At 57.1% G+C, this 115,343-nt stretch carries 107 protein-coding genes and 3 tRNA genes (2 of these 110 cut by a window edge); 65 read left to right on the top strand and 45 right to left on the bottom strand.

Going from position 1 to position 115,343, the window contains the following annotated elements; translation table 11 throughout:
* The 3 genes in view from IFT84_RS00805 to lptF are tightly spaced (each overlapping or abutting the next) and all read right to left on the bottom strand, a layout consistent with a single transcriptional unit that may run on beyond the window.
* Nucleotides 1-658, bottom strand: the start of a protein-coding gene (locus IFT84_RS00805; protein WP_342212817.1) for an LPS-assembly protein LptD. It extends 1,679 nt beyond the left edge of the window; 658 of the gene's 2,337 nt are visible here — the first part of the coding sequence; the start codon lies at nt 656-658; the stop codon falls past the left edge of the window.
* Nucleotides 658-1,743: an LPS export ABC transporter permease LptG gene (gene lptG, locus IFT84_RS00800; RefSeq protein WP_192117541.1), complete on the bottom strand. Its 1,086-nt coding sequence runs from the start codon at nt 1,741-1,743 to the stop codon at nt 658-660. Before lptG ends, IFT84_RS00805 begins: the two co-directional genes overlap by 1 nt.
* Entirely contained in the window at nt 1,743-2,912 is a 1,170-nt protein-coding gene (gene lptF / locus IFT84_RS00795) for an LPS export ABC transporter permease LptF (protein ID WP_192116747.1), read from the bottom strand. Before lptF ends, lptG begins: the two co-directional genes overlap by 1 nt.
* 261 nt (nt 2,913-3,173) lie before the next feature.
* Here lptF and IFT84_RS00790 point away from each other — a divergent pair, with 261 nt between their 5' ends.
* Complete coding sequence (locus IFT84_RS00790; RefSeq protein WP_192116746.1) at nt 3,174-4,658, top strand: leucyl aminopeptidase; 1,485 nt, start codon at nt 3,174-3,176, stop codon at nt 4,656-4,658.
* 6 nt (nt 4,659-4,664) lie between these two features.
* A complete protein-coding gene (locus IFT84_RS00785; protein WP_192116745.1) occupies nt 4,665-5,114 on the top strand; it encodes a DNA polymerase III subunit chi in 450 nt (149 codons plus the stop codon).
* Nucleotides 5,115-5,143: 29 nt separating this feature from the next.
* On the opposite strand, the gene IFT84_RS00780 is transcribed toward IFT84_RS00785, so the two are convergent.
* Together IFT84_RS00780 and IFT84_RS00775 are read right to left on the bottom strand one after the other, a co-directional pair.
* Complete coding sequence (locus tag IFT84_RS00780) at nt 5,144-5,584, bottom strand: DUF4174 domain-containing protein (RefSeq protein WP_192116744.1); 441 nt, start codon at nt 5,582-5,584, stop codon at nt 5,144-5,146.
* A 61-nt stretch (nt 5,585-5,645) separates the two neighbouring features.
* Nucleotides 5,646-6,494, bottom strand: a complete 849-nt coding sequence (locus tag IFT84_RS00775) for a polysaccharide deacetylase family protein (RefSeq protein ID WP_192116743.1) — start codon at nt 6,492-6,494, stop codon at nt 5,646-5,648.
* A gap of 224 nt (nt 6,495-6,718) precedes the next feature.
* Between IFT84_RS00775 and IFT84_RS00770 the strand changes: the two genes are divergently transcribed.
* Nucleotides 6,719-7,180 (top strand): hypothetical protein, encoded by a 462-nt coding sequence (locus IFT84_RS00770; protein WP_192116742.1) that lies wholly within the window; start codon nt 6,719-6,721, stop codon nt 7,178-7,180.
* A gap of 44 nt (nt 7,181-7,224) precedes the next feature.
* Here IFT84_RS00770 and IFT84_RS00765 read toward each other — a convergent pair whose 3' ends face one another.
* Nucleotides 7,225-9,117 carry an ABC-F family ATP-binding cassette domain-containing protein gene (locus IFT84_RS00765; protein ID WP_192116741.1) on the bottom strand — a complete coding sequence of 631 codons (1,893 nt, stop codon included), beginning with the start codon at nt 9,115-9,117 and terminating at the stop codon, nt 7,225-7,227.
* A 39-nt stretch (nt 9,118-9,156) separates the two neighbouring features.
* The gene (locus tag IFT84_RS00760) at nt 9,157-9,681 is read right to left on the bottom strand and encodes a DinB family protein (RefSeq protein ID WP_192116740.1); all 525 of its coding nucleotides are present in this window, start codon (nt 9,679-9,681) and stop codon (nt 9,157-9,159) included.
* A gap of 132 nt (nt 9,682-9,813) precedes the next feature.
* Between IFT84_RS00760 and ndk the strand changes: the two genes are divergently transcribed.
* Entirely contained in the window at nt 9,814-10,236 is a 423-nt protein-coding gene (ndk, locus tag IFT84_RS00755) for a nucleoside-diphosphate kinase (protein WP_192116739.1), read from the top strand.
* A 47-nt stretch (nt 10,237-10,283) separates the two neighbouring features.
* Here ndk and IFT84_RS00750 read toward each other — a convergent pair whose 3' ends face one another.
* Complete coding sequence (locus IFT84_RS00750; protein ID WP_192116738.1) at nt 10,284-11,921, bottom strand: ABC1 kinase family protein; 1,638 nt, start codon at nt 11,919-11,921, stop codon at nt 10,284-10,286.
* A 115-nt stretch (nt 11,922-12,036) separates the two neighbouring features.
* Between IFT84_RS00750 and IFT84_RS00745 the strand changes: the two genes are divergently transcribed.
* Nucleotides 12,037-12,429 carry a YkvA family protein gene (locus tag IFT84_RS00745; RefSeq protein ID WP_192116737.1) on the top strand — a complete coding sequence of 131 codons (393 nt, stop codon included), beginning with the start codon at nt 12,037-12,039 and terminating at the stop codon, nt 12,427-12,429.
* On the opposite strand, the gene IFT84_RS00740 is transcribed toward IFT84_RS00745, so the two are convergent.
* From IFT84_RS00740 to IFT84_RS00720, 5 genes are all read right to left on the bottom strand, one after another.
* On the bottom strand, nt 12,430-12,900 hold the full coding sequence (locus IFT84_RS00740) for a molybdenum cofactor biosynthesis protein MoaE (RefSeq protein WP_192116736.1): 471 nt from the start codon (nt 12,898-12,900) through the stop codon (nt 12,430-12,432).
* Nucleotide 12,901: 1 nt separating this feature from the next.
* Entirely contained in the window at nt 12,902-13,162 is a 261-nt protein-coding gene (moaD, locus tag IFT84_RS00735) for a molybdopterin converting factor subunit 1 (RefSeq protein WP_192116735.1), read from the bottom strand.
* Nucleotides 13,159-13,755: a CDP-diacylglycerol--glycerol-3-phosphate 3-phosphatidyltransferase gene (gene pgsA, locus IFT84_RS00730; protein ID WP_192116734.1), complete on the bottom strand. Its 597-nt coding sequence runs from the start codon at nt 13,753-13,755 to the stop codon at nt 13,159-13,161. The genes moaD and pgsA overlap by 4 nt, the downstream gene beginning before the upstream one ends.
* 80 nt (nt 13,756-13,835) lie before the next feature.
* Entirely contained in the window at nt 13,836-15,860 is a 2,025-nt protein-coding gene (gene uvrC / locus IFT84_RS00725) for an excinuclease ABC subunit UvrC (protein WP_192116733.1), read from the bottom strand.
* Complete coding sequence (locus IFT84_RS00720; RefSeq protein ID WP_446737554.1) at nt 15,857-16,621, bottom strand: SDR family oxidoreductase; 765 nt, start codon at nt 16,619-16,621, stop codon at nt 15,857-15,859. Before IFT84_RS00720 ends, uvrC begins: the two co-directional genes overlap by 4 nt.
* A gap of 363 nt (nt 16,622-16,984) precedes the next feature.
* On the opposite strand from IFT84_RS00720, the gene IFT84_RS00715 reads away from it, so the two are divergent.
* Nucleotides 16,985-17,617: an outer membrane protein gene (locus IFT84_RS00715; RefSeq protein WP_192116732.1), complete on the top strand. Its 633-nt coding sequence runs from the start codon at nt 16,985-16,987 to the stop codon at nt 17,615-17,617.
* A gap of 167 nt (nt 17,618-17,784) precedes the next feature.
* Here IFT84_RS00715 and IFT84_RS00710 read toward each other — a convergent pair whose 3' ends face one another.
* The 4 genes from IFT84_RS00710 to IFT84_RS00695 all read right to left on the bottom strand — a co-directional run bounded on the left by IFT84_RS00710 (nt 17,785) and on the right by IFT84_RS00695 (nt 20,502).
* Complete coding sequence (locus IFT84_RS00710) at nt 17,785-18,375, bottom strand: glutathione S-transferase (protein ID WP_192116731.1); 591 nt, start codon at nt 18,373-18,375, stop codon at nt 17,785-17,787.
* 10 nt (nt 18,376-18,385) lie between these two features.
* A complete protein-coding gene (locus IFT84_RS00705) occupies nt 18,386-19,039 on the bottom strand; it encodes a ribonuclease T2 family protein (RefSeq protein WP_342212816.1) in 654 nt (217 codons plus the stop codon).
* Nucleotides 19,040-19,056: 17 nt separating this feature from the next.
* Nucleotides 19,057-19,494 carry a hypothetical protein gene (locus IFT84_RS00700; RefSeq protein ID WP_192116729.1) on the bottom strand — a complete coding sequence of 146 codons (438 nt, stop codon included), beginning with the start codon at nt 19,492-19,494 and terminating at the stop codon, nt 19,057-19,059.
* A 147-nt stretch (nt 19,495-19,641) separates the two neighbouring features.
* Nucleotides 19,642-20,502 (bottom strand): 23S rRNA (adenine(2030)-N(6))-methyltransferase RlmJ, encoded by an 861-nt coding sequence (locus tag IFT84_RS00695; protein ID WP_192116728.1) that lies wholly within the window; start codon nt 20,500-20,502, stop codon nt 19,642-19,644.
* A gap of 67 nt (nt 20,503-20,569) precedes the next feature.
* On the opposite strand from IFT84_RS00695, the gene IFT84_RS00690 reads away from it, so the two are divergent.
* Both IFT84_RS00690 and IFT84_RS00685 read left to right on the top strand, forming a co-directional pair.
* Entirely contained in the window at nt 20,570-22,720 is a 2,151-nt protein-coding gene (locus IFT84_RS00690) for a molybdopterin-containing oxidoreductase family protein (protein ID WP_446737568.1), read from the top strand.
* Nucleotides 22,717-23,310, top strand: coding sequence for an NUDIX domain-containing protein (locus IFT84_RS00685; protein ID WP_192116726.1), 594 nt, complete (start codon nt 22,717-22,719; stop codon nt 23,308-23,310). Before IFT84_RS00690 ends, IFT84_RS00685 begins: the two co-directional genes overlap by 4 nt.
* Here IFT84_RS00685 and IFT84_RS00680 read toward each other — a convergent pair.
* From IFT84_RS00680 to purM, 3 genes are all read right to left on the bottom strand, one after another.
* Nucleotides 23,307-24,242 (bottom strand): omptin family outer membrane protease, encoded by a 936-nt coding sequence (locus IFT84_RS00680; protein WP_192116725.1) that lies wholly within the window; start codon nt 24,240-24,242, stop codon nt 23,307-23,309. The two genes, IFT84_RS00685 and IFT84_RS00680, sit on opposite strands and share 4 nt — an antisense overlap.
* A gap of 80 nt (nt 24,243-24,322) precedes the next feature.
* The gene (purN, locus tag IFT84_RS00675; protein ID WP_192117539.1) at nt 24,323-24,937 is read right to left on the bottom strand and encodes a phosphoribosylglycinamide formyltransferase; all 615 of its coding nucleotides are present in this window, start codon (nt 24,935-24,937) and stop codon (nt 24,323-24,325) included.
* Nucleotides 24,938-24,945: 8 nt separating this feature from the next.
* Nucleotides 24,946-26,019, bottom strand: a complete 1,074-nt coding sequence (gene purM / locus IFT84_RS00670) for a phosphoribosylformylglycinamidine cyclo-ligase (protein ID WP_192117538.1) — start codon at nt 26,017-26,019, stop codon at nt 24,946-24,948.
* Nucleotides 26,020-26,328: 309 nt separating this feature from the next.
* On the opposite strand from purM, the gene IFT84_RS00665 reads away from it, so the two are divergent.
* The 6 genes from IFT84_RS00665 to IFT84_RS00640 all read left to right on the top strand — a co-directional run bounded on the left by IFT84_RS00665 (nt 26,329) and on the right by IFT84_RS00640 (nt 33,585).
* Nucleotides 26,329-27,486: an AI-2E family transporter gene (locus IFT84_RS00665; RefSeq protein WP_244651042.1), complete on the top strand. Its 1,158-nt coding sequence runs from the start codon at nt 26,329-26,331 to the stop codon at nt 27,484-27,486.
* Between the two features lie 6 nt (nt 27,487-27,492).
* Complete coding sequence (gene hdaA / locus IFT84_RS00660; RefSeq protein ID WP_192116723.1) at nt 27,493-28,176, top strand: DnaA regulatory inactivator HdaA; 684 nt, start codon at nt 27,493-27,495, stop codon at nt 28,174-28,176.
* A 62-nt stretch (nt 28,177-28,238) separates the two neighbouring features.
* On the top strand, nt 28,239-30,419 hold the full coding sequence (locus IFT84_RS00655; RefSeq protein WP_192116722.1) for an RNA degradosome polyphosphate kinase: 2,181 nt from the start codon (nt 28,239-28,241) through the stop codon (nt 30,417-30,419).
* Nucleotides 30,420-30,429: 10 nt separating this feature from the next.
* Nucleotides 30,430-31,947 carry an exopolyphosphatase gene (gene ppx / locus IFT84_RS00650; RefSeq protein ID WP_192116721.1) on the top strand — a complete coding sequence of 506 codons (1,518 nt, stop codon included), beginning with the start codon at nt 30,430-30,432 and terminating at the stop codon, nt 31,945-31,947.
* A 221-nt stretch (nt 31,948-32,168) separates the two neighbouring features.
* Nucleotides 32,169-32,462 carry a hypothetical protein gene (locus IFT84_RS00645; RefSeq protein WP_192116720.1) on the top strand — a complete coding sequence of 98 codons (294 nt, stop codon included), beginning with the start codon at nt 32,169-32,171 and terminating at the stop codon, nt 32,460-32,462.
* A gap of 64 nt (nt 32,463-32,526) precedes the next feature.
* Nucleotides 32,527-33,585 carry an NAD(P)-dependent alcohol dehydrogenase gene (locus IFT84_RS00640; RefSeq protein WP_192116719.1) on the top strand — a complete coding sequence of 353 codons (1,059 nt, stop codon included), beginning with the start codon at nt 32,527-32,529 and terminating at the stop codon, nt 33,583-33,585.
* Nucleotides 33,586-33,632: 47 nt separating this feature from the next.
* Here the strand turns inward: IFT84_RS00640 and IFT84_RS00635 are convergent, their stop codons facing one another.
* The 4 genes from IFT84_RS00635 to IFT84_RS00620 all read right to left on the bottom strand — a co-directional run bounded on the left by IFT84_RS00635 (nt 33,633) and on the right by IFT84_RS00620 (nt 38,223).
* A complete protein-coding gene (locus IFT84_RS00635; protein WP_192116718.1) occupies nt 33,633-35,000 on the bottom strand; it encodes an esterase-like activity of phytase family protein in 1,368 nt (455 codons plus the stop codon).
* A gap of 96 nt (nt 35,001-35,096) precedes the next feature.
* Entirely contained in the window at nt 35,097-35,591 is a 495-nt protein-coding gene (locus IFT84_RS00630; RefSeq protein WP_192116717.1) for a GAF domain-containing protein, read from the bottom strand.
* Between the two features lie 10 nt (nt 35,592-35,601).
* Entirely contained in the window at nt 35,602-36,762 is a 1,161-nt protein-coding gene (gene rnd, locus IFT84_RS00625; protein WP_192116716.1) for a ribonuclease D, read from the bottom strand.
* A gap of 78 nt (nt 36,763-36,840) precedes the next feature.
* Entirely contained in the window at nt 36,841-38,223 is a 1,383-nt protein-coding gene (locus IFT84_RS00620; RefSeq protein ID WP_192116715.1) for a multicopper oxidase family protein, read from the bottom strand.
* 218 nt (nt 38,224-38,441) lie between these two features.
* On the opposite strand from IFT84_RS00620, the gene aspS reads away from it, so the two are divergent.
* Complete coding sequence (gene aspS / locus IFT84_RS00615; RefSeq protein WP_192116714.1) at nt 38,442-40,229, top strand: aspartate--tRNA ligase; 1,788 nt, start codon at nt 38,442-38,444, stop codon at nt 40,227-40,229.
* Between the two features lie 47 nt (nt 40,230-40,276).
* Here the strand turns inward: aspS and IFT84_RS00610 are convergent, their stop codons facing one another.
* The gene (locus IFT84_RS00610; protein WP_192116713.1) at nt 40,277-41,488 is read right to left on the bottom strand and encodes a hypothetical protein; all 1,212 of its coding nucleotides are present in this window, start codon (nt 41,486-41,488) and stop codon (nt 40,277-40,279) included.
* A 179-nt stretch (nt 41,489-41,667) separates the two neighbouring features.
* On the opposite strand from IFT84_RS00610, the gene parC reads away from it, so the two are divergent.
* Entirely contained in the window at nt 41,668-43,920 is a 2,253-nt protein-coding gene (gene parC, locus IFT84_RS00605) for a DNA topoisomerase IV subunit A (protein WP_192116712.1), read from the top strand.
* Between the two features lie 36 nt (nt 43,921-43,956).
* On the opposite strand, the gene IFT84_RS00600 is transcribed toward parC, so the two are convergent.
* The 3 genes from IFT84_RS00600 to hemB form a co-directional block, all read right to left on the bottom strand.
* A complete protein-coding gene (locus tag IFT84_RS00600) occupies nt 43,957-44,730 on the bottom strand; it encodes an arginyltransferase (RefSeq protein ID WP_192116711.1) in 774 nt (257 codons plus the stop codon).
* 138 nt (nt 44,731-44,868) lie between these two features.
* Nucleotides 44,869-45,324, bottom strand: a complete 456-nt coding sequence (locus IFT84_RS00595) for an RDD family protein (RefSeq protein WP_192116710.1) — start codon at nt 45,322-45,324, stop codon at nt 44,869-44,871.
* A gap of 61 nt (nt 45,325-45,385) precedes the next feature.
* The gene (gene hemB, locus IFT84_RS00590) at nt 45,386-46,402 is read right to left on the bottom strand and encodes a porphobilinogen synthase (protein WP_192116709.1); all 1,017 of its coding nucleotides are present in this window, start codon (nt 46,400-46,402) and stop codon (nt 45,386-45,388) included.
* Nucleotides 46,403-46,657: 255 nt separating this feature from the next.
* On the opposite strand from hemB, the gene IFT84_RS00585 reads away from it, so the two are divergent.
* The 11 genes from IFT84_RS00585 (at nt 46,658) to IFT84_RS00535 (ending at nt 57,602) form a co-directional block, all read left to right on the top strand.
* Nucleotides 46,658-47,104 (top strand): DUF6163 family protein, encoded by a 447-nt coding sequence (locus IFT84_RS00585; protein ID WP_192116708.1) that lies wholly within the window; start codon nt 46,658-46,660, stop codon nt 47,102-47,104.
* Between the two features lie 148 nt (nt 47,105-47,252).
* A complete protein-coding gene (gene ldtR / locus IFT84_RS00580) occupies nt 47,253-47,762 on the top strand; it encodes a transcriptional regulator LdtR (RefSeq protein ID WP_192117537.1) in 510 nt (169 codons plus the stop codon).
* 198 nt (nt 47,763-47,960) lie between these two features.
* Nucleotides 47,961-49,262: a L,D-transpeptidase family protein gene (locus tag IFT84_RS00575; RefSeq protein WP_192116707.1), complete on the top strand. Its 1,302-nt coding sequence runs from the start codon at nt 47,961-47,963 to the stop codon at nt 49,260-49,262.
* Nucleotides 49,263-49,424: 162 nt separating this feature from the next.
* Entirely contained in the window at nt 49,425-50,726 is a 1,302-nt protein-coding gene (glyA, locus tag IFT84_RS00570) for a serine hydroxymethyltransferase (RefSeq protein WP_192116706.1), read from the top strand.
* Between the two features lie 6 nt (nt 50,727-50,732).
* Nucleotides 50,733-51,233, top strand: a complete 501-nt coding sequence (nrdR, locus tag IFT84_RS00565; RefSeq protein ID WP_192116705.1) for a transcriptional regulator NrdR — start codon at nt 50,733-50,735, stop codon at nt 51,231-51,233.
* Between the two features lie 4 nt (nt 51,234-51,237).
* Entirely contained in the window at nt 51,238-52,350 is a 1,113-nt protein-coding gene (gene ribD / locus IFT84_RS00560) for a bifunctional diaminohydroxyphosphoribosylaminopyrimidine deaminase/5-amino-6-(5-phosphoribosylamino)uracil reductase RibD (RefSeq protein WP_192116704.1), read from the top strand.
* On the top strand, nt 52,351-52,977 hold the full coding sequence (locus tag IFT84_RS00555; protein WP_192116703.1) for a riboflavin synthase: 627 nt from the start codon (nt 52,351-52,353) through the stop codon (nt 52,975-52,977).
* Nucleotides 52,978-53,170: 193 nt separating this feature from the next.
* A complete protein-coding gene (gene ribH, locus IFT84_RS00550) occupies nt 53,171-53,632 on the top strand; it encodes a 6,7-dimethyl-8-ribityllumazine synthase (protein WP_192116702.1) in 462 nt (153 codons plus the stop codon).
* Nucleotides 53,629-54,111 carry a transcription antitermination factor NusB gene (nusB, locus tag IFT84_RS00545; protein WP_192116701.1) on the top strand — a complete coding sequence of 161 codons (483 nt, stop codon included), beginning with the start codon at nt 53,629-53,631 and terminating at the stop codon, nt 54,109-54,111. Before ribH ends, nusB begins: the two co-directional genes overlap by 4 nt.
* A 7-nt stretch (nt 54,112-54,118) precedes the next feature.
* Nucleotides 54,119-55,357, top strand: a complete 1,239-nt coding sequence (locus tag IFT84_RS00540; RefSeq protein ID WP_192116700.1) for an MFS transporter — start codon at nt 54,119-54,121, stop codon at nt 55,355-55,357.
* Between the two features lie 106 nt (nt 55,358-55,463).
* Nucleotides 55,464-57,602: a sodium-translocating pyrophosphatase gene (locus tag IFT84_RS00535; RefSeq protein ID WP_192116699.1), complete on the top strand. Its 2,139-nt coding sequence runs from the start codon at nt 55,464-55,466 to the stop codon at nt 57,600-57,602.
* 167 nt (nt 57,603-57,769) lie between these two features.
* Here the strand turns inward: IFT84_RS00535 and IFT84_RS00530 are convergent, their stop codons facing one another.
* Complete coding sequence (locus IFT84_RS00530; protein WP_192117536.1) at nt 57,770-58,267, bottom strand: outer membrane protein assembly factor BamE; 498 nt, start codon at nt 58,265-58,267, stop codon at nt 57,770-57,772.
* Nucleotides 58,268-58,398: 131 nt separating this feature from the next.
* Between IFT84_RS00530 and IFT84_RS00525 the strand changes: the two genes are divergently transcribed.
* The 6 genes from IFT84_RS00525 (at nt 58,399) to IFT84_RS00500 (ending at nt 62,739) form a co-directional block, all read left to right on the top strand.
* A complete protein-coding gene (locus tag IFT84_RS00525; RefSeq protein WP_192116698.1) occupies nt 58,399-58,935 on the top strand; it encodes a ubiquinol-cytochrome C chaperone family protein in 537 nt (178 codons plus the stop codon).
* A 33-nt stretch (nt 58,936-58,968) separates the two neighbouring features.
* Complete coding sequence (locus IFT84_RS00520; RefSeq protein WP_192116697.1) at nt 58,969-59,523, top strand: YceD family protein; 555 nt, start codon at nt 58,969-58,971, stop codon at nt 59,521-59,523.
* A gap of 146 nt (nt 59,524-59,669) precedes the next feature.
* Nucleotides 59,670-60,731, top strand: coding sequence for a phosphate acyltransferase PlsX (gene plsX / locus IFT84_RS00515; RefSeq protein WP_192116696.1), 1,062 nt, complete (start codon nt 59,670-59,672; stop codon nt 60,729-60,731).
* The gene (locus tag IFT84_RS00510; protein ID WP_192116695.1) at nt 60,728-61,699 is read left to right on the top strand and encodes a beta-ketoacyl-ACP synthase III; all 972 of its coding nucleotides are present in this window, start codon (nt 60,728-60,730) and stop codon (nt 61,697-61,699) included. Before plsX ends, IFT84_RS00510 begins: the two co-directional genes overlap by 4 nt.
* 91 nt (nt 61,700-61,790) lie before the next feature.
* Nucleotides 61,791-62,129 (top strand): integration host factor subunit alpha, encoded by a 339-nt coding sequence (locus IFT84_RS00505; protein WP_192116694.1) that lies wholly within the window; start codon nt 61,791-61,793, stop codon nt 62,127-62,129.
* Nucleotides 62,130-62,205: 76 nt separating this feature from the next.
* Complete coding sequence (locus IFT84_RS00500; RefSeq protein WP_192116693.1) at nt 62,206-62,739, top strand: MerR family transcriptional regulator; 534 nt, start codon at nt 62,206-62,208, stop codon at nt 62,737-62,739.
* A 68-nt stretch (nt 62,740-62,807) separates the two neighbouring features.
* Here IFT84_RS00500 and IFT84_RS00495 read toward each other — a convergent pair.
* From IFT84_RS00495 to IFT84_RS00475, 5 genes are all read right to left on the bottom strand, one after another.
* Nucleotides 62,808-62,884 (bottom strand) — tRNA-Pro (locus tag IFT84_RS00495).
* Between the two features lie 65 nt (nt 62,885-62,949).
* Nucleotides 62,950-64,182, bottom strand: coding sequence for an O-antigen ligase family protein (locus tag IFT84_RS00490; protein ID WP_192116692.1), 1,233 nt, complete (start codon nt 64,180-64,182; stop codon nt 62,950-62,952).
* Entirely contained in the window at nt 64,179-65,729 is a 1,551-nt protein-coding gene (locus IFT84_RS00485; protein WP_244651041.1) for an undecaprenyl-phosphate glucose phosphotransferase, read from the bottom strand. The genes IFT84_RS00490 and IFT84_RS00485 overlap by 4 nt, the downstream gene beginning before the upstream one ends.
* Nucleotides 65,730-65,819: 90 nt before the next feature.
* Nucleotides 65,820-66,956 (bottom strand): glycosyltransferase family 4 protein, encoded by a 1,137-nt coding sequence (locus IFT84_RS00480; protein WP_192116690.1) that lies wholly within the window; start codon nt 66,954-66,956, stop codon nt 65,820-65,822.
* 5 nt (nt 66,957-66,961) lie between these two features.
* Nucleotides 66,962-67,570 (bottom strand): polysaccharide biosynthesis/export family protein, encoded by a 609-nt coding sequence (locus IFT84_RS00475; protein ID WP_192116689.1) that lies wholly within the window; start codon nt 67,568-67,570, stop codon nt 66,962-66,964.
* Nucleotides 67,571-67,793: 223 nt separating this feature from the next.
* On the opposite strand from IFT84_RS00475, the gene IFT84_RS00470 reads away from it, so the two are divergent.
* Nucleotides 67,794-69,890 carry a GumC family protein gene (locus IFT84_RS00470; protein WP_192117535.1) on the top strand — a complete coding sequence of 699 codons (2,097 nt, stop codon included), beginning with the start codon at nt 67,794-67,796 and terminating at the stop codon, nt 69,888-69,890.
* Between the two features lie 42 nt (nt 69,891-69,932).
* Here IFT84_RS00470 and IFT84_RS00465 read toward each other — a convergent pair whose 3' ends face one another.
* Nucleotides 69,933-71,081 (bottom strand): GNAT family N-acetyltransferase, encoded by a 1,149-nt coding sequence (locus tag IFT84_RS00465; RefSeq protein ID WP_192116688.1) that lies wholly within the window; start codon nt 71,079-71,081, stop codon nt 69,933-69,935.
* Nucleotides 71,021-71,233 carry a DUF2842 domain-containing protein gene (locus IFT84_RS00460; protein WP_192116687.1) on the bottom strand — a complete coding sequence of 71 codons (213 nt, stop codon included), beginning with the start codon at nt 71,231-71,233 and terminating at the stop codon, nt 71,021-71,023. The genes IFT84_RS00465 and IFT84_RS00460 overlap by 61 nt, the downstream gene beginning before the upstream one ends.
* A 195-nt stretch (nt 71,234-71,428) precedes the next feature.
* Here IFT84_RS00460 and IFT84_RS00455 point away from each other — a divergent pair, with 195 nt between their 5' ends.
* On the top strand, nt 71,429-72,535 hold the full coding sequence (locus tag IFT84_RS00455) for a COX15/CtaA family protein (RefSeq protein WP_342212828.1): 1,107 nt from the start codon (nt 71,429-71,431) through the stop codon (nt 72,533-72,535).
* On the opposite strand, the gene argC is transcribed toward IFT84_RS00455, so the two are convergent.
* The 3 genes from argC to rplM all read right to left on the bottom strand — a co-directional run bounded on the left by argC (nt 72,524) and on the right by rplM (nt 74,598).
* Nucleotides 72,524-73,459, bottom strand: a complete 936-nt coding sequence (argC, locus tag IFT84_RS00450) for an N-acetyl-gamma-glutamyl-phosphate reductase (RefSeq protein WP_192116686.1) — start codon at nt 73,457-73,459, stop codon at nt 72,524-72,526. The two genes, IFT84_RS00455 and argC, sit on opposite strands and share 12 nt — an antisense overlap.
* 198 nt (nt 73,460-73,657) lie before the next feature.
* The gene (gene rpsI, locus IFT84_RS00445) at nt 73,658-74,131 is read right to left on the bottom strand and encodes a 30S ribosomal protein S9 (protein ID WP_192116685.1); all 474 of its coding nucleotides are present in this window, start codon (nt 74,129-74,131) and stop codon (nt 73,658-73,660) included.
* 2 nt (nt 74,132-74,133) lie between these two features.
* Nucleotides 74,134-74,598: a 50S ribosomal protein L13 gene (rplM, locus tag IFT84_RS00440; RefSeq protein WP_192116684.1), complete on the bottom strand. Its 465-nt coding sequence runs from the start codon at nt 74,596-74,598 to the stop codon at nt 74,134-74,136.
* 290 nt (nt 74,599-74,888) lie between these two features.
* Here rplM and IFT84_RS00435 point away from each other — a divergent pair, with 290 nt between their 5' ends.
* Nucleotides 74,889-75,701: an enoyl-CoA hydratase-related protein gene (locus IFT84_RS00435; protein ID WP_192116683.1), complete on the top strand. Its 813-nt coding sequence runs from the start codon at nt 74,889-74,891 to the stop codon at nt 75,699-75,701.
* Nucleotides 75,702-75,711: 10 nt separating this feature from the next.
* On the opposite strand, the gene IFT84_RS00430 is transcribed toward IFT84_RS00435, so the two are convergent.
* On the bottom strand, nt 75,712-76,548 hold the full coding sequence (locus tag IFT84_RS00430; RefSeq protein WP_192116682.1) for an EamA family transporter: 837 nt from the start codon (nt 76,546-76,548) through the stop codon (nt 75,712-75,714).
* Between the two features lie 89 nt (nt 76,549-76,637).
* Here IFT84_RS00430 and IFT84_RS00425 point away from each other — a divergent pair, with 89 nt between their 5' ends.
* The 10 genes from IFT84_RS00425 (at nt 76,638) to hupB (ending at nt 87,400) form a co-directional block, all read left to right on the top strand.
* Nucleotides 76,638-77,069: a VOC family protein gene (locus IFT84_RS00425; protein WP_192116681.1), complete on the top strand. Its 432-nt coding sequence runs from the start codon at nt 76,638-76,640 to the stop codon at nt 77,067-77,069.
* A gap of 30 nt (nt 77,070-77,099) precedes the next feature.
* The gene (locus IFT84_RS00420) at nt 77,100-77,528 is read left to right on the top strand and encodes a CoA-binding protein (RefSeq protein WP_192116680.1); all 429 of its coding nucleotides are present in this window, start codon (nt 77,100-77,102) and stop codon (nt 77,526-77,528) included.
* 12 nt (nt 77,529-77,540) lie between these two features.
* A complete protein-coding gene (locus tag IFT84_RS00415) occupies nt 77,541-78,821 on the top strand; it encodes an O-acetylhomoserine aminocarboxypropyltransferase (protein WP_192116679.1) in 1,281 nt (426 codons plus the stop codon).
* A 7-nt stretch (nt 78,822-78,828) separates the two neighbouring features.
* Nucleotides 78,829-79,173 carry a cupin domain-containing protein gene (locus IFT84_RS00410; RefSeq protein ID WP_192116678.1) on the top strand — a complete coding sequence of 115 codons (345 nt, stop codon included), beginning with the start codon at nt 78,829-78,831 and terminating at the stop codon, nt 79,171-79,173.
* Nucleotides 79,174-79,253: 80 nt separating this feature from the next.
* A complete protein-coding gene (locus tag IFT84_RS00405) occupies nt 79,254-80,099 on the top strand; it encodes an endonuclease/exonuclease/phosphatase family protein (protein ID WP_192116677.1) in 846 nt (281 codons plus the stop codon).
* Nucleotides 80,100-80,133: 34 nt separating this feature from the next.
* Nucleotides 80,134-81,684 carry a phospholipase D family protein gene (locus IFT84_RS00400; protein WP_192116676.1) on the top strand — a complete coding sequence of 517 codons (1,551 nt, stop codon included), beginning with the start codon at nt 80,134-80,136 and terminating at the stop codon, nt 81,682-81,684.
* 168 nt (nt 81,685-81,852) lie between these two features.
* Nucleotides 81,853-82,482, top strand: coding sequence for an ATP-dependent Clp protease proteolytic subunit (locus IFT84_RS00395; protein ID WP_192116675.1), 630 nt, complete (start codon nt 81,853-81,855; stop codon nt 82,480-82,482).
* 295 nt (nt 82,483-82,777) lie between these two features.
* On the top strand, nt 82,778-84,055 hold the full coding sequence (gene clpX, locus IFT84_RS00390; RefSeq protein WP_192116674.1) for an ATP-dependent Clp protease ATP-binding subunit ClpX: 1,278 nt from the start codon (nt 82,778-82,780) through the stop codon (nt 84,053-84,055).
* A gap of 283 nt (nt 84,056-84,338) precedes the next feature.
* Nucleotides 84,339-86,759 (top strand): endopeptidase La, encoded by a 2,421-nt coding sequence (gene lon / locus IFT84_RS00385; protein ID WP_192116673.1) that lies wholly within the window; start codon nt 84,339-84,341, stop codon nt 86,757-86,759.
* 365 nt (nt 86,760-87,124) lie between these two features.
* Nucleotides 87,125-87,400, top strand: coding sequence for a DNA-binding protein HupB (gene hupB, locus IFT84_RS00380; protein WP_192116672.1), 276 nt, complete (start codon nt 87,125-87,127; stop codon nt 87,398-87,400).
* A 62-nt stretch (nt 87,401-87,462) separates the two neighbouring features.
* Here hupB and IFT84_RS00375 read toward each other — a convergent pair whose 3' ends face one another.
* From IFT84_RS00375 to IFT84_RS00365, 3 genes are all read right to left on the bottom strand, one after another.
* A complete protein-coding gene (locus IFT84_RS00375; RefSeq protein ID WP_192116671.1) occupies nt 87,463-88,305 on the bottom strand; it encodes a fumarylacetoacetate hydrolase family protein in 843 nt (280 codons plus the stop codon).
* 27 nt (nt 88,306-88,332) lie between these two features.
* Nucleotides 88,333-89,070 (bottom strand): SDR family oxidoreductase, encoded by a 738-nt coding sequence (locus IFT84_RS00370; RefSeq protein ID WP_192116670.1) that lies wholly within the window; start codon nt 89,068-89,070, stop codon nt 88,333-88,335.
* 110 nt (nt 89,071-89,180) lie between these two features.
* Nucleotides 89,181-89,645, bottom strand: coding sequence for a MarR family winged helix-turn-helix transcriptional regulator (locus IFT84_RS00365; RefSeq protein WP_192116669.1), 465 nt, complete (start codon nt 89,643-89,645; stop codon nt 89,181-89,183).
* 94 nt (nt 89,646-89,739) lie between these two features.
* On the opposite strand from IFT84_RS00365, the gene IFT84_RS00360 reads away from it, so the two are divergent.
* The gene (locus tag IFT84_RS00360; protein WP_192116668.1) at nt 89,740-91,023 is read left to right on the top strand and encodes a metallophosphoesterase family protein; all 1,284 of its coding nucleotides are present in this window, start codon (nt 89,740-89,742) and stop codon (nt 91,021-91,023) included.
* Nucleotides 91,023-94,484: an AAA family ATPase gene (locus IFT84_RS00355; protein WP_192116667.1), complete on the top strand. Its 3,462-nt coding sequence runs from the start codon at nt 91,023-91,025 to the stop codon at nt 94,482-94,484. Before IFT84_RS00360 ends, IFT84_RS00355 begins: the two co-directional genes overlap by 1 nt.
* A 12-nt stretch (nt 94,485-94,496) precedes the next feature.
* Here the strand turns inward: IFT84_RS00355 and IFT84_RS00350 are convergent, their stop codons facing one another.
* Together IFT84_RS00350 and IFT84_RS00345 are read right to left on the bottom strand one after the other, a co-directional pair.
* On the bottom strand, nt 94,497-97,397 hold the full coding sequence (locus IFT84_RS00350) for a hybrid sensor histidine kinase/response regulator (RefSeq protein ID WP_197975401.1): 2,901 nt from the start codon (nt 97,395-97,397) through the stop codon (nt 94,497-94,499).
* A 171-nt stretch (nt 97,398-97,568) separates the two neighbouring features.
* A tRNA-Val gene (locus IFT84_RS00345) sits at nt 97,569-97,644 on the bottom strand.
* Nucleotides 97,645-98,207: 563 nt separating this feature from the next.
* On the opposite strand from IFT84_RS00345, the gene IFT84_RS00340 reads away from it, so the two are divergent.
* The 17 genes from IFT84_RS00340 to IFT84_RS00260 all read left to right on the top strand — a co-directional run.
* A tRNA-Asp gene (locus IFT84_RS00340) sits at nt 98,208-98,284 on the top strand.
* A 494-nt stretch (nt 98,285-98,778) separates the two neighbouring features.
* Nucleotides 98,779-99,144 carry an NADH-quinone oxidoreductase subunit A gene (locus IFT84_RS00335; RefSeq protein ID WP_192116666.1) on the top strand — a complete coding sequence of 122 codons (366 nt, stop codon included), beginning with the start codon at nt 98,779-98,781 and terminating at the stop codon, nt 99,142-99,144.
* The gene (locus IFT84_RS00330) at nt 99,135-99,716 is read left to right on the top strand and encodes a NuoB/complex I 20 kDa subunit family protein (RefSeq protein WP_192116665.1); all 582 of its coding nucleotides are present in this window, start codon (nt 99,135-99,137) and stop codon (nt 99,714-99,716) included. The genes IFT84_RS00335 and IFT84_RS00330 overlap by 10 nt, the downstream gene beginning before the upstream one ends.
* 14 nt (nt 99,717-99,730) lie before the next feature.
* Nucleotides 99,731-100,336 carry an NADH-quinone oxidoreductase subunit C gene (locus IFT84_RS00325; protein WP_192116664.1) on the top strand — a complete coding sequence of 202 codons (606 nt, stop codon included), beginning with the start codon at nt 99,731-99,733 and terminating at the stop codon, nt 100,334-100,336.
* 52 nt (nt 100,337-100,388) lie between these two features.
* Nucleotides 100,389-101,579, top strand: coding sequence for an NADH-quinone oxidoreductase subunit D (locus IFT84_RS00320; protein ID WP_192116663.1), 1,191 nt, complete (start codon nt 100,389-100,391; stop codon nt 101,577-101,579).
* Between the two features lie 121 nt (nt 101,580-101,700).
* Entirely contained in the window at nt 101,701-102,666 is a 966-nt protein-coding gene (gene nuoE, locus IFT84_RS00315) for an NADH-quinone oxidoreductase subunit NuoE (protein WP_192116662.1), read from the top strand.
* 10 nt (nt 102,667-102,676) lie between these two features.
* Complete coding sequence (gene nuoF, locus IFT84_RS00310; protein WP_192116661.1) at nt 102,677-103,981, top strand: NADH-quinone oxidoreductase subunit NuoF; 1,305 nt, start codon at nt 102,677-102,679, stop codon at nt 103,979-103,981.
* 90 nt (nt 103,982-104,071) lie between these two features.
* A complete protein-coding gene (nuoG, locus tag IFT84_RS00305) occupies nt 104,072-106,150 on the top strand; it encodes an NADH-quinone oxidoreductase subunit NuoG (RefSeq protein ID WP_192116660.1) in 2,079 nt (692 codons plus the stop codon).
* 19 nt (nt 106,151-106,169) lie between these two features.
* Nucleotides 106,170-107,213: an NADH-quinone oxidoreductase subunit NuoH gene (gene nuoH / locus IFT84_RS00300; RefSeq protein WP_192116659.1), complete on the top strand. Its 1,044-nt coding sequence runs from the start codon at nt 106,170-106,172 to the stop codon at nt 107,211-107,213.
* 58 nt (nt 107,214-107,271) lie between these two features.
* Nucleotides 107,272-107,763 carry an NADH-quinone oxidoreductase subunit NuoI gene (gene nuoI, locus IFT84_RS00295; protein WP_192116658.1) on the top strand — a complete coding sequence of 164 codons (492 nt, stop codon included), beginning with the start codon at nt 107,272-107,274 and terminating at the stop codon, nt 107,761-107,763.
* An 83-nt stretch (nt 107,764-107,846) separates the two neighbouring features.
* Nucleotides 107,847-108,461 carry an NADH-quinone oxidoreductase subunit J gene (locus tag IFT84_RS00290; RefSeq protein ID WP_192116657.1) on the top strand — a complete coding sequence of 205 codons (615 nt, stop codon included), beginning with the start codon at nt 107,847-107,849 and terminating at the stop codon, nt 108,459-108,461.
* Nucleotides 108,462-108,488: 27 nt separating this feature from the next.
* Nucleotides 108,489-108,797: an NADH-quinone oxidoreductase subunit NuoK gene (gene nuoK, locus IFT84_RS00285; protein WP_192116656.1), complete on the top strand. Its 309-nt coding sequence runs from the start codon at nt 108,489-108,491 to the stop codon at nt 108,795-108,797.
* 7 nt (nt 108,798-108,804) lie between these two features.
* Nucleotides 108,805-110,799, top strand: coding sequence for an NADH-quinone oxidoreductase subunit L (gene nuoL, locus IFT84_RS00280; protein WP_192116655.1), 1,995 nt, complete (start codon nt 108,805-108,807; stop codon nt 110,797-110,799).
* On the top strand, nt 110,799-112,310 hold the full coding sequence (locus IFT84_RS00275; protein WP_192116654.1) for an NADH-quinone oxidoreductase subunit M: 1,512 nt from the start codon (nt 110,799-110,801) through the stop codon (nt 112,308-112,310). The genes nuoL and IFT84_RS00275 overlap by 1 nt, the downstream gene beginning before the upstream one ends.
* A gap of 18 nt (nt 112,311-112,328) precedes the next feature.
* Entirely contained in the window at nt 112,329-113,771 is a 1,443-nt protein-coding gene (gene nuoN / locus IFT84_RS00270; RefSeq protein WP_192116653.1) for an NADH-quinone oxidoreductase subunit NuoN, read from the top strand.
* A 23-nt stretch (nt 113,772-113,794) separates the two neighbouring features.
* Nucleotides 113,795-114,532: a biotin--[acetyl-CoA-carboxylase] ligase gene (locus IFT84_RS00265; RefSeq protein ID WP_192117533.1), complete on the top strand. Its 738-nt coding sequence runs from the start codon at nt 113,795-113,797 to the stop codon at nt 114,530-114,532.
* A gap of 76 nt (nt 114,533-114,608) precedes the next feature.
* Nucleotides 114,609-115,343 carry the 5' portion of a ribonuclease J gene (locus IFT84_RS00260; protein WP_244651075.1) on the top strand. It continues 879 nt past the right edge of the window, so the window shows 735 of its 1,614 coding nt (coding positions 1-735); its start codon is at nt 114,609-114,611; its stop codon lies off the right edge, out of view.

Raw genomic sequence — 115,343 nt, 5'->3', positions numbered from 1 at the left:
TCACGGTCTGGTCGGGAACGACGATGAACGGTAGATAGGCAATCGGACGACCGAACAGCTCGAACTGTGCCTTTTCCAGACGAATCGTCTTGGTCTGGCCGTTCTGAATGATCTTCTGGGCTTTGATCTGCCAAAGCGGGGCCTTGTCTGGCCGTTCGGCGCAGGGCAGGCAGGCGGTGTAGACGCTGTTGTTCAGCACCATGCGATCGCCGGGAAGACGCTCCGCACTTTCGGCTGCAAGGCGGGTGTTGTCGGTTGTCTCGATGCGAAGCGCGTTTAGAAAGCCCTCGGCAAAGTTGTCGGTCACATCAAGATTGTCGGCATACAGGCGCGTGCCAGAAGGGTCGATCAACTCGATATCGCCCTGTGCCATCAGGCGGCCGGACTTTTGATTGTACTCAACCCGCTTGGCGACCATTTTATAGCCGCCGTAATCGATCTGCACGCCACCGCGCGCAACAACTGTTTCTGCGTCTTTGTTATAGACGAGTTCATTGGCCGCCAGAAGAAGCTTGGCGTCTTCGGGAAGACTCTGAAAATTACCGACATTCGTCTGGGCCAAGGCGCCGGACGTGGAAAAAGGCTGCGCGAACAAAGCCGAGCTTGCGAGCAAGACGGTTGTCAGCCACGTCATCCTTTTGCGGTTTGCTGCCGCCACTAGCCATCCTCCTGATGAAGCAGAATCGTCGACCCCAGCGCCATAGCTACAACAACTGGCAGCCACGCCGCAACGAATGGGGGCACGACACCACTGCTTCCAAACGCTTTTATTAGCACCGTGACGACATAAAGCACGAAGCCCGAAAGGATTCCACCCAGAATCACCGAGCGCGATTGATTGAACCGGCTAAATTTTAACGATACGCTTGCAGCGATCAAAGTCATTGCAACGAGAAGGAGAGGAAGCGACAGCAGCGAGTGGAACTGCGTCTTCAATCCATTGGTTGGAAAACCAAACGACCGTGCCACCGCTATCTTGCGCGGAAGTTCAAAAAATGGAATGGAATCAGCCTTTCCAAAGCTTTCCTGAACAAAGTCCGCCTTCAATCTGGTTGGCAGTTCCACCGTCGCCAGACGCTTCTGCAACTCGCCCGCACGGGTCTCCACAACGTTGTTAAGAAGCCAGTAACCATCTTTTAAACTCGCTGAATCTGCGTCCTGACGCAGCACGATTCCGCCCTGCCGGTCAAAGTGAATTGCGGTAACATTAAGGAGCGTCGTGCCTTCATCCTGCACGGCGCGGGCGCCAATGATGGTATCGTCGTCGCCGTTCTTCTGGCGCAGCCACGGAATGGACAGGGCGGTTGACGCGCCCTTGCCGCCATTCCATGTCGCCTGAATGGTTTCCGACTGTTTTGCACCCCAGGCGGCCAAAGGATTGATCGCCACGATTGTCAGGATGCCAAATAGAAACGCGCCGAGTGCAAACGGTTGCAGAAATTGCCATGCGGAAATGCCCGCAGCCCGTGTGACTACCAGCTCGTAACGCCGGTTCAGGGAAATCAGCGCCGCCATGGCTGAGAACAGCGCCACGAACGGCACCGTTTGTTGCAGGATCGCGGGAACCCGGAATGTCGTCAGCACAAGGCCGCCCAGAATGGTATAGCCGGGCAGGTCGGACAGGCGCGCTGACATTTCGCTGAAATCGATGATGAAGACCAGCGAGAAAATGCCCATCAGAAACCAGAATGTGGTGATGACGTAGCGCACGAAGAAGTAACGCCCCAAGGTGCTGGTGAGCATCATGCCGTGCCTCCCTGGTCTGTGCGGTTTGCCACCAATCCAAAGCGCTGCAGCAGGTGCGCAAATCGCTGGGAGAGCGCCACGGGCATCTCAAGGCTTTTATTGCCTGCCAATTGCTTGATACACAAGCCGCCAGCGGCGGCCGGTATCAGATACATCAGCGGAATGACGCGTGATGATTCCTCCGCGGTATTGCCGACATAAAAGGTCAGCCAGCGGATAAACAAGGTGATCAGCAGCGCCGAAATCATGGGATGCATACGGGCCTCCCGATGGGAGCGCGCATCACTGCTGACCACGAGCGCAATCAGCGCGAAGACCAGAGGAAACGTCCATTCTGTAAATCGCCGGTGAATTTCCGCGGAGAACGCCTGCGGATTGCGTTTATAGGCCGGATCTTCCGGGTTGGGATTGATGAGATAGGGCAGGTCGCGGTCTTTGGCGCGGATATTGGCTTCGCCATTCGACTGCGAGAACTCGGCGAGGTCGAAGGCGTAGGAATCGAATTTGATAATCGAGACGTTGCCCTGCGGCAGCTTGCGATGAACTTCTCCATCCTTCATGATCAAGGCAGAGCCCTTGTCGTCCACGGCCCCTTCACGGGCATAATAGACAAGCTCGAAGTTCGGATCGCGCGAGTCGGCCACGAATATACCGTGCAGAACGCCGCCGCTGCGCCGCGAGCCGATTTGTATAAACAGGCCGTCCTGAATCTTTCGGAACGAGTTTTCTTGAACGACCGACGACAAGAGGTCGGCGTGCGCCGTTGCAATCATCTTGCGCACCGCCATGCGGGAATAAGGCTCGGCAAAGTTATCCACCGCAAAGGATACGACAGACAAGATCGCCGCCAGAATGATGACGGGGCGAATGAGTGTGACCCGGGAACTGCCGGCCGCGTTCAGAACGGTCAGTTCGGAATCGCTGTTCATGGCGGTCAGCGTCTGGGACACGGCGATGACGAGCGCAAACGGCAAAATCAGGGGAATGATCGAGGGCAGGATCAGCGTTGCGAGTTTCAAAAACGCAAAGGTGGATTGTCCGCTATCGGTAACCAGATTGATGCTGCCGAGCGCCTGTGTTGTCCACACGATGCCCATCAACGGCAGCAGCGTTGCAAAAAACATAATGGTTGCACGCCGGAAAATATAGCGTTCGATCAGTTTCATGCGGTTTCGGTCTGCTTTCGTGGGGCGCTCTTGAAAGGCGCTTTTCGGTTTCGGGCCTATGCCTTCATGGTGGTGTGTGGATAATTTAAGGCCAACACCGATCTTACTTCCGTGTAAACATACGCGGGCATCTTGCCAAGCCCGCTAAAAGCGAGAAGGGTGGGGTACGGCGTTTTAATGAGGGCCCATGCCATTCATTCCTGCGCACTGTTTCTGTCAGGCCACATGTTTGCGCCTGCTTGACCTCTGGAGTTGTTGCCAATGCCTGTGAAATTTGAATTTGCCTTTGCGAACACTGCCACGCCTGCCGGTGGCGTCGCCGTGATCTTCAGCACCACCGGGACGGCGTTGTCCGGCCTATCATCCATTGGTGCGCAAGGCGCGGTGGCGAAAGCCGTGGATCTGTCCAAATTCAAGGGCAAAGCGCTGGCAAGCGTAGACCTGATTGCGCCGCATGATTCGCCGGCAGACCGGATACTGGTGATTGGCATTGGCGAAGCAGACAAGATCACCGCCCATGACTGGCTGAAAATCGGTGGTACTGTGGCCTCCAAGGTGAAGACGGCAGAGGCAGTCACCGTCTATCTCGATATTCCCGGCCTGACGCTGACCCCCAGACAGGTCGCGGATTTCGCGCTCGGCATGGAACTGAACGTGTATGCCTTCGACCGCTACAAGACGAAAAAATCCGATGACGACACAAAGGAAACCGACAAGGTTACGAACGTCCAGATCGTCACGGAACAATCGGTCGATGCGGCTTTTGCCGTTACCAAGGCAATTGCCGAAGGCGTTATTCTCGCGCGCAACCTCGTTAACGAGCCAGCAAATGTTCTGGGCCCGGTCGAGTTTGCGGCGCAAGCAAAGGCGCTGGAAGCGCTGGGTGTCGAGGTGGAAATCCTGACCGAAGTGGAGATGACGGAACTGGGCATGGGCGCGCTTCTGGGCGTTGCTCTGGGCTCTGAACGCCCACCACGTCTGGCTGTCATGCAGTGGAAGGGCGGCGCAGAGGGCGAAAAGCCGATTGCCTTCATCGGCAAGGGTGTCACCTTCGATACCGGTGGCATTTCCATCAAGCCCGCCGCTGGCATGGAAGACATGAAGGGTGACATGGGCGGCGCGGCAGCCGTAACCGGGTTGATGCATGTGCTGGCGTCGCGTAAGGCCAGGGCCAATGTGGTTGGCATCATCGGTCTTGTGGAAAACATGCCCGATGGCAAGGCTCAGCGCCCCGGCGATATCGTGACGTCCATGTCCGGCCAGACCATCGAAGTCATCAATACGGATGCAGAGGGCCGTCTCGTACTGTGCGACGCGCTCTGGTATTGCAATGAGCGTTTCCAGCCGCAGTTCATGGTCAATCTCGCGACACTGACCGGTGCCGTGCTGGTGGCGCTTGGCACGGCCCATGCCGGACTGTTTTCCAACGACGATGCGTTGAGCGAGAAGCTGACCGCTGCCGGTCTTGCGACACAGGAAAAACTGTGGCGTCTGCCGCTTGGCAAGGACTACGACAAGATGATCGACAGCAAGTTCGCCGATATGAAAAACACCGGCGGGCGCTATGCGGGCTCGATCACAGCGGCGCAGTTTCTGCAGCGCTATGTCAAGGACACGCCGTGGGCGCATCTCGATATTGCCGGTACGGCCATGTCATCGCCAACGGACGAAATCAATCAATCCTGGGCTTCCGGCTTTGGCGTACGCCTGTTGAATGAACTCGTCGCCAGCCACTATGAACACTAAACTGCCATGACGGAAATTCTATTCTACCACCTGACCGAATCCAAACTGCAAGACGCCTTGCCGCCGCTTCTGGACAAAAGTCTGGAGCGCGGCTGGCGGGTGGTGGTGCAGACGGCAACTGTCGAGGGGCGCGATTCCCTCGACACCCATCTCTGGACCTACCGCGACGATAGCTTTTTGCCGCATGGCACGGACGAGATGGAGTTTTCGGGCGAGCAGCCGGTTCTCTTGACGGCGACAGCCGACAACGGGAACGACGCCACGGTACGGTTCCTCGTGGATGGTGCAGAGCCACCGGATCTCGCGCCATACGAGCGGGTGGTGTTCATGTTTGACGGATACGACCAGCCGCAATTGGAGGGAGCCCGCAGCCATTGGAAACGGCTGAAGGGCGAGGGGCACACGCTGACCTATTGGCAGCAGAATGAAGACCGGCGTTGGGTCAAGAAAGCTTGATGACGCGCAGGGTCACTTGTATCTTTCGATCACTTGCGTGTTTCGTTTGAGCGCATCGGCATGGTATCGATCAGCGTAAACAGGGCGTCGGTTGCAACCGGCTTGGTATCGCGCAGTTTGATGCCGCCATCCTTGCCGATCAGCAGGACCTCGAAACTGCCATCATCGGGGCCGTTCAGCCTGGTCCGCAGAGCCGAGGCATCCAGAGACGCGCGTGCGGTCGGGAATGTCTGAACGGCATTGCCCTTGATCAGAACCAGCACCATGTCACGCTCAGTGGCACCGGGATTGACGCGTTTCAACCGCTCGACCTGCTCATTCGCCATCGCGCCTGTCCGGTCGGCGAAGACGACCAGAACCCGGTTCTTCCATCGAAACTGTTCAAGGCCTGTGGTCGAAGCTCCGCTGACATCCGTGCTTGCCATCAGACACAGCGTCAGTCCGGTCATCAGGCCTGTCCATTTCAACATGATGCTTCACCTGTTTGCTCGTGCCTTCCAATATGGAGCGCCGGACCAGACAGGCAAGGATTTACGCTTTCGGCGATGACAAGGGTGTGAGGCGCGCCAGCAAGGGCGCATCCTTGGGCTTTCCGAACCGCAGGGTAACCACCCTGTAGCCATCGTGGCGCAATCGCTTCAACAACGCTGGAAGCATGGTCTCGGTGCGGGTGTGGATGTCGTGCATCAGGATAATACCCTGACCTTTGTCGCGCAGTGTTGCCATGGTGCGACCGATCACGGCATCGGGCGTCACCTTGAAATAGTCTTTCGAATCGACGTCGACATCCAGAACGATATCGCCCCGGTTCTTGAGGCCCGTCCGCAAGCGCTTTGTATCAGCCAGATAGGGGAAACGGAAAAAGTGCGCTTCTTCACCAATGGCATTTTCCACTGCGCGCTTGCCACGGTTGATTTCGGCCAGAGCTGCTTCAAAATTCAGGTTCTGGAGATTGGCATGGCGATAGGTGTGGCTGCCGATGGCATGTCCGTGCTTTTGCACCAGTTGCGCAATGTCGGGATACGTCTTTGCCATTTCACCCACCATCAGGAAGGTAGCCTTGACCCCAAACGTATCGAGCGTTGCAAGAATGCGCTCCGTCTTGCCTGGAATGGGGCCGTCATCAAACGTCAAAATCACTTCACGCGGCTGGAGTTTGACATCATCCAGCGAGGTCACGTCCAGCGTGCGGCCCGCCAGCCCGCCGGTCAGTGCCGATAGATTACCCGGACGCGCAACGATGGCTGCCACATCGGTCGTGGCGTTTTCAGGCTTTACGGCCACATAGGAGGTTTGGGCGGAGGCGGTCGGCTTGGTGGCGCAACCGGCAAGGCAAAGCAAAGCGAATGTGACAGGCAGAAGCAGGCGCGGATGCGGCATGAAGGCGACTCAAATCAGGAGTGATGTTGAGCGCACCTTTCTGCCCGTATGGTTAACAGGCGGTTTACAATATTCGTGTTTTCTTAAGGATGGAGGCGGTATTTCATAGAGACGCGCGGCGCGCGGGCATAATAATAAGACAAGCCTAAATCAATTCAGGATTGTGCGCGTAAGCCTCAAACCAACTTGTGTCGTCATCCTCTACAAAACAGGAGGCAGATAGAATGCGAATTAGTCAGGAATTTTCTATCCTAAGGGGCCTAACAGTTTCCCCAAAATCTACAAAAAGCGAGGTCGATGAACTCAGATTCAAACTGGAAGTCCATCAAACAACAATGAGTGAGAAGATCACGTTAGGCATTTCGCGGCATATCAAAGCGCCGGATGACTGGGAGCCGTACAGAGTGACCCATTCTGCTGTCTTGCAACAATTTGCTCTCATTGACAAACCAATGATCGAGGCATCAATTGCAGATATGCAGAGCGTGAAAAACAATTACGCGGTTGGATTACAAAGGGTGATTGACGACTACCAAGCTATCATTGCTGCCGAACCGTCACAACAAGTGCAACTTCAACAGCGGATCGATGGACATAGGAATGATATTGCCAAATCAGATGCAAACTGGGATTTGCAGATTGCAGAGTTCAAGTCTCAGTGGTCCAGTTTGTTAGGAACGAAATAATAAAATTAGCGCCGAACAAAACCTTACTGGCACGGCGCTAATTCTCAAACCCCGCTACCCATAGCCTCTTCATACTCGCTGGACAGTTCCAGCCATTTTTCCTCAGCCTTGGCAAGCTTTGAAACCACGTCCGCCCGTTCACGCACTTTCGCAGCCGCCTTGTCCGGGAACTTGTCGTACAGGTCCTGATCTTCAAGCTCCTTGTCCAGAGCCTGAATCTGCTTGTTAAGCTTGGCGGTCAAGGCCTCCATTTCATTGATCTTTTTCTTCAATGGGGCAAAGGCGGCGCGCTTGTCGGCGTTGGCTTTGCGCTGCTCGGCCTTGCTGCGGTTGTCCTCGCCATTGCCTTTGGCTTTTCCCTTGCCTTTGGAGCCGGAGACGACAATGTTGCGGTAATCTTCAAGGTCTCCATCAAAATTTGTCACGGTGCCGTTGTTAACCAGCCACAGCCGATCGGCAGTGGCTTCGATCAAATGCCGATCATGCGAAATCAGAATGACAGCGCCGGAATACTCGTTCAGCGCCTGTATCAGCGCATTGCGGCTGTCAATGTCCAGATGGTTGGTTGGCTCATCGAGGATCAGCAGGTTGGGCGCATCGAAAGCGGCGAGACCCATCAGCAGCCGGGCTTTTTCACCACCGGAGAGGTCGCGGGCAACCGTGTCCATCTTGGCTGTTGCCAGCCCCATCTGCGCCACGCGGGCACGCACCTTGCCTTCGGTTGCGCCGGGCATGCGGCGGCGCACATGCTCCACGGCATTCTGATCGGGGATCAAATCGTCCAACTGGTGCTGCGCGAAAAAGCCGATTTTCAAGCCGGGCGCAACCTGCAGCGAGCCGCCATTGGCCGGCGCAAGCTTGCCGGAAATCAGCTTGGCGAAGGTCGATTTACCGTTGCCGTTGGAGCCCAGAAGGGCGATGCGGTCATCGGTATCGATCCGCAGGGTCAAATCCTGCAGAATATGTTTGCCCGGCGTGTAGCCAACCGCTGCCTCATCAATGGCGATGATGGGGGATGCCGCTTCTTTCTCGGGATCGGGAAATTTGAAGCTCTGAACATGATCCTCAATAACGGACGACACCGTGCCCATACGCTCCAGCGCCTTCACGCGGCTTTGTGCCTGCCGGGCTTTCGATGCCTTGGCCTTGAACCGGTCGATAAAGGCCTGCAGATGCTTGCGGGCCGCATCGTTCTTGGCTTTGGCCTTGGTTTGCAGCTCATTGGCTTCGGCGCGTTGGCGCTCGAATTGATCATAGGAGCCGCGATAGAAGGTGAGTTTCTGCTGATCGAGATGCACAATGGCGTTGACCGCCGTGTTCAACAGGTCCCGGTCATGGCTGATGATAATGACCGTGTGAGGGTAGCGGCGGATATAGTCTTCCAGCCACAGCGTGCCTTCCAGATCGAGATAGTTGGTCGGCTCATCCAAAAGCAGCAGGTCCGGCTCTGAAAACAGCACGGCGGCCAGCGCCACGCGCATGCGCCACCCGCCGGAGAAGCTGGATGCGGGACGCTGCTGGGCTGCCTGATCAAAACCGAGACCGGCCAGAATGCTGGCGGCGCGGCTTTCGGCGGAATGCGCGCCGATATCGGACAGTCGCATCTGAATGTCGGCAATGCGATTGGGGTCGGTGGCTGTTTCAGCCTCCGCCATCAAGGCCTCGCGCTCCTTGTCGGCCTTCAGCACGATGTCGATCAACGGCTCTTCGGTGCCTGGGGCTTCCTGGGCCACCTGACCGATGCGCGCATTTTTCGGAATGGAAATCGATCCCATTTCCGAGGCGTAATCGCCGGTGATGATGCGAAACAGGGTGGATTTCCCCGCGCCGTTTTTGCCCACAAGACCGGCCTTGATGCCGCTTGGAAGCGCCACGCTGGCATCGTCGATCAACAGGCGCCCTGCTATGCGGGCCGAAAGTCCGGATATCGTAATCATGTCGGCGTTTTGGCGCAGCAGAGGCCGGAACGCAAGGGGTTAAACCGAATTTGGCCGCAGCCATTCCACGCCATCGGCCCGCACGAAGCTGATGAGATCAAGCGTGATGGATGGTTTGCCAAGAGCGGTCAGGATCATATGCGCCTGACCGCGATGATGGGTCTGGTGGTTGAAGACGTGTGTCAGCCCCGGCGCCAAAGGATGGGTGACGGGGATGGGCGACGTCATGGGGGTGTAGGTGACGTCAGCGGTTAGATCGGCCATGGTCAGGTTGGCGATCCAGTCGATGATGCGTGTGTCGAGCGCGCTGCGGGCGGCCTCAAGCTCGGTCAAGGTTGGGCAGAGGATAGTATCGAGCGAAGGCGGGGCATCCCCGACACCGGTAAAGCGCTTCAACCAGATCTGATCAGCCGCGAGAATATGATTGAGCGTGCCGTGCATGGAGCCGAAAAACGCACCCTTGTCCTCGCGGTATTCCGCTTCGCTTAAATGGCGGGCAGCGGCAGTGACACGGTTGTTGGCCCAGCGATTGTAGGCGGCAAGCATATTGAACTGGTTCAGCAAGGACAGGTCCCCTTCAATGAATGGAATTTCAGGCGTCAGTCAACGCAAACTTCCATGTCACCCCTTGTTTTGCAATGCTTTGCCGTCTATTCAACGCGTCCAATCATTGCATAACCTCTTAAGGATAAACCGATGGCGATTGAACGCACATTTTCGATGATCAAGCCAGACGCAACCAAGCGCAACCTCACTGGCGCAATCACCACCATGCTGGAAGATGCGGGCCTGCGTGTCGTCGCTTCCAAGCGCGTCTGGATGAGCCAGCGCGAAGCCGAAGGCTTCTACGCCGTTCACAAAGAGCGCCCTTTCTTCGGTGAACTGGTCGAATCCATGACATCCGGCCCAACGGTCGTTCAGGTTCTGGAAGGTGAAAACGCTATTCTCAAGAACCGCGAAATCATGGGTGCAACCAACCCTGCAAACGCTGACGAAGGCACGATCCGCAAAGTGCACGCCCTGTCCATCGGCGAAAACTCGGTTCACGGTTCGGATGCACCGGAAACAGCTGCTGTTGAAATCGCTTACTGGTTTGCCGGTACAGAAATCGTCGGTTGATACCAACCTGATTGTACACAGACGCCTCGCTTTTTAGCGGGGCGTTTTTATTTGCGGATTTTCAGGCCAAGCAGCCAGGCAATGCCAGCCAGAATAACCAGGCATCCGGCCAAAGCGAAGACCGGTATACCGAAAAGTTCCGGTCCTGCATTCATCAGTCCGGGTGCCAGTCCGAGCGCAAAGGCCGCGATGACCACAGACAAGGCAAGCCGCGTGGCGGCCCGCTCGATATGCTCCCCCAGACCATCCAGCCCCGTTACAGAAATATCCGCACCAATGCGCCCTTGCCGTAAACGGTAGAGCAGCAGCCGAAACAGGGCGGGCAAATCGGATGCCACGCCATGCAGATCAAGGGCCAGACGTTGCGCCTGTTGCTGCAACGCGTCCGGGTAAAAGCGGGCTCGCATAGCGTTCTCGACCAGAGGGCGGGCACTGGCAATCACATCGAAATCCGGATCGAGCCGTTTCATGACACCATCGGCGGTGATCAGGGCCTTAAACAGGATTGCGAGGTCGGCGGGCAGAACCAGACTGTTCTCACGCGCCAGCGCCATGAAGTCGGTGATGGCTTGGCCCAGATCAAGCCGCGCATGACCATGGCGGGCAATAAACGCCTGCGACGCATCCTCCAGTTTTGAAAAATCGACATGAGTGCCCCGCGACCAGTCCAGCAGCACGGCAGTGACCTGCTCGGCATTGGCCGCGACAATGGCGGCGACGAGGGACAGCAATTGCTGACGCCGTTTGTCGGAAATGCGCCCGACCATGCCGAAGTCGATAAAACCAATCCTGTTTCCCCGCAGCGCCAAGAGATTGCCCGGATGGGGATCGCCATGGAACAACCCGTCAATCAGCGCCATTTTCAGGAAAGCGCGAGAGCCACGTTCAGCCAATACCTTGCCGTCGAGCCCCCTCGCTTCCAGACGACCATCGCGGGCGGGTGCGGTTCCATCGATGAAATCCTGCACCAGCAAACGCTCGCCTGTATAGTCCCAGTAAATTTTTGGAAAAACGATATCGGGTTGATCGGCAAAATTGCGGGCGACGTCTTCGCAATTGCGACCCTCATGGGCCAGATCAAGCTCCTGCATGATCGCTTCGCCAACGTTGCGCAAGATAGCGCGGGGCTGATACGGTTGCAGTTCGGGCCAGGTCTTTTCTGCCAGCGTTGCGGCATGGGCCAGAAGGCGCAGATCGGCATCAACAATCTGCCGCAAGCCGCTGCGCCGCACCTTTACCACAACCGCCTCGCCGGTTTTCAGCCGGGCACGGTAGACCTGTGCGATGGATGCGGAGGCGAGGGGCTCACGGTCAAACTCCGCAAATACCGTTTCCGGTGCCGCACCAAGATCGGCTTCCACCTGCGCCTCGATATCGGCCCAAGGGATTGGCGGCACTTTGGCTTGAAGTTTTTCAAGCTCTTGTGTCAGGTCGGGTGGCAGCAAATCGGCCCGCGTCGATAAAATCTGCCCAAGCTTGATGAAGGTCGGTCCCAAGGCCTCAATGGCACGGCGAAGACGCTCCGCAAACGTCAGTGATTTCACATCGTCCGGCGTGCTGATGCCGGGAAGGGCGGTAATACCAAGCCTTTCGACAATATCCGCCAGCCCGAAGCGCACCAGAATGGTTGCAATATCGGACAGGCGTTTTCTATCACGCGCGGCAATGATCAATGTTTCCAGCATGCCTTACCCCGTGCGCCGACTATACCATGGGGCTCAACTTAGGGAAGGATACGCGCCGGTCAATCTTGTTTCCTGCCGCCTCGCTTATATATGTGGATGAGTATAGGGGATTGATATGGCTTTGTTTTCGTTTCTGCGTCGCCGGTTTTTGTCATTTCGCAAACAGGCTGTGGTGCTGTGGTATGCGTTTCGGGACCCGAGAACCCCGTTTCACCTGAAAATCGCCAGCCTTGCTGTCGGCCTTTACTTGATCAGCCCCATCGATCTCATACCGTTTACGGTGCCGTTTCTGGGTGTTGTCGATGATCTGGTGATCGTGCCGCTTGGGGTAGGGCTGATTGCAAAACGATTGCCCGACGGTGTTTATTCGGATGCAGGACGCAGGGCCGATCTTTGGGTGGCGCGCTATTTCAAGCGGCCATTGCTGACGGTTGCCATCATACTGACGACCCTGTTCGTGATATGGGCGGCGGGGATCGTGCTGCTCTATCGGATTCTTTTTAGCTGATTATCGCCAGCGGTCACGGGCCGTATCGTCGGCATCGCGCGCTGCCACCCAGTTGCCTGTCTCGCCGGTTGCGCTGTGCTCTTTTTTCCAGAAGGGCGCGGAGGTCTTGAGGTAATCCATCACGAAATTTGCCCCATCAAAGGCAGCTTGGCGGTGTGATGAAGCGGCAATGACCAGCACAATCTGGCCACCGGGCGGAATTTTCCCATAGCGATGAATGGCCGTCAGTCCCAAAAGACCAAAGCGTTCCATGGCCAATTGGGAAATTCGGATCATCTCCGCCTCTGCCATGCCGGGGTAATGCTCCAGTTCCAGAGCTGATAATGCACCGCCCTCGTCACGGCAAAGGCCGGTAAAGGCAACCAGCGCTCCGATGTCGCTCCGCCCTTGGGCAAGGGCGTGGGTTTCCGCATCTGCGTTAAAGTCCTCGGCCTGCACGCGCACGGTGATGCTCCGGGGCACGAAGCTCATGTCAGCCTCCGGTCATCGGCGGGAAAATTGCGATTTCACGCACGCCTGCCAGCTCCGCGTCATGCTCGCTGTGTTCCTGATCCAGCGCAACCCGGATCATGTCCGGCTGTTGAAGTGCTTCGGCATAGCCTTCGCCAAGCGATGGGAGATAGGCCAACAGGTCATGAACCGTCGTGACATATGGCGGCAGGTCCAGAACCTCTTCACCTTTGCCAATACGCTCGCGCACCCAGGCAAAATAGATCAGGTTGGTCGAGCTCATTCATTCACCACATGTTTCAAACCGGCGCGGAAATAATCATAGCCGGTGTACATGGTGAGGATGGCAGCAACCCAGAGCAGTGTAATGCCGATTTCGGTTGTGTATGGCAGCACCTTGTCGCCCGCAGGACCAGCCAACAGGAATGCGACAGCAAACATCTGTGCCGTGGTTTTCCACTTGGCAATGCGCGTCACCGGCACGCTGACTTTAAGCGCTGCCAAATATTCGCGCAGGCCCGACACCAAAATTTCCCGACACAGAATGATAATAGCAGCCCAGAGCGACCAGCCCGCAATCGTCTGTTCCGTGTCCGCGGCCATCAGCAAAAGCGCGGTCGACACCAGCAATTTATCAGCGATGGGGTCCAGCATACGGCCAATATTGGAGGTCTGGTTCCAGATGCGGGCCAGATAGCCATCGAAAAAGTCCGTTATCGACGCTACAATAAAGATACCCAATGCTGTCCAGCGGGCAAAGTCGCTCGACTGCAGCTTGCCCTCTACAAAGAAGCACAGCACAATCAACGGCACAGCGAGAATGCGGCCATAGGTCAGCAGATTGGGGATGTTGTAGGCGACGGCAGGCTTGGACATGGACTGTTTTCTCTGTTGTTTTCCGTAAGCATGATGTCTTCCCGGTCTTCAGGTCAACACTTGTTTGCGCAGTTTGGGTCTTATTTGCGACCCTCATCGTGGAAATGGTCGTAGACCAGACGAGCCACCGCCTGCGATATACCATCGACTGCCGCCAGATCGTTGAGGCCCGCGCGAGACACCGCCTTGGCGGTGCCGAAATGGTGCAGCAAAGCGCGTTTGCGCGTCGGCCCGACACCTGCGATCTCGTCCAGCGGGTTCTTGACCATCTCCTTTTTGCGCCGCGCGCGGTGGGAGCCAATCGCAAAGCGGTGGGCCTCATCGCGCATGCGCTGAACGAAATACAGCACCGGATCACGCGGCGGCAGCGAAAAACTGTCGCGTCCGGGCGCAAAAAACCGCTCGCGGCCTGCTTCACGGTCCACGCCCTTGGCAACGCCGATGGCAACAACGCTGTCGGTGATATCCAGCTCGTTCAAAATCGCGCGCACCGCAGTCATCTGACCCTGGCCACCGTCGATAAGGATCACATCCGGCCAGCTCGGAAACGCAGCGTCTTCACCGGCGTCTACAGTGCGGTCAGGCTTACCATCCTCTTTCAACAGGCGGGAGAAGCGACGGGTCATCACTTCCTTCATCATGCCGAAGTCGTCGCCGGGGGTAATGTCCGTCGATTTGATATTGAACTTGCGGTACTGCGCCTTCACGAAGCCTTCCGGCCCTGCAACCACCATACCGCCAACGGCATTGCTGCCCATCATGTGCGAGTTGTCGTAGATCTCGATGCGGCGCGGGACACGGTCCAGCGAGAAGGTCTTGGCGAAGCCCTCCAACAGACGGCCTTGCGAGGCGGTTTCCGCCAGTTTGCGGCCATGGGCCTCGCGCGCATTGGAAACGACGTGACCGACCAGATCCTTTTTCTCGCCGCGTTGGGGCACGAGAATGGACACCCGATAGTCGGATTTTTCGCTAAGGGCTTCGGCCAGCAGCGTCTGCTCCTCGAGCGGTTCGCTCAACAGAATCTGGCGGGGGCAGGGCTTGTCGTCGTAGAATTGCGCCAGAAACGCGTTCAGCACATCCGCTGGCGACAGGGAAGGGTCGGCTTTCGGGAAATAGGCCCGGTTGCCCCAGTTCTGCCCGGTGCGGAAGAAAAACACCTGGATGCAGGAAATGCCGCCTTCGTGGTGAATGGCAAACACATCCGCCTCATCCACGCCTGCCGGGTTGATGCCCTGATGAGCCTGCACATGGCTAAGCGCTGCCAGCCGGTCGCGATAGATCGCCGCCCGTTCAAAATCCATCTCTTCCGAGGCCTCGCTCATGGCGCGGGCAATGGTCGTTTTGACGGTCTGGCTCTTGCCGGACAGAAAATCCTGCGCTTCCGTGACAAGTTCCGCATAACCTGCATCGCTGATTTCATGCGTGCAGGGGGCGGAACATCGCTTGATCTGATGCAGCAGACAGGGCCGGGTGCGTGACTCGAAAACACTGTCGGTGCAAGTGCGCAGGAGAAAAGCGCGCTGGAGCGAATTGATGGTACGGCCCACGGCACCTGCCGAGGCGAACGGCCCGAAATACGCACCCTTTCGGCTGCGTGCGCCACGATGCTTGTAAATGGCGGGGGCGCGATGATCGCCGGTGACCAGAATATACGGAAACGACTTGTCATCACGCAACAGCACGTTGAAGCGGGGGCGCAGCCGCTTGATCAAGTTGGCTTCCAGTAGCAGCGCTTCGGTTTCCGTGCGCGTCGTCACAAATTCCATATGCGCGGTTTCGCGGATCATCCGCACAATGCGGTTGGAATGCCCGCGTCCCTGCGCATAGTTGGAAACGCGTTTTTTCAGCGAGCGTGCCTTGCCCACATACAGCACATCCCCCGCCTCGTTGAACATGCGGTACACGCCGGGACTGTTGGGCAGATGTTTGACAAAGGCCTTAATGAGCTCGGCACCGCGCAGCGTGTTGTCCACCGCGCCGGTCTCGGCCCATTCGATATCCAGCGACGGACGCGCAGCCTCCCCGGCACCGACGATGGCGTCATCGTCGTCCGTGTCATTGTCATCGTAGAGAATGCCGCCATCGATTGGCGTGCGTTCACTCATTCCAAAATCTCCCTGATATCAGGCGTCTCCCAGGCAAGGTGCTGCCCTCCGTCCAGCGCAATCATTTGGCCGGTAATCGCGGGCGTGTCGAACAAAAAGCGAATGGTTCGCCCGAAATCCTCAAGTTTTGGTCCGTCTTTCAAAATCAACCCATCGATCTGCGCCAGAAAATCCTCTTGATTCTGGCGTTCATTCGGCAGCGTCGGACCCGGACCAATCGCATTGACCCGGATATCGGGGGCCAAACCCTGCGCCATCGTCTGCGTCGCCATCCACAACGCCGCCTTAGACAGCATATAAGAATAAAAACGCGGATTTGGAGCCCAGACCCGCTGATCAATGATATTCACGATCAACCCGGTGCAGCCTTGTGGCCGTTGCGCGGCAAAATCACGGGCGAGAAGGGAGGGCGCTTTGACATGGACGGCAAAGTGCTCGTCCCATGCTGCATCGTCAAAGTCGGTAATGCTGTCCTTTTTGAACACCGATGCGTTGTTGACCAGCAGTCCAATCGGGCCAATGGCGGCGTTGGCCTTGGCTATCAGGGTCTGGACTGCGACCGCATCTCTCAAATCCGCCTGGATAGCAGTGGCGGTCACGCCATCCGCCCGCAGCGTCGTCACAAGTGCCTCTGCCTGCGTGAGCGAGGTGTTGGTATGGATTGCCACAGCAAATCCTGCGGCGGCCAGATCGCGTGTGATGGCCTCGCCGATGCGCTTTGCGCCGCCGGTGATCAATGCTGTCATGAGAGGTGTTTTCACGCCGATCTGCCTGATTCTGATTCGCGTTCAAGTGTTGCGGCACTATAGCTAAAACAGCGTCATGCGAACATGCGCTCCACCAAATCCTTTCGCAAACGTTAACGTCAAGTAGAGAATTTAATTAATCTTGGGCTGAAAATGTTCATTCTTTGAATACTGTAATTTATAGTTAATAAAATGCCTGTTGCGGTGCAGCAACATCCAAATCTGGACATGCTGGTGCCATAATCAATTCACATTTCGGCTCTTGAGTTTCCGCAATTTATCGTCATTTTCACCTCAACCGGGCGGGTTAATTAGAATTCTCCGGTGTTCTAACAGAGGTCTTGAGACCAGAGCATCGGCTCGATAAGGAGATTTATAATGCGTATCATCACCACTCTTTTGGCATCTGCAGTCGCCGCTCTCTCGTTCACGGCAGCACAGGCTGCGGACGCCGTCATGGACGTTCCAGCTGCGCCAGCCGCTGACTATGCTGCACCAGCCGCAAACTGGGCCGGCGCCTATGCCGGTGCGAACCTCACCTACCAGAAGGGTGAAAACGACGTTACGGGCAACGCCAACTCCGACGGTCTCGGCGGTTCGGCGTTCGCCGGTTACAACCTGCAGAACGGCCAGCTGGTATACGGTGTTGAAGGCGACATCGGTTACTCCGGCGTTGACTCCGCTCGTGGCCGCTACACGGCTGAGCAGGGCGTAAACGGTTCGGTTCGTGGTCGCGTCGGTGTAGATCTGAATCCAGTTCTCGTCTACGGCACAGGCGGTGTGGCCATCGGCAACACCAAGGTTCTGGACCAGACATCGTCCGACAAGCAGACGGGTATTGGCTGGACAGCCGGTGCCGGTGTTGAAGGCTTCGTCACAGACCGCATCACCGCACGCGCTGAATACCGCTACACGGACTACGGTCGCGAAACCTACAACCTGGACTCGGGCAAGGTTTCGTCGGGCTATGACGATCACAGCGTTCGCGTTGGTATGGGCGTAAAGTTCTAATACAAGAGCTGTTATGACAGTTGAAAAAGCCGGGGCAAAACCCCGGCTTTTTTGTATCCGCATCGTTAGAGCATAATCCGACCGGAGCGAAGCGAGGATCGAAAAGATTATGCTTACAAATAAATGACTTAGAGCACTGATCTGATTCAATTAGATCGAATAGCGCTCTAGGAACGGAACAGCGCCACGTCGGGAAAGGCCTGGGCAAAGGTTTCGCGCCAGTCCACCAATCGCTGCCGCCCGTCCTGCCACTGGCCTTCAAAGCGTAGGTCCAGATAGCGCAAAGCCGCAGCCAGCGCGAAATGACCGGCGTGCAGATTAGGCCCCGTCTGCGGGACATGCGCTTCAAGATGATCCAGCGCGCGAACCACCTTCTGCCACTGGCGGTCCATGGCCGGTTGGTGCTGCTTGTCCTCAGGCCGCGTCCGTTTCTCATAAACAATGGCAAGAAGACTGTCGCAGATGCCATCGCAGAGCGCTTCCAGCACTTCAACATCCGTGCAGTGGCGGGCATCCTGCGGGTAGAGCGTTCCGCCGGTTTCCCGGTCGATAAAATGCATGATGGAACGGCTGTCGAAAATCGATCGGCCATCATCTGTTTCCAGCGTTGGAATTTTGCCAAGCGGATTGTTGGCGATGAGGTCTGCCGGATCTGTGGCGGTATCGCTTAGAACAGCCTCCAGCTTCAATCCGGCGAAGTGCGCAGCCATGCGGACCTTGGCAGAGTAGGGGGAGGCGGGTGAGTAGTAAAGTTTCATGTTCGCTCTTTCAGGCAGGTGGCACGGTAATGGACGAGGACTTGCAACTGCGCCGATCAACCTCCGCGCAATCACGAAACTGCAGCGTTTTTGTCAGGCAAATCCGGATTTCCTCAATCTGCCGCCTTTCGCAGGTGACGGCAATCCCGCGACCGGTCATGCCAGTATTGGTGCGAACAAACGCGTTTTCCAATGCATCGATGCTTTGCGGGGACCCATTGGCAACCATGGGCGGCAGAGTGACGCGGTCCGCAGCGGCGCGAACGGTGGCGAAATAGTCTTGCTGACTGAGCCCCGAACAGGTGCCATGCTTGCGCCACTGGTGGCCAATCAGGCCCATGGATGGGAACAAATCAAACAGCGCGGTCCCCAACTCTTCCGGTACGCGCTCGAGATCAGTGCTTTTGCAGTATTCAGGATAGCCGCGTTCGTTTTGCGGCCACAGACCGTGCAGAACGAAGCCTTTTTCCGTGCGGCATTGGCGCGAGCGTTTTGCCTGATCATTGCGCGCGCACCAGCTGGGCGACCAGGATAATGACAGCACGTAGAAATCGAACCCGGTCCCGACGGGCAGGGTCTGCCCCGTCGGTGCGGCGTTCGGCGTGTCGGTTTTCGCAGCCTGATCCGAACACCCGGCGAGGGTGAGGAAAGCAAGAACAGCCACCGAAAACCGTGTGCGGATTATTTCAGCGATGCGCAATCCGCACCGTAGACGAACCATGGATCCAGACCGCTGACGCAGAACTCCACGCTTTTGCCGACACCGGCAAAGCCCCATGGGCGTTCAATCAGATACCAGAGTGGGCGCTTCACGCCATCGGTCGTATAGACCCGTGCCTCGCAATATTCGCGCCCGACAAGCTGCATCTCGGACCGGGGAATAACCCGACCGGGGCGAACCTCACCAATCTGAGCGATGGCAATGGGCTGCTCGAGATAACGACGGGCGCGATCATCGAAGCGGCTGGTGATGGAGGCGAGGATTGAGGTGTTGGCGCAGATGCTATCAACGGGTGCCGCATACGGCCCGGAGCCGATAGGGTCTGCCGCCTGAACAGGCAGGGCCGGGATACAGGCCGCAAGCATCAGCGCGGCAGTCAAAAGTTTCTTCACGGTCATCTCCGCATGATTTGGTTACATTACAGCGCCGCGCGTCATGAAGCGCAAAGGACGCTGTAGCACTTTAAAAATCTGCATAATTTTATCCTTAAATCGATTCCGATTTCAGGAATTATGCAGTAGTCTGACCCCGGATAGAGCCGAGGGTCAAGCGGATTCCTGCTCACCCCGTAGCCAGAACGAGCGAGCGGATGCGAAGCGGTCCTGCGCCAGCCGTTCTTTCAGGAATGGCAGCAGACGTTCCAGATCCGCCTTCAGGGTAAAGGGCGGGTTCACAATAATGAGGCCGGACCCCGTCAACCCCGTGGTTTCACGGTCACTGCGCACCGACAATTCGGCACACAGCATCTTCGGAATGTCCAAAGCTTTCAGCTTCTCGTGGAAATCTGCGACTGGTGCGGCTTTTTTCAAGGGGTACCACAGGCAGAAGGTGCCGGTGGAAAATCGACGATAGCCCTGTTTCAGGCCCTCCACCAACCGGTCAAACTCACCCTCGATTTCAAAGGGTGGATCGACCAGAACCACACCGCGCTTCTCCTTCGGCGGTAGATGCCCGCCAAGCGCCAGCCATCCATCCAGCAGTGTAATGCGGCTCTGATAATCGCCATCAAACAGCATGTGCAGAGTTTCGTGGTCTGCCGGATGCAGTTCCATGGCTGACAGCCGGTCTTGCGGGCGAAACAGCATACGTGCCAGCTTGGGCGAACCGGGATACTGTGTCACGCCGCCATCCGGGTTCAGTTCGCGGACGCAGTCGAGATAGGGAGACAGAAGTTCGGCCACCTGCGACGGCATCTGTGCATCCATCAGGCGGCCAATGCCCTGCTGCCACTCGCCGGTCTTCTGCGCCTCATCGCTTGCCAGATCGTAAAGACCAATTCCGGCATGGGTATCCAGCAGGCGAAAGGCTTTGTCCTTCTGCTTCATGTAGGTCACAATACGGGCCAGCACGGCGTGTTTCAAAACATCGGCGAAATTACCGGCGTGGTAGATGTGACGATAGTTCATAACATTGCCTGATCTGTCAGATGAATTGTTGGAATGAGGCCGGATTTTACTTCTGGCCTGCATCCGGATCGAATATAGAAAACCTATGACCCTTGCGACCCCTATCGTTACGAATAATCCCGCTGCAACCCGTGTCCATCACACAGTCTGTCCGCATGACTGTCCCTCAGCCTGCGCGCTCGACATCGATATCGGAGCAGACGGGCGGATAGGACGCGTGCGTGGCAGTGCCGATAACACCTATACGGCAGGGGTTATTTGCGCGAAGGTCGCGCGCTATGCCGAGCGGCTGTATCACCCAGACCGTCTGCTGACGCCCCGCCGCCGGATTGGCCGCAAAGGCGACGGCGCTTGGCAGGAGATTGGCTGGGACGACGCGCTCGACGAAATCGCCAACGCGTTTTTAAAGGCCGAGCAGAGTTTTGGCACCGAGGCTGTCTGGCCGTATTTCTATGCGGGCACGATGGGGCAGGTGCAGCGCGATTCGATTGAGCGATTGCGCCATGCCAAGCGCTACTCCGGCTTTTTTGATTCGATCTGTACCAATCTGGCATGGACGGGATACACAATGGCGACCGGTGCCCTGCGCGGCCCCGATCCACGGGAGATAAGCCAATCAGACTGCGTGGTGATCTGGGGCACGAATGCCGTTGCAACGCAGGTCAATGTTATGACCCACGCGATCAAGGCGCGCAAAGCGCGGGGCGCGAAAATTGTCGTGATCGATATCTACGATAACGCAACGGCCAAACAGGCCGATCTGGCTCTGATCCTGAAACCCGGCACGGATGCGGCACTGGCCTGCGCTGCCATGCACATTGCATTCCGGGATGGGTACGCGGACCGTGCCTATATGGCGCGTCACGCCGACGACCCCGCCGGGCTGGAGGCGCATCTGGCAAGCCGCACGCCCGCCTGGGCGGCGGCGATAACCGGGCTTTCGGTGGACGAAATCGAAGCCTTCGCACGGTTGATCGGCACGACCAAGAAGACCTTTTTCCGCTTGGGGTATGGGTTCACCCGCCAGCGAAACGGAGCGGTAGCAATCCATGCCGCAACGTCCATTTCGACCGTGCTCGGCTCCTGGCAGTATGAGGGCGGCGGGGCGTTTCACTCCAACAGCGGTATTTTCAATCTCGACAAGCGCGCCCTGATGGGCACGGCGCTGGAAGACCCGTCCGTGCGGCTGCTGGATCAATCACAGATCGGACGCGTGCTGACCGGTGATCCTGAAGCGCTGCGCTATCGTGGGCCGGTGACGGCGATGTTGATACAAAATACCAATCCGGTGAATGTCGCGCCGGAGCAGCGGCTGGTTAAAGCCGGTTTTCTGCGCTCAGATTTATTCACCGCGGTTCACGAGCAGTTCATGACCGATACGGCCAAGCTGGCCGATATCGTTCTGCCAGCCACCATGTTCGTGGAGCATGACGATCTCTATCGGGGTGGGGGTCATCAGCATATTCTGCTTGGGCCGAAGCTGGTGGAGCCACCAACGACCGTGCGCACCAACCTGTTTGTCATCGAGGAACTGGCCAAGCGGTTGGGCGTGGCAGATCGGCCGGGCTTCGGCCTGACGGAACGCCAGCATATCGACCAGATGATGACCGGCTATCAGATCGGTTATGACGCGCTTGCCGACGAGAAGTGGCTGGATGTGCAGCCGGATTTCGAGACCGCCCATTACATTCGCGGCTTTGCCCATGCGGATGGCAAGTTCCGGTTCCGGCCCGACTGGACCGGAACGCCCGGACCCAACCGTCCGCCGGAAGCGCTGGGCCCGATGGGTCCGCACCACGCGCTGCCGGAATTCCCTGACCATGTCGACCTGATCGAAGTGGCGGATGCGGAGCATCCGTTCCGGCTCGCCACATCGCCCAGTCGCTCGTTTTTGAACTCCACCTTTGCCGAGACGCCATCGTCGGTTCGGAAGGAGGGACGTCCGGAGGTCATGATCCATCCAGACGATGCGCTGGCCTTGAATGCGCGGGATGGTGATATCTTGAGGATTGGAAACCGGCGCGGCGATCTGCGATTGCACGCCAGGATTGGCGGTGGCGCGCGCCGGGGGGTGCTGGTGGCCGAAGGGCTGTGGCCAAATGGTGCGCATCTGGATGGTGAAGGCGTCAACGTGCTGACCGGCGCGGACGCGGCTGCACCCTACGGCGGTGCCGCTTTTCACGACAACAAGGTCTGGGCCAAATTGGAAAACGCATGAGCAAATTTGTAGACACCAAAGTTGAGACGCTGCGCGAAAAGACGCTTTGGAAGGGTTGGTCACGCCTAAGAGAGGTGGTGCTTGGCTACACATCCGGGCCGGAAACCGTTGAGCTGAAGCGTGAAATCTTTGAGCGAGATGATGGCGCGACAATCCTGCTCTACAATGCGGAGCTTGGTTCCGTGGTTCTGGTTCGCCAGTTTCGCACGCCTGCTTTCGTCAACAACGAGCCCGCCTTTCTGTTGGAATGCCCGGCAGGGCTGCTGGATGGTGAAGATGCCGAGGTCGCCATCAAGCGTGAAGTGCTGGAGGAGACCGGCTACCGCGTGGGCGCGGTTGAGTTCCTGTTTCAAGCTTATCCCGATCCCGGTGCCGTTCTCGACAAGCTGTCGTTTTTTATTGGCCGCATCACCGCGTCAGATCGTGTAGAGGAAGGCGGCGGGCTGGATAGCGAGCACGAGGATATTGAAGTGGTGCAGATGCCGCTCGAGGCGGCCTATGCGCTGATCGCCAGCGGCGACATCCGGGATGCCAAGACAATCATCCTGCTGCAATGGGCTATGCTAAACAAAGATCGTATCGGGTTTTAAAACCGGGTTTTGATGCCGAGACCGATCGAGAGGGAATCGAAGCTGCCGCCTGCGGCGTCCGTTGCTGTCTCGGACAGGCCGGTCGGGGTGTGCCGCACGGTGGTATCGCCACGCTTGAATTTGGTTTTCTCGATCTTACCGGACAGATAGAGGGAGCTGCTGGCGGTCAGATCGTATCCAAGGTCCAGATTGGCCCCCAACATGGGCGATACGCCGAATGTTCTATCATAGCGCAGACTCCGCAACCAATGATCGTCTTCGTCTTTCAGCTTCACGGTTCCACCGGCCTTGAGTCCTGCCGACAGTGTCCAGTTGTCCCATTTCTGGCTACCGTTGAGTGAAGCGTAGAGGACCGGGATTTTGTGGCGATAGGTGATCCCGGCCTCACTTGGATTGAATGATCCTTGCCGGTCCCGGAACCCTTCATAGCTGTAAATATAGCTCCCTCCATAGGCTGTCCATTTCACATCCGTATATTGTGCACCAATCCCGGCACTAAGCGATGTGCCGCCGTTTTCAACCAGTTTTTTGTTCAACTCGATGGAGCCACCATAGTAGTGGTCCAGCCGTGTATCGGGATGAATCGAACGGTGGCTCCAACCGCTTTTGGATCCGTTTTGATAGAATGGCTCAACCCAATCGTAATCAACCATTTCGCCATCGCGGCTCAGGCCCTTTTTACCGGACACGGACACGGTCCAATCAGGCGCAACGTCGATGGCGAGGGTTCCTCTCAAGACCATCAGGTTCTCGGATTTCCAGTCCAGATGGCTGATTTTCCGCCCGTCCTGAAAGACCGTCCCTTTCGCTTCGATGGTCTCGATGCCAGTTTCAACCGAAACCGTTACCGGCATTGAAGACCTGAAATCTGCGGCGAGCGCCGAGCCGGATAACAGTGTGGTCCATGTCAGGACAAAAAGCCGATGGTTCATAATGCACGCCTTGGTGGGGTTCGCTCTTGAACACATTATCGGCAAGCATGGTAAAAAATGTATTACTTAAACAATAATATTTAAATCGACAGCAGCAAGTCGTCCTTGAAGGGCGCAACGGCGCCGCCGCCAGCAAACTGTTTCAAAGCCTTCCCATATAGCGCATGTTCGGCTACCAGCACGCGTGCGGCCAAGCTGTCCGCCGTATCTCCTGCAATAACAGGCACGGCTGCTTGCGCCAGTATCGGGCCTTCGTCCATACCTTCGGTAACGATATGAACGGTGCATCCTGCGACCTTCATGCCCGCATCCAATGCGCGTTGATGCGTATGCAAACCGGCAAACAACGGCAAAAGCGACGGGTGAATATTTAAAATCCGACCTTCATAGCGGCGGATAAAGGCACCGGACAGCAACCGCATATAGCCAGCCAAGCAGATGATATCGGGAGACAAGCGATAGAGCGCCGAGAGGATTGCAGCCTCATGCGCATCCTTGCTGGCATAATCACGACGGGCAAAGACTGAGGTTGCGATGCCCAAAGCCTCCGCCTTCGCCAGTCCACCGGCGTCCGGGCGGTCGGAAACGACCCCTACAACCTCAACCGGAAAATCCGGTTGCTGACTGGCCGCAATCAACGCCGCCATATTGGAGCCGCTACCGGAAATAAAGATAACGACCCGCTTGTTATCTATTCCTGCACTCATAGAGCAAGCGTACCTGAATAGATCGTACCGGGCGCGCCGTCTTCCCGCGCAACCATGCGGCCGAGCGTAAACACCGTTTCGCCTTCGTCGGTGAGCGCAGCCGCTACGCGTTCAGCGTCTTCTGCGGCAACAACGACAATCATGCCCACACCGCAATTGAATGTGCGCAGCATCTCATGGGGCTCAACGCCGCCCGTCTTCGCCAGCCACGAAAACACCTTTGGTGCCTGGATGGAGCCGAGATCGATATCAGCAGCCAGATGTTTTGGCAGCACGCGCGGAATATTTTCAGGAAACCCGCCGCCGGTGATATGCGCCAAAGCCTTGATTGCCCCGGTCTCCCGGATCACCTTCAACAGCGGCTTCACGTAGATCCGCGTGGGCGTCATCAAGGCTTCGCCCAATGTTTTGCCGTCGGCAAAGGGGGCAGGGGCGTCCCAGGAAAGGCCGGAGAGTTCAACGATCCGGCGCACCAGCGAATAGCCATTGGAGTGCACACCCGAAGATGCCAGACCCAGAATGACATCGCCTTCGCCAATATCGCCAGCGGGCAGCAATTGGCCGCGTTCGGCAGCGCCGACGGCAAAGCCTGCCAGATCGTAATCACCACCGGCATACATGCCGGGCATTTCGGCGGTTTCGCCACCAATCAGTGCGCAGCCCGCCTCCCGGCAGCCAGCGGCAATGCCGCCGACGATGGCCGCGCCTTGATCGGGGTCAAGTTTGCCGGTGGCAAAATAATCGAGAAAGAACAGCGGCTCCGCGCCCTGCACCACGAGATCGTTCACGCACATGGCAACAAGGTCTATACCGACGGTATCATTCCGGTTGGCATCGATGGCGATCTTGAGCTTGGTGCCGACGCCGTCATTGGCGGCCACCAGAACGGGATCGGTAAAGCCTGCCGCTTTCAGGTCGAACAGGCCGCCGAACCCGCCGATTTCACCATCAGCACCGGGACGGCGTGTGGAGCGGACGGCGGGCTTGATCTTTTCCACCAGCAGATTGCCAGCATCGATATCGACACCTGCATCGCTATAGGTCATTCCGTTTTTGCCCGGTTGGGTCATGTCGCCACCCCGATGGTTCACGCGTTGCATCTGTTGCGCCGCATTGACATGAAGGGGCTTGTGGCGCAAGGCTTTCACGGGTCCTGCCATGCTTTTTACACGTTTTTCATGGTAAGCTTACACATGGTAGACCTGAAACACCCACAACGTGGTTCCCATTGGGGATATCCGGTATAACCTGCTTTGTACGGCTCAGTTCCCGGTCGCAGGCCCGGTTGCAGGGTTGACCAGCCTTCAAGCGCCGTCCTATCTGCGCATCGGGCCATATACGACCGTGTAAGCCTGAATGTGACTTCGAGAATGGAAAAGATGACACAGTTAATTGCAGACCGTCGGTCCCCGATCGACCGCCAATGGCTCATTCGTCAAGCGCTGTTCTGGCTTGCCTTTCTGGTCGGTGTCATCGTGTTCTTCACCGTGTTCAGCAGCATTCTTCTGCCCTTCATCGCCGGAATGGCGCTTGCCTATTTTCTGGACCCCGTTGCCGACTGGCTGGAGCGGCGTGGACTGAACCGCCTGATGGCGACCATTGTGATCCTGGTCAGCTTCATCGTTTTGTTTGCACTGGCGCTGATGATCGTCATTCCGTTGCTCGCCCAGCAGGCTGCCGATTTTCTGGAAAAGCTGCCGACCTACATCGTCGAGTTGCAGGACCTTATCACCCGCAGCGGCCCGACCGTGCTGCCGGAATGGGTCACCAACCAGATGGCGACAATCAAGCAGAACTCGTCCCGTCTCCTGACGGAGGGCGCAGGCTTTCTTGGAACGCTTCTCGGCAAAATCTGGAATTCAGGTGTTGCACTTCTCGATATCATTTCCTTGTTCATCGTGACACCGGTCGTCGCGTTCTATCTGCTTCTGGATTGGGACCGCATGGTCGGCAAAGTGGATTCGTGGGTGCCGCGTCGTCAGGTGGACAATGTCCGACAAATTGCGCGTGAAATGGATCACGCAATCGCTGGCTTTGTGCGAGGGCAGGGCTCGCTCTGCCTTATTCTCGGCGTGTACTATGCTCTGGGCCTGTCGCTCGTCGGGCTGAATTTCGGCTTGCTGATCGGCTTGTTTGCGGGCTTCATCAGCTTCATTCCCTATATCGGTTCCACCATCGGGCTGGTGCTGGCGGTGGGCGTGGCGCTGGTTCAGTTCTGGCCGGAATACTGGTCGATTGCGCTCGTCGCCGTTGTGTTCTTTTCCGGCCAGTTTCTGGAAGGCAACGTACTGCAACCCAAGCTGGTTGGCTCCCGGGTGGGCTTACATCCGGTCTGGTTGATGTTTGCCCTGTTTGCCTTCGGCGCTCTGTTCGGTTTCATTGGCGTGCTGATTGCAGTGCCAGCGGCGGCCGCTGTTGGCGTTCTTGTCCGGTTCTTCCTGCAGCGCTATCTCGATAGTGAGTTGTATCACGGTCATGAGCCGGTAACGTTGGTGCTGACCGACACGAGTACGCCTGAACCCACAGCGAAACCATAAGCCACAATGACAGACCGCCCGACCATAGAACAATTGCCACTGGTATTTGGCCACGATCCTGCGACCGGGCGTGACGATCTTCTGGCGTCCGGTCCGCTGACGGCTGCGATTTCAATTGTCGATAGCTGGCCCAACTGGCCGTCACCGGTCGTGGTTCTGGCCGGGCCGGTCGGCTCCGGCAAGTCGCATCTGGCATCCATCTGGCGCGAACGCAGCGGTGCCGTACCCATTGTCCCGCTGGCCGGACTTGAGGCTGCGCGTCAGGCGGAGCGTGGCCCTGTCGTGTTTGAAGACGCGGACCGCGTGCGTTTTGATGATCGGGAACTGTTCCATGTCATTAATTCCGTCCGGGAAAATGGGACGGCGCTGTTGATGACATCGCGGCTCTGGCCGGTGTCGTGGCCGGTGGAACTGCCTGACCTTAGGTCACGTCTGAAAGCCGCGACAGTGGTGGAAATCGGAGAGCCGGACGACGAACTCCTGTCACAGGTCCTGGTGAAACTGTTTGCCGACCGGCAGATTGCGGTGGACGACCGGCTGGTCCAGTATATCGTCACCCGCATGGAGCGCTCTCTGGACGCTGCACAGACCATTGTCGACCGGCTGGATCGACTGGCTCTGTCGCGCGCAACCCGGATCAACCGCTCACTGGTCGCAGAGGTTTTGAGTGGGCTGAGCAATGCGGAGTGACTGTCACAAGTCTGTCGTGAAAGTGCGATAGCGACGTGATACCTGTTAATGAGGGCAAGCGAATGAATATCAATTCCGGCATCCCGGCCGAACCCGTCGATGACAGCGAAGAGCTTCTTCGCAGCCCTGATCGCTTCGTCAACCGCGAGTTCTCCTGGCTTCAGTTCAACCGCCGTGTGCTGGAAGAAACGCTCAATACCGCCCATCCGCTGCTGGAGCGTCTGCGTTTCCTGTCAATTTCTGCCACCAATCTCGACGAGTTTTTCATGGTTCGCGTCGCCGGGCTTGAGGGACAGGTGCGCCAGGGCATCGCGGTGCGCAGTCCCGATGGCAAAACGTCGGCTGAACAGCTCGAGGATATTATGAAGGAGGTCGACAATCTCCAGATGGAGCAGCAGGCGGCGCTCGCGGTTTTGCAGCAATATCTGGCGAAGGAAGACATCATCATCGTACGTCCCGCAGCGCTGGGCGCGCAGGATCGAACCTGGCTCGCCAATGAATTTGACCAGCTGATCTTCCCCGTCCTGACGCCGCTGTCCATCGACCCCGCGCACCCATTCCCGTTCATTCCCAATCTTGGGTTTTCCATCGGGTTGCAACTTGTCAGCAAGGCCGATCATACGCCGATGACGGGACTGCTGCGTTTGCCGGTGGCGCTGGACCGGTTCATTCGGCTGCCGGATGCCAACTCGGTCATTCGCTATATCACCCTGGAAGATGCGGTCAGCCTGTTCATCGACCGGCTGTTCCCGGGCTATGATGTCAAGGGTTTCGGCACGTTCCGCATTATTCGCGACAGCGATATCGAGGTGGAAGAAGAGGCGGAAGATCTGGTTCGCCTGTTTGAAACCGCCTTGAAGCGCCGTCGGCGCGGCTCGGTTATCCGCATTGAGACAGACTCCGAAATGCCGGCATCGCTGCGCCGCTTCGTGGTGGGGGAACTCAACGTATCGGAAAACCGCGTGGCCGTTCTGCCCGGATTCCTCGCCCTGAATACGGTGGCGGAAATTGCCAAGGCGCCGCGCAACGATCTGAAGTTTCCTTCCTACAATGCGCGATTTCCCGAACGCGTCCGCGAGCACGCCGGAGACTGTTTTGCAGCCATCCGGGAAAAGGACATGGTCGTCCACCACCCCTACGAGTCTTTCGATGTCGTCGTTCAGTTCCTCATTCAGGCGGCACGCGACCCGGACGTTCTTGCCATCAAGCAAACGCTCTATCGCACATCGAATGACAGCCCCATTGTCCGCGCTCTGGTCGATGCTGCGGAGGCTGGTAAATCGGTAACGGCACTGGTGGAGTTGAAAGCCCGCTTTGATGAAGAAGCCAATATCCGCTGGGCACGTTCGCTGGAACGGGCCGGTGTGCAGGTTGTGTTCGGCTTTATCGAGCTGAAAACCCATGCGAAAATGTCCATGGTGGTGCGCCGTGAGGAAGGACGGCTTCGCACCTATTGCCACCTTGGCACGGGCAATTATCATCCGGTGACGGCCAAAATTTATACCGATCTGTCTTACTTTACGTGCAGCCCCACCATTGCGCATGACATGGCCAATGTCTTCAATTTCATCACCGGCTACGGTGAGCCGGAGGCGGGCATGAAGCTTGCCGTGTCGCCTTACACGCTGCGTCCGCGTATCCTGCAGCATATCGAGGAAGAGATTGTCCACGCTACGGCGGGCCGCCCTGCCAATATCTGGATGAAGATGAACTCGCTGGTGGACCCGGAGGTCATTGACGCGCTTTACCGTGCCAGCCGCGCAGGCGTAGAGATCGATCTGGTGGTGCGCGGCATTTGCTGCCTGCGCCCGCAGGTGAAAGGATTGTCCGAACGGATACGGGTGAAATCCATCGTCGGCCGTTTCCTTGAACACTCGCGCATCTTCTGTTTTGGCAACGGGTATGGGTTGCCGTCCGAAAAGGGGCTTGTGTATATCGGCTCTGCCGATATGATGCCCCGCAATCTGGACCGGCGGGTGGAGACCATGGTGCCGTTGACGAATCCCACTGTGCATGAGCAGGTCATGTCCCAAATCATGCTTGGGAACCTGATCGACAATCAGCAAAGCTACGAGATTCTGCCGGATGGAACCTCACGGCGCATGGGAGTGGCCGAAGGCGCGGAACCATTCAACGCTCAACACTATTTTATGACGAACCCAAGTCTGTCCGGGCGTGGTGAAGCCTTGAAATCCAACATGCCGAAGATTATTGCGGGTTGGAATTCTGGAAAGAAAAAGTAATTGGATGTGAATGGTTGAGTCTGAAGCGCAGGGGCGTTTGCCCGGAATAGCCCCGGTTTCCGTTGTGGATATCGGATCCAACTCGATTCGACTGGTCATCTACGAAGGGCTCAACCGGTCTCCCGCCGTTTTCTTCAACGAAAAAGTTATGTGCGGTCTCGGCAAGGGAATTGCCATGACCGGGCGTATGGATGAGGACAGTGTGGAGCGTGCGCTGGCATCTCTTCATCGCTTCAAGGCACTTTCGGTTCAGGCGCGGGCAACGCGAACCTTTGCCCTGGCCACAGCGGCAGCGCGGGAAGCCTCGAACGGGCCGGATTTCATTCGCCGTGCCGAACAGATTCTCGGGCAAAGCGTGCGCGTGCTCACCGGTGAGGAAGAAGCGTATTTTTCCGCGCTCGGTATTGTCAGCGGCTATCACGATCCCTTGGGTGTGGTGGGCGACCTTGGCGGTGGATCGCTGGAACTGATCGACGTGGATGGCGATACGGTTGGCAAAGGCGTCACCCTTCCGCTTGGTGGAATCCGCCTGTCGGAGCAGGCTGGCAGTTCCGTGAGCAAGGCGCGGGATATCGTGCGCAAGCACATGAAGGACGCGCCGATGCTAAAGGACGGTACGGGCCGAACCTTCTACGCGGTCGGCGGCACATGGCGCGCACTCGGCAAGCTGCATATGGCCATCAACGACTACCCGCTGCATATGATGCAGGGCTACGAGGTTGATTACGACAATATCATGAAGTTCCTGGAGGAAGTCGCGTCCGGGAAGGACACGAAGAGTCCGGCTTACTCCGGTATTTCCAAGAGCCGCCGGGTGCTGTTGCCGTTTGGCGCGGTGGCCATGCAGGAAGCCGTCGATCTCATGAAACCTGACAAGGTTTCATTCTCGGCACTTGGTGTGCGCGAGGGCTATCTCTACTCGCTATTGCCGGAGAAGGATCAGGACCGCGATCCTCTCCTCAGCGCTGCCGAAGAACTGGCGATTTTGCGTGCCCGTTCGCCGGAACATGCGCGCGAACTGGCCGAGTGGACCGGAAACGCCATCGCCACTTTGGGGCTGACGGAATCGGACGAAGAGCGCCGCTATCGCCAAGCTGCCTGTTTGCTGGCTGATATCAGTTGGCGCGCGCACCCGGATTACCGCGGCTTGCAGGCACTCAACATCATCGCCCATAGTACTTTTTCCGGCATCACGCATGAGGGCAGGGCCTTCATCGCCCTTGCCAATTACTACCGGTATGAGGGGCTGGGCGACGACGGGGCGACGGCGCCGCTTGCAGCCATTACAACGCCGCCAATGCGTGAGCGTGCCAAGCTGCTCGGCGCATTGCTGCGCGTGCTCTACCTGTTTTCCGCGTCCATGCCGGGTGTCGTGCCCCGCCTCTCAATCGAAAAAGGCGCGGGCGACACCGAATTTACATTTGTTGCACCGTCCAGCTTTCATGAGTTTGCTGGTGAGCGTCTCGATGGACGTTTGCAGCAACTGGCTAAACTGACAGACAAAAAAATTGCCTTCGCTTTCCGGTAAATTACGCAGGCTCCACGCAATGCACTGTCGGCAGACTCAAAGTCACCTGAAGTGGGGGCGTTATGATCTGGAAGATTTCAAAATATTTGTTGGTGGCAGTTGTTGCAGTCATCGGGGCCACCATGGCGCTGACGGTCTATTCTTTCTACGAACGGCATCAGGCTTAAAAAAAAGGCGAGTATCCCTTTGTAGACCGGTCGTCATTCCTGCACGATGGCAGAATGATCACGTTGAAGCGCTACAGCATGCATGCGTTTTTCGCTGAATATAAACGAGTTCTCGTTGTCGATCAGCAGGATGGAGCGCAGGTGACATCGGAACTTATGAGTGACAGCGGGGGATCGTCCGATATCGAGATTTGCCGCTCGGCTGCAGGCGAATTGGTGATGCAAGACCGACTGACTGTCAACGCGCCAAAGTGCGTGGCAAAAGTGGGACGCTTTGGGCCTATAAAAGATGAGAATTATGGCTTCATCCCCGAACCTGTCACAATTGAGGGGCCATCTAAATCCTGAGGGACCCCTTTATTCCGGTGATTGCGCGCTATATAATCGCGCAACACCTTAAAGGAGCGTCCAAATGTATATGTGCACTGGCTATGCAGCGCAGGCTGCTGATCAACCGGTTTCGCCTTTCACCTTCGAGCGGCGGGACCCGACAGAAGAAGACGTGCAGATCGACATTCTCTATTGCGGCGTTTGCCACAGCGATTTGCACGTCGCGCGCAATGAGTGGCATTTCACCACCTATCCTGTTGTGCCCGGCCATGAAATTGTTGGCCGAGTGCGTAAGGTTGGCTCGTCGGTCACACGCTTCAAAGAGGGTGATCTTGTCGGCGTCGGTTGTCTGGTTGACTCCTGCCGTACCTGCTCAAGCTGTGTGGAAGGCCTTGAGCAATATTGCGAAAACGGCGCGACCCAAACCTATAACAGCCCGGACCGTCACACGGGTGGGCTGACCTATGGCGGCTATTCCGGCAGTGTTGTGGTGTATGAAGGCTTCGTTCTGAAGATTTCCGACAAGCTCGAACTGTCTGGCGTTGCACCGTTGCTGTGCGCCGGTATTACGACATGGTCGCCGCTGCGGCACTGGAATGTCGGTCCCGGCCAGAAGGTTGGTATTGTTGGGCTTGGTGGCCTCGGCCATATGGGCGTCAAGTTCGCCCGTGCGTTCGGCGCGCATGTGGTGCTGTTCACCACGTCACCATCCAAGATCGAAGACGGCCTGCGCCTCGGTGCCCATGAGGTTGTCGTTTCCAAGAATGAAGACGAGATGAAGGCCCATGCCGGTAGCCTGGATTTCATTCTGGATTGCGTTTCGGCCAAGCACGACATTGACAGCTACCTGGCATTGCTCAAGCGCGATGGTTCCATGGTGCTCGTCGGCGCGCCTGAAGAGCCAATGAGCGTGGCGTCTTTCTCGCTGATTCCGGGCCGCAAGACGCTGGCCGGTTCCATGATTGGCGGCATTGCAGAAACACAGGAAATGCTGGACTTCTGCGCCGAGCACAACATCACGTCCGATGTTGAAGTCATCAACATTCAGGACATCGAAACCGCCTACGCGCGGATGTTGAAGAGCGATGTGAAATATCGCTTCTCGATTGACATGGCGTCGCTGGAAAAAGCACCGGCCTGACATTCCGGTTGAAGTGAAAAGGGGCGCATCGTTGCGCCCCTTTTTTATTACTTCGCGTTCAGCAAATCGGCGGCTTCGAGCAGCACGAACTCGTTGTCATCGGCCTTGTCCAACGCACGACCTGCGGAATACGGCAGGTTGTTATCGTTGCCGACGATGATGTGTGTTTCATCCACGCGATCAACGTTTTCGATGGTGACGAACGGCATGTCGTAAATGCCGTCCGAACCGCCCTGGCGTTTGCGGTTATACGGGTCGGCAATCTTGAGCAGGTCGATGTAGCCGATCTTGCGCACAGCCTTGCCGACATTGGCTTCGGTCATTTCAATCTTGTAAACGCGTTTGAGCTTGGCCGGGGTTGCGAAGCAATCGGCTGCAGGCGCTTTCGGGTCTGCGCAGGCCTTGGACACAGTGCCAGCGCCATTGTCACGCTCGATCACAAGGGCCGTGGTCTCATCCAGCATGTTGAAATCGCCAATGGCCTCGCCACCGTCTGCCAGAGGGTAGAGCCAGCTTCTGCCCGTCCATGTCTTGCCAGCTACATCGAATTCGGCGATGCGCAAGCCGGTCTTGCCATCAACCTTTTCCACCGAACCGTCTTCCAGATAGAGCGGGCCTTCCAGCAGCGCGTAGAGTTTCGAGCCATCCTTTGACAGCGCCATGCCTTCGTAGCCGCCGGACCGCTTGAGGTTAAACACTGGCAACTTTAGCGTCGGGTTAGCAGGCATCACGACGGTGGGATTGTCGGGCGACAGGACAGGCTTCCCGTCAATTGTGGTCGCGAAAATGTGGGTGATACGGCCCTCAAGATCGGCCTTCATGATATAGGGGCCAAATTCCTCACCAAGCCAGAAGCCGTCGCTCACAGGCTGGATCGATTCCAGATTGAGATCGGCACCGGTCAGGTAGCGGGTGTCCGTGCCTTCCATGACGATGGGAAAGGGAATGATCTTGTTGGGGTCGGACACGAAGACGGTCTTTTTGCGGTCAACGGTGCCCTTGTCCCAGTCAATCGCAATGTTGTGCAGCATTAAATGGCTATCGGACGAGTTGGCCTTGGAGCCGAAGCCGTTATCGGACAGAGACCAGAACGATCCATCCGGCATGGTCTTGATACCGGATAAGCCCTGCACCGGCTGACCATCGAATGGCAGCGACAGGCCTGTCAGGCGAGCCCCGTCCTTGCCGGGAACGGTGCCCAGACCCTCCGCGCGGCGACGGTCCGGCGTGGTGAACTTGCCAGCGGATTTCAGATGGGCGGGCGCGTCGCCGGGGGCAGGAATAATGGTGTTGGCCGGCAGAATGGCATGCGCTTTCAAGGTCGCGGTAAATTCCTGATCATCGGCCATTGCAAATGAGGGCAAGGCAAAGAGCGCCGCGGAAGCAGCGAGATAGGCAGCAAAAATTCTGTTCATGATGTCACCCGATGGGCCTGTGGTTGAAAGTCACAAGGCCCATTAAAATGTGGGGGTGTCAGTCCGGTGACGGTTTGATGAAGCTTGAATGACGACTTACGTCTGGAACGTCGTCTTGAGGATATTCTCCAGCCAATCGGCGTCTGTCTCATCGAAAGCATTGAAGCTCACGGAATCGACATCGAAAACAGCAATGAGTTGATTGTCGGCATCAAACACAGGCACGACGATTTCGCTGTTGGAGCGGCTGTCGCAGGCGATGTGGCCGGGAAAAGCATGAACATCCGGCACGATCTGCGTTGTACGGGTCGCGGCTGCCGCACCGCAAACCCCTCGTCCGAAGGGAATGCGCAGGCAACCCAATGTGCCCTGATAGGGGCCAACCACCAGTTCATTCTGCTTGACCGGATCAACCACATAGAACCCGGCCCAGAAATACGTATCGAACCGGTCTTTCAAAAGCGCAGTGACTGTCGCCATTCGGGCGATGCGATCCGTCTCACCGTCCAGCACGGCGGCGATGGCGGACGCGATTTCGCGATAGATATCAGCCTTCGATTGATAGTCGGGGCGGGGTGAGGGCGGAAGCATGGGGTGCTCTTCAGACCGGGGCAGGGGTGAAATCAACGGCTTCGATCTTGCGATCAACAAAGCGCAGAGCGACTTCGCCGCCAATCAGTTTCAGCGCTGTTTCGCCAAACAGTTCGCGCCGCCAGCCAGATAGCGCCGCAATATCCGCACCATCGCCTTCTGTTACGATCCGCTCCAGATCTTCGGTGTTGGCGATAATCTTGGCGGCAACGCCCTGTTTTTCTGCGGTCAGCTTGAGCAGAACTTTCAGCAATTCCACCGCAGCACCCGATCCCTCCGGTGCGCTGGCCTGTCTGGGCACACGGGGCATCTCATTCCTGGGGATAGCCAGCGCGGCGTTGACGGCTTCAACGATAGCGGCACCCGATTGCGAGCGCTCCCAGCCCTTTGGAATGGTGCGCAGGCGACCGAGAGCTTCCGTGTCCTTCGGCTGCTGCTGGGCGATCTCGTAGATGGCATCGTCCTTGACGATCCGTCCGCGCGGCACATTGCGTTCGCGCGCTTCCCGCTCCCGCCACGCCGAGACGGTTTTGAGAATGGACAATTCCTGCGGTTTGCGCAGACGCATTTTCAGGCGCAGCCACGCGTCATCCGGATGGATATCGTAGGTTTCACGGGCTTCCAGAACGCTCATTTCTTCCGTCAGCCAGAGCGAGCGGCCTTCGCGTTCCAGTTCCGCTTTCAGATGCAGATAGACCTCGCGCAGATGGGTCACATCGGCCAGCGCATAATCCAGTTGCTTCTCGGAGAGGGGGCGGCGGCTCCAGTCGGTAAATCGGGAGGACTTGTCGATCTGGATGTTTTTAATGCGGCTGACCAGTTGGTCATACGAGACGCTGTCCCCAAAGCCGCAGACCATGGCGGCAACCTGAGTATCGAAAATCGGATGCGGAATGAGATTGCCGAGATGAAAGATGATCTCGATATCCTGACGGGCCGCATGAAACACCTTGGTGACGGAGGTGTTGGCCATCAGCTCAAAAAACGGTGTGAGGTCCAGCCCCTTGGCCAACGGATCAACAATGACGGCCATATCCGGCCCCGCCATCTGGATCAGACACAACTCCGGCCAGAAGGTTGTTTCCCTGAGGAATTCCGTGTCGATTGTCAGATAATCGGACTTGGCGAGTGCCAAGCAGGCAGCTTCAAGCGCGGCTGTTGTCTGTATCATGGAGCGTCAGTCACTTCCGGGTCGCAGTTTTCTGTTTCCGGTTTAGCCCGTTCATGTTCCTGCCACAATCAGAATCTCTCAAACAACGCGGACATAGGCCGTCATTCCGGTCTTCTGATGTTCGATGATATGGCAGTGCATCACCCAGTCGCCGGGGTTGTCGGCAACCAGCGCCACCTGCACCTGCTCATCGGGCAGCAGCAGCATTGTATCGGTCATGTGCGAGAGCACCGCGCGTTTGTTGGAGTTCAACACGCGAAAGCTCATGCCGTGGAGGTGAATGGGGTGCGTGTGCGGCGTGCGGTTGGACAGGTTGAAGATGTAGCTTTTGCCAAGCTTCATTTCGGCCAAAGGCGCAATGGGGTCCGGCGTATCGCCCGGCCATGGAATGCGGTTGATGGCCCAGAACGTATAGCCAATCGACCCGCAAATGCTGGGTGACGCCGTGTTTTCCGCAGTTGCGGTCAGTTCCAGTGGAATTTCCGTCGCGTTGTCAAGGTCCGCTTCCGCCACCGGGTTGGGCTCCAGTGCTTTCACATCGCGCAGATCTCGCTTCAGGGAGGGGCCGACGGAGCGCAGCGTTGCGATCACCCAAGGGTTGTTGCCGCGTGCATTGCTTAAGGTAACCGTTGCGCCCTCACCGTCCGGCATGCGCACAATCACGTCCAGCCGCTGCCCGGGTCCGAAATCGTAATGGTCAACAGCGAAGGGCGCGGGTATCGGGTTGCCGTCAATGGCGACGATGCGGGAATCGGCACCTTCCATGTTCAGCGTATAGATTCGGGTCACATCGGTTACCGCCAGCCGCAACCGAACCAGCCCCCCGGCGGGTGCATCATAACGCGGTTCGCGCTGCCAGTTGGCTGTGCGCACGGTGCCATAGGTGCCGGTGCGGGCAGCATCGCGCGGCTTGAACGGCGCGATGAACTCACCAGCCTTGCCCAGCCGCCAGTCGCGCAGATTGATCGGAATGTCGGCATCGAACACCGGATCAGCAGGATTTTCCACGATCAGCAGGCCCGTCATGCCACGGCCCATCTGCGTCAGCGTGTTGCAATGGGGATGATACCAGAATGTACCGGCGTCCGGCGGGGTAAAGGCATAATCGAAGGTATCGCCGCTATAGACATAGGGTTGTGTGAGTTCCGGCACACCATCCATGGCATTGGGCACACGAACCCCATGCCAATGCACGGTGGTTGGCTCATCCAGAGAATTCAAGAGCCGCATGGCGAAAGGCTTGCCCTTGTGCGCCCGCAAGACCGGAGGCATGCCCTCGTGGCCATAGGTCATGATTTTCTTCGTCACGCCATCGGCGGCGATGCTGGCATCGGCAAAGCGTGCCTCCAGCACATCGGGCGCTGTGGCAGCGGCGCCGATGCGGGCAGCCAGACCGCCGATCAGGCCGGAACCAGCCACAACAGCAGAGGCTTTCAACAGCGTACGACGGGAGACCGGCATTTTGTGCAACCCTCTTGCAATTCCGGCTTGTCTTAAACCTGAACGCCAATGTCATCAATGGGCTTATCATTGGCATCTTGCCGCAGGTTACGGACACGAAAACCAAGTGCCGCCTTGACAAATCACGCCTGTCATGCGCTTTTCCGCCCGATTTAGACTGTGCCTGTTGTTGGTTTTGAAAGCCTCTGCGACCGGCACCGCAGTTCCAGGATAAGACAATGCACCGTTATCGCAGCCATACATGCGCCGCTCTTCGCAAATCCGATGTCGGGTCGACCGTCCGCATTTCCGGCTGGGTCCACCGGGTCCGCGATCACGGCGGCTTGCTGTTCATCGACCTGCGCGACCATTACGGCATGACGCAGGTTGTCGCCGATCCTGATTCGCCAGCTTTCAAGATGGCTGAAACGGTTCGCGGCGAGTGGGTCATCCGGATTGATGGTCTGGTCAAGGCGCGCACGGACGACACCATCAACAAGACCATGCCAACCGGCGAAATCGAGCTGTACGCGCAGGAGATTGAAGTGCTGTCGGCAGCCAAGGAATTGCCGTTGCCGGTGTTCGGTGAGCCAGACTACCCGGAAGACGTGCGCCTGAAATACCGATTCCTCGACCTGCGCCGGGAAACGCTGCACAAAAACATCGTCAAGCGTACGCAGATCATCGCTGCCATGCGCCGCCGGATGACCGAGGCTGCATTCACCGAATATTCGACGCCGATCCTCACGGCGTCGTCGCCGGAAGGCGCGCGCGACTTTCTGGTGCCGAGCCGTATTCATGAAGGCACGTTCTACGCGCTTCCGCAGGCACCTCAGCAGTACAAGCAGTTGTTGATGGCTTCGGGCTTCGACCGCTACTTCCAGATTGCCCCGTGCTTCCGTGACGAGGACCCCCGTGCGGATCGTCTTCCCGGCGAGTTCTACCAGCTTGATGTGGAAATGAGCTTTGTGGAGCAGGAAGATATTCTGGCCACCATGGAGCCCGTTCTGCGCGGCGTGTTTGAAGAGTTTGCCGAGGGCAAGCCGGTTACGCAGACGTTCCGCCGTATTCCTTACGACACGGCGCTGCGCACCTACGGCTCGGACAAGCCGGACCTGCGCAACCCGATTGAAATGCAGGCAGTGACCGAACACTTCGCGGGCTCCGGCTTCAAAGTGTTCGCCAACATGATTGCGTCCAACCCGAAGGTCGAAGTCTGGGCGATCCCGGCCAAGACTGGCGGAAGCCGCGCCTTCTGCGACCGCATGAACAGCTGGGCGCAGTCTCAGGGCCAGCCGGGCCTTGGCTATATCTTCTGGCGCAAGGAAAACGATGTGATGGAAGGCGCTGGTCCGCTTGCCAAGAACATCGGCCCGGAACGCACCGATGCCATTCGCACCCAGTTGGGTCTGGAAGACGGCGATGCCTGCTTCTTCGTGGCGGGTGATCCTGCCAAGTTCTACAAGTTTGCTGGTGAAGCCCGCACACGCGTGGGCGAAGACCTCAATCTGGTGGACCGCGACCGGTTTGAACTGTGCTGGATCATCGACTTCCCGTTCTATGAGTGGAACGAAGATGAAAAGAAGGTCGATTTTGCCCACAACCCCTTCTCCATGCCGCAAGGCGGGCTGGAGGTGCTGGAAGGTGACGACCTGTTGTCGATCAAAGCATTCCAGTACGATATGGTCTGCAACGGCTTCGAGATTGCCTCCGGCGGTATTCGTAACCACAAGCCGGAACTGATGATCAAGGCCTTCGGCAATGTCGGGCTGGATCAGACTGTCGTGGAAGAGCGGTTCGGTGGTCTTTACCGTGCATTCCAGTACGGCGTTCCGCCCCATGGCGGCATGGCGGCGGGTGTGGACCGCGTGATCATGTTGCTGGTTGGCGCCAAGAACCTGCGGGAAATTTCGCTGTTCCCGATGAACCAGCAGGCGCAGGACCTTTTGATGGGGGCACCCGCACCGGCATCGCCATCGCAGTTGCGAGAGCTTGCGCTGCGGGTTACACCGACCAAGAAAGACTAACACTTTCCAAACAAATAAGGCCCGGATCGCTCCGGGCCTTTTCTATTTTAGTCGTTGGCGACGATCTTCAGGCCAAGCAGTTCCGGCAGCGTGCGCGGCGCGCCCATGGCGGCGCCGGCAATCATCGGGAATGGCACGGGCTTGGCTGGCGTGGCCGAAATTAACAGGCTTTTGGGGTCATCCAGATAGGTGTTGATCGCCGTTGCTGCCTGATTCTGCAGCTCGGGAATGTTGAGCTGAGCCAGCATCAACGGGGCCATTGCTTTCAAAGACTGGGTTAGCTCAGCGGCAGTTGTGCCCTGCTCGGAGGCCGCATAGTCAAGCGCGCGCTTGGTGATCGAGTCATCCTCGAAGCGGATGGAAATCGCATTCAGGCTCAACTGTTGGATCAGGCCCAGCATGCTCATGCCCAGCGCCTGCTGTGCTTCCTCCGGCTTTGCGCTGGCCTGCGCATTCTTCATGGCGTCCTGCACGGCCTTGGCAAAATCCAGCGTGTAGCCGGACATGTCGTAGGCGACAACCAGCTTGCCGACATTATCGAAATCAAAGGTCAGGTCCTGGAGGTTGACCTTGCCGGTCGCGGCTTCCCAGTTGGCATTCATATCGATCTTGCCTTCGACATTGGTCAGGCCCATCTTGGTGACCGCATCGCGGGTCTTGGGGTTGCCGACATTGGCAAGATCAAGCTTCACGTTGGAGACGGACGCCTGCGCATCAATACCTGCATTGTTCGCGCGCTTCTGCGTGGTAACCGAACTGCTCTCAGCCGAGGCAATTTCTTTGCCCGCTTCCGTCACGACCATCGCGCCGGTCGAGGCCTTTTTGTAAAACAGGAAATTGTCGAGCGTATTGCCGGTAGTGTCACCGGGAATGGTCAGTTCGCTGATTTCCACATCGCTGATTTTTAGCGTATGCTTCGGGTTGGCAAGGTTTACGTCGGGCAGCGTGACCGTATCGACCACATAGCCGCCTTTGCCATCCTCTTTTACGCCATCCATTTTCACATCGCCAATGGGCAGCGGCTGGTAAGGTGCGCTGTCCGGTGCGCCTGCTTTAACGGCGGTCACGATCTTGGCACCGGTGACGGTTACGGTATCGCCATCCACGTTGACAGCATCATATTCAACCTTTGCACCATTGCCAGCATAAGCGGCGTTCAGCTTGCCAATGACATCGGCACCGTCAAGGGCAAAAGCCGGGGCGGCCATCGAAACAAAGGCCGCACTGGCCAGCATCAGTCGAACATTGCGCGTAAACATATTGGGGTTTCCTCGTTAAAGATTCTTGAGTCGGCTTGTCAGCGACAAATCAGACAAAATTACAGTTGAACCATATCTAGGCGCTCAGGCCGAAATGGCGAGCCTCCAACATGCCCTTCTCCACAACTGGTTGGCGGGTTTTTGTTGCGGTTCGCAAAGGGGTGCGTTAGTCAGAGCGCATGGGACAAAGCCTTTTGCCGCCATCTGGCGGAGACGACCACATTTTACCCGTTGACCTCAAGGCGGCGCTGGAAGAGCGCTATCTGGCCTATGCCTTGTCGACGATCATGCACCGGGCGCTGCCGGATGTGCGCGATGGCATGAAGCCGGTTCACCGCCGCATTCTCTACGCCATGGGTCAGATGGGGCTGCGCTCCAACGGCTCATTCAAGAAGTGCGCGAAGATCGTCGGCGAAGTGATGGGTAATTTCCATCCCCACGGCGACCAGTCGATCTATGATGCGCTGGTGCGGTTGGCGCAGGATTTTGCCGTTCGCTACCCGCTGGTCAACGGTCAAGGCAACTTCGGCAATATCGACGGCGATAACGCAGCCGCCATGCGCTACACCGAATCGAAGATGACGGCGGTGGCCGAGCTTCTGATGGAAGGCATCGAAGAGGATTCGGTCGATTTCCGCGATACCTATGACGAGGAAAACAGCGAGCCGATCGTTCTGCCCGGTGCCTTTCCGAATTTGTTGGCCAACGGTTCCTCCGGCATTGCCGTGGGCATGGCCACGTCCATTCCTCCGCACAATGCGCACGAACTGTGTGATGCCGCGCTCCATCTGATCAAACATCCCGATGCGCCGGTCGAGAAGCTCATTGAATTCGTGCCCGGACCGGATTTTCCAACTGGCGGCGTGATTATCGACGGGCGCAACAGCATTATCGAGGCCTATCGCACAGGCCGGGGCGGTTTTCGTGTGCGGGCGAAGTGGCAGACGGAAGATCTCGGGCGCGGTGGCTATCAGATCGTTGTGACGGAAGTGCCGTATCAGGTGCAGAAATCGCGCATGATCGAGAAAATTGCTGAACTGCTGATGGCCCGCAAGCTGCCCTTGCTGGAAGACATCCGCGATGAGTCCGCCGAAGATGTGCGGCTGATTCTGGTGCCGAAGAGCCGCACCGTCGATCCAACCATTCTGATGGAATCCCTGTTCCGTCTGACCGAACTGGAAAGCCGCTTTCCGCTGAACATGAATGTGCTGTCCATGGGCCGCGTTCCCAAGGTCATGGGTCTTGGCGATGTGCTGCGCGAATGGCTGGAGCACCGCAGGCAAGTGCTGGAGCGCCGCTCCCGTCACCGGCTGGCGGCAATCGAGCGGCGTCTGGAAATTTTGGGCGGGTATCTGGTTGCTTATCTCAACATTGATGAGGTCATTGCGATCATCCGCGAGGAGGACGAGCCCAAGCCTGTTATGATGAAGCGTTTCGGGCTGACGGATTTGCAGACCGAATCGATCCTTAACATGCGGCTGCGGTCTCTGCGCAAGCTGGAAGAGTTTGAAATCCGCAAGGAGTTCGACGCACTTTCGGCAGAAAAAGCAGAGATAGAGACGTTGTTGGCGTCGAACGATTTGCAGTGGAAAACGGTCGCGGCGGAAATTGCCGACGTCAAAAAGAAATTTTCCAAAGCCACCGAACTCGGCAAGCGCCGCACGGAATTTGCCGATGCGCCGGTGGCTGACGTGGACGCGCTGCAACAGGCCATGATCGAGAAAGAGCCGATTACCGTTGTCATCTCACAAAAGGGATGGGTTCGGGCGCTGAAAGGCCATATCGCCGATACCGCTGCCTTGACCTTCAAGGAAGGCGATGGGCTGAAACTTGCATTCCCGGCGTCCACCACGGACAAGATCGTGATCGTCACCACGGGCGGCAAGGCCTATACGCTGGGCGGCGACAAGCTTCCGGGCGGGCGCGGGCAGGGTGAGCCGTTGCGCATCATGGTCGATATGGAAAACGATCAGGATGTCCTGACGGCTTTCGTCCACGATGCAACGCGCAAGCTCATTCTGGCATCGGCCAGCGGCAACGGGTTTGTCATCGGTGAGGCGGATATGGTCGCCAATACCCGCAAGGGCAAGCAGGTCATGAATGTGACCATGCCGGACGAGGCCAAAATGGTTGCTTTCGTGCGCGGCGACCACGTGGCGATCGTGGGTGAAAACCGCAAGCTTCTGGTCTTCCCGTTGTCGCAACTGCCGGAAATGACGCGCGGCAAGGGTGTTCGCTTGCAGCGCTACAAAGACGGCGGCGTGTCGGATATCCGCTCCTTCAACATTGCCGATGGTTTGTCGTGGGAGGATAGCGCTGGCCGAACCTTCACAAAATCGAAGGATGATCTCATAGGATGGCTGGGCGACCGGGCAGGCGTGGGTCGAGATGTGCCGAAGGGCTTTCCACGCAGTGGGAAGTTTGGGGGTTAAAGCCTGTCGCGCAGAACTGCGGTAAACAACGAGGCTCTAAGCCAGTTCGTCGTACAGGCTATCGCCTGTAAATCGTTCCCAGCCGCGGGGCATGAGATGCTCCTGCGGTAGGAACTTGACCTTGTAATCCATCTTGCGCGAGCCTTTGACCCAATAGCCGAGATAGACGTAAGGCAGCCCGCGCGCCTGAACCTTGCGCAAATGATCTAGAATCATGAACGTGCCGAGCGAGCGGTGCGCCAGATCCGGGTTGTAGAACGAATAGACCATAGAGAGCCCATCGGACATGACATCCGTGAGGGCCACGGCGATCAGCTCGCCTTTCGGGCGCTGATAGAGGCCGGACCCTTCCTCCCGTAGCCGGTATTCGATGATCTTTGTGCTGACATGCGTATCTTCCACCATCATGGCATAGTCCAGCACGGACATATCCGACATGCCGCCATTCTGATGGCGATGGTCAAGGTACTGGCGAAACAGCGAATACTGCTCACTCGATGGTTCGGCCGCATATTCCGCAGAAATCATATCGGTGTTGGCAGCCAGCACGCGGCGCATGGAGCGCGTGGGGCGAAACTCATCTGCCAGAATGCGCACCGACACGCAAGCCCGACAGTTTTCGCAGGCGGGACGATAGGCAATATTTTGTGACCGGCGAAAGCCACCCTGTGTGAGCAGATCGTTCATATCCGCCGCCCGTTCCCCCACCAGATGGGTAAAGACCTTGCGCTCCAGCTCATCGGGCAAGTAGGGACACGCCGCCGGAGCAGTCAGGTAGAATTGCGGAGATGGCTTGACTTGCGTGTTCATGGCAACTTCGCGGACTGGAGCAATACCCGTAAAAGCATGGCTTAAGTTTCGGAAAGGTCAACTCCCCAAATGGGGTGAGCAAACAAAGATGGCGCAACCGGAAGGCCGCGCCATGCTGGTTTGTCGGAGTTTCGCTTGTTAAAGGCTGTCTGTCCGCATCATCGCGGTGCCCATCAACAAATCGTGCAGCAGACGGGAACGGTCGGTAAACAGGCCAACCAGGACAATCAACGGCGTCAGGATCGCATTGCCAGCCCAGAACAAGATCAGATGAATGACCGCCGTGGCAAAGTCGATGGTCTTGCCATCGAGGCGCACCAAGCGGAGCCCCGCCATCCGCATGCCGGGGGATGCCTGCGCCGGGCCACCCATGGTGCGGCCAAAGTAGATGATCGCAACCAGCGGGTAGATGAACGCCCAAACGAAAAAGCCCAATCCAAGCGTAAAGACCGTGATGATCAGCCCGAGGATCGTCCCAATCGTTCCCACAATCAGGTAATCCACCAGAAAGCCCAGCACCCGACGGCTCAAGACACCGCGAAAGGCGCGCCAATCTTCAACGGGCAGTCGCGTTGCCGTATTGTTGCCGTCCATCGTCATCTCCTGTTTTATCATAGTCACGATGTAAGTATGGCCAACGCGGAATCAAGATGCTTCAAGATGCTCGCGCCAGCGCTTTTGCAACATCGAGGGCAAAGTAGGTCATGATGCCATCGCAACCGGCGCGCTTGAAGGCGAGAAGCGTTTCCAGTGCTACCCGTTCCTCATCAATCCAGCCCTTCGCACCAGCAGCCTTGATCATCGTGTACTCGCCGGAGACCTGATAGGCAAAAACCGGCAGGCCGAACGCTTCCTTCATGCGCCAGCAAATATCGAGATAGGGCAGGCCCGGCTTGACCATCAGCATATCCGCACCTTCCTCAACATCCAGCGCGGCATCCCGCAGCGCCTCCGTGCCATTGGCTGGATCGATGTAGTAGGCCTTCTTGTCACCTTTCAGCAGCCCACCGGTGCCGATGGCTTCGCGGTATGGACCGTAGAACGCGGAGGCAAATTTTGTAGCGTAGCTCATCAGACCGACATCCTGATGGCCGTTGGCATCCAGCGCGCGGCGGATAACGCCGATGCGACCATCCATCATATCGGAGGGCGCAATGATATCGGCACCGGCATCGGCCTGAAGAACGGCGGCGCGGGTGATTGCCTCGACGGTCTCGTCATTGACGATGATTCCGTCGCGCAGAATGCCATCATGACCGTGACTGGTGAACGGGTCCAGCGCGACGTCGGTTATCATGCCGATCTCCGGCACGGCCTTCTTGATCGCCCGCGTGGCCGCGTTGATCAGGTTGTTGGCGTCCAGCGCGTGGGAGCCGGTCTCGTCCCGCAGGCTCATATCGATGTTCGGGAATGTCGCCAGCGCTGGAATGCCGAGATCGGCCGCCTCACGGGCGGCTTCCACGGCCTTGTCAACGCTGAGGCGGAAAACGCCGGGCATGGCGTCAATCGGGTCCACGATGCCGGTGCCGGGAACGAGGAACAGTGGCCAGATCAGGTCATCGACAGTCAGCGCATTCTCGCGCACCAGACGCCGCGTCCAGTCAGCCCTGCGGTTGCGGCGCATACGGCGATGGCCGGTGACCTCATCGATCAATCTGCTGGTGTCTGACATGTCCATATTCCTGTGCATCGTTTTATTTTGAACGGCTTTTATCACGGGCGACGCGTGAAACAAACGTGCCTGCGCAGACACGAGCCTGCGTCAAATCGGCACCTTCTACAGCGCCGCGCGTCAGATATGACGCGCAAAGGACGCGGTAACGCCTAGAAGTACTGCATATTCATTAAATAGACTCCGGTTTAAGGAATTATGCAGTAGCCAAGATCAGGCTGGCGGCGGCCAACGCCTGACCGTATTGTTCGCCCCATGATCGTTGATTCTGTCCATGCGCCAAAGGCGACCGCTGTTGAACTCGCGCAAAGCGCGCTTCTGCGCTTTGTGGCCTTGGCCTGCCTTTGGTTCGGTCTGAATTACTGGGCCATGCTGGTGGGGTTTTCATCAGGCGGCGCGGGCCGTTTCGATCTTCTTCCACCGGCCTGGAAGGCAGCAGCAACCGCGTTGGCCGTGCTGTTTCCTGTAGCTGCCATTGGGCTTTGGCTTTTGGTTTCCTGGGGGCCGGTGATCTGGGTTCTGGCGGCCGCAACAGAAATTACGATGTACCAGGTATATCCCGATATTTTCGGGGCAAAACCATGGGTCGTTTTCTTCCATGCAGGGGTGGCGATCGTCTTTGTGCTGCTAAGGATCGCGCTGTTTATGGAGCGGCGCAGCCGCGCCAAAAAGCGGGGACGGGTAAGAATTGATTCACCCTGAAACGTGCTGGCGTGCCGGTAAGGTGCTGTTAAGCTTGCAATTTAAGTAGAATTTTAGAGGTCGAGCCTAAAACTCTCACATAAGGCGGACGATAAAACAAAAACCGCCAAGCAAAACAGTGAGGCACGACCCCATGAACGCAAGAACCATGAACACCAAGCTGAAGCCGCAGGCATCGACGCAAGACTTTCAGGAAGACACAATCCGCGAACTCTATATGGAATCCCTGCATCTGGTCGAGCGCTTGCACCGCCGCCTTCTGGATGTGGTGAAGGACGAATTTGACCGTTCGGGCCGAAGCGACGTCAATGCCGTTCAGGCGCTGCTGCTGTTCAACATCGGCACATCGGAATTGACGGCAGGCGAGTTGCGTTCACGCGGTTACTATCTCGGCTCCAACGTTTCCTACAATGTCAAAAAACTGGTGGACCTTGGCTTCATCAACCATCAGCGTTCGCGTGTAGACCGACGCTCCGTGCGTATCAGCCTGACCGAGCAGGGACAGGAAATCGCCGAAACCGTTGCCGGCCTGTATGAGCGTCATATCGGCTCCATCCAGAAAGTCGGCGGCATCGGAACCGACGAATTCGGTCAGATGAACAAGCTGCTCCAGCGACTGGATCGCTTCTGGAACGATAGCATCGCTTACAGACTGTAATCCGTCCGCCAGACACGAATCGGCCATATTGGTGTGACAGCGGTAAGGAGTGGGAACAAGCAGGCGTTGCAGCCATTAGAGGCTTTGAACCCAGCGCAGTCTGCGCTTTATCCAGGCAAAAGGCCGATAGCTATTGTTGAGCCGTTTGTGGTAAAGCGCCGCAACTCCGGAGCCAAGTCAAGCCTGATGGTAAAGAAAATGTCGAAGAAAACTGGAATTGATGCGCAATCGCGCCGTGCCTTCTTGCGCTCGGCGGCCACTGTGGGTGTGGCTGCCATGTTTGCCGGGAAGGCGAGTGCGCAAACGGCGATGGACGACATTATCAACGCGCCACGCCGTGGCGCCTGGGATGATCAGTTTGACGCGCAGGCGTCGCGCACGTCCAATGCGGTTGTTTCCAACAATCCCGTTTTCGGCCCCGGCACCGTCAATCACGTCCAGCAGGCGATTTTCGCCTATCAGGATATCGTCTCCAACGGCGGCTGGCCGTCGGTCAATTCGTCCGTTCGTCTGCAACTGGGCGTTTCCGACCCTTCGGTGCAGGCCTTGCGCAAGCGTCTCATCATTTCCGGTGATTTGCCGCGTTCGGCCGGTCTGTCGAACGAATTTGATTCCTACGTCGACGGTGCCGTCAAGCGCTTTCAGGCCCGCCACGGTTTGCCTGATGACGGCGTGATGGGTGAATACACCGTCAAGGCCATCAATATTCCCGCTGATATGCGGCTTGGCCAACTGCGCACCAACCTGACGCGCCTGCAGGCCATGTCAGGCGATCTCGGTCGCCGGTATGTGATGGTCAACATTCCGGCTGCCCACATCGAGGCGGTTGAAAATGGTCGTGTCGTGCTGCGCCACACGGCAATCGTGGGCAAGATCGACCGTCAGTCGCCGATTCTGAATTCCAAGATTTATGAGGTTATCCTCAACCCGTACTGGACCGCGCCGCGCTCGATCATCCAGAAGGATATCATGCCGCTGATGCGCAAAGACCCGACCTATCTGGAGCGCAACGCCATCCGCCTGATCGATGGGCAGGGCAATGAAGTCTCGCCTGAGACAATTGACTGGAACGCCGAAAAGGCACCGAACCTCATGTTCCGTCAGGACCCCGGCAAGATCAACGCCATGTCTTCGACCAAGATCAACTTCCACAATGAGCACCAGGTCTACATGCATGACACGCCCCAACAGGGCCTGTTCAACAAGCTGATCCGCTTTGACTCGTCAGGCTGTGTGCGCGTGCAGAACGTGCGTGACCTGTCCACGTGGTTGCTCAAGGAAACGCCGGGCTGGTCGCGGTCGCAGATCGAGCAGACCATCCGCACGGGCGTCAATACGCCGGTGAAGCTGGCCGAGGAAGTGCCGGTGTACTTCACCTATATCACGGCATGGTCGTCCACCGATGGAATCGTCCAGTTCCGCGATGATATCTACCAGAAGGACGGTGCTGCCGAGCTGGCGCTGCAAACCACGACGGGTATAGAGCAGCCGATCCAGTAATCCACACCTTTCTAAAGCACGTATATAGCCGTCTGTAAGCCATTACAGGCGGCTATTTCGTTTCGAAACAGCTGCGAAATGACGCAATCCGCACAGCAGATATTGCTCTGGCTGTGCGACACCGGTAAACACCGTTGCAAATGTTCCATAGGAGCTTCTGACATGACGACTTCTTCTGCAAATGATGCTTTCTTCAGCCGCTCGCTGGCTGATTCCGATCCGGCCATTTTTGGCGCTATCGAAAAGGAACTGGGTCGTCAGCGTCACGAGATCGAACTGATCGCCTCGGAAAACATTGTGTCTCGCGCCGTGCTGGAAGCCCAGGGCTCCATCATGACCAACAAATACGCCGAGGGTTATCCGGGCAAGCGCTACTATGGCGGCTGCCAGTTCGTTGATATTGCAGAAGAGCTGGCGATTGAGCGTGCCAAGGAACTGTTTGGCGTGAAGTTTGCCAACGTTCAGCCGAATTCCGGCAGCCAGATGAATCAGGCCGTTTTTTTGGCTCTGTTGCAGCCCGGCGATACCTTCATGGGTCTGGACCTGAACTCCGGCGGGCATTTGACGCACGGTTCGCCGGTTAACATGTCCGGCAAGTGGTTCAACGTCGTGTCCTACGGCGTGCGTGAAGACGACCACCGTCTGGATATGGAAGAAATCGAGCGCCGTGCCCATGAGCACAAGCCCAAGATCATCATTGCAGGCGGTACGGCCTATTCCCGCATCTGGGACTGGAAGCGTTTCCGCGAAATTGCCGATGCGGTCGGCGCGTATCTGATGGTCGACATGGCGCACATTGCCGGTCTTGTTGCCGGTGGTGTTCACCCATCGCCATTCCCGCATTGCCATGTGGCAACCACCACCACGCACAAGTCGCTTCGCGGCCCGCGCGGCGGTATGATTCTGACCAATGACGAGGATCTGGCAAAGAAGTTCAATTCTGCCGTATTCCCCGGCTTGCAGGGCGGCCCGTTAATGCATGTCATCGCTGCCAAGGCTGTGGCATTTGGCGAAGCGCTGAAGCCGGAATTCAAGGACTATGCCGCTCAGGTCGTCAAGAACGCACAGACACTGTCGAACACGCTGATTGCTGGCGGTCTCGATGTCGTCTCTGGTGGCACGGACAACCACCTGATGCTGGTAGACCTGCGCAAGAAAAATGCCACCGGCAAGCGCGCAGAAGCCGGTCTCGGGCGTGCCTATATTACCTGCAACAAGAACGGCATTCCGTTCGATCCCGAAAAGCCGTTTGTAACCTCCGGCGTCCGCCTTGGCTCGCCAGCCGGTACGACACGCGGTTTCAAGGAAGCGGAATTCACGGAAATCGGCAATCTCATCGTTGAGGTGCTGGATGGTTTGAAGGTTGCCAATTCGGACGACGGCAATGCGACTGTGGAAGCGGGTGTGCGTGAAAAGGTTGTCAAGCTGACGGACCGTTTCCCGATGTATCCGTATCTCGGATAGCATCGTATGCGTTGCCCCTATTGCGGATCGGAAGATACCCAGGTCAAGGATTCCCGCCCTGCAGAGGACGGGACATCCATTCGCCGCAGGCGCATTTGTCCTGACTGCGGAGGCCGGTTCACGACATTCGAGCGGGTGCAACTGCGCGAACTGATGATCATTAAGAAGACGGGGCGCAAGGTTCCGTTCGAGCGCGAAAAATTGCAGCGTTCGTTCGAGATTGCGCTTCGCAAACGCCCGGTGGAGCGCGACCGGATCGAGCGTGCCGTGTCCGGCATTGTCCGGCGACTGGAAAGTTCCGGTGAAACAGATATCTCGTCCGAAGAGATCGGGCTACAGGTTCTGGAGGCGCTGAAAAGCCTCGATGACGTGGCATTTGTTCGCTACGCATCTGTTTACCGCGATTTTTCGCATGCGGAAGATTTCGAGAAGGTGATCGCTGAAATCAATGCACGCATTGGGCGTGAGCCGGACGACCGGCCCGTTTCTCCCTACACGGAAAGCTGACGGCATGCGCCAGTTGGCCATTGGGAAGAGTACAGTGGATCAGCGGTTCATGGCAGCCGCGTTGCGTCTCTCCCGCTGGCACCTTGGGCAAACCGATACCAATCCGTCTGTCGGGTGCTTGATCGTGCGTGATGATGGTGATGGTCCGTATATTGTCGGGCGGGCGGTGACAGCCATCGGCGGAAGACCCCATGCGGAGACGCAGGCCCTGCTCGATGCGGGCGATCGTGCGCGAGGCGCAACAGCCTATGTCACGCTGGAACCCTGTTCCCACCACGGCAAAACGCCGCCTTGTGTTGATGCGTTGATCGCTGCCGGTATCACGCGTGTGGTTGTCAGTGCTGATGATCCCGATACGCGGGTCAGCGGGCGTGGGTTCCAGATGTTGAGAGATGCGGGAATTGATGTCGTCACGGGCGTGCTCGCGGACGAAGGCGTGCGCGCGTTGCAAGCCTATCTGACCCGCCAAACGCTGGGCCGCCCCCATGTCACTCTGAAGTTGGCGGTATCGGCGGATGGCATGATCGGGCGCAGCGATCTCATGCCCAGGCAGGGGCAGGTTGCTATCACCGGGCCGCTGGCCCGAGCCCAATCCCATGTTCTTCGGGCGGAAAGCGACTCCATTCTGATTGGGATCGGCACGGCGCTGGCCGATGATCCGGACCTGACCTGTCGTTTGCCGGGGCTGGAGAACTGTTCGCCGCTTCGTATTGTTCTGGACCGGCATTTGCGTCTGCCGCTGCACAGCCGTCTGGTGAAAAGCGCTGGCCGGGTGCCTTTGATGATTGTGACCGAACAGGCCGATCAAGATCGATGCATGGCCTATCGCGATCAGGGGGCGGAAGTTGTTGAAGCGCAGGACCTTGCGCCCTTGCTGACAGCGCTCAGTGCGCGTGGAGTATCCTCATTGATTGTCGAAGGTGGCGCAAGGATTGCGCGTGCCTTCTTGGATGCCGATCTGGTAGACCACATCATGCTGTTTATGGGGGCGGCGGCGATTGGGCCGTCCGGTCTTGTTGCGCCGATCCATTCAGGCGCAGGACAGCCGGGTTTTGCGCTGGTCCGCTCTGCTATGTTCGGACCGGACAGATGCGATGAATTTGAAAGGGTGGCTTGAATGTTTACGGGAATCATCACCGACGTGGGCCGGGTCGAAGCTGTGTCGCCACTCGATCACGGTATCAGGTTGCGCATCGCAACGGCCTATGATCCCAAGAGTATCGATATAGGCGCATCCATTGCATGTTCCGGCGTTTGCCTGACGGTGACGGCGCTGCCCGATGCCGACAGCAATGCACAATGGTTTGAGGTCGAAGCCTGGGAAGAGGCCTTGCGGCTGACGACCATTTCCACATGGGCGGAAGGAACGCCCATCAATCTGGAGCGCTCGCTCAAGATTGGTGATGAACTCGGCGGCCATCTCGTGTCCGGCCATGTCGATTCGACCGCTGAGATTGTTGCGGTCGAGCAGGAGGGTGAGGCGACACGCTTTCGCCTGCGCGCGCCAGAGCATCTGGCAAAATTCGTAGCCCCCAAGGGCTCTGTGGCGCTGGACGGGACATCGCTGACGGTCAATGCCGTGAAGGGTACAGAGTTTGATGTGCTTCTCATTCGTCATTCGCTGGAAGTGACGACCTGGGGGCAGCGCCAGCCCGGCGACCGGGTGAACTTTGAAGTGGACACCATGGCACGGTATGCAGCACGGCTGGCGGAGTTTCCGGCGGCGCAAAAAGCGGGCGCTTGAAGAGACTGCATGATTCCTTAAATCGGAATCAATTTGAGGATAAAATCATGCAGAAATTGAAAATGTTGTAGCGTCCTTTGCGCGTCATGTTTGACGCGCGGCGTTGTAACGTCAGGAAATAACTTGCCATCGGCGGCCAAGCATGGTTTGACGCCGACTTGTCGAACGCTTCGGCACTTCAAACAGGTGATCTATGGCAACTCCTCCCAATCCACATCTTCTTATTGTGGAAGCCCGCTTCTATGACGCTATGGCCGACGCGCTTCTCGATGGCGCGCGCGCAGCTCTGGATGCGGCTGGCGCAACCTATGATGTGGTAACTGTGCCCGGCGCACTCGAAATTCCAGGCACCATCGCGATGGCACTGGACGGTGCCGACAATGGTGGCGTGATCTACGATGGTTATGTGGCACTTGGCATGGTGATCCGTGGCGAGACCTATCATTTCGATATTGTCGCCAACGAATCCAGCCGCGCGATCATGGACTTGACCGTCAGTGAAAGCCTGTGCATCGGCAACGGTATTATGACTGTCGAGAACGAAGACCAAGCGTGGACGCGCGTCCGCCGCTCCGAGAAGGACAAAGGCGGTTTTGCTGCCCGCGCGGCACTGACGATGATTGCCATCAAAGCCAAACTGGGAGGCGACCTGTGACACAGCCTCCTGTCGAACGCGAAGTTAAACCAGCGAACCAGCGCGGCGCCGCGCGGCTTGCTGCCGTACAGGCGCTGTACCAGATGGATATCGGCGGCACCGGCGTGCTGGAAATCGTTACCGAATACGAGACCTTCCGTCTCGGTCAGGAAATGGATGGCCAGACGTATCTGAAGGCCGATGCTTCATGGTTCCGGTCCATTGTCGCGGGTGTGGTACGCGACCAGCGCAAGCTGGATCCGTTGATTGGAACGGCGTTGCAGGACGATTGGGCGCTGTCGCGGCTGGACAGCACGGTCCGTGCCATCATGCGCTCCGGTACATTCGAGCTGTTGGAGCGCAAGGACGTTCCGATTGCCGTGATCGTTACCGAATATGTCGAGATCGCTCAGGCTTTCTTTGATGGCGAAGAGCCGAAACTCGTCAACGCGGTTTTGGATCGTATCGCAAAACAGGTTCGCACCCCCGCTCAAAAATAGGCTACTCATGACACACGGCAGCACCAGACTGGATGAGCAACTTCCTTTGGCCCGCCGTAACGTCTATCTTTTGGCAGCAGCCCAGGCGCTTCTGGGCTCTGCTCCGCCGATTGTGTTTTCAGCCGGTGGTATTGTCGGATATTCCCTGCTCGGGCCTGACAAATCGCTGACGACCGCGCCGCTCACCGGGTTCAATATCGGCACGGCAATCGGTATCGTTGTTATCGCCATTCTGGCCCGCCTGTTCGGGCGAAAAACCAGCTTCATGATCGGCGCGCTGGTCACCGCCAGTGGCGGTGCGCTTGCGGCAATCGCACTGTTTCTCTCAAGCTTCTGGCTCTTTGCTGCCGGCCTCATGCTGGTGGGCGTGGGTGGCGGGTTTGTGCAGAAAATCCGGTTCGCAGCCGCCGATGCGTCGCCGTCCTTCTTCAAATCAAAGGCGATTTCGCTGATTCTGGCGGGCGGCGTGGTGTCGGCTGTGCTTGGGCCGCAACTGGTTATCCTTGCAAAGGATATGTTCGCACCCGTGCAGTTTGCCGGGGCCTTTATCGCGTTGATTCCGGTCAGTCTGGTTGCCCTTGCGATCTTTGCGTTTTTGCAATTGCCGGAATTGCGGCCAACGAATGTGCATGATGCCGCGCAAACACCGCGTCCCCTGAAAGACATCGTGCTCAGGCGGCGGTTTATGACCGGCATGATCTGCGGCGTTGCAAGCTATGCCATCATGACCTTTCTGATGACGGGCGCACCGGTGGCCATGGTCAATGATTGCGGCTTTTCCTCGGATCTGGCAACGCTCGGCATTCAGTGGCACGTGCTCGCTATGTTTGCGCCGAGCTTCTTTACCGGCATGCTGATTGCCCGGTTTGGTGCAGAGAAAATTGTCGCCGCCGGTCTGATTCTCCTGATGGTTTGCGCGGCTGTTGCCCATGCGGGTCTGGCGCTGTGGAACTTCTGGGGCGCTTTGATCCTGCTCGGTATTGGCTGGAATTTCGGCTTCATCGGCGCAACATCCATTGTTGCATCCAGCTATCGGCCCGCCGAGGCCGACAAGGTGCAAGGTTTCCACGATATCTTTCTGTTTGGCTTCGTGGCCCTGTCCTCCTTTGCCTCCGGCAAGGTATTGACGGCCTATGGTTGGGACGCACTCAACTTCGTTGTCTGGCCAATCACGCTCGTGTGCCTCCTGCTGGTCGTCATTGAACTTAAGAGCCAGAGGCTCAAAGCCCACATCGCTTCAGCCTAATGGACAGGCCGGAATTGTGGGCTTGACGCGGCGTGCCCTGCGCCGCACTCTCGCCGTGGCTTTAGTCCGCGAGGAGGCGGATGGCCGTTGCGGAGGGTAAAACGGAATGACCATTTTACTGGGCGTTATACTATGCGGACTGGTGTCTCTGGCCTATGCGGCATGGGCCACGCGGTCCGTATTGTCGGCAGATCAGGGCAATGCCCGGATGCAGGAAATTGCAGGATTCATTCGTGAGGGTGCACAGGCGTTTCTCGCACGTCAATACATGACTATCGCCGTCGTCGGCGTTATCGTCTTTGCCGGAACATGGGCGTTGCTGTCGGTAACGGCAGCTATCGGGTTTGCGCTTGGCGCGATTCTATCTGGCCTTGCGGGCTTTATCGGCATGCATGTGTCCGTGCGGGCCAATGTGCGCACCGCACAGGCGGCCTCCGTCAGCCTTGCATCGGGTCTGGATATCGCCTTCAAGTCGGGTGCCATTACCGGCCTGCTCGTTGCCGGTCTTGCGCTGCTGGGCGTTTCTGTTTTCTACACGGTGCTAACCGAGGGCATGGGATATGCGCCCGGTGCCCGCACGGTTATTGATGGATTGGTGGCGCTCGGCTTTGGCGCATCGCTGATTTCCATTTTTGCCCGTCTCGGTGGCGGTATTTTCACCAAAGGTGCGGATGTCGGTGGCGATCTTGTTGGCAAGGTTGAAGCGGGCATTCCGGAGGATGATCCTCGCAACCCCGCCACCATCGCCGATAATGTGGGCGATAATGTTGGCGATTGTGCAGGGATGGCAGCAGACCTGTTCGAGACGTATGCCGTTTCCATTGTCGCAACGATGGTGCTGGCCTCGATCTTTTTTGCCGGAACACCGGCACTGGCGATGGCCATGGTGTTCCCGCTCGTCATATGCGCCACCTGCATCCTGACCTCTATTGCCGGAACTTTCTTCGTCCGTTTGGGCAGCAACGGCTCCATCATGGGCGCGCTCTATAAAGGGTTGATTGTGACCGGCCTGCTCTCCATCGTCGGGTTGGCACTGGCAACCAGCCTCAGCATCGGCTGGGGCAGCATTGGCGTGGTCGAGGGGCAGGAGATTACCGGCACGCGGCTGTTTGCCTGCGGCATCGTCGGGCTGATCGTCACCGCGTTGATCGTGGTCGTGACGGAATATTATACCGGCACGAACAAGCGACCGGTCAACTCCATCGCACAGGCGTCGGTGACCGGGCACGGCACCAACGTCATTCAGGGGCTTGCGGTCTCGCTGGAATCGACCGCCTTGCCTGCCATCATCATCGTCGGCGGTATTTTGTCCACGTACCAGCTCGCCGGTCTGTTCGGCACGGGCATAGCTGTCACGGCCATGCTCGGCATTGCTGGAATGATTGTTGCTTTGGATGCCTTTGGGCCTGTTACCGATAACGCCGGTGGTATCGCCGAAATGTCGGGCTTGCCGCCGGAAGTTCGCCGCTCAACCGATGCGCTGGACGCCGTGGGCAACACCACCAAAGCGGTGACGAAAGGCTATGCCATTGGGTCGGCTGGCCTTGGCGCACTGGTTTTGTTTGCAGCCTATTCAAACGATCTCGCCTATTTCGCAGCCAATGGCGATCAGTATCCCTATTTCGCCGATGTAGGCGCAATTTCCTTCAGCCTATCAAACCCATACGTGGTGGCGGGCCTGATCTTTGGCGGTATGATTCCTTATCTGTTTGGCGGCATCGCCATGACGGCCGTCGGCCGGGCAGGGGCTGCGGTGGTGGAGGAAGTCCGTCGCCAGTTTCGCGAAAAACCCGGAATTATGGAAGGGCGGGACAGGCCGGATTACAAGCGCGCGGTGGATATGCTGACGAAAGCGGCAATTCGCGAAATGATCGTGCCTTCGTTGCTACCGGTTTTGGCTCCGCTGGTGGTGTATTTCGGTGTGCTGTTGATTTCAGGATCGAAGGCGTCCGCCTTTGCGGCTCTTGGAGCCTCGTTGCTGGGCGTTATTGTCAACGGCCTGTTCGTTGCCATTTCCATGACGTCGGGCGGGGGCGCATGGGACAATGCGAAGAAAAGCTTTGAAGACGGCTTTGTCGACAAGGATGGAACGCGCCATGTGAAGGGCTCGGAGGCGCACAAGGCATCCGTGACCGGGGACACGGTTGGTGATCCCTACAAGGACACCGCCGGGCCAGCCGTCAATCCTGCCATTAAGATCACCAATATCGTGGCGTTGCTGCTGCTGGCGGTTCTGGCAAGCTAGCTTCAGAGTCTTTCCGCCTTTCTTCGAAACGCGAAAACACTCTCCCTGTGTGTTTGACGCATTGTCCGGACGTAAAACCGCTACGCATTTTTACTGGAAATGCTTAAGGCAATAAAAAACCCGCAGTGCCGAGCGCAGTGCGGGTTTCTGATACGGATACTGGTGGGTTATTTGCCGCCCAGCGCGTTCTTAACCATGTTGGCCGGGTTGGCGCCGCCCTTCAACAACTGGCCAAGGAAGGTCAGGTCCTTGCCGCCCGTTGGTGTGGTGCGGGAAATCATATCGAACACCTTGCCATCCTGCAGCGTATAGTGCGCGCGCTGGCTGACAACGCCATCCTTGTCGAAGTAGATGGCCAGAATGGACTGTTCCACCAGCTTGGGCTTCATGAAAGCCACAGGGCGGGTACGCTTCTGGGAAATGTAGTAGAACACTTCGTTGTCGAACGTTGCCGTTGTGGACGGTGTGCCGAGCGACAGCAGAACCTGCTCGCGGCTGGAGCCCACGGGAACGAGGTCCAGCGTTTGCTGATCCACAACGTAGCCCTGATTGAGCACTTCGCCGGTGGTGCAACCCGTAAGAACGATGCCTGAGAGGCCGGCAGCGACGACAACACTTTTCAGCAATTTCATGTCTGACTTGAAATACCGTTTCTTCAACGACATCTCCCTTGAGGTGGCGGTGGCAGGTGTGCCATTGCAATTGGTGCTTGCTTGGGTAGACCAGCTTGCGCCGTCATGCAACAACACTTGGACGTTTCATCCGCATTTTGAAGCGTTAGAACCTAGGCATTATGATGATTTTTGGTCTGTTCGGCAAAAAAAATAACAACAGCGCAATTGTGAAATCGCAATACGAGCTGTTGACGAGCGCCGCGCGGCAGCCCTTCCTCTATACGGATCTCGGTGTGCCGGATACCGTCATGGGCCGGTTTGAAATGCTGTCGGCAGTCCTGATTCTGTATTTTCGCCGCACGCGCAGGGCTGAGCGCGCTGGACAGGAGATTGCGCAGGCCATTATCGACGCCTTTTTCGAGGATATCGACCACTCGATCCGGGAGCTTGGCGTTGGCGATATGAGCGTTCCTAAACGCATGAAGAAACTGGCAGGCATGTTCTACGGGCGGCTGGAAGCCTATGCCAAGGCACTGGAGCGCCGCGATGTCGATGAACTCGCGCTGGCGCTGGCGCGCAACTTCCATCCGGATGCCGAGCCTGCGCCCGATATGCTGCCGCTCGCCATCTATCTGGTAGCCTGCGAGGCTTCTCTTGAACTTGTGGATGAAGCGGATATTGAAATTGGCCAGTTGCGCTTGTCTGCTGCCGGTGTATGAACCGGACTTGACCGCTTTAAGAGGACCCCTTCGATGACTGCGAGTGACCGACCACCTTTTTCTTACCCGGTGAAAATCGCCAACCTGTCTGCCAATGCGGTGGATGTGCGTTTGGCGGCCGATGAAAGAGAATGCGCAGCGGTTGCCGCAACGTGGGATGTGCTGGCGGTCAAGGATCTTTCGGCGGAACTTCACATGGCGCGCTGGAAAAAGGATGGCGTAAAGATTCGTGGGCACGTGAAGGCGCACATCGTTCAAGCTTGCGTCGTGACACTTGAGCCGGTGGAATCCTTTATTGACGAGCCTTTGGATGTCGTTCTGGTGCCCGAAGGGTCGCGGTTGGCGCGCATTGCCGCCAATGATTCCGGCGAGATGATCCTGAGCCCGGAAGGGCCGGATCTGCCGGATACGTTCGTGGGCGACACGATTGATGTGGGCGATGTGGTGGCAGAGCATGCGGCTTTGGCCATCGATCCCTATCCGCGCAAGGAAGGTGCGGTGTTTTCCGGGCACATTGAAAGCACGCAAGCCGACGATGAAAGGCGCAACCCGTTTGCCGCGTTAAAGGCTTTGAAGAAAGACGAGTAGGCTGTATATTACAGAATATTGACAAATTGAGTTGAGGCCTCCTTAAAAAACGCTAGTTTTAACGGTCTTCCACATATACGGGGGTGTGGCCGAACGACCCCTTAAGCGCAGTCGCGCCTACGGCCAGTATAAAGGACAAAAGACGCGTGGTCAGAATTTCTCTCGATGTCATGGGTGGCGATTACGGTCCCCAGGTCGTCATTCCCGGTGCTGCAAAAGCGCTGGAGCGTCATCCCGACATTCGTTTTCTGCTCTATGGACTGGAAGCCGACTGTTTGGCGCTGCTGGACCAGTATCCTGCCCTGAAGAAAAACAGCACATTCCACGCCAGCGAGCTGGCCGTATCAATGGACGAAAAGCCGAGCCAGGCATTGCGCCGCGGGCGTGGCAAGTCGAGCATGTGGCAGTCCATCGATGCCATCAATGCGGGTGTATCGGACGTTGCCGTGTCTGCGGGCAATACGGGTGCGCTGATGGCGATGTCGATGTTCTGCCTGCGCACGATGGGCGGCATTCAGAGACCGGCAATTGCCGCCATCTGGCCGACGCTTAAGGGGGAAAGCATCGTTCTGGATGTGGGCGCTACCATTGGTGCGGACGCCCAGCAACTCGTTGATTTTGCCCTGATGGGCGGGGCGATGGCCCGGGCGCTGTTTGAAACCGATAAGCCGACCATCGGCCTGCTCAATGTTGGCGTGGAAGAGGTGAAGGGTCAGGACGATGTCAAAGAGGCAGGTCGCCTCATCCGCGAGATGAACCCGGATAATTTTGAATATTTCGGCTTTGTCGAGGGCAACGATATTGGCCGGGGGACGGTGGATGTGGTGGTGACCGAAGGGTTTTCCGGCAACATCGCCCTGAAGACCGCCGAGGGTACCGCCCGCCAGATCGCGGAATATCTGCGCGCCGCCATGTCGCGCACGCTCATGGCCAAGATCGGTTACGTGTTGGCCAAGGGCGCATTCGACCGCGTTCGGGAGAAGATGGACCCGCGCAAGGTCAATGGCGGTGTGTTTCTGGGCCTGAACGGCATTGTTATCAAAAGCCACGGCGGTACGGATGCCGAGGGCTTTGCCGCAGCGATTGATGTCGGCTACGACATGGTTCGCAACGGGCTCAAAGACAAAATCGAAAACGATCTCAAAAAATACCATGCACTGCGCTCAACTGAGGACACGACAGATGGCATGAGCGAGGTGCAGTCATGATCAGATCAGTCGTTCGCGGGTTCGGCTCCAGCCTTCCGGCCCGTGTGGTCACCAATCAGGAACTGGAAAGCATGGTCGATACCACCGATGAGTGGATCGTTCAGCGAACCGGCATTCGCCAGCGCTATCTGGCAGGCGAGGGGGAAACCACGGCATCTCTGGGGGAGGCTGCCGCGCGTGAGGCGCTGGATCGCGCCGGACTGATGATTGACGATATCGACCTCATCATCGTCGCGACCTCTACACCGGATAACACATTTCCCGCAACAGCGGTCAATATCCAGCATCGGCTGGGCATGAAGCACGGCGTGGGGTTTGATCTTCAGGCGGTCTGTTCGGGCTTCGTTTTTGCGCTTACGACTGCAGATGCTTACATTCGCACCGGTCTGGCCAAGCGCGTTCTGGTGATTGGCGCAGAGACATTTTCGCGTATTCTGGACTGGACCGACCGTACGACCTGCGTCTTGTTTGGTGATGGCGCTGGCGCGATCATTCTGGAGGCCGTTGAAGGTGAAGGCACCATTGCCGACCGTGGCGTACTGACCACCAAATTGCGCTCTGATGGCTCCAATAAAGAAAAGCTGTATGTCGATGGTGGACCGTCCACAACGGGCACTGTTGGCCAGTTGCGCATGCAGGGTCGTGAAGTGTTCAAGCATGCAGTGGGCATGATCACCGATGTGGTTGAGGCTGCGTTCGAGGCGACCGGAACCACGGCGGATGACGTCGACTGGCTGGTACCCCATCAGGCCAATATCCGCATCATCGATGGTTCGGCCAAAAAACTGGGTATTCCGCTCGAAAAGGTTGTGGTCACGGTGGATCAGCACGGCAACACGTCTGCCGCTTCTATTCCTCTGGCTCTGGCTGTCGCAGCGGGTGACGGTCGCATCAAACAAGGCGATCTTGTTCTGCTCGAGGCTATGGGTGGCGGCTTTACGTGGGGTGCTGTCCTGCTGCGTTGGTGAAAACTAACGAACGGCAAACGCTTGACCGAACTGCTTGACAGCCATAATCTTAGATATTGAAAATACGGTTTCCAAAGAAACGGCTGGGATCATGAGCGGAAAAACAGTGACACGAGCAGATCTGGCGGAATCGGTATTCCGAAAGGTCGGCCTTTCGCGCACCGAGTCGGCCGAACTGGTTGAAACCGTGATTGACGAAATTTGCAACGCCATCGTCCGGGGTGAGAGCGTAAAGCTGTCATCGTTTGCCACGTTTCAGGTGCGCGACAAGAACGAGCGTATCGGGCGGAATCCAAAGACAGGCGAGGAAGTGCCGATTTCCCCCCGTCGTGTCATGACCTTCAAGGCGTCTAACGTCCTGAAGCAGCGCGTGCTGAAATCGCACATGACACGCAAGGCCAAGCAGAAGCCACCGGCGGCTTCGTCTTAACCGGATATCGCGCCCCTTTTTCAGGGGTGGAACGAACCCTTGCCAGCATTAGACCTGGCCCTTTCAAGGGATGGATATGGAAAAAAGCCCCGACGCCTTTCGCACGATCAGTGAAGTGGCCGATGATCTCGACCTTCCACAGCACGTCCTGCGCTTTTGGGAAACGCGGTTTCCGCAGATCAAGCCCATGAAACGCGGCGGTGGCCGCCGCTATTATCGGCCCGAGGACGTGGACCTGTTGAAGGGTATCCGTCACCTCCTGTACGATCATGGCTATACGATCAAGGGCGTGCAAAAGCTGCTCAAGACCAACGGCAACAAGTTCGTGTCTGCGATTGCCAGTGGCGATATGGCGACGCTGGAAGCTATTGCGGCGGCCAATAACGACGAGCCTGCACCGCCCAAGGCAGCCAATGCCGATGAGGACCAGATTGTCGGCCGTGCCAAAGCGCCGGCCAGCCGTCGCTTTTTCAGCTTTTCTGGCGGCAATGACGATATGCCGGAGATATCGCTGGGAAAAACCTCCGTCAGCAAGGAAGACCGAGCCTTGTTGCAGGAGGCACTGTACGATCTGCTGGAATGCAAGCGTTTGCTGGATCAGGTGCGATAAGCTTACAGAATGGCCCTGAAAGCATTAAGGCCAGCTTTGGGCATATGGATGCCTAAAGCTGGCCTTAATGGTCGGAACGGCAGGATTTGAACCTGCGACCCCTTGACCCCCAGTCAAGTGCGCTACCGGGCTGCGCTACGCCCCGAACGAGGAAATCCCTATATACTGGCGGCATGACACGCAAGTCCTAATTTCCAAAATTCCACAAAATCAGGCTTCCGAAGATACCCGCTTTCGGGTGCGGTGTTCCAGCGCCGCGCATCCCCAGATGATGCCGAACAGCAGATAGAAATGACGCCAGTGATCGGTATCGATAAGATTGCCGATGAGAGTGTGACCCGCCAGCGAAATCCATGAGATCATGAGATAGGGTTGCCACGGTCGATCACGCAGAAGATAGCGAAACCCTAAAGACAGCGTCCATACGAGAAGACCGACATAGCTGACGAAGCCGAGCCAGCCATAATCCAGCAGAAACTTCAGCCAGATATTGTGCGTATCCTGTCCGTAAATTTTTCCAAAGACCAGCGGTCCGATACCGAGAGGGCGCTCTAACGCCAGCTGGTAACCGAGCAGGTGGCGCCCAAAACGCCCATAGGGTCCCGCATCGTAATCCTGCACCAGTTGGGTGCGGCTCGCCAGCAACGCCGAGACCTGCTCGAACTGCAAGGCAATGACAATCGTTGCCAGCAGGAGGAGGGTGCCTGCGAGAAACAGCATGAGAATTTTCGCGCGGAAGGCCGCGCTGCGCTCTTTGAGCAGCAGGATGAACACCAGCGCCAGCACACACACCACATACAGGCCCCATGCTGCACGCGAGAATGACAACAGCACGCCGAGCGCCATAATCAACACCCCGGCCACCCGCCACGGTAGGTGGCGCAACCGCCCGGTAAGGATGCCGTGAAGCAAGAACAGCGATGGGGTTACCAGAAACGGGCCGAATACATTGGGGTCCTGAAAGGCGCCCTTCGCCCGGTCGTAGAGCGTGAACTGACCGGCACCGGGAATAGCTCCAAAATAACCAAGGATCCCCAGCAGTGCCGTACCGACGCCTGCCGCAATCCAGCCCGCACGGATAAAGGTCAGCCTCTGCCAGCGATCTTCGATGACGGCGGCAAAAAAGACTGCCGTCAGGCCAAGGAAGGCAGAAACGGCCATGTACATCGGTGCTTCGGCGAGATCCGACATTACGGTCATCGCCAGCAAACCACCGATAGTGATGAGCACAATCAAAACCAGCAAGGGAGCGACGGAGCGTGATATGCGCAAGCCGAACAAGGCCCAGATACCGATCAGAGCCGCCATCAGCAGTTCATAAGGCGCAGGTTCGCTGATGACGAAGCCAGAGAGAAAGACGCCGAACGCAATAAACACTGAGCCGAGTAAGGCCAACGTCGCCTTTTGCGGAGAAAACGCTGGTTGCGGGCGTTCAGCGCTCAATAGGCGTTTTCCGTATTCAGCAGCCGAACGGGTGTCAGACACAGTATCTTAAAATCAAACCACAGTGACCAGTTCTCGATGTAATACAGATCGAACTCGATACGGTTCTTGATCTTGTCATCATGGTCGATTTCGCCGCGCCAACCGTTGATTTGTGCCCATCCCGTCACCCCCGGCTTGACGCGATGGCGGGCAAAATAGCCCTCCACGACCTCAGCATAGCTGCGGTTATAGGTGGATGCCAGAAGCGCGTGAGGTCTTGGCCCCACAAGGGAAAGATCGCCGCGCAGCACATTAAGAATCTGTGGCAATTCGTCGATCGAGGTCTTGCGGATGAAGCGTCCAACGGCTGTGACCCGTGGATCACCCCGTGTAACGGCGCGGCGGGCAGTGGGGTCACTCATTTTCGTATACATCGAGCGGAATTTGAAGACCTCAATGGTCTCATTGTTGAAACCATGCCGCTTCTGTTTGAAGAAAACCGGGCCGGGCGAGGACAGTTTGACCGCGATAGCGGCGCCGATAAAAACCGGCCAGAGCAGCACCAGCGCGAGCAGACTAAAGACGATATCGAAACAGCGTTTCTTGACCGAATTCCAGTCCGTAATCGGACGATCATAAACGTCCAGCATCTGTACGGTGCGCACGCGCGAATAGCTGCGGGGGCGGAAGCGCAGATTGCTGGCAACGGCGGCGATGCGAATATCGACCGGCAGCACCCAAAGCGTTTCCAGAAGTTCCAGGATGCGCTCTTCCGCAGACAGCGGCAGCGAAATGATCAAAAGGTCGATGCGCGCCACGCGTGCAAATTCCACCAGCTCGGCAATTGTGCCAAGTTTTGGGTAACCCGCAACGATATTGGGTGAGCGCCGCTCATCCCGATCATCAAAAATTCCGCAGATACGGATATCGTTATCGGGCTGCTGTTCCAGCGCACGCGCCAGATTGCGTGCCGGCGTACCGCCGCCCACGATGACGGCGCGCCGTTCCATCATGCCATTGCGCGCCCAGCGCCGGACGATGAGGCCAACGATGGCGCGCAAGCCAACCAGACACAGGGCCCCGAGCACATACCAAAGCACAAACCAGACACGCGAGTAGGTTTCGCTTTGCTTCAGAAGAAACAGGACGACGACCAGAAGGGTGAAGGCAAACGTGTGCGCCGACAGCACCCGTGGCAATGTGCGCAGAGGGGTGCGCAGCGATGGAAGGGTGTAGACCCCGCTCATTTGCAGCAGGAAAACGGTCAAGGCGGCACCGCCAACGACAAGCGGCGCATAGGCCCGCACCGTTGCCGCTGTGGAACCGACGTAGAAGACATGGATGAGTGCCCCAAGAGCAATCAGGCCTAGAACTTCGAACAGACGAACGAAGCCGGGCAACATTCTGGGTGAATATGTCTGTGCCTGAAACTGAAGCGCAACGTTCTGCGCGAGGGGATTCAGGTTGAAACTGTCACCGTCGCTGCCTGACGCTTCTGGCACGCTCTCGCCCTCGTTGCCCAGCTCCTCCGGCCGCCACCGGGGCTGCGCCTTGAACCTTTTCATAACCATGATGTCCAATGCTGCCTTGCTTGCAAACCAAACAAAGCGCCTGTTGCCGCCAGACATCTATCTAATGGTTCTAAGGGGTAAAACCTAGGGTAAACTCGTGCGATAGATGTCACAAATTCTTGCTGACATTTGCGAAGCACTGAAGCTGTGTCGTAACGTTCGGTCGTCGGGCATCGCTGCGTTGAGAGCAGCAGCGTCGTGCAGAAAACTGGTCATGAGATCGGCCAGATGCAGCGGATCGTTTGGCCGCGCTAGGGCAGGGCTTTCCTGTCCCAGAATCTCCGGTATCCCGCCGACACGAGAGGCCAGCACCGGCTTGTCCGCGGCCAGCGCCTCAAGAACGATGTAGGGCAACGATTCCGCACGGGATGGAACGACCACACATCGTGCCAGCGCGAATGCATCACGGGCGTTCATGGTGGGCCGCATCTCTATGCGTTTTGAAAACCCGTGTTTGAGAATATACTGCCGGTAGGCGGAAGCGTTTGGTCCGTCCCCGACGATCACGGCGGATAGCGGGCGGCCAGCGTTTCGCTCGGTCTGAGCAAAGGCGCGCAGGAAAATATCCGGACCCTTCAGATCTCGAAGCATCCCTATAAACAGAAAATCGGCAGCATCTGTGTTGGCTGTTACCGGTGCAAAGTCGCTTTCGGGCAAACCGTTATAGACAACGGCGCTCGCGATATGTGGCTCGCCAACCTTGGCTCGGTAGGTTTGCCGCTCGAACTCACAGACGAAGATCAGCGCGTCCGTCGCCCGTTCCATCAGGCGTTCAACAGAAAAGAACATCTTTCCAGTCAGCGTTCTCGCATCAAAATGCAGGCTGCCACCGTGGGGCGAGTATATGCGCGCAACAGGCTGCTGCTGGTAACGCAGTGCCGCGCCGATCAGGCGGGCAATCAGCCCACCCTTCGCGCCATGTCCATGCAGCACATCCGGCTTGAGTGCCTTGATGTCCTGATAGGCGGACACCAGCAGGCGCATATCGCTGAGGCCAATGGAGCGGCGGATCGGCAAGCGTTGCAGGCCGAGCGACAGGAAGGGTTTCAACGCGTCAAAGAGCGCGTCCTCGTGCGGCCCGCCGGTCGTGCTGTCGCAGATAATGCCGACCTCGTGCCCGGCTGCTGCGTGGGCGATGGTCAACTCCCGTACGTGCCGGAATATGCCGCCAATGGGAGACCGGAAGCAGTGCAGAATACGCAACGGTCGTCCGTTGGGCATCCGCGTCAGAACAGCCGTTCGCGAACGTAAATCGTATCGCCAGCCATGACCGGATCGGTAATCAGCACGCGGCCGGTGATGATGTCTCCATTAATTTTGCGAGTGATATCGACATTTGTCTGATTGGCGCGGGTTGAAAAGCCCCCAGCAATGGCGATAGCGTTTTGCACGGTCATCCCCGGCACATAGGCATATTGCCCGGCCTGACCCACTTCACCCATGATGTAGACAGAGCGGTAACGGTCAATTTCGATGGTCACGTCGGGATCACGCAGAAACCCTTGCTTCAACTTTTGCGCCAAGGTGCGCTCCAGTTCCTGCAATGTGCGGCCCCGCGCAGGCACACCGCCAACCAGTGGGAAAGAAATGTATCCAGCCTGATCGACAGCATAAACACCGGTCAGGCCCGTTTGCTCAAACACCGTAATGCGCAAACGGTCACCGCTGTCCAGCCGGTACGGCTGAGTGGTCACCACATGGAAGGCGCGGGGGGCGGGCTTGTAGCTTGCGCAGCCCGATAGCGCCACACAGAACGCAAGCGCCAGCCATAGCGACAGCCGCCAGATGGCGCACGAGTGCGTGCGATGATCGGAATATGTGTCAGCGACTATCATTAGCGCCCCTGCCTGGCGAACTCTATACGTTGTTATCGAACTGTTAGGGTTAACGTAGCGTAAAGCCTGCCGTAAATACTGGATTTCGCGGGCTGAAAGCAATTTAAGACCGGAGCGAAGCGAGGATCGATAAGATTATGCTTAAAGGGGTATAACTCCTGCTATTAACTCTTGTGATACCATAATGGCCTTAAATTATCGTCGCGGCGATTGGGAGCAGGGCATGACGGGTGTGGTCGGTGGCGAGCGGGATGCAGATATCGATCTGCCACGCCTGTTTCGCGCCATTTGGCAAAAACGAGGCAGGGTGGCCGTAGCAACGCTGGGCGTTGCGGCGCTTGCTTTTGCCGGTGCCAGCCTGCTGTCGCCAAAATATCGCAGCGAGACCCGCCTGCTTGTCGAACCGCGCGGGGTGGACCGCAGTCAACCCATTGACCCAACTGCTCTGGACGATCTCGGTGTGGGAAGTCAGGTGCAATTGTTGCAATCGGCCGATCTTTTGCGCCAGGTCGTCCGAAATCTCAATCTGCAGCAAGTTCCCGAACTCGATCCGGCGTCGACTCCTTCTGTGCTGTCTGATCTGCTTGTGTTGCTGGGCGCACGAAAAAATCCGCTCGACGTGTCATCGCAAGAGCGGGTGCTTGATGCGGTGGAAGACCGTTTGGCCGTGTATCAGGTCGACAGGTCGCGCATTATCGGCGTGCAGTTTACATCGAAAGACCCGAAGCTTGCCGCATTGGTGCCCAATGAAATTGCGCGTGTGTATCTATCGCTGCAAGCCGGTGCCAAGCTTGACTCCGATACCGAGACGACACGCTGGCTGGAGCCGCAACTGGAAAGCCTGCGCGGGCGGGTTCAGGAGGCGGAAGAAAAGGTTGCGCAATATCGCACGAATTCGGACCTGCTTCCGGCGGGAGACGATGGCACAGTTTCCAATCGCCAGTTGGGCGATATTTCTGCTGAGCTGACGCGGGTTCGGGGCGAAAAGGCGAATGCGCAGGCGAGGGTGGACTCTGTCCGCACAGCGCTCGCCAATGGTCGGTCAGTCGATAATTTTCCTGATGTGATAGGCTCGGCCACCATTCAGCGATTGAAGGAAACCGAGTCGCTCATTCAGGGGCAAATCGCTGAACAGTCCATAACCCTGCTGGAGGGCCATCCACGGATCAAGGGCCTGCGCTCACAACTATCAGGCGTGCGCCAGCAAATTCGCGAGGAAACCGCGAAAATCTTGTCCAGTGTCGAAAACGAAGTGAATGTCGCGGAACTGCGCGAGCGTGAGCTGGAGCAGCAGGTGAACGCGCTCAAGGCAACCTCGGCGCAGGAGGGGGAAAGCAGCGTTGGCCTGCGCGCGCTGGAGCGGGAGGCAAATGCACAACGTCAGTTGCTGGAAACCTATCTGTCGCGTTACCGGGAAGCCGCATCGCGCACCGACCAAAGTGCCACCCCCGCCGATGCTCGCATCGTGTCACAGGCGGTAGAGCCGTCCGAGCCGTATTTCCCGAAAGTGCTGCCCATAACGCTTGTGGCCGGTCTCGCAACCTTTCTGCTCTATACCATCGCTATCATGATGCAGGAGCTATTCAGCGGCCGCGCCTATCGTACGCCGGGCGAGCGGACGCCGGAAGCTTCCCCGTCGATACCAGCCGATCCTTTGCAGCAAACGTCGGTCGCCGGCGTGCCAGCCGAGCCGCTACCGGTTGCGGACAGAAAGCCTGAAATGGTTGATCATGGCGACTACGGTATTATGGCTGTCTCGTCCCAGCTCATCCGCAATACGGTGCCGCTTGCCATTTGTGTGTCGCCAGCCGGTGACGAGGGGTCAGCGGCAACGGTCATGCTGGCCCGGCACATCGCGGACGCCGGACGGCGCGTGGTTCTGGTGGATCTCACCGGCTCTGCCTATCCCTCGCAGTTGATGGCTGAAAGTGACGATCTGGCGGGCCTCACAGATTTGCTGACGGGCGATATCGCCTTTGCCGACGGCATCCATGCGGACCGACTGTCACAGGCCCACATTATTCCACAGGGAACCGCTGATGCAGGTGTTGCCATGCGCAGTGTCGACCGTCTTTCGCTGATATTGGAAGCACTGGCCAACGTTTATGACACCGTGCTGGTGGAAAGCGGGCCGGCATCCATTGCGGGGGTTCGACGGTTGACGCACGGGCACAACACCAAGATCATCGTGTCCGCCTATGCTGCCAGCGAGGAACGCGTGTCTGACCTCATCGCACAGTTTGCGCAAGCCGGGTATGATGACATAGTGCTGATGACCGAAGGCACGGGGCCGGGTGGACCCCAGCGCAAGGCAGCTTAAAGTATTCCCAGTGAAGGAGTCTCCTTTTTCACGGAAAGTGCTTTAGCTTAGTCTCCGGCGCGCAGATTGTATGAGGCTGTAAAGGCGCAGATGGGTTTTCAGTGCTGTGAGAAGGCGGTTACGCAGCCGATACAAGGCTGCACCGATATGTCCCTTCCAGGTGAGGGGAACGACCGTGTCGTAATGCGGCGTTTCCACCGTGCACCACGAGCGTTTGAACGCCTGATCGCCGATGCCAAAATCAAACACGGTTTGCCCGGTTTGGCAGGCACGTTCAATCATGTGGTAAAACAGAAGTTCACCGGGACTGGCATCCGCGACCGTCTCGTTGATCGAGCTGAACTGGCAGAGCGTGCGCCCGCCTTTGTGGGTCAGTCCTGCTATCGCGACCAGCGTATTCGATCCATCCTGCAGCCGAATCGCGTTCATTTGCAAGAGGTCGCTATTCTCAGCGGCCAGAGTCTGGAAAAAGGCTTTTATAGACTCTTGTCCAAACACCTCCGGTAAATCCAAGGATTGAAAGCGGGCGGCTTTCTGCTCAAAAAACGCATCGAGAAAGCCGCGATGTTCCTCAGGCGTGGTGGCGATGACGTAACTGTATCCACCGAGCGCCTGCATACGCCGTTGCGAAAGCGAAAACTTCTTACGCCGTCGTTTTGCATTCAACTGTTGAAGCGTGGCCTCCATCGTCGGACGAAGGGTCAACTGAAATGCACTGTTTTGGTTGCGAACCGAGCCGGAGATCACCAGCGGATTGGGCTTGTCTGCGACGATGCTTGGCAGCCGGTCCAGAATAACCAGATCGGCAATACCCTTCAAAGCCCGGCGGAGGTCAACACCGTGTTCAAGCGTGAACAGGCCGGTGTTCAAATTGCTGTGGAGCGTACCGATAAACTGCGCTGTGCGGAAAGGGCCGCGCTGGATGATTTCCAGAGGCAGGATCACATGTGTTTCGCCGCTGCTGTGACCTTCCAGAATCGCCAGTTCCGATGCGTGTGTTGCAACCCACGCCTTGCACCAGTGTAGGGATTGATGCGGCGATACCCATGGCATCTGTTCAAGCTGCCGCCAGTTGTGCTCGATACTCTCAAAATTTGTATGAAGGCGAAACGACAGCTCGCGCAATTCGGTCAGCGGGGCTTCACCGGCTTTTCCATCCAGCGTATGATCAGCATTGCCGGCAGTATCCATAGGAGACCCGTCAGGAAGAAATACATCAGGTGAACCCACCAAGGGGATGTGCCGAGCAGCAGAGACGCAAACGTTGTTGCAATCAACGCGTATGCAATCACCAGAACCAGGATCAGCAGAGTACCGATCAGTTTTCTCAAGCGCACGGGCATTGATTACTTTCTTCATAAGTTTGTCAGGACACGTGGAAACCGGTTTTGCTAAAAACAAACGTCAACAAAATGGCGCCGCGACTCCATGCCGCAAAGGTTTGAACCTTGTTTTGCATCGGTCGCTGGTGCAAATCAATGAAAATGAGCAGGGCCAAGACGCGTTTGGCAGTTTGACGATGAGGCAGTATGATGACCGTGGCACATCTTGAACTCGACACCGTTCCCTATCGCGATGGCGACAGGACCGAACGCAACCGCCGTTATCTCAGGATATGGCTCGGCGTGGTGCTGTTCGCCCTCTTCGCACTGGTGCTGGTGGGAGGGGCCACGCGACTGACCGATTCCGGCCTTTCCATCACCCAGTGGAAGCCGATCCACGGCGTCATTCCACCCTTGAGCACGGCCGAATGGGAAGAGGAACTGCAACTCTACCGGCAGATACCGCAATATCAGGAAATCAACCGGGGCATGAGCCTTGATGAGTTTAAATATATCTTCTGGTGGGAGTGGGCGCACCGTTTGCTGGCGCGTGCTATCGGGCTCATCTTCGCGTTGCCGCTGGCAGTCTTCTGGGTCACGGGGCGGGTTGAGAAGCGGCTAAAGCTTCCTCTGCTCGGCATATTGGCGCTGGGCGGGTTGCAGGGGTTTGTCGGCTGGTGGATGGTGTCATCAGGTCTGGTGGAGCGTACCGATGTCAGTCAGTATCGCCTGGCGACGCACCTGATGATTGCCTGTTTCATCTTCGCATCCTGTGTTTGGATTTACCGTGGGCTGTGTCCGCAGCATCAGGATGCACCACCGACGCGTCATTCAAAGAAAGTTGCAATCCTGATCACCGTGATGACGCTGTTTCAGGTCTATCTCGGTGCTTTGGTCGCCGGGCTTGATGCCGGTTTTGCCTACAATGAATGGCCATTGATCGATAATGCAATCATCCCGGAGGGACTGTTCTCACATCAGCCTGCATGGATCAACGTCTTTGAAAATCCGCTGACGGTGCAGTTCATTCACCGCCTGGGCGCTTATGCGCTGTTCGGTGTGGTGCTGGCGCACATGATTGCGTCGCTGAGACTGGCACCAAAATCAACCCACGCTCGGCGCGCTGTGATACTGTTTGCGCTTGTCACTATTCAGGCCACCATCGGCATTATCACGCTGCTTCTGCGCGTGCCGGTGCAGTGGGGCGTGTTGCATCAGGGTGGCGCTCTGGTCGTGCTGGCCTTTGCCGTCAGCCACTGGCGCGGTTTCATCGGGGCGTATCCACACCCCGATGAACCTTTGGCTAGACAGTTAGTTCGATAGCATCAGGTCCATGTTCTGCACGGCAGCGCCTGACGCGCCCTTACCGAGATTGTCCAGCAGTGCGACCAGATTGATCTGGTGGCCGCCGGAAGTGCCGGTTACAAACAGCTTCATACGGTCCTGACCTGCCAGTTCCGTCGCATCTATGCGGCCAAGCTTTTGGCTTGCCGCCAAGGGTACGACCTCAACGACGGACTGACCGGCATAGTGATCGGCCAGCGCGTCGTGGACCGTTTCCAGTGTCGTGCCGTCTGCCAGATGATCGAGATGGAGCGGCACCTGCACGATCATTCCCTGCGGGAATTTGCCGACGGAGGGCGCGAAAATCGGCGCGCTGTCCAGCAGGCCGTGAAGCTTCATCTCCGGCACATGCTTGTGGTTCAAGGTGAGGCCATAGAGGAAATGCGGCGATGTGATCGGGTCCGCATTGGCGGGGTCTTCGAACTGCGCGATCATCTGCTTGCCGCCGCCGGTGTAGCCGGAAACCGCGTTCACGGTAACGGGGTAGCCATCCGGCAGGAGGCCGGCTGCGCGCAAAGGGCGGATCAGGCCAATGGCGCCTGTCGGGTAGCATCCGGGATTGGCAACGGTGCGCGAACGGCGAATCTTGTCGGCCTGATCGGTCGCCATTTCCGCAAAACCATAAGCCCAGGTCTCAGACGTGCGATGGGCTGTCGAGGTGTCGATAATGCGCACATGCGTGTTATCGGCAAGCATGGCCACAGCGTCGCTGGCTGCATCATCCGGCAGGCAGAGAATGGCGATATCGGCACTGTTCAGAAGCTCTTCCCGCAAGCCTGCGTTGCGGCGTTCCTGCTCCGGTATCGACAGCAGCACCACATCGGTGCGGTCAGCCATGCGGGCGCGGATCTGCAAGCCCGTGGTGCCGTGTTCGCCATCAATAAAGATCTTCGCCTTGCTCATAGGGGTGCCTTTTCAAAGACTTGCAATCATATCCGGAATCACTTTGGCGAACCGTTGATTCAATGTCTCAACGACAACCTTCGTGGTTGCCAAGGATATACATGGCAATGGTCACAGCAGCAATCGCTGTCGGAGATATGCCTGGAACGCAAAAAAGGCGGGACAAGCCCGCCTTTTCCAATGGTATGAACCGAACGATTAACGCTTCGAGAACTGGAACGAACGACGGGCTTTCGCGCGGCCGTACTTTTTGCGCTCGACAACGCGGCTGTCGCGGGTCAGGAAGCCGCCACGCTTCAGAACGGAGCGCAGGCCCGGCTCGAAGTATGTCAGCGCCTTGGAAATGCCGTGACGAACGGCACCGGCCTGGCCGGAAAGACCGCCACCGGCAACGGTTGCGTCGATGTCGAACTGGCCGTCACGAGCTGCTGCAACGATTGGCTGCTGCAGAATCATCTGCAGAACCGGACGTGCGAAATAGGCAACGTAAGGCTTGCCGTTAACAGTGATCTTGCCAGTGCCGGGCTTGACCCAGACGCGGGCAACAGCGTTCTTACGCTTGCCGGTCGCGTAGGAGCGGCCCTGAGCGTCGACCTTCTTGACATGTACCGGAGCGGAAGCAGTTGCTTCCGTCGCCGTGCCAAGGTCTTTCAATGAAGAGAGATCAGCCATGCTCAGGCGCTCCTTGTGTTCTTGGTGTTCAGCGCTGCCACATCGAGAACGGCTGGCTGCTGGGCTTCATGCGGGTGATAGGAGCCAGCGTAAACGCGCAGGTTCTTCATCTGACGACGACCGAGAGGACCACGGGGAACCATGCGCTCAACGGCTTTCTCGAGAACGCGCTCCGGGAAGCGGCCTTCGATGATCTGGCGCGCTGTGCGCTCCTTAATGCCGCCGGGATAGCCGGTGTGCCAGTAGTACTTCTTGTCAGTGTACTTCTTGCCGGTCAATACGGCCTTCTCAGCGTTGATGACGATGACATTGTCACCATCGTCGACGTGAGGTGTGAATGTTGCTTTGTGCTTGCCGCGAAGACGGTTTGCAATGATGGAAGCGAGACGACCAACGACGAGCCCTTCGGCGTCGATGATGATCCACTTCTTCTCGACCTCTGCAGGCTTCTGAGAGAAGGTTGCCATGTTACATTCTTTCGATCTGGACCCCGGTCGACCGGGGCTTTTCTTGTTGCTTGAATTGTCGCGGATTGTGAAATCCATGACAAAATGCCGGTTTGCCTGAAAGCAGAGCCGACAGGGCTGCTTATAGGGAAAGGCTTGGAGGCCGTCAAGGAGTGCAGTTTTCGGAGCGATAGAGATTGGTCAATTAAATCAATGATATAGCAATATGGTATTATGGCACCACAAATTCATCAGCTTGCCAGCGCCAAAATTTGCGGCTAGCCAGCAATGGAAACCAGAGGAAAACGACGATGGCGGATGTTGTGGCATTCAAAAAAAGCGCGGATGACGGGCTCGTATTGCGGGAAGAGAATGGCGGCGTTGTGCGCCTGACGCTAAACAACGGCCCGGTCAACGCCTTGTCCTCATCCATGCTGTCTGCACTCAGTGCAGAACTGGATGCGATGGCCGACGATGTACGGGTCGTGATTCTCAGTGCGCGGGGAAGCCACTTTTCCGCAGGCTTTGATCTGGCAGAAATCAATGCCTACCGGTCTCATGAAGATGGAGGAAGGGCAGCCTATACCGTTCTGGCGCAGGCTAGCACCGCTCTCGTGCAAAAGCTGTCGGCGCTTCATCAGCCCGTCATCGCCGAAATTGACGGACTTGCCACGGCGGCGGGCTGCCAGCTTGTGGCCGCCTGCGATCTTGCCATCTGCACTGATTCCTCGACTTTCTGCTTGCCGGGCGTGAATATCGGGGCGCTGGATGCAACGGCCATTGTCGCAGTTTCACGGGCTGCGCATCGCAAACAGGCGATGGAAATGGTGCTGACTGGCGAAACGATTGATGCTTCGACAGCCAAGGATTTCGGGCTCGTCAACCGGATCGTGCCGCGCCAGTATCTGTCGCAGGTGGTAGACAAATACGCCGCTGTGATTGCGTCGAAATCGCCGGAGGCACTGAATGCCGCAAAGCGGGTGTTCCAGGGTCAGGCAGTATTGCCTTTGGATGAGGCCTACGCAGTCAGCGGCGCGGCTCTGGTGGAGGGACTGATGTCACAGGATGCAGGCAAGGGTGCAGCCGCCTACCTCGAAAACCGATTGCCGGTGTGGGAGCCGTGAATTGATTGGCTCAGAGAAGCTTCAGCAGTAAAGCCCCGGTCGCAATCAGGCAGGCGGCGGCGAATCGCCAGATGCTGACTTTCTCTTTCAGAAAGACGATCGAGATCACGATTGCGAACAGGATAGCCGTTTCCCGCAGCGCCGCGACGGTGGCCACAGGAGCTTTTGTCATGGCCCACAGCGCCAGACCGTAAGCGCCAATCGACCCTGCGCCGCCGATGAGACCACGCCACCAATTGTGCCTGACGTGGAAGAGAACGGGGCGCAGCCCGCGCCGCGCGATAGCCCACGCAAACAACGGGATAGGCGGGAACAGGGAAATCCACAATGTATAGGCAACCGGGTTTCCTGCCACGCGTGCGCCAATGCCATCGACAAAAGTATAGACGGCGATGACAAGCGCGTTGGCAAGGGCCAATAGGATAGCCCGTTTGCCGCCGTGGCGCGCTTCTGCCGCCATGGTGAGAATGCCGCAGCATATAGTGAGAATGCCCACCATGGCCCCGGTACTGACCTGCTCTTTCAGGATCAACCCGCTTGATGCAGTCACGATCAATGGAGCAACGCCGCGCATCAGCGGGTAGACGAGGCCGATATCGCCTGCACGGTAGGCGGCGGCGACCAACTGATAGTAGGTGAAATGGATGCCCAACGATGCCAGAACATAGGGCCAGATCGCCAGAGGGGGCAAGGGCACGAATGGCAATGCCACCAGCGCGACGACACTTGCGCCAAGGGCGACCATCGCTGCATCGAGCGACTTCTCCGATCCGGCCTTGACCAGCGCATTCCATGTGGCATGAAGCAGGGCACCCAATAGAACAAGGGCTAAGACGTCTAAGGGCACGCAGACCTCATTCCATCGGTTGAAGTGTAAGGGATATCTGGCAGAATGCCGCCGGGCAATCTGTCATCATCAAATAGTGGGGGGGTGTAATGCCGATTGATCGCAGAGTATCGTTGATAACGCTAGGCGTGAGCGATGTGTCGGTTTCGACCGCGTTCTACGAGCGTCTCGGCTGGGTCAAATCCAGTGCGTCGCAGGACGCGATAACGTTCATACAGTTGAAGGGCACGGTCTTGGCCCTGTTTTCACGGTCGGCGCTGGCCGATGATGCGGGTGTTACCAACACGGAAACCGGGTTCAGCGGCGTAACACTCGCCCACAACCTCGGTAGCGAGGCTGCGGTGGACGACACCTTTGCCGAATTTGTGCGCTCTGGCGCGCAACCGGTGAAGCCGCCGCACAAGGTGTTCTGGGGCGGGTACTCCAGCTACGTGGCCGATCCTGATGGTCATCTCTGGGAAATTGCCTATAATCCGTTTGTACCGATGGATGATGATGGTCATCTGGTTCTGCCCGAATAGACGGGCGGTTTTAAAGTGTGCGAGGCTTGCATGGATCATGATCGTTATTCGGACGGATATCTGGCCGGAATTTTGAAAGATACATCGGTCATCGCGCTGGTCGGGGCCAGCCCTAACCCCGACCGTCCAAGCAACCGCGTGATGGCGTTTCTGCTGCGGCGTGGATACCGGGTCATTCCGGTCAATCCCGGACAGGCGGGCAAGGAAATCCTTGGGCAAACCGTCTATGCCCGGTTGGCGGATATTCCTGAGGCTATCGATATGGTCGATGTTTTTCGCGCTGCCAGCGCACTCCCACAGGTGGTGGAGGAGGTGCTGGCACTGACACCATTGCCAAACGTTCTCTGGGGCCAGCTATCGGTGCGCGATGATGCGGCAGCGGCACAGGCAGAAAGCAAGGGCATCAAGGTCGTCATGGACCGGTGCCCGGCAATCGAAATACCAAGGCTGATGGCCTGAAGGGGAGAGAGCATGGCGAATAATCCGGGCTTCAATACACTGGCCATTCACGCCGGTGCGGCCCCTGATCCAACCACCGGTGCACGGGCGACGCCGATTTACCAGACAACGAGCTTTGTGTTCAACGATGCCGATCATGCTGCCGCTTTGTTCGGTTTGCAGGAGTTCGGCAACATCTACACCCGCATCATGAACCCGACGCAGGCGGTTCTGGAAGAGCGGGTTGCGGCGCTTGAGGGCGGCACGGCGGCGGTTGCTGTCGCATCCGGCCATGCTGCACAGCTTCTGGCTTTTCACGCCTTGATGAGCCCGGGCGATAATTTTGTTGCAGCCAAGCGGCTTTACGGTGGATCCATCAACCAGTTCAGCAATGCCTTCAAGTCGTTTGACTGGCATGTGCGCTTTGCTGATCCGATGGATACGGCGAGTTTGGAAAGCCAGATCGACAATCGCACCAAGGCGATTTTTATAGAGAGCCTTGCAAATCCCGGTGGCACATTTGTGGATATTGCTGCCATTTCGGCGGTGGCCAGAGCGCATGGACTGCCGTTGATTGTCGATAACACCATGGCAACGCCATACCTGATCCGGCCTATCGAGCACGGTGCGGATATCGTCATCCATTCGCTCACGAAATTCATGGGCGGCCATGGCAATTCCATGGGCGGCATTATTGTGGATGGCGGAACGTTCGACTGGTCGAAATCCGGCAAATACCCGATGCTATCGGAGCCCCGGCCTGAATATAACGGGCTGGTGCTGCACGCCACCTTTGGAAATTTTGCCTTTGCCATTGCATGCCGTGTGTTGGGCCTGCGCGATCTGGGACCGGCAATCTCACCGTTCAATGCGTTTTTGCTTCTGACCGGCATCGAAACCTTGCCGCTGCGCATGCAGCGCCATTGCGATAACGCTCTGGCCGTGGCGACTTGGCTGCAAAACCATGATGCGGTGTCCTGGGTTAATTATGCGGGCCTTGAGGACGATCCCAACCACGCTCTGCAACAGGCCTATTCCCCAAAGGGCGCAGGCGCTGTGTTTACCTTTGGCCTGAAAGGCGGGTACGAGGCAGGCAAACGCTTCGTGGAAGGGTTGGAGCTGTTTTCTCACCTCGCCAATATCGGTGATACACGCTCGCTGGTCATTCATCCCGCATCCACCACCCACCGGCAATTGACCGAGGATCAACTGGTTGCCGCCGGTGCCGGACCGGATGTGGTGCGGTTGTCCGTCGGCATAGAAGATGTGGCCGATATTCTGGCTGATCTTCAACAATCCCTTGCAAAACTCTGAGAGCATCATGGCATCCATTCAGCACTTTGATACCGCGTCCGTTCAGCCCGAAGAGGGCGCCCCTGCGCCCGAGCGAGTGCTGGAAGGAAATCCGCGCTTCAAAACGTGGAATTTCGATGAGGCGACCGGGGGTCTGTATGCGGGAATCTGGGAAGCGACGCCGGGAAAATGGCGGGTATCCTATGATGAATGGGAGTATTTCCACATCCTTTCAGGCTATTCCATCCTGACATCCGACAGCGGCGAGGTGGTGGATTTGCGACCCGGCGTCAGCCTTGTGGTGCGCCCCGGATTTGCTGGAACCTGGGAGGTTCTGGAAACCACACGCAAGGACTATGTTATCCGGACATAGCCGACTGCTTACCATTTTAATGGAACCATGGCTCCGTCGATCTCGTTAAGCAATATCGCAATCCACTTGCAGAGACATGAATGAGGCAACCCCATACCAGCCTGCGCGCAGGAATTCTGGCGGCAATTCGCAGCCGAAATGATGCGACAGACGCCCCTGCATTGACGGCACAGGATGGCAAGGCGGTCATTGCCTCATACAACATTCACAAATGCGTCGGCACGGACAAGAGGTTCGACCCCGACCGCATTATCGATGTCATCTGTGAAATCGACGCCGATATCATTGCGTTGCAAGAGGCTGACCAGCGATTCGGTGAGCGTGCCGGTCTGCTCAATCTGGACCGTCTTCGCGACGAATGTCATCTGCTTCCCGTGCCGATCACCGCCCACAGCGAAAAGGGACATGCCTGGCATGGCAATGTCCTGTTCTTTCGCGAAGGGGTGGTGCAGGACGTTCACCAACTCCGCCTGCCCGGTATTGAGCCCCGTGGGGCACTGGTTGTCGATCTCGATCTGGCGGCTGGCCCTTTACGCATCATCGCTGCTCATTTTGGCCTGTTGCGGCACTCGCGCGCCCAGCAGGCAGCGGCTATCGTTGCCGCGCTGGATGCAGCGGAGGACAAACCAACGCTTCTAATGGGTGATCTCAATGAGTGGCGTCTGGGCACCCGCTCATCGCTGCGCTGGCTGTCCCCCCGGTTTGATCCGGAAGTGGCGACGGTGCCGAGTTTTCCTTCGCGCTTCCCCGTGCTGGCGCTGGACCGGGTTATGGGTAGCCCGCACAATCTGGTGGGATCGGTGGAGGTTCACAACACACCGACTGCCCGGGTCGCGTCCGATCATCTGCCGATCAAGGCGCATGTGGACCTGAACCGGGCCATGGCGTTTTTCGACACGATGCCAGACACGGTCGTGGCCCGTTGACCCCGCTCGGCAAGGGGTGCAAAGCGAGGTGGTAATGGGTGTGATTTCCACAGTCATCGCTCTGGTGGTGTGCTTTTCGCTCGCCTCGTTTCTGGCCGTCTACTTTTATGGACGCTTCGCGCGCAAAGCCGTTGGGGAGCCGTCGCACGTTCTGCCAGCACAGGAAGACGAAACGGAGTTGGATCGCGCTATCGTGCCAATGCTGGCAGCGAACTCAGGTCTCAACGGCCTGCGTCTTGTTGCCAGCAATGTAGAAGCGTTTATCGCCCGCGTCATGACGGCGCGCCACGCCGGACGCAGCCTCGATCTGCAGTATTACTACTGGAAGGACGATCTGACCGGCGGGCTGCTGGCCTATGAGGTGATCAAGGCAGCCGATCGCGGGGTGCGGGTGCGGTTGCTGCTGGACGATATCAACGCATCGCAACATGACAAGGCCTATCTGGCACTGTGCCGCCACGACAATATCGAGGTGCGGCTGTTCAATCCCGGCCTGAACCGGAACGGACCGATCCGCCGTGGTCTGGAAATGGTTTTGCGGCCATGGTCCGCCACGCGCCGAATGCACAACAAAGCGTGGATCGCCGATAACCGGGTCGCCATCGTCGGCGGACGCAATATTGGCGACGCCTATTTCGATGCGTCTGAAGCCTCGAATTTTCGCGATCTGGATATGGTGATGGTTGGCCCGGTTGTGGACGAAACCAGCCACATGTTTGATACGTTTTGGAATTCAGGCGTCGTGCTTCCGATTACTGCGCTTGGCCGCGCGCGGCGCAATCGCTTGCCCAAGCTGCGCAAGAAACTGAAGAAACTCGTTGCCGGACCGGCTGCCCGTCCGTATCTCGATTTTCTACGCGCTGAACATGTCGATCAAAAGTTGATGAGCGGTGACGGGCTGCACTGGACTGACAAAGCCCGTATCGTGTTCGATCCGCCGGAGAAAGCCCATGTCGAACAACCGGAAAACTGGATTTTGCAGGATTTGCTGCCGGTGCTCAAGGCTGCGACATCCGAGTTGCAGATCATTTCTCCTTACTTCATCCCCGGTCCTATCGGCACGGAGGAGTTTGCAGAGCTTGTCGCCAACGGGGTCGATGTGTCCGTGCTGACCAATTCACTGGCTGCCACCGACGTGGCGGCGGTCCACGGTGCCTATTCCAAGTACCGGCGAACCCTGCTGGAGGATGGCATAAAGCTCTACGAGTTGAAAGACATGGGCGACCCGCAGAAGCTGTCGATCTTTGGGTCGAAGGGGGCGAGCCTTCATACCAAAGCCTTTACGGTTGACGGAACGACAGCATTTGTCGGTTCTCTCAACTTCGACCCGCGCTCTGCTGCGTTGAACACGGAGATGGGGGTGCTGTTCAGCCAGCAAGCCCTGGTGGAAGAGGTGCGGCAAGTCTTTGCGGATGAGACATCGGCGGTCAACAGCTTTCAGCTTGATCTGGATGGCGGGCGAATCGTCTGGCAGGACACACACGAGGGAAGAGGCCGTCTGTCCAGGCGCGAGCCCGAGGTGGGTTTCTATCGTCGCCTGACGGCCAAGGTCATTTCCTTCCTGCCCATCGAATCGCAGCTTTGATTGGTGATCCACCGCCCAAGTGCAGGTGGGGCAAGCTTATCGTGTGTCGCGTCTTGAAGTCAGGGGCATTGACACTCTATGTAAGGACGGAAGAAGAGTAATGATTCCCGGTATTCCACAGGGTTTTTGGGCCAAAGGGTTTCCGGGCCAGATTGACGAAGGTTTGACATGAAAAATCCAGTTGATACCGCCATGGCACTGGTGCCGATGGTTGTCGAGCAGACAAACCGCGGCGAACGTTCCTACGATATTTTTTCGCGCCTGCTGAAAGAGCGAATCATCTTCCTGACCGGTCCGGTGGAAGATCACACGGCGACGCTTGTCTGCGCGCAGCTTCTCTTTCTGGAAGCAGAAAACCCGAAGAAAGAAATTGCCCTCTACATCAACTCTCCCGGTGGTGTGGTGACCGCCGGCATGGCGATTTACGACACCATGCAATTTATCAAGCCTGCCGTCTCCACGCTGTGCATCGGGCAGGCAGCATCCATGGGTTCGCTGCTGCTGGCTGCCGGCCACAAGGATATGCGGATGGCGACGCCGAACTCCCGGATCATGGTACACCAGCCGTCCGGCGGTTTTTCCGGTCAGGCGTCCGATATCGAGCGTCATGCGCGCGACATCATTAAGATGAAGAAGCGCCTGAATGAAATTTACGTCAAGCATTGCGGCCGTACCTATGAGGAAGTTGAAAAGACGCTGGATCGTGACCACTTCATGACTTCGGACGAGGCAATGGATTGGGGCGTGATTGACAAGGTCATCAGCTCCCGCGTCGCGCTGGAAGAGGCGGCTGCGTAAGGCAACGACGCAGGCCCTTTTAAGCTGTGTGACATAAATGTAATGGTCACACCCTTTATCTGGCCGTGAAAGACGTTAGTATAGGCTGTTAATGCTCCCTTGATGTGTTCGTGGATAGCATCGGCAGAAGAGTTGGGTGTTCGTTGCAACCGGTGAAACAAAGTGTGGATGCCGGTGAATGCTCCCGAAGCTTGTAGGAAAAGCCGCTTAAAGCGGAGCGGCTTTTTCGCCCAAGCGGTTTGAGGTGTCCGGCGGGGCTTTTCGAGTTCACGCGGCATGCTGGAAGGAAGATGATATGAGCAAGGTCAGCGGTAGCAACGGCGGTGACTCGAAGAATACGCTTTATTGTTCGTTTTGCGGCAAGAGCCAGCACGAAGTCCGCAAGCTGATTGCAGGACCGACGGTGTTCATCTGCGATGAATGCGTTGAATTGTGCATGGACATTATTCGGGAAGAGAACAAAACCTCGATGGTCAAGTCGAGGGATGGCGTTCCAACCCCACAGGAAATTATCAAGGTTCTGGATGAGTACGTCATCGGCCAGCAACAGGCAAAGCGTATCCTGTCCGTTGCCGTTCACAACCATTACAAGCGCTTGGCCCACGCCGCCAAGGGCAGCGATGTGGAACTGGCAAAGTCCAACATCATGTTGGTCGGCCCAACCGGTTGCGGCAAGACCTATCTGGCGCAGACGCTGGCACGCATTATTGATGTGCCTTTCACCATGGCGGACGCAACGACGCTGACGGAAGCAGGCTATGTAGGCGAGGATGTGGAAAACATCATTCTCAAACTGCTCCAGTCGGCTGACTACAACGTTGAGCGTGCGCAGCGCGGCATTGTCTACATTGATGAAGTTGACAAGATTTCCCGCAAGTCGGACAATCCGTCAATTACACGCGACGTGTCGGGTGAGGGCGTGCAGCAGGCGCTGTTGAAGATTATGGAAGGCACGGTTGCGTCTGTGCCGCCACAGGGTGGGCGCAAGCATCCCCAACAGGAGTTCCTGCAGGTTGATACCACGAATATCCTGTTCATCTGCGGCGGTGCGTTTGCCGGTCTGGACAAAATCATTTCGGCTCGCGGCGAGAAAACCTCCATCGGCTTTGGTGCTTCGGTTCGTGCACCGGAAGATCGTCGCGTCGGTGAAGTGTTGCGTGAACTGGAGCCGGAAGATCTGGTGAAGTTCGGCCTTATTCCGGAATTCATTGGTCGTCTGCCTGTTCTGGCAACGCTGGAAGATCTGGACGAGGATGCGCTTATCCAGATTCTGTCTGAGCCAAAGAACGCGTTGATCAAGCAGTACCAGCGACTGTTTGAGATGGAAGATGTGGAACTGACCTTCCACGAAGATGCGCTGCGGGAGATTGCTCGTCGCGCCATCATCCGCAAAACCGGCGCGCGTGGTCTGCGGTCGATCATGGAAAAGATCCTTCTGGACACCATGTTTGAACTTCCGACTTTAGAAGGTGTTCAAGAGGTTGTGATCTCCGACGAGGTCGTGAAGGGGTCAGCCCGTCCGCTCTATATCTATTCGGAGCGGACAGACGAAAAGGCAAACGTATCAGCCTGATTGCTTTTCACTGAAAAACAGAAAAAGGCCCGCGAAAGCGGGCTTTTTGCGTGATAAAAGCTTCATAATTGACTATTCTTTGCGTGAACCGTGAAATATAGTCCTTCGCAAATCGTTCGTGGCATTTGAAAGAAGATTGGGCGCGGAACGCCGCTTGCTCCAATCGTCTGAGCCTTGAAATGCTGTCAACGACACGCCACTTCTACGTGGAAAGAATAAGGTCCTTCGGCGCTTTCAGGCCGTTGGCAACGCGCCCGGTAACGGGGCGATGAAAGGATGTAATATGACGAGCAAAACGTCGCCCGCAGCAGAGAACGCGACCTATCCGGTGCTTCCTCTGCGTGACATCGTTGTGTTTCCGCACATGATTGTGCCGCTGTTTGTCGGTCGCGAAAAGTCCATTCGCGCGCTGGAAGAGGTGATGGGCACAGACAAGCAGATCATGCTTGCAACCCAGATCAACGCCAGTGATGATGATCCGGAACCGGCTGCCATCTACCAGATCGGCACCATCGCCAACGTGCTGCAGTTGTTGAAATTGCCGGATGGCACCGTCAAGGTGCTGGTTGAAGGCAAGGCACGCGCCGAGATCGATGGCTACAATAAGCGCGAAGAGTTCTACGAGGCGATGGCCCATGTGCTGGTCGAGCCTGAGGAAGACCCCGTCGAGATTGAAGCGCTGAGCCGGTCCGTGGTTTCGGAATTCGAAAGCTACGTTAAACTCAATAAGAAGATTTCGCCGGAAGTCGTGGGTGCTGCAAGCCAGATCGACGACTATTCCAAGCTGGCTGATACGGTCGCGTCACACTTGTCGATCAAAATTGTCGAAAAGCAGGAAATGCTGGAGACAACCAGCGTCAAATCGCGTTTTGAAAAAGCCCTTGGCTTCATGGAAGGCGAGATTTCCGTGCTGCAGGTGGAAAAGCGTATCCGCTCGCGCGTCAAGCGCCAGATGGAAAAGACCCAGCGCGAATATTATTTGAACGAACAGATGAAGGCGATCCAGAAGGAGCTTGGCGACGGCGAAGATGGCCGCGACGAGATGGCCGAGCTAGAAGACCGTATTTCCAAGGCAAAGCTGTCCAAGGAAGCCCGCGATAAGGCCGATGCCGAAGTGAAGAAGCTGAAGCAGATGAGCCCTATGTCAGCGGAAGCGACCGTGGTGCGCAATTATCTGGATTGGTTGCTGGGCATTCCGTGGAACAAGAAGTCCAAAGTCAAAACGGACCTCAACAACGCTGAGAAGATTCTGGACATTGACCACTTTGGCCTGGATAAGGTCAAGGAGCGCATTGTCGAGTATCTGGCCGTGCAGGCGCGTTCGACCAAGATCAAAGGGCCGATCCTGTGCCTCGTCGGTCCTCCGGGCGTCGGCAAGACGTCGTTGGCGCGTTCGATTGCGAACGCAACAGGGCGTGAATATGTGCGCATGGCGCTGGGCGGTGTTCGTGATGAGGCTGAAATTCGCGGCCATCGTCGGACCTATATCGGTTCCATGCCCGGCAAGGTCATTCAGTCGATGAAGAAGGCCAAGCGCTCCAATCCGCTCTTCCTGCTCGACGAAATCGACAAGATGGGTCAGGATTTCCGTGGCGATCCGTCATCGGCCTTGCTCGAGGTGCTGGATCCGGAACAGAACTCGACGTTCATGGACCACTATCTTGAGGTGGAATATGACCTGTCGAACGTCATGTTCATCACGACCGCCAATACGTTGAACATTCCAGCGCCGCTGATGGACCGCATGGAAATCATCCGTATTGCGGGCTACACAGAAGAGGAAAAGCTGGAAATTGCCAAGCGTCACCTTCTGCCAAAAGCCATTCGTGACCATGCCTTGAAGCCACAGGAATTCTCGGTGGACGATGAGGCCTTGATGGCTATCATCCAGACCTACACGCGTGAGGCGGGTGTGCGCAGCTTCGAGCGTGAACTGATGAAGCTGGCGCGTAAGGCGGTGACCGAGATCATTAAGGGCAAGGTCACGACTGTTGAGGTCAAGGCTGCCAATCTGGACGATTACCTCGGTGTACCGCGCTATCGTCACGGTGAGGCTGAGCGCGAGGATCAGGTCGGTGTTGTCACCGGTCTTGCCTGGACGGAAGTGGGCGGCGAGTTGCTGACCATCGAAGGCGTGATGATGCCCGGCAAGGGCCGCATGACGGTGACGGGCAACCTCAAGGAAGTGATGAAGGAATCGATTTCGGCAGCGGCGTCCTACGTTCGTTCGCGCGCGGTTGATTTCGGCATCGAGCCGCCACGTTTCGACAAGTCGGATATCCACGTGCATGTGCCGGAAGGCGCAACGCCCAAGGATGGTCCGTCAGCGGGTGTGGCCATGGTCACGGCAATCGTGTCGATCATGACGGGCATTCCTGTGTCCAAGGACGTTGCCATGACGGGTGAGATTACGTTGCGTGGTCGCGTGCTGCCGATTGGCGGTTTGAAAGAAAAGCTGCTGGCTGCACTTCGCGGCGGTATCAAGAAAGTCTTGATCCCGGAAGAGAACGCCAAGGATCTGGCCGATATTCCGGACAATGTGAAAAACAACATGGAAATCATCCCGGTTTCCCGCATGGGTGAAGTTCTCGAGCACGCACTTCTGCGCATGCCTGAGGCCATCGAATGGGATCCAGCGACGCAGGCAACGCCGGTAACGCCAACCGACGCGACTGACGATGCAGGGCAGACAATCGCGCACTAAAGCAGGTTTGACCAACCTGTCGCGCATTCCGTGACAAATCTGTTGAAGGCCAGCATTTATGCTGGCCTTTTTCGTTAAAAACAGTGGCAAACCCTTGCATTTGCGGGCTTTGCGAGCGATTGGAGTTGCCGGAGCAAGGGGGACGTGCAATCGTCTCCAGGCTTTGATACCGCCCGCAAAGCGAGTGGCTGGTGTCATTCGATACATCCAGATTTGCCGGATCCGTCGGGCCAGTCTGAGATGCGGCAAGAACAGATGTGGTGATGTCGGTTAACGACAATCAGCACACTCACAGTTACCCACGCGGCACCCACAGTTCAGTGTGTGCCGCAGACAGTTTCAAACCAGTATGAAAGGGTGGAAACATGAATAAGAATGAGCTCGTCGCCGCAGTCGCCGAAAAGTCCGGCTTGTCCAAGGGCGATGCTACGTCCGCAGTGGACGCAGTTTTTGAGACGATTCAGGGTGAACTGAAGAACGGTGGCGACATCCGCCTCGTTGGTTTCGGCAACTTTACGGTCGGTCGCCGCGAAGCCTCCAAGGGTCGCAACCCTTCGACAGGCGCAGAGGTTGATATTCCAGCCCGCAACGTACCGAAGTTCACAGCAGGCAAGGGCCTGAAGGATGCGGTTAACAGCTAATAGCTGTTGGCTGAAATGGAAAAGGCCCGGTGCGAACCGGGCCTTTTTTATGTATTATCGCTTCAAGCCTGAACCGTGGTCTGCTGCTGTTCACCTAAGCCTTCAATGCCCAGACGCATAACGTCTCCAGCCTTGAGGAACACATTCGGCTTCTGGCCGAGGCCAACGCCGGGCGGCGTACCGGTGGAGATGATGTCGCCGGGTTGCAGGCTCATGAACTGCGAGAGATAGGCGACGAGGTAACGAACGCCGTACACCATCGTCTTGGTTGAGCCATCCTGATAGCGGTGGCCATTCACTTCCAGCCACATTTTCAGGTTTTGAGGATCAGCGACTTCATCTTGTGTCACAAGCCATGGGCCGGTCGGACCGAATGTATCGGCTGATTTGCCCTTGGTCCACTGGCCGGAGCGTTCGGCCTGAAAGGCGCGTTCCGAAACGTCGTTTATGACGCAGTAGCCAGCAACATGGTCGAGCGCATCGGCTTCGGACACGTACTTGGCTGTCTTGCCGATGACAACGCCGAGTTCGACCTCCCAGTCGGTTTTCAGAGAGGTGCGGGGAATTTCCACATCGTCGTTCGGACCGCAAATGGCCGATGTCGCCTTCATGAAAATGATGGGCTCAGGGGGCACGGTGGCACCAGTCTCTGCGGCGTGATCGGAATAGTTCAGGCCAATGCAGATAAATTTGCCGGTTCCGGCAACGCAGGGACCAAGACGCGGGAAACCCTCGACAACGGGGAGGGACGCAACGTCCAGAGCCCGCAGACGTTCCAGCGTTTCCGGCAGGAGCGCTTGGCCCGCCACATCGTGGATGTGACCGGACAGATCCCGAATTTTGCCGTCCTGGTCCAGAAGGCCGGGCTTTTCCTGCCCTTGAGGGCCATAGCGTAACAGTTTCATAGTCTCTCCCAATATGAGTCGGTGAAGTTAAAGGCTGAGGCCGCCGTCAATAACGTGAACGTGGCCGGTGGTGTAGGCTGCGCCATCGCTGGCAAGATACACGGCAAGCGCCGCAATCTCCTCAGGGGTGCCAAGACGCCCCATGGGCTGGCGCGCAATGAACGCGGCGCGCGCTTGGGTGTAGTCGCCTTGCGCATGCATTCGTTCTTCCAAAGATGGCGACTGAACAGTACCGGGGGCGATGGCGTTGCAACGAATGTTCTGCTTGATATAATCGATTGCAATGGATTTCGTCAGGCCGATGACAGCCGCTTTGCTGGCGGAATAGACAAAGCGGTTGGGAACACCAGCGGGAACGCCTGCAACAGACGACATGTTGATGATGGAGCCGCCGCCCCGATCAATCATGCCGGGAAGGAACGCCCGAATCATGTGAAACATCGATTTCACATTCAGATCGAAGGCGAGATCGAAATCCTCTTCGCGCGCCTCGAGAATCGTGCCGCCATGTACGAAACCGGCGCAGTTGAAGAGAATATCAATCGATCCGGTTTGTTCTGCAAACGACGTGATGGCCTGGCGATCCCGCACGTCCAGCCGTGCTGTGGCCAAGCCGGTCGATGCCAGCTCCGAGAGCTTTTCACTGTTGATATCCGTCGCGATAACCGTTGCGCCTTCGCGCTGAAAGGCCTGCGCTGCAGCAAGGCCGATGCCTTGCGCCGCAGCTGTAATCACCGCGCGTTTGCCTGCCAGTTGTCCGGCCATAGATCTATCTCTCCATAACAAAATGCCCCGATGCCACAGACATGCCGGGCGGGTATCTTGTCAAGAAGGCAGACGCATTTCCATAGAAAAGAGTGGGTTGGCGAACCGGATCAAGCAGTCCGCTTGGCCGGTTCATCCGCAGAACGCTTGGAGATTTCGTCGGCTTTCCTTGCCAACGCTTCGATGATGTCAGACAGTTGTTTCAACTGTTCGTCATCAAGCGCGGTAAAGATTTCGTTGATAATCTCTTTCTTGGGATTCTCGGCCGCCATCAGCACTGTCGTCCCCATATCAGTGATGGAGACGATCTTCGCGCGACGATCTTCCGGATCAGGCTGGCGGACAACCAGCTTGTCACGCTCCAGCCCGTCGATGGCTTCTGTCACGGTGCGCGGAGCAAAATTCAGTGCACATGCCAGATCGGTAGAGCGGCAGGGACCCAGACGGCTCAGAAAATACAGGAATTTGCTGCGCGCAAGGGATACCCCTTGTTCGGTCATGCAATCATTCACCAGCCGGTAGATGCGGTGGTAAAGATCAAACAGTTTGTCAGCCACGTCGAAGGTTTGTCTCATAACCCATATATGTATATGGTGAGGGGGCATGTCAAACTGTGGTTGCGTTATCGTGTAACTTGACCACATGGCTGTGGCACGACATGGTCATATAATGTCATTCCGTTTTATCCATACCGCAGATCTCCATCTCGATTCTCCGCTCAAAAGCCTTGCGTTGAAAAACCCCGATTTGTCCGAGCTGGTGCGGGGTGCAACCCGGCAGGCGCTGGTTCGCATTGTCGATCTCTGCATTGAGGAAGCAGTCGATGCTCTGCTGATCGCCGGCGATCTTTACGATGGCGCGCAGACCTCGATGAGCACAGCCCTGTTTTTGGTGGCGCAGCTGCGCCGTCTTGAGGACGCGGGCATTCAGGTCTTCATCGTTCGTGGCAACCACGATGCGCAGTCTCGCATTACAAGAGAATTGACCCTGCCGCCCAACACATATGTGTTTACTGGCAAGGCCAAACCGTTTTTGGCGAAGATCACGCCGAGTGGGCGAGAGGTCTATGTTCACGGACTGAGTTTCAACGAGCCACATGCGCCCCAAAGCCTGCTTCCCGGCTACGCGCAACCCGTACCGGGTGCGGTCAATCTGGGCATCATGCACACCAGTGTGGCCGGAGGTGCCGGACATGATTTGTATGCCCCGGTCTCTGTCGCCAATCTGACTAGCCACGGCTTTGACTACTGGGCGCTCGGCCATATTCATCATCGCCAGATCCACAGCGATGTGCCGCTGGTTGTCATGCCCGGCATGCCGCAGGGCAGGGATATCAATGAGGCAGGCCCAAAGTCGGTCACGCTCGTTACCGTTCATAGTGACGGAACTTGGACGCACGAGGAGCGGGTGATTTCGGTGGCCGTGTTTGAACGGTGCACGGTGGATTGCAGCGGTCTCGACACATGGTCTGATCTGGTTACCCTGTTGCAGAAGCACATTCAGTCCGCACGGGCTGAGTGTGTTTGTGATCACCTGATTCTCCGTCTGATTCTCGTCGGGCGCACGTCGCTGTCATGGCGGTTGCGTCGGGACCACGCTTTGCTGATGGGGGAGGTGAGCGCCATAGCGCAAGCTTTGGGCCATTGCTGGATTGAGGCGGTTCAAGTCGCCTGTGAAACAGAAGCGCTGACAGAAGGTCGTGTTAACAACGGCCCGGACCCCATCGAGGAACTGGCCGGTTTGATAGACCGCGATGTGACGGAGGCTGCGGGCTATCGCCGCGAGGTGGAAACCCTGTTGCAGGATGTGCTGCGCCATTTGCCACCGGAGGCCAGGGACGGACTGGCGGCCAATGAGGAGGAGGAAGCGCAACTGATAGCCATGCTGATCGAGATGGGTGGAAAACAGGTGCTTTCACGGCTGAACCCTGTGTTGCCGGAGGCGCATGACTGATGCGTCTTAAACGTCTCGATCTCATCCGTTATGGAAAATTCACCGACCGGACGCTGGAGTTCGGCAACAAAACAGATGGCGCCGCGGATTTTCATTTGATTTACGGACCGAACGAGGCCGGAAAATCCACGCTGTTTTCGGCATTTCTGGATTTGCTTTTCGGTATTGAACGCCTCAGCCCCTATGGGTTCCTTCACCCCTATCCGCTGATGCGGGTGGGCGGTACGCTGGAGTTTGGCGGCAAGACGCATCGCCTGGTGCGCGTGAAACGGACGCACAATACACTGCTGGACGGCGACGAGCACGCTTTGCCCGATCATTACCTGTCGGCACCGTTGGGCTCGGTGGATCGCAATACGTATCAAAACATGTTTTCCCTTGATGATGACAGTATCGAGCAGGGCGGTGAGGCGATTCTAAAAAGCGAGGGGGAACTGGGCTCCATGCTGTTTGCCGCAAGTTCCGGTCTTTCGAATGCCAGCGCGATTCTGGCGACGCTCAAAACGGAAGCGGATGCCTTCTACAAGCCTCAGGCCCGGAAATTTGAACTGAACGATTTGAAGGCGGAACTGGAAGCCCTGAAAAAGCAAAGGAGACTGATCGACGTTCAAGCGCGCGATTACGGGGCGCTTGTGAAAAGCCGCGATGACGCGTTGGCGGCGTATGATCAGGCGTCCAAAGCGCGCAATGCGCTGCGGATCGAACGCGACCAGTTGCGTCAGAGCCGTGACAGCCTGCCCTTGTTGGCACGGTTGACAAAACTCCAACTGGAACTGGAGGACATGGATGCTGGGCCAAACCCGCCGCCCGGCTGGCACGGGCTTGTGCCGGACCTGATCAACCGCGAGACCCGCCTCGACGTTCAACGAACCAATCTGGAAACGCAGATCGAAGATCATGGTCGATTGCTGGAAGGACTAGAACTGGACCCCGCGATTTTGCAGGTGCAATCGGCTCTGGATGCGCTGATCGAGAGGGATATCGAGGCGCGCTACCGGACCGCGCTTCGCGATATGCCGTCACGTCTCGATGAGCAAAAGCGTCTTGAGCACGCCATCGGGTTTCAGTTGACAGCGCTTGGCCGCCCGGATGATTCCGAACCGCAGGCTTTGATTCTGCCAACAGCAGTCTCGGTCCAGATACAGGACCTGGCCCAGCAGCACTCCGGCCTCGAGACGCGGTTGAATGCAGCACAGACCGAGGCGGAACGCGCACGTGTGAGTCTGGCCGAAGCGCAGCTTGATCTTGAGCGTTTGGGCACGTTGAGCGAGACTGCTGTCGACGAAGATACGTTACGCGAATGCCTGAATGCGTATCGTGACGGCGATATTCGCGCTCGGCTAAGTGCGGCTTCGAGCCGTTGTACACAGGCGCGGTTGCAGTTGAATGCGAGCGTTACCGGCTTGCGTTCCCCCTTAAGCATCGACGCATTGCAGTATCTGGCCGTGCCCCATGTCGCCGATGTCGCGGTCTGGAAACAATCCGATGCGGTGTGTGCCGAGCGACTTCGCACGCTGACGGCTGAGATCAATGACTTGACGGTAAATCGCGCCGGGGCAGCCTCACGTCTGGAGCAACTTCGCGCTTTGGGAGATGATATCGACGACGACAGCGCGCGCCTGACGCGCCACCAACGGGACGAGGCCTGGGCTGTTCATCGTTCTGAACTGAGTATTGAGTCGGCGGAACGGTTCGAAGCGGCTCTGGTACTGGATGATCGTCTGGCTGCGCGCCGGCTGTCATTGTCCGAACGTCTGGCGGACATGCGGTCGCTTATGCTTGATATTGCCGAGGCGGATGCAAAGCTTGCGGTCATGCGTGGCCATTGCACAGAGTTGCAGGCCGAATGGCAGGGCTTGCAGGACCGCTTGGCGAACCTTGCCACCATGCTGTCCCTGCCGGACGATGCGACGTGGACGCAAGTGGAGAATTTCCTCGCTCTTCGTGAGACGACTCTGGTTCAAGTCCAGACCCTGCATCAAATGGAAAGCGAATTTGCCGAACTGCGGGCGCAGCAGGACAATCACATCCAACGGCTGGCGCGCTGCCTGAACGATGAGACGCCGATCGCGGACATCGATCCCCAGATGCTGGCGAGCCGCGCTGATTCGCTTCTGCGTGCATGTGCCGAATCGCGTGGCGCACGCGCTGCCGCGCACGAATCGTTGCGAGCCGCTGAGAAAACGCTGAAAAGCCGTGAGGCCGAGACGATAGCCGCAAAAGCAGCGCTTGATGACTGGCGGGAGCGCTGGACATCCACGTTGAGATCATGCTGGCTGGAGGCAATAGCAGATACGCTTTCGCCAGTTGCCATATCCAGAATTCTCAGTGACGTGCAGGAACTGGACAAAACGCTGCAGGCACAAGCAAGCCTGGAATACCGGATTGCCGGAATGCAGCGTGATCAGGCAGCATTTCACACTGCGATAGCGGACATCAATGCTGTGTTGCAGCAAGGGGTGAGCGACGATCTGCTGACCGACTACGCAGCAATCGGACATCGGTTGGCAGAGGCGCGAAAGGCGGACGCTGAACGCCATCGTTTGGCCACGGAACTGGACACTCTGCGGGCTGCCCATGCGGCGTTGTTGCGTGAGCAGGCCGTTCAGCTTGCACAAAAACAGGAGATTTTAGAGTTTTTCGCGTGCGATACCTTGGGCGAAGCCGCGCAACGGTTGGAGGCCTTGGCTGCACGGGCCCGTGTTGCTGCCAAACTGACCGAGGCTACTGACGATCTCTGCACGCGGCTTGGCGTGTCAAGCGTATCGCAGGCCAAGGATAAATTGGCGGATCTGACTGCCGAGTCGCTCAACTCTGCCTTGATGGACATCGAATCGCGTCTGGAAGACGTGGATCACGAGGTTCAGACGCTGCATGCAAACCATATGAAGGCGGCAGAAACTCTGAATGCTATCGGCGGGAGCGATGCCGTCGCAGTGCTGGACGAGCAGCGGCAGACAATACTGCTGGAGATTCAGGAAAAGACACTGGCACATCTCGCCACGCGGGCAGGCATTTTGGCGGCGGAGCAAGCGTTGCGACTGTACCGCGAGAAGCACCGCAGCATGATGATGCGTCGCGCCTCGGATGCGTTCAGCAGGATCAGCGGCGGCGACTATTCCGGACTGTCGACACAGACCGAAAAGAATCAGGAATTGCTGATTGCCAACGCTGCCAATGGTGCCTCCAAGCTGGCACGCGATCTATCCAAGGGAACGCGGTTTCAGCTGTATCTGGCATTGCGCATGGCCGGTTATCACGAGATTGCAACCACGCGCGAGCCGCTGCCGTTTATCGCGGACGATATTATGGAAACCTTCGATGATAGCCGCTCGCACCGGGCCTTTGAACTGATGGGAGATATGGCGCAGGTGGGCCAGGTCATTTACCTGACCCACCACCAGCATCTGTGCGATATAGCGCGTGCCGCTTGCCCCTCTGTCACTATTCACCAGTTATAACGTACTGGCCTATCAGGAAACGGCAGTGACCGCCTGGCTGATGGCGGCTTTCAGGCTGGCCATGTCGAATGGCTTGACCAGAAGAGCCGCCTGCGTGAGGTCCTCGGCACCCGAAACGGCCCGGTGCCCCGTGGCAAAAATCACTGCCAGATCGCGCTTTAAGGTAAGTGCGGTGCGGGTCAGTTCCACGCCCGACATATCCGGCAAGCCCACGTCCGATATCAGGATATCCACCACCTCGGTCTTGAGCAGGGTGAGCGCTGCCGAGCCGCTGCTTGCTTCGAGAACCTCAAACCCCATCTCTTCCAGCATATCGACGGTGTTGATCAGGATGAGCGGTTCATCCTCGCACACCAGAATACGGCGACGGGCAGCCTCTTGCTGGAGGGTTGGCGCAGGCGTATCGGGCGACGCTTCGGCCGGTGCCTCCACGGTCTCCATGGCCGTCGCATGCAGAACATGGCGAATCTTTCGTGCCAAAGCTTCCCGTGTGTATGGCTTGCTCAAGAGGTTGACGCCCGCGTCCAGCCGCCCACCGTGCACAATGGAGTTTTCCGTGTAGCCGGAGGTAAACAGAACACCGATGTTCGGAAGACGAGCCTTTGCCTTGCGTGCCAGCTCCGGACTCTTCAACGTGCCTGGCATGATCACATCTGTGAACAGCAGATCGATTGCCAGGCCACTTTCGATAATATTCAGAGCACTTTGAGCATCACGGGCCTTCAAAACCCGATAGCCAAGGTCCGTCAGCAGGGCCACAGTTGTCTCGCGAACGGCATCATCATCCTCCGCAACCAGAATGGTTTCATTGCCCCCCGTGGCGGGCCCGGTCTCGGTTTCGGAAACGAGGTCTTCTGTTTCCAGCGAACGTGGCACATACAGCTTGATTGTCGTACCGCTACCAACCTCGCTGTAAATTTTGATATGCCCACCGGACTGTTTGACGAAGCCGTAGACCATGGACAAACCAAGGCCCGTTCCTTTTCCCTCCGGCTTTGTCGAGAAGAACGGATCAAAGACCGCCTCCAGCAATTCGGGGGGAATGCCGCTACCGGTATCACTTACCGCCAGCATGACATATTGTCCCGGTGTCACCTCATGGTGGGTGCGGGAATAGGTGTCGTCCAGATAGGTATTACCGGCTTCTATGGTCAGCTTGCCGTGATTCTCCATCGCATCGCGCGAATTGATCACCAAATTCAGCAGGGCATTTTCCAGATTGCCGGGATCAATCAGGGTGTTCCACAAACCACCGGCTATGACGGTTTCAATTTCGATGGCTTCGCCGATGGTGCGGCGCAGCATATCGTCCATATTGCGGACCAGACGCCCGATATTGACGACTTTGGGTTCAAGCGGCTGCCGCCGCCCGAATGCCAGAAGCTGCGATGCCAGCTTCGCGCCCCGCGTCACGCCCTGCAATGCATTGCGAATGCGCTGCTCTTCTCTGTCCCGACCCGCAACATCCTTTAACAAAAGCTGGAGATTTCCGCCCACAACCTGAAGCAGATTGTTGAAGTCATGGGCGATTCCGCCAGCAATATTGCCGATGGCTTCCATTTTCTGGCTATGTCGCAGGGCTTCCTGCGTTTCAATCAGTTGCTGCGTCCGCTCGGCCACACGCTCTTCCAGCGTCGAGTTGACAGCCGTCAGAGAACTCTCGACATTCTTGCGGTCTTCAATGTCAGTATTGGTGCCAACCCAGCGGCGAACCTGTCCGCTCTCGTCAAACAGGGCCGTTGCGCGGATCAGATGCCAGCGATAGATGCCATCGTACCGCCGGATACGGGCTTCCATCTGGAGGTCGCTGCCGGACTCGACTGATTCCTGCCAGCTTTGCAGGGTGTTGTTCAAATCACCGGGGTGAATCAGGCTTTTCCAGTAACCGCTGTTGATAGAACCCGGGCGAGACCCGGTATAGGCGTATGTCTGGTCGTTAACCCACTCCAATGCGCCATCGCGCGAGGCAATCCAGGTGTGATTGGGTATGGATTGCGCCAGCAGACGGAACCGGCCCTCACTATCTATCGCCGCGCGCTCGGCATTCTTCTGCTCGGTCAAGTCATTGCCCTGAACGAAAATCCCTTTCGTTTCGCCGGATTCGTCGAGAAGCGGTTGCAGGACGACATCGATATGGCGCTCAACCGGCTCGCCGCCGGGCTGCGCGGGAACGACAATCTTGAGAGATTTACGCGCTGAAGACCGGGCAGTCCGAAAGACATCATCCAGTGCATGAATCAGGTCGTGTCCGTTTGCTTCTGGCAGCAAACGGGCAAACGGCATGCCCATGACCGCATCTTGTCCCACCAGCGATTTGAACGCGGTGTTGGCAATCGCTACCGCGTGATCCGCGCCGTTCAGAACCGCCATGAAGCTAAGCGCCTGTTCAAACACCGTCCGCAGATCATTGCGCTCCGCGCCAAGCACCATATTTTCCATCTGCACGGCAATGGCACGCTTCATGACATCGGCTTCTGCCTGCATGGATATGGAGGCATGGGTGCGAAGACGGTGCAGTTCGGTAACATCGACCGTATGCTGGAGGATATGACAGAGCTTGCCATCGCTATCGAACAACGGCGTATGCGTTGCGCTCCAATAGCGGTCTTCCATGACACCATCGGCGGTTTCGACCGGATAGGGTATGAGCGGCAGAACGTCTCGCCGCTCCGTTTCGACGACCTTTTGAAGTGACGTGCGAAGCATCCTGCCGCTATCGGACTGCGGATCGCTGGGAAATACGTCGAACAAATGCTGGCCCGTTATGTCATCGCGTCGGCGCTGCGTAACATCCAGATAGGCCTCGTTCATGCCGAGAATGGTATAACTGGTATCGAGCACGAGGTATGGGTTGGGAGAGGCATTGAAAAGTGCAGAGGCGTCCAGATTTAACAGTTCAGGGGCGCGCAGCAAGAAAGGCTCCAATCAGATTCGCCAGTGGCGAACATGGTCCGCCTTACAAAGTCGCAAAACAGATAAAAGCTAATACAGGTGCCGACAAGAGCGCTCGATTCGAAAATGCGGCATTCCAAGAAACAAATTGCGAAAACGCAAAAGCCGCCTTGCGGCGGCTTTCAGCAAAAATGGTGGGCGATGACGGACTCGAACCGCCGACATCTTCGGTGTAAACGAAGCGCTCTACCAACTGAGCTAATCGCCCCCCGTTGTTGGTGGCCGTGATGTATGCGGGCTTGAAAAAAACCGCAAGAGGTAATTTGCTGTTTTCGTGAATTTTTTTGACGGGTTACCCACAAAGCCCGCAATTTCCGCCTTTGTATATACGGCTTTGTTGATGCTTGAGTGGAGGGGTCTGATGAGTCGTCTTTCTCGCCCACACTTATTTAACCTGGCAGGTTGCCCAGGCTCACAGTCATCAACGTTCATAAGATACGAGATGCTTCGGTTTAACGTAGGTCTCGATTGAGTGTGTAAAACCCGAACGGGTCGTCGTTGATTCTGTTAAAACTGCCGGGGCAGGGAGGTCAGCCGGTCTCGAATATAGGCGCGGTCATAGCGGCCCGCAAAATCGAAACAGGGGTTATATGAACAAACCCGACATTTCCGGGCTTTCTGAATTCGTGTTCAAAAGAAATTGAAAAATCTCGGATATTTTGGTTTGGGCTCGCTTGACACTCCCGTTTTTACCCCTTAGTTAGCCGCTCATCGAACGGCGCAACGCCGGTTCGGGACGGAAGACGGCCTAGCCGGCTTCCACTAAAATGCGCGGGTGTAGCTCAGTTGGTTAGAGTGCCGGCCTGTCACGCCGGAGGTCGCGGGTTCGAGCCCCGTCACTCGCGCCACTTTTGCCTGAAAAGGTAAAGGTGTTGTGACATTAAAGATAATCCAAAACAGTTTTCGTTGCGTACAGTGTGCTGTGCGTGGCTGAGGCTGTCATTTGGTCTTTTGGCACGTGCGAACGGCGAAAATTGAGCGTTTTGGGAAGCTTTTAAAAAGCGCCAAATTGACAATCGGCAGGCTCTTTATAATTGCTTTCTGAGTGGGCCGGGCCTATGTGTGTCGCTTATAAGCCAGAGTGAATTGCGGTTGCGACGTTTTGTCCTAGCGATATGGGCGTCGGATCGAGGGTTTTAGCAGTGATTTCCCAAGCTTGTTGCTGGATGTTAAACACATCACACACCATCTATAGGAAACGCGGTTAAAACCTGCGGGCAGAGCTTGCGCCGACAGGTTGCCTGCGATAACCACTCTTGCGTTGCAACATGGTTTTTCGGCTTGCCAAGGCGTTTGCCTCGAGTGGACTCAGGCGCTCCCGCGCAGGCAGGGATGGATTTGAATGACTGAGCTACTTGGTTCCTATATTCCAATCGCGATCTTCATCGGCATAGCGCTGGTCATCGGAATCGCGCTGTTGATTGCCCCCTTTGCCGTTGCATTCAAGGCGCCGGACTCCGAGAAGCTTTCCGCTTATGAGTGCGGCTTCAACGCGTTTGATGATGCGCGTATGAAATTTGATATCCGGTTCTATCTGGTGTCCATTCTTTTCATCATTTTCGATTTGGAAGTCGCCTTCCTGTTTCCATGGGCTGTCGCATTCAAGGATATTGGTTGGTTCGGACTTTGGTCTATGATGGCGTTTCTGGGCGTCCTTTTGATCGGGTTTATCTATGAATGGAGAAAAGGAGCGCTGGAATGGGAATAGCACAAATGGATACGCCCCTTGTCGCTCCTCAGCCCAAGGGCATCATTGACCCAGGCACGGGCAAGCCAATCGGCAGCAACGACGCTTTCTTCGGCGAGATCAATAATGAGCTTGCCGACAAGGGCTTTCTCGTTACATCCACCGATGAGCTGATTACATGGGCTCGTACCGGCTCTTTGATGTGGATGACATTTGGTCTTGCCTGTTGCGCGGTTGAGATGATGCAGATGTCCATGCCGCGTTACGATGCCGAGCGCTTCGGTTTTGCGCCGCGTGCGTCCCCGCGCCAGTCGGACGTCATGATTGTGGCGGGCACGCTGACCAATAAGATGGCACCGGCTTTGCGTAAGGTTTATGACCAGATGCCAGAGCCGCGTTACGTTATTTCGATGGGTTCCTGTGCGAATGGTGGTGGGTACTATCACTACTCCTATTCCGTGGTTCGTGGCTGTGACCGGGTTGTGCCGGTTGATATCTATGTGCCGGGCTGTCCCCCCACGGCAGAGGCTCTTCTTTATGGAGTGCTTCTGCTGCAGAAAAAAATACGCCGCACCGGCACGATTGAACGGTAGGCGAGGGGGAACCGATGAGTGAAGCCTTGAAAGAACTGGCTGGTTACATCAGCGACGTTCGCGGAGAGCTGGTCAGTGAATGGGCGATTGCCTACGATGAACTGACGCTGAAGACGACACCTGCCAACATCGTAGCGCTGCTGACATTCCTGCGGGACGATGTGCAGTGCGGGTTTATCAACTTTACCGATATTTGCGGTGTCGACTGGCCACAGCGTGAAGATCGCTTCGATGTGGTCTATCACCTGATGTCCCCGCGCCAGAACCAGCGTATCCGCGTGAAACTGAGTGTTGGTGTCAACCAGACGGTGCCTTCGGCCACCTCGGTTTTCCCCGGAGCGGATTGGTTTGAGCGCGAAGCCTACGATATGTATGGCATCCTGTTCACCGGCCATCCCGACTTGCGCCGGATTCTCACCGATTACGGTTTCGAAGGACATCCGCTGCGCAAGGATTTCCCGATGACCGGCTATGTCGAGGTTCGCTACGATGATGAATCGAAGCGGGTGATCTACGAGCCCGTCGCGCTGCGTCAGGAATTCCGCAATTTCGATTTTCTGTCGCCATGGGAGGGAACGGATTACGTTCTGCCAGGCGATGAGAAGGCGAACTTGAAATGACAGTGACGACACGACTTTCAGGCAAGGCTGCGGCACCTGTGGAGCAACGGGTATGAACGAGCATAACGTTCGCAATTTCAATATCAACTTCGGCCCGCAGCATCCGGCTGCGCACGGCGTTCTGCGTCTCGTTCTGGAACTGGACGGGGAAATCGTCGAGCGCGTCGATCCGCATATCGGCCTGCTGCATCGCGGCACTGAAAAGCTGATTGAAGCCAAGACCTATCTTCAGGCATTGCCGTATTTTGACCGCCTCGATTATGTGGCTCCGATGAATCAGGAGCACGCCTATTCCCTCGGCGTCGAAAAGCTTGCAGGCATTGAAGTGCCTATTCGTGGCCAGTTGATCCGTGTTCTTTATTCTGAAATCGGACGTATCCTGTCTCACCTGCTGAACGTGACAACTCAGGCCATGGACGTTGGTGCATTGACACCGCCGCTCTGGGGCTTTGAGGAGCGCGAAAAGCTGATGGTGTTCTATGAGCGGGCCTGTGGCGCGCGCATGCACGCTGCCTATGTCCGCCCCGGCGGTGTGCATCAGGACCTGCCGCATCAGTTGGTAGAGGACATCGGCAACTGGGTCGAACCGTTCCTGAAGACTGTTGATGACATTGATGAACTGCTGACCGGAAACCGGATTTTCAAGCAGCGCAACGTCGATATCGGCGTAGTCTCGCTGGACGATGCGTGGGCCTGGGGCTTTTCTGGCGTGATGGTGCGTGGTTCGGGCGCCGCATGGGATTTGCGCCGCTCGCAGCCTTACGAATGCTATTCGGACCTCGAATTCGATATTCCGATCGGTAAAAACGGCGACTGTTATGACCGCTATCTCATTCGAATGATTGAGATGCGGGAATCGGCCAAGATCATGAAACAGTGCGTGGATCGTCTTCTTGGGGATGCCAAGACCGGTCCCGTGTCATCGCTGGACGGTAAGGTCGTACCGCCCAAGCGCGGTGAGATGAAGCGGTCCATGGAAGCGCTCATTCACCACTTCAAGCTGTATACCGAAGGGTATCACGTTCCCGCCGGTGAGGTATATGCCGCCGTTGAGGCACCGAAGGGCGAGTTTGGCGTGTATCTGGTGTCAGATGGCACGAACAAGCCCTATCGATGCAAGATCAAGGCACCGGGTTATGCGCATCTTCAAGCGATGGATTTCATCTGTCGCGGGCACCAGTTGGCAGACGTATCGGCGGTGCTTGGTTCGCTCGATATCGTGTTTGGCGAGGTGGATCGATGATCGCTTGTTCAAGTATCGCTCAAGAAATTGCTGTATCCTTCCAAGATGACCAAAATGCCTGCGCGACCGATGTTCTGGCAACATCGATGCGTGGGTCGGTAAACTGATAAGGCGCTAGAGAATGTCCGTTCGTCGATTGGCCGAAGAGCAAGTTCAGCCCGCAAGCTTTGTCTTTTCTCAGGAAAATGCTGTTTGGGCTGAAAAGACCATCCGCAAATATCCGGCTGGCCGCCAGCAGTCTGCAGTGATTCCGCTGCTGATGCGTGCGCAGGAGCAGGATGGATGGGTCACCAAGGCTGCCATCGAATCCATCGCCGATATGCTGGATATGGCCTATATTCGCGTTCTGGAAGTTGCGACCTTCTATACCCAGTTCCAGCTCAAGCCCGTGGGCAAATACGCCCATATCCAGGTGTGCGGCACCACGCCATGCATGTTGCGCGGTTCGGAAGAGCTGATCAAGATCTGCAAGAAGCGCATTCATCCGGAACCCTTCGCGCTGAACTCCGCCGAGACATTGTCCTGGGAAGAAGTGGAATGTCAGGGGGCGTGTGTGAACGCGCCCATGGTCATGATCTTCAAAGACTCCTACGAAGACCTGTCGGTTGAGCAGTTCGAGCATATTATCGATAGTTTCGAAGCTGGACGCGGTGCTGACATTAAACCAGGGCCGCAAATCGACCGTATCTATTCAGCGCCTGAAGGCGGTCCGGTGGCGTTGACATCACCGGATTATCGCTACCGCAATCAGGTGACCGAGCCGGAAGCACCATCACCGAGCGAAGGTGCCGGGGAAGGTGACGGCGAGGGTGCTGGCACCAGCGTACCGCCCGCCAACGCGGCGCGCGCAAAGGACAATGCGCCCGAAACGGACGCAAGCGTGAAGACACCGGTTACGGCCAAGCCGGAAGCGGCTGAAAATGCGAAGGCCTCTGCCAATCCCCTGTCGGGAACGAAGGATGCCAAAGACCCCGATGTCAAGCCGGTTGGCAGCAACATCGAGGGCGCGCCCGCTGAGAAGGGTGCTGTTGAGGGAAAGACATCCGCTCAAGCCTCGGGAGATAATTCCGATGGCAAGAAGCTCTGAGAGGTGAACCATGCTTAAGGATGAAGATCGCATCTTTACCAACATCTACGGCACCAAGGACAAATCGCTGAAAGGCGCCATGAGCCGTGGACACTGGGATGGCACCAAACAGATTGTTGAAAAAGGCCGTGACTGGATCATCAATGAGATGAAGGCGTCGGGCCTACGCGGCCGCGGCGGCGCTGGCTTCCCGACTGGCCTCAAATGGTCTTTCATGCCGAAGGAAAGCGACGGGCGTCCGCATTATCTTGTGGTGAATGCCGACGAATCGGAGCCTGGCACGTGCAAGGACCGTGATATTATGCGTCACGATCCGCACACGCTGATCGAAGGCTGCGTGATTGCGGGCTTCGCGATGGGCGCACACACAGCGTATATCTACGTGCGCGGCGAGTACATGCGCGAGCGTGAAGCGCTGCAAGCTGCGATAGATGAATGCTACGACAACGGCCTTCTGGGTGTTAACAACAAGTGCGGCTGGGACATGGACATTTTTGTCCACCATGGCGCGGGTGCTTACATCTGCGGCGAAGAAACGGCTCTGCTGGAAAGCCTTGAAGGCAAAAAGGGACAGCCGCGTCTGAAGCCGCCGTTCCCGGCCAATATGGGCCTCTATGGTTGCCCGACAACGGTCAACAATGTGGAGTCCATTGCCGTTGCGCCGACCATCCTGCGTCGTGGTGCAGGCTGGTTTTCGGCGATCGGTCGGCCCAACAATGTCGGCACGAAGCTGTTCATGATTTCCGGTCATGTCAACCGTCCGTGCACGGTTGAAGAAAGCATGGGCATCCCCTTCCGTGAACTGATCGAAAAGCATGCCGGTGGTATTCGCGGTGGCTGGGACAATCTGCTGGCGGTCATTCCCGGCGGTGCATCCTGCCCGGTCGTGACGGCGGAAAACATCATCGACTGCCAGATGGATTTCGATGGTCTGCGCGAGGTTAAATCGTCATTCGGTACGGCTGCGGTGATCGTCATGGATCGTTCGACCGATATCATTAAGGCCATCGCGCGTCTGTCGCAGTTCTTCAAGCATGAGAGTTGCGGCCAGTGCACACCCTGCCGTGAAGGCACGGGCTGGATGTGGCGCGTTATGGAGCGTATGGCTAAGGGCAACGCACAGAAGCGCGAAATCGATATGCTGTTTGACGTGACGAAGCAGATCGAGGGTCACACGATCTGCGCGCTGGGTGACGCGGCGGCTTGGCCGGTTCAGGGGCTGATCCGCAACTTCCGTCCTGAAATGGAAAAGCGGATCGATGAATATACGCGCAACGCCATGTCCGATGGCGTCGTGCTTGAAGCGGCAGAATAAAGCGTTTGGCCCTTCCGGGGGCAAAACCATGCAGGTACGGAATGCTGGCAGCCATTGGGCTTGCGGCAGCAAACAGGGCGAAGTGCTAAAATGGCAAAGCTGAAAGTTGACGGCAAAGAAGTTGAGGTTCCAGACCACTTCACACTGCTTCAGGCATGTGAAGAGGCGGGCGCTGAGGTTCCGCGCTTTTGTTTTCACGAGCGGCTTTCCGTCGCCGGCAACTGCCGTATGTGTCTGATCGAGGTCAAGGGTGGACCGCCGAAGCCCGCCGCATCCTGCGCCATGGGTGTGCGCGATCTGCGCCCCGGCCCGAATGGCGAAGCTCCCGAAGTGTTCACCACCACGCCTATGGTCAAGAAGGCCCGCGAAGGCGTGATGGAATTCCTGCTGATCAACCACCCGCTGGACTGCCCCATCTGCGATCAGGGTGGCGAGTGCGATTTGCAGGACCAGGCGATGGCCTTCGGCATCGACAGTTCGCGCTATCGTGAAAACAAGCGCGCGGTCGAAGACAAATATATCGGTCCGCTCGTCAAGACCATTATGAACCGTTGCATTCACTGCACGCGGTGCGTTCGCTTCACAACCGAAGTGGCGGGCATTGCGGAACTCGGGCTCATTGGCCGTGGCGAAGACGCGGAAATCACGACTTATCTCGAACAGGCCATGACATCCGAGTTGCAGGGCAACGTGGTTGATCTGTGCCCCGTGGGCGCGTTGACGTCCAAGCCTTACTCTTTCCAGGCGCGGCCTTGGGAACTGGGCAAGACTGAATCCATCGACGTTATGGATGCACTCGGTTCGGCAATCCGCGTTGACACGCGTGGCCGCGAAGTGATGCGCATTATGCCGCGCGTCAATGAAGAGATCAATGAAGAGTGGATTTCCGACAAGACCCGCTTCATCTGGGACGGGTTGAAGACACAGCGTCTGGACCGCCCCTATGTCAAGCAGAATGGCCGATTGAAGCCTGCAAGCTGGGCCGAAGCTTTCGCAACTATTTGCACCGCTGTTTCGCAGACATCCGGTAGTCGGATCGGCGCGATTGCCGGTGACATGGCGTCTGTCGAGGAAATGTATGCGCTGTCCGAACTGATGGCGTCTCTTGGCTCGAAAAATGTGGATTGTCGTCAGGACGGGGTAGCACTTGATCCTGCATTGGGCCGTGCAAGCTACATCTTCAACCCGACCATTGAAGGTATAGAGTCCGCTGATGCATTGCTCATCGTCGGCTCTAACCCGCGCTTCGAAGCATCCGTTCTCAACGCCCGCATTCGCAAGCGTTTCCGCATGGGTGGCTTCCCGATCGGTGTGATCGGCGAGAACACCGAACTGCGCTATAAGTATGAATATCTGGGTGCCGGCACAGATTCCCTGACGGATCTGGTCGCTGGCAATGGGTCGTTCTTCGAAACTCTGTCCAAGGCTGAGCGTCCGATGATCATCCTTGGCCAAGGCGCGTTGATGGGCAACAACGGTTCTTCGGTTCTGTCGCTCGTGGCCAAACTGGCGCAATCGGTTGGTGCAGTGTCAAATGAATGGAACGGCTTTGCCGTGCTGCACACTGCAGCGTCCCGCGTCGGCGGTCTTGATCTCGGCATGGTACCGGGGGAGGGCGGCGTCAAAGCAGCGGACATGTTGACCGGCACGGACGTGCTGTTCCTGCTCGGTGCTGATGAGATGGATTTCTCGGGCCGCACGGCATTCACTGTCTACATTGGTTCGCACGGGGATGAAGGCGCGCAGAATGCTGACGTTATTCTACCAGGTGCGACCTATACCGAAAAGTCGGGCACATGGGTCAATACCGAGGGTCGTGTTCAGCAGGGCAACCGCGCCGGATTTGCGCCGGGAGAAGCCAAGGAAGACTGGGCCATTTTGCGCGCCTTGTCCGACGTTCTCGGCAAGAAGCTGCCATTTGATTCGCTCGGTGAATTGCGCGCCAAGCTATACCAGGCACACCCGCACTTTGCCGATATCGACCATATTCAGCCGGGTAGCCCGGCAGACCTGACCGCCGTTGCGCAAAAAGGTGGTGACCTGACCAAATCGCTGTTTGCGTCTGCGGTGAAAGACTTCTATTTGACGAACCCGATAGCGCGTGCTTCCGCCGTCATGGCCGAATGTTCGGCACTGGCCCGCAACAACTTTAAAGCTGCGGCTGAGTAAGCACGAGGAATTAGACAGTATGGACTCGTTCTTTTCGACTTATGTTCTGCCAACGCTGATCATGGTGGGCCAATCGCTGCTGCTGTTGGTGGCGCTGCTGTTGTTCATTGCGTATTTCCTGCTGGCTGACCGCAAGATCTGGGCAGCGGTACAGTTGCGCCGTGGTCCCAACGTTGTTGGGCCCTTTGGTTTGTTCCAGTCGTTTGCCGACCTGTTGAAGTTTGTCTTCAAGGAGCCTGTCATTCCGGCCGGTGCCAACAAGGGTATCTTCCTGCTGGCGCCACTGGTGTCGGTGGTGCTGTCGCTGGCTGTGTGGGCCGTTATCCCGCTGAACAACAACTGGGTCATCGCCAATATCAATGTCGGTATTCTGTATGTCTTCGCGATTTCTTCTCTGGAAGTCTACGGGATCATCATGGGCGGCTGGGCGTCAAACTCCAAATATCCGTTTCTGGGCGCGCTGCGTTCGGCAGCGCAGATGGTGTCCTACGAAGTTTCCATCGGCTTTGTGATTGTAACGGTCCTACTGTGCGTAGGTTCACTGAACCTGACCGATATCGTCAATGCACAACATGACGGTCTCGGAACACGCCTTGGCTTGCCCGCGTCCTTCCTGGATTGGCATTGGCTGTCGCTGTTCCCGATGTTCATCGTCTTCTTCATTTCTGCCTTGGCTGAAACCAACCGTCCTCCCTTCGACTTGCCGGAGGCTGAATCGGAACTCGTCGCCGGCTTCATGGTCGAGTACGGGTCCACGCCCTATATGATGTTCATGTTGGGCGAGTATGCCGCAATCGTATTGATGTGCTGCCTGACCACCATTCTGTTCCTTGGAGGCTGGTTGCCGCCTCTGGACGTGTGGTTCCTGAACTGGGTGCCGGGAATCATCTGGTTCCTGCTCAAGGCATCGTTCGTCTTCTTTATGTTCGCCATGGTCAAAGCGTTCGTGCCGCGGTATCGATACGATCAGCTCATGCGCTTGGGCTGGAAGGTTTTCCTTCCAATCTCGCTGGCCATGGTTGTCATCGTCGCGTTTACGCTGAAGTTGACAGGTTGGGCATGATGCACACGCACATGTTCGTTGTATGCGCCGGTCGTTCCGGCAAGTTTGGAGATTAGAGATGGCAAGTCTTTCACAGGCTGTCGGTTCGCTCTTCCTGAAGGAATTTGTTGCGGCGTTCTTCTTGTCGATGCGCTATTTCTTTAAGCCAAAGGCGACGTTGAACTATCCGTTTGAAAAGGGCCCGGTCTCTCCGCGTTTCCGTGGAGAACATGCTCTGCGTCGCTATCCCAATGGCGAAGAGCGCTGCATCGCCTGCAAACTGTGCGAAGCGATCTGTCCCGCCCAGGCCATCACGATTGAGGCCGGTCCACGGCGCAACGACGGTACGCGCCGCACGGTACGGTACGATATCGATATGGTGAAGTGCATCTATTGCGGCTTCTGTCAGGAAGCTTGCCCGGTTGATGCAATTGTCGAGGGACCGAACTTCGAGTTTGCGACCGAGACCCGCGAAGAACTGTATTATGACAAGGCGCGCTTGTTGGAAAACGGCGACCGCTGGGAGCGCGAAATTGCCCGTAACATTGCGGTTGATTCACCCTACCGCTGATCTGCAATGGACGGGCTGACTTCAGTCCGGCCTTAGGAACGGGCAGCAGCCTTTCCTTTACGAAGACGAAAAAGGCACCACTCATGGGTCTGCAGGCTCTTTTTTTCTATATGTTCGCTTTCGTCGCTGTGGCGTCTGCTTTCATGGTTATCTCATCGCGCAATCCGGTTTATTCGGTTCTGTTCCTGATCCTCACCTTTGTGAATGCAGCGGGACTGTTTTTGCTGACGGGCGCTGAGTTTCTGGCCATGATCCTGCTGGTCGTCTATGTGGGCGCGGTGGCGGTGTTGTTCCTCTTCGTCGTCATGATGCTGGACATTGATTTTTCAGAGCTGCGTTCGGGTGCCGTTCGGTATGCGCCGATGGGCGCGCTGATCGGTTTGATTCTGGCTGCCGAACTGATCATCGTTCTCGGCGGTAGCGTCTTTGCGCCGGAGCTGGCTGCAACAGCAGCCATGCCTATTCCTCCGCTGACCGAGCGCACGAATACAGCTGCCTTGGGAGATGTGCTCTATACCCATTACGTCTTCTACTTTCAGGTTGCCGGACTGGTTCTGCTGGTGGCGATGATGGGCGCAATCGTGCTGACCCTGCGTCACCGCACGAACGTCAAGCGCCAGAATATTTCACAACAGGTTGCCCGCACTCCCGCCACTGCCGTTGATGTGGTCAAGGTGAAGCCGGGGCAGGGCATTTGATCGCGCCGCGCGGGTAAGGACAGCACTATGGAAATCGGAATTTCTCATTACCTCACCGTGAGCGCCATTCTGTTTACGCTCGGTATCTTCGGCATCTTCCTGAACCGGAAAAACGTCATTGTCATCCTGATGTCCGTTGAGTTGATCCTGCTGGCGGTCAACATCAACATGGTGGCTTTCTCCTCGTTCCTGAATGACCTGACAGGTCAGGTTTTTGCATTGTTCATTCTGACCGTCGCAGCTGCCGAAGCAGCGATTGGTCTTGCAATTCTCGTCGTCTTCTATCGTAACCGCGGTTCCATCGCCGTGGAAGACGTCAACATGATGAAGGGCTGATCGGGCTATGGATAGTTTAATCAAGGCAATTGTCTTCCTGCCTCTGATCGGCTTTTTAACCGCAGGGCTTTTTGGCCGTTCCATCGGCGCAAAAGCGTCCGAATATGTCACCACCGGCTTGATGATCATCGTGGCTGTGTTGTCATGGATCGTGTTTTTCAACGTGGCGCTTGGCCATGAGGAATTGCTCCGTATCCACGTTCTGCGTTGGATTCAGTCGGGTAATGTCGATGTGGCCTGGGCTTTCCGGGTGGATACGCTGACATCGGTCATGTTCGTGGTGGTCAATACGGTATCGTGCCTCGTGCATCTGTATTCCATTGGCTACATGCATCACGATCCGCATCGCCCCCGTTTCTTCGCGTATCTTTCCCTGTTCACGTTCGCCATGTTGATGCTGGTGACGTCCGATAACCTGCTGCAGATGTTCTTTGGCTGGGAAGGTGTTGGTCTGGCATCCTATCTGCTCATCGGCTTCTGGTTCAAAAAGCCGTCCGCCAGCGCTGCGGCAATGAAGGCCTTCATCGTCAACCGTGTTGGTGACTTCGGGTTTGCGCTCGGTATCTTCGGCGTCTTCGTTGTATTCGGCTCGATCAATTTCGACACAATTTTTACTGCGGCAGCGACCTATCTGTCCGGTGATCAGGCTCTGAATGCCGAGCCTGTGATCCGCTTCCTTGGCATGGAACTTGGCCGCGCGGATGCGATGACAGCGATCTGCCTGCTGCTGTTCATGGGTGCTATGGGTAAGTCAGCGCAGTTTCTGCTGCACACATGGCTGCCCGATGCCATGGAAGGCCCGACACCGGTGTCGGCGCTGATCCATGCGGCAACCATGGTAACGGCGGGTGTCTTTCTGGTCGCTCGCATGTCACCGCTGTTTGAACTGTCACAGACGGCTCTAACGGTGGTTATTCTGATCGGTTCGATCACGGCCTTCTTCGCCGCAACGGTCGGTCTGGTGCAGAACGATATCAAGCGCGTTATTGCGTATTCGACCTGCTCGCAGCTCGGCTACATGTTCGTTGCCCTGGGTGTCGGCGCTTACGGTGCTGCCGTGTTCCACCTCTTCACGCACGCCTTCTTTAAAGCGCTGCTGTTCCTGGGTGCGGGGTCGGTTATCCACGCGGTTGATGGTGAGCAGGATATGCGGCACATGGGAGGATTGCGCAAGCACATCCCGATCACCTACTGGACCATGTTCATTGGCACGATTGCACTGACCGGCGTCGGCATTCCCGGCACAATGATCGGAACCGCTGGCTTTTTCTCCAAGGACGTGATCATCGAGTCCGCTTATGCGTCGCACAACGTTCTGTCCGGTTTCGCGTTCACGCTGCTGGTGGTCGCGGCCTGCTTTACGAGTTTCTATTCGTGGCGTCTGGCGTTCCTGACCTTCCACGGCAAGCCGCGTGCGTCTTCGGATGTGATGCATCATGTGCATGAGTCGCCACCGGTGATGACTGTTCCGCTGTTCATCCTTGCCGCTGGTGCTCTGCTGGCCGGTGTTCTGTTCGAAGGTTACTTCTACGGGCACGAATATCTGGAGTTCTGGAAGGGTGCGCTTTACACACTGCCTGAAAACCAGATGCTGGAAGAGTTCCACCATGTTCCGCTGCTGGTAAAGTGGAGCCCCTTCATCGCAATGCTGCTGGGACTGGTGACGGCTTGGTACATGTACATCCGTTCGCCGGAAACGCCGAAGCGGCTTGCCGCCCAGCACCGTGGTCTCTACCAGTTCCTGCTGAACAAATGGTACTTTGACGAACTCTACGATTTCCTTTTCGTCCGCCCGGCCAAGTGGCTCGGCACCTTCCTCTGGAAGGAGGGTGACGGGCGCGTCATCGACGGCCTCGGACCGAATGGCGTTGCAGCCCGCGTTATGGATGTGACGGGCCGGGTGGTTCGTTGGCAGACCGGTTACCTCTACCATTACGCTTTCGCGATGCTTCTGGGCATCGCCGCATTGATTACCTGGATGATGCTCGGGAGTTCCATCTGATGACCGATTGGCCTATTTTATCAGCGGTCACCTTTCTTCCGCTTATCGGGGTAGCACTTCTGCTGCTGACACGAGAGGATGGCGTGTTTGGTCGGCGCAACATTCTGAATGTTGCGCTGGTTACGACTGTCTTCAACTTTCTGCTGTCGCTGTTCGTCTGGATTGGTTTCGACAATGCCAATCCGGGCTTTCAGATGGTTGAAAAACATGATTGGCTTGGCAGCCTCATGTCTTATCATCTGGGTGTCGACGGTATTTCGATGCTGTTCGTCGTCCTGTCAACGTTCCTTATGCCCTTCTGCGTGCTGGCTAGCTGGTATGCGGTCGAGAAGCGCTTGAAGCAGTACATGATTGCGTTTCTGCTGTTGGAAACGTTGATGATCGGCGTGTTCGTATCGCTCGATATCGTGTTGTTCTACGTGTTCTTTGAGGCCGGTCTTATCCCGATGTTTATCATCATCGGCGTGTGGGGCGGTAAAGATCGCGTTTATGCAAGCTACAAGTTCTTCCTCTACACACTGCTTGGCTCTGTGTTGATGATGCTTGCTATCATGGCCATGTACTGGGAAGCCGGTACGACCGACATTCCGACACTGCTGACGCACAACTTCCCGGCACAGATGCAGACTTGGCTCTGGCTTGCCTTCTTCGCATCCTTCGCGGTGAAAATGCCGATGTGGCCTGTTCATACCTGGTTGCCGGACGCTCACGTGCAGGCTCCAACGGCAGGTTCGGTCATTCTGGCTGGCATTCTGTTGAAGCTGGGTGGCTATGGCATGCTTCGGTTTTCGCTGCCTATGTTCCCGTTGGCATCGGATTACTTCGCACCACTCGTCTTTGTTATGTCCGTGGTTGCCATTATCTACACCTCGTTGGTCGCGATGATGCAGCAGGATATCAAAAAGCTGATTGCGTACTCGTCCGTGGCCCATATGGGTTATGTGACCATGGGCATTTTTGCGGGTAATGTTCAGGGTATCCAGGGCTCGCTCTACCAGATGCTGTCCCACGGCATTGTTGCCAGCGCGTTGTTTCTCTGCGTCGGCGTTGTCTATGACCGGCTGCATACGCGTGAAATTTCTGCCTATGGCGGCCTCGTCAACAATATGCCGAAATATGCAGTCGCCTTCCTGATTTTTACCATGGCCAATGTCGGTCTGCCTGGCACCTCTGGCTTTATCGGTGAATTCATGACGCTGATGGGCGCCTTCCGCGCCAACACATGGGTGGCATTCTTCGCGTGCTTCGGCTTGATCCTATCGGCGTGCTATGCGCTCTGGCTGTATCGTCGCGTGATCTTCGGGGCGCTGGAGAAAGAAAGCCTGAAATCACTTCTGGATCTGACCGCCCGCGAAAAGCTTATTCTGTATCCCATGATTGTGCTGACTATCTTCTTCGGCGTGTACCCGGCTCCGGTCTTCGATGCCACAGCCGCCTCCGTTGATCTGCTGGTCAACAACTACTCCGCAGCCTTGCAGGCGGCGCAAGATGTTGCGCTTTCGGTGAAATGACGACAGGACCATTTGGACATGACCGCTGAAACCCTCCTTGCAAGCCTGCATCTATCAACGCCGGAACTGATCCTCGCGGTCGGCGCGCTCGTCCTGTTGATGATCGGCGTTTTCTCCGCCAGAAATTCGGCCTCGACCGTTACCGGTCTGGCCGTTGCGCTGATGATCATCGCCGGTATCTGGCTTGTGCTGTTTACCGATTTCGGTTCGGCCTACAACGGCGCGTTCGTGTCCGATGCGTTCGCCAAGTTCATGAAGGTCCTCGTGCTGGTGGGTTCCATCGGCGCGATGATCATGACAGTCGGTCATGCGCGGTCTGAGCAGATCGATCAGTTCGAATTCCCCGTTCTCGTCATCCTCGCCACGCTTGGCATGATGCTGATGGTATCGGCCAATAACCTGATGTCACTGTATCTCGCGCTGGAGCTTCAGTCGCTTGCACTCTACGTCGTCGCGGCATTCAACCGCGATAGCCTTCGCTCAACGGAAGCGGGATTGAAGTACTTCGTCCTTGGGGCACTGTCGTCCGGCATGTTGCTCTACGGCATGTCGCTGGTTTACGGGTTCACCGGCCATACAGGCTATCAGGAAATTGCTGCCGCGTTGACGGCGGAAGGCCGTTCGCTCGGTTTGGTCTTCGGTCTGGTATTCGTCCTTGCGGGGCTGGCTTTCAAGATTTCCGCCGTGCCATTTCACATGTGGACACCCGATGTGTACGAGGGTGCACCAACGCCTGTGACGGCCTTTCTTGCAGCGGCACCTAAAATTGCTGCGATGGCAATGGTGGTGCGTATCGTAATGTCGGCATTCGAACCCGTTGCAGCCGACTGGCGGCAGGTCGTGGTGTTCATCTCGATTGCGTCCATGGTGCTGGGTTCGTTTGCAGCGATTGGTCAGCGCAACATCAAGCGCCTCATGGCCTACTCGTCCATCGGGCACATGGGTTATGCGCTGGTCGGTCTTGCAGCCGGTTCGGTTGAGGGTGTTCGGGGCGTTGGCATTTACATGCTGATCTATCTGATCATGACGCTCGGCACGTTTGCTTGCATTCTCGCCATGCGGCGCAAGGAAGGCGGCAATGCTGAGAATGTCGATGATCTGGCCGGTCTTTCTCAGACCAACCCTTTGATGGCGACTGTTCTGACCATTCTGATGTTCTCGCTCGCTGGTATCCCGCCGCTGGCCGGGTTCTTTGGGAAGTATTACGTCTTCGTTGCTGCCATCAAGGCAGGCCTCGTCTGGCTTTCCATCATCGGCGTCGTAGCATCGGTGGTCGGTGCGTATTATTATCTGCGCGTTATCAAGGTCATGTGGTTTGACGAACCTAAGGGTGAATTTGCCCGCACACCGGTTGAACTGAAACTCGTCTTTGGTCTGTCCGGTTTGTTTCTTTTGGTCTATATGGGCGTCATGGGTCCGTTGAGCAGCGCGGCGGAAGTCGCTGCGCGGACGTTCTTTTGACGGATCATGCACGCCAAGGACTGATGGTACTGGACGATTACAGGCATATAGCGCTGGTTGAAGCACCGTCGACGAATACGGAGTGCTTCAACCTTGCGCGTCAAGGTGACCCCGGCCGGGTCTGGGTCACCGCACAGGAACAGACAAGCGGGCGCGGTCGTCGCGGGCGCGCCTGGACGTCGGAACCCGGCAATCTCTATGCTTCATTGCTGCTGATCAACCCCGCGCCGGCAGATGCGATGGCGTCTTTGCCTCTCGCGGTTGCGGTTGCCGTGCAGAGAGCCATCAGTGCGGTGCTACCGCCCGGCAGTTCGCCTGCCAAGATCAAATGGCCCAACGATATTCTCATCAACAGGCAAAAGGTTTGCGGGATCCTCATCGAGGGTGAACGGATCGCCGAGAGACATGCGATTGTGATTGGATGCGGTATCAACGTTGTCCACGCGCCAGAACACGGCCTCTATCCCGTCACGAGTTTGCGCGATCATGGATCGACCGTATTCGCAGACCAACTTTTCCCCCATCTGTTTAAAGAAACAGCCGATGTGCTTGCGATCTGGGATCAGGGCCGCGGTCTGTCTCGCATCATTGAAATGTGGACAGCGTCGGCCGGTGGAATTGGCGAGAAAATCACAGTGAATTTGCCACGGCAATCGATTTCCGGGCATTTTCGTGGAATTGATGATAATGGTCACCTTATATTAGATACGGGGCTCGGCCAAACACAACTGATCGCCGCTGGCGATGTATTCTTCGGATGAAACGGATTTTAAAGTGACGACGAATCAACAAGACGAACTGGTTTTCTTGCCGCTTGGCGGCGTGGGGGAGATCGGCATGAATCTCGGCCTCTACGGCTATGGTTCCCCGGCAAACCGCCAGTGGATCATGGTTGACTGCGGCGTAACCTTTCCCGGTCCTGATCTGCCAGGTGTTGATCTGATCCTGCCGGATATCCAGTTTCTGGCAGACCAGCGTAAAAACCTCAAAGCCGTGATCATTACCCACGCGCATGAGGATCACTACGGTGCGCTGGCCAGCCTGTGGCCGGGTCTGAACGTGCCGGTTTACGCATCGCCATTTACCGCCGGGATGCTGGAAGCAAAGCGCGCTTATGAGCGCAGCCGCGCAGAGGTGCCAATTTCCATTTTCAAGGAAGGCGACACGATCAATGTCGGCCCGTTCTCGATTGAAGCCGTTGGAGTTAATCACTCCATCCCGGAGCCGATGTCGCTGGTCATTCGCACCCCGCTCGGCAATATCATTCATACGGGCGACTGGAAGATCGATCTCAATCCCTCGCTTGGACCGCTGACGGACGAGGCGCGTTTTCGTGCGTTGGGAGATGAGGGCGTGTTGGCGCTGTTGTGCGACAGCACCAATTCGCTGCGCGACGGCGTTTCGCCGTCCGAGCATGAGGTGTCCGCCAGTCTGACGGAAATCATCAAAAACGCGGAGGGCCGCGTTGCGATTACCACATTCTCCTCCAATGTCGGGCGTATCCGCTCTATAGCGCAGGCCGCTGACGCTGCTGGCCGTGAAGTTCTGCTGCTTGGCAGTTCGATGAAGCGG

Source organism: Rhizobium sp. CFBP 8762 (assembly GCF_014841565.1).
Classification (GTDB): domain Bacteria; phylum Pseudomonadota; class Alphaproteobacteria; order Rhizobiales; family Rhizobiaceae; genus CFBP-8762.
The sequence above is the reverse complement of the archived record's forward strand: the minus strand, read 5'-3'. Positions and strand labels throughout refer to the sequence as shown.

Coding starts and splice junctions, on each gene's coding strand:
- lptG (WP_192117541.1), bottom strand. CDS start 1,743: ATGCTCACCAGCACCTTGGGGCGTTACTTCTTCGTGCGCTACGTCATC.
- lptF (WP_192116747.1), bottom strand. CDS start 2,912: ATGAAACTGATCGAACGCTATATTTTCCGGCGTGCAACCATTATGTTT.
- IFT84_RS00790 (WP_192116746.1), top strand. CDS start 3,174: ATGCCTGTGAAATTTGAATTTGCCTTTGCGAACACTGCCACGCCTGCC.
- IFT84_RS00785 (WP_192116745.1), top strand. CDS start 4,665: ATGACGGAAATTCTATTCTACCACCTGACCGAATCCAAACTGCAAGAC.
- IFT84_RS00780 (WP_192116744.1), bottom strand. CDS start 5,584: ATGTTGAAATGGACAGGCCTGATGACCGGACTGACGCTGTGTCTGATG.
- IFT84_RS00775 (WP_192116743.1), bottom strand. CDS start 6,494: ATGCCGCATCCGCGCCTGCTTCTGCCTGTCACATTCGCTTTGCTTTGC.
- IFT84_RS00770 (WP_192116742.1), top strand. CDS start 6,719: ATGCGAATTAGTCAGGAATTTTCTATCCTAAGGGGCCTAACAGTTTCC.
- IFT84_RS00765 (WP_192116741.1), bottom strand. CDS start 9,117: ATGATTACGATATCCGGACTTTCGGCCCGCATAGCAGGGCGCCTGTTG.
- ndk (WP_192116739.1), top strand. CDS start 9,814: ATGGCGATTGAACGCACATTTTCGATGATCAAGCCAGACGCAACCAAG.
- IFT84_RS00750 (WP_192116738.1), bottom strand. CDS start 11,921: ATGCTGGAAACATTGATCATTGCCGCGCGTGATAGAAAACGCCTGTCC.
- IFT84_RS00745 (WP_192116737.1), top strand. CDS start 12,037: ATGGCTTTGTTTTCGTTTCTGCGTCGCCGGTTTTTGTCATTTCGCAAA.
- IFT84_RS00740 (WP_192116736.1), bottom strand. CDS start 12,900: ATGAGCTTCGTGCCCCGGAGCATCACCGTGCGCGTGCAGGCCGAGGAC.
- moaD (WP_192116735.1), bottom strand. CDS start 13,162: ATGAGCTCGACCAACCTGATCTATTTTGCCTGGGTGCGCGAGCGTATT.
- pgsA (WP_192116734.1), bottom strand. CDS start 13,755: ATGTCCAAGCCTGCCGTCGCCTACAACATCCCCAATCTGCTGACCTAT.
- uvrC (WP_192116733.1), bottom strand. CDS start 15,860: ATGAGTGAACGCACGCCAATCGATGGCGGCATTCTCTACGATGACAAT.
- IFT84_RS00715 (WP_192116732.1), top strand. CDS start 16,985: ATGCGTATCATCACCACTCTTTTGGCATCTGCAGTCGCCGCTCTCTCG.
- IFT84_RS00710 (WP_192116731.1), bottom strand. CDS start 18,375: ATGAAACTTTACTACTCACCCGCCTCCCCCTACTCTGCCAAGGTCCGC.
- IFT84_RS00700 (WP_192116729.1), bottom strand. CDS start 19,494: ATGACCGTGAAGAAACTTTTGACTGCCGCGCTGATGCTTGCGGCCTGT.
- IFT84_RS00695 (WP_192116728.1), bottom strand. CDS start 20,502: ATGAACTATCGTCACATCTACCACGCCGGTAATTTCGCCGATGTTTTG.
- IFT84_RS00685 (WP_192116726.1), top strand. CDS start 22,717: ATGAGCAAATTTGTAGACACCAAAGTTGAGACGCTGCGCGAAAAGACG.
- IFT84_RS00680 (WP_192116725.1), bottom strand. CDS start 24,242: ATGAACCATCGGCTTTTTGTCCTGACATGGACCACACTGTTATCCGGC.
- purM (WP_192117538.1), bottom strand. CDS start 26,019: ATGACCCAACCGGGCAAAAACGGAATGACCTATAGCGATGCAGGTGTC.
- IFT84_RS00665 (WP_244651042.1), top strand. CDS start 26,329: ATGACACAGTTAATTGCAGACCGTCGGTCCCCGATCGACCGCCAATGG.
- hdaA (WP_192116723.1), top strand. CDS start 27,493: ATGACAGACCGCCCGACCATAGAACAATTGCCACTGGTATTTGGCCAC.
- IFT84_RS00655 (WP_192116722.1), top strand. CDS start 28,239: ATGAATATCAATTCCGGCATCCCGGCCGAACCCGTCGATGACAGCGAA.
- ppx (WP_192116721.1), top strand. CDS start 30,430: ATGGTTGAGTCTGAAGCGCAGGGGCGTTTGCCCGGAATAGCCCCGGTT.
- IFT84_RS00645 (WP_192116720.1), top strand. CDS start 32,169: ATGATCACGTTGAAGCGCTACAGCATGCATGCGTTTTTCGCTGAATAT.
- IFT84_RS00640 (WP_192116719.1), top strand. CDS start 32,527: ATGTATATGTGCACTGGCTATGCAGCGCAGGCTGCTGATCAACCGGTT.
- IFT84_RS00635 (WP_192116718.1), bottom strand. CDS start 35,000: ATGAACAGAATTTTTGCTGCCTATCTCGCTGCTTCCGCGGCGCTCTTT.
- IFT84_RS00630 (WP_192116717.1), bottom strand. CDS start 35,591: ATGCTTCCGCCCTCACCCCGCCCCGACTATCAATCGAAGGCTGATATC.
- rnd (WP_192116716.1), bottom strand. CDS start 36,762: ATGATACAGACAACAGCCGCGCTTGAAGCTGCCTGCTTGGCACTCGCC.
- IFT84_RS00620 (WP_192116715.1), bottom strand. CDS start 38,223: ATGCCGGTCTCCCGTCGTACGCTGTTGAAAGCCTCTGCTGTTGTGGCT.
- aspS (WP_192116714.1), top strand. CDS start 38,442: ATGCACCGTTATCGCAGCCATACATGCGCCGCTCTTCGCAAATCCGAT.
- IFT84_RS00610 (WP_192116713.1), bottom strand. CDS start 41,488: ATGTTTACGCGCAATGTTCGACTGATGCTGGCCAGTGCGGCCTTTGTT.
- parC (WP_192116712.1), top strand. CDS start 41,668: ATGGGACAAAGCCTTTTGCCGCCATCTGGCGGAGACGACCACATTTTA.
- IFT84_RS00600 (WP_192116711.1), bottom strand. CDS start 44,730: ATGAACACGCAAGTCAAGCCATCTCCGCAATTCTACCTGACTGCTCCG.
- IFT84_RS00595 (WP_192116710.1), bottom strand. CDS start 45,324: ATGGACGGCAACAATACGGCAACGCGACTGCCCGTTGAAGATTGGCGC.
- hemB (WP_192116709.1), bottom strand. CDS start 46,402: ATGTCAGACACCAGCAGATTGATCGATGAGGTCACCGGCCATCGCCGT.
- IFT84_RS00585 (WP_192116708.1), top strand. CDS start 46,658: ATGATCGTTGATTCTGTCCATGCGCCAAAGGCGACCGCTGTTGAACTC.
- ldtR (WP_192117537.1), top strand. CDS start 47,253: ATGAACACCAAGCTGAAGCCGCAGGCATCGACGCAAGACTTTCAGGAA.
- IFT84_RS00575 (WP_192116707.1), top strand. CDS start 47,961: ATGTCGAAGAAAACTGGAATTGATGCGCAATCGCGCCGTGCCTTCTTG.
- glyA (WP_192116706.1), top strand. CDS start 49,425: ATGACGACTTCTTCTGCAAATGATGCTTTCTTCAGCCGCTCGCTGGCT.
- nrdR (WP_192116705.1), top strand. CDS start 50,733: ATGCGTTGCCCCTATTGCGGATCGGAAGATACCCAGGTCAAGGATTCC.
- ribD (WP_192116704.1), top strand. CDS start 51,238: ATGCGCCAGTTGGCCATTGGGAAGAGTACAGTGGATCAGCGGTTCATG.
- IFT84_RS00555 (WP_192116703.1), top strand. CDS start 52,351: ATGTTTACGGGAATCATCACCGACGTGGGCCGGGTCGAAGCTGTGTCG.
- ribH (WP_192116702.1), top strand. CDS start 53,171: ATGGCAACTCCTCCCAATCCACATCTTCTTATTGTGGAAGCCCGCTTC.
- IFT84_RS00540 (WP_192116700.1), top strand. CDS start 54,119: ATGACACACGGCAGCACCAGACTGGATGAGCAACTTCCTTTGGCCCGC.
- IFT84_RS00535 (WP_192116699.1), top strand. CDS start 55,464: ATGACCATTTTACTGGGCGTTATACTATGCGGACTGGTGTCTCTGGCC.
- IFT84_RS00530 (WP_192117536.1), bottom strand. CDS start 58,267: ATGTCGTTGAAGAAACGGTATTTCAAGTCAGACATGAAATTGCTGAAA.
- IFT84_RS00525 (WP_192116698.1), top strand. CDS start 58,399: ATGATTTTTGGTCTGTTCGGCAAAAAAAATAACAACAGCGCAATTGTG.
- IFT84_RS00520 (WP_192116697.1), top strand. CDS start 58,969: ATGACTGCGAGTGACCGACCACCTTTTTCTTACCCGGTGAAAATCGCC.
- IFT84_RS00510 (WP_192116695.1), top strand. CDS start 60,728: ATGATCAGATCAGTCGTTCGCGGGTTCGGCTCCAGCCTTCCGGCCCGT.
- IFT84_RS00505 (WP_192116694.1), top strand. CDS start 61,791: ATGAGCGGAAAAACAGTGACACGAGCAGATCTGGCGGAATCGGTATTC.
- IFT84_RS00500 (WP_192116693.1), top strand. CDS start 62,206: ATGGAAAAAAGCCCCGACGCCTTTCGCACGATCAGTGAAGTGGCCGAT.
- IFT84_RS00485 (WP_244651041.1), bottom strand. CDS start 65,729: ATGAAAAGGTTCAAGGCGCAGCCCCGGTGGCGGCCGGAGGAGCTGGGC.
- IFT84_RS00480 (WP_192116690.1), bottom strand. CDS start 66,956: ATGCCCAACGGACGACCGTTGCGTATTCTGCACTGCTTCCGGTCTCCC.
- IFT84_RS00475 (WP_192116689.1), bottom strand. CDS start 67,570: ATGATAGTCGCTGACACATATTCCGATCATCGCACGCACTCGTGCGCC.
- IFT84_RS00470 (WP_192117535.1), top strand. CDS start 67,794: ATGACGGGTGTGGTCGGTGGCGAGCGGGATGCAGATATCGATCTGCCA.
- IFT84_RS00465 (WP_192116688.1), bottom strand. CDS start 71,081: ATGGATACTGCCGGCAATGCTGATCATACGCTGGATGGAAAAGCCGGT.
- IFT84_RS00460 (WP_192116687.1), bottom strand. CDS start 71,233: ATGCCCGTGCGCTTGAGAAAACTGATCGGTACTCTGCTGATCCTGGTT.
- argC (WP_192116686.1), bottom strand. CDS start 73,459: ATGAGCAAGGCGAAGATCTTTATTGATGGCGAACACGGCACCACGGGC.
- rpsI (WP_192116685.1), bottom strand. CDS start 74,131: ATGGCTGATCTCTCTTCATTGAAAGACCTTGGCACGGCGACGGAAGCA.
- rplM (WP_192116684.1), bottom strand. CDS start 74,598: ATGGCAACCTTCTCTCAGAAGCCTGCAGAGGTCGAGAAGAAGTGGATC.
- IFT84_RS00435 (WP_192116683.1), top strand. CDS start 74,889: ATGGCGGATGTTGTGGCATTCAAAAAAAGCGCGGATGACGGGCTCGTA.
- IFT84_RS00425 (WP_192116681.1), top strand. CDS start 76,638: ATGCCGATTGATCGCAGAGTATCGTTGATAACGCTAGGCGTGAGCGAT.
- IFT84_RS00420 (WP_192116680.1), top strand. CDS start 77,100: ATGGATCATGATCGTTATTCGGACGGATATCTGGCCGGAATTTTGAAA.
- IFT84_RS00415 (WP_192116679.1), top strand. CDS start 77,541: ATGGCGAATAATCCGGGCTTCAATACACTGGCCATTCACGCCGGTGCG.
- IFT84_RS00410 (WP_192116678.1), top strand. CDS start 78,829: ATGGCATCCATTCAGCACTTTGATACCGCGTCCGTTCAGCCCGAAGAG.
- IFT84_RS00405 (WP_192116677.1), top strand. CDS start 79,254: ATGAGGCAACCCCATACCAGCCTGCGCGCAGGAATTCTGGCGGCAATT.
- IFT84_RS00400 (WP_192116676.1), top strand. CDS start 80,134: ATGGGTGTGATTTCCACAGTCATCGCTCTGGTGGTGTGCTTTTCGCTC.
- IFT84_RS00395 (WP_192116675.1), top strand. CDS start 81,853: ATGAAAAATCCAGTTGATACCGCCATGGCACTGGTGCCGATGGTTGTC.
- clpX (WP_192116674.1), top strand. CDS start 82,778: ATGAGCAAGGTCAGCGGTAGCAACGGCGGTGACTCGAAGAATACGCTT.
- lon (WP_192116673.1), top strand. CDS start 84,339: ATGACGAGCAAAACGTCGCCCGCAGCAGAGAACGCGACCTATCCGGTG.
- hupB (WP_192116672.1), top strand. CDS start 87,125: ATGAATAAGAATGAGCTCGTCGCCGCAGTCGCCGAAAAGTCCGGCTTG.
- IFT84_RS00375 (WP_192116671.1), bottom strand. CDS start 88,305: ATGAAACTGTTACGCTATGGCCCTCAAGGGCAGGAAAAGCCCGGCCTT.
- IFT84_RS00370 (WP_192116670.1), bottom strand. CDS start 89,070: ATGGCCGGACAACTGGCAGGCAAACGCGCGGTGATTACAGCTGCGGCG.
- IFT84_RS00365 (WP_192116669.1), bottom strand. CDS start 89,645: ATGAGACAAACCTTCGACGTGGCTGACAAACTGTTTGATCTTTACCAC.
- IFT84_RS00360 (WP_192116668.1), top strand. CDS start 89,740: ATGTCATTCCGTTTTATCCATACCGCAGATCTCCATCTCGATTCTCCG.
- IFT84_RS00355 (WP_192116667.1), top strand. CDS start 91,023: ATGCGTCTTAAACGTCTCGATCTCATCCGTTATGGAAAATTCACCGAC.
- IFT84_RS00335 (WP_192116666.1), top strand. CDS start 98,779: ATGACTGAGCTACTTGGTTCCTATATTCCAATCGCGATCTTCATCGGC.
- IFT84_RS00330 (WP_192116665.1), top strand. CDS start 99,135: ATGGGAATAGCACAAATGGATACGCCCCTTGTCGCTCCTCAGCCCAAG.
- IFT84_RS00325 (WP_192116664.1), top strand. CDS start 99,731: ATGAGTGAAGCCTTGAAAGAACTGGCTGGTTACATCAGCGACGTTCGC.
- IFT84_RS00320 (WP_192116663.1), top strand. CDS start 100,389: ATGAACGAGCATAACGTTCGCAATTTCAATATCAACTTCGGCCCGCAG.
- nuoE (WP_192116662.1), top strand. CDS start 101,701: ATGTCCGTTCGTCGATTGGCCGAAGAGCAAGTTCAGCCCGCAAGCTTT.
- nuoF (WP_192116661.1), top strand. CDS start 102,677: ATGCTTAAGGATGAAGATCGCATCTTTACCAACATCTACGGCACCAAG.
- nuoG (WP_192116660.1), top strand. CDS start 104,072: ATGGCAAAGCTGAAAGTTGACGGCAAAGAAGTTGAGGTTCCAGACCAC.
- nuoH (WP_192116659.1), top strand. CDS start 106,170: ATGGACTCGTTCTTTTCGACTTATGTTCTGCCAACGCTGATCATGGTG.
- nuoI (WP_192116658.1), top strand. CDS start 107,272: ATGGCAAGTCTTTCACAGGCTGTCGGTTCGCTCTTCCTGAAGGAATTT.
- IFT84_RS00290 (WP_192116657.1), top strand. CDS start 107,847: ATGGGTCTGCAGGCTCTTTTTTTCTATATGTTCGCTTTCGTCGCTGTG.
- nuoK (WP_192116656.1), top strand. CDS start 108,489: ATGGAAATCGGAATTTCTCATTACCTCACCGTGAGCGCCATTCTGTTT.
- nuoL (WP_192116655.1), top strand. CDS start 108,805: ATGGATAGTTTAATCAAGGCAATTGTCTTCCTGCCTCTGATCGGCTTT.
- IFT84_RS00275 (WP_192116654.1), top strand. CDS start 110,799: ATGACCGATTGGCCTATTTTATCAGCGGTCACCTTTCTTCCGCTTATC.
- nuoN (WP_192116653.1), top strand. CDS start 112,329: ATGACCGCTGAAACCCTCCTTGCAAGCCTGCATCTATCAACGCCGGAA.
- IFT84_RS00265 (WP_192117533.1), top strand. CDS start 113,795: ATGGTACTGGACGATTACAGGCATATAGCGCTGGTTGAAGCACCGTCG.